Consider the following 112900-nt stretch of genomic DNA (forward strand, 5'->3'; position numbering starts at 1 on the left):
AACGTGACCAAGCCGGTCGTCGGCTACGTCGCGGGCTTCACCGCGCCGGAGGGCAAGACCATGGGCCACGCGGGCGCCATCGTCTCGGGTTCCTCCGGTACCGCCCAGGCGAAGAAGGAGGCCCTGGAGGCCGCGGGCGTCAAGGTCGGCAAGACCCCGACCGAGACGGCCAAGCTGGCTCGCGCCATCCTCGGCAGCTGAGCACCGGTCGCCCCAGGCGGCTGAACACGGCCGCCCTCGGCGGCCGAGCTCTCCGAGCCGGTCCGGTGGGCCCACCCCCAGACGGGGGGCGGGCCCACCGGCGTTTCCGGGAGACGCACCGGCGCTTTCCGCAGAGACCCACCGGCGTTTTCGGGAGCGGACCAGCCGGTCGGCGGGCCAGCCGAGTCATCTGGGCTCCGGTGCCAGCCTCTCCGGCCCGCCCGCCGCCTCCTTCCTCAGCTCGGCGCTCACCCTGAGCACCTCCGGCGAGAGCGGGCCGAGCACGCCCTGCACCGGCAGCCCCTTGACCGTGTGCCCGGGGGACACCCGGGACAGGTAGTGGGTGGGGGCGGTGCGCAGGGTGAACGTCGTCGCGCCGATGATGGTGGCCGTGAAGGCGATGGCGGACCGGGTCCAGAACCGGGTCCGGCGTTCCCCGGCCGTGCGCGCGCCCGCCGGCTCGCCCGCCTCGAGGCACACCGTCGAGGCCAGGCGGACCAGCCGCCGGTGCAGTTCCGCCGGATCGGACAGCTCCGGCAGGCGCGCGGCGAGCGCCTCGCGCGCGTGCATCAGCCGGCTCGCCGCGGCCGGGGTGCTCGCCTCCGTCTCCGCCGCCGTCTCGGGCAGGTCGAGGCCGACACCGTCGTAGAGCACCAGGGTGCGGCGGTACGACGGCGGGAGCAGCTGCAGGGCGCGTAGCAGCGCGCGGTCCGCGGGGTCGGACGGCGGGTCGGGGGCGTGGCCCCGCCGGCGGAAGAGGTGCCAGGGGGACAGCGCGCACTCGTACGCCATCGCCCGCACCCAGCCCGCCGGGTCCCGGTCGTGGGCCACCTCCGGCCAGCGTTGCCAGGCCAGTTGGAAGGCCCGTTCCACGGACTCGCGCGCCTGCTTGTGCCGGCCGGTGAGCAGATAGGCCTGCCGAACGAGCGCGGGGGCGCAGAACATGTACAGCGCGTCGAAGGCCTGAGCGGGTGTCAGTTCGCTGTCCGCCTCGTCGGCGGCCTGATCCCGCGTCAGGGAGGCGGCCGTGCCGAAGCGTCGGCCCTCCGTGGGGGATGGCCGCGGGTTCGCATGACTGTTCGTCATGATGCGTCCCTCCGTGTGAATAGGCACATATTCGTATATTGAGTGACACGGCGGAGATTCGCCTGTTGCGCCTGGAAAGCGTGTGTCGTTGGGAGCATGGAGGCCGTGATCCAGACGACCCGCAGACGTCCACCGCTGTCACGCCTTCGCACCCGCCTGCGGGACCGCTCACCCGGCCTGGGAGCCTGCTTCCTGGGCGGTGCGGTCGCGGCGGGGCTCGGCCTCGGCTCGTTCGCCGTGCTCGTCGTCGCGCTGTGGATCAGCTCGCCGTATCCGGACAGCGGACCCGGCGGCGCGCTGCACGTCGTCGGCGCGCTGTGGCTGCTGGCGCACGGCGCCGAACTGATCCGCACCGAAACCCTCACCGGGGTCCCCGCGCCCGTCGGAGTGACCCCGCTGCTGCTGCTCGCGCTGCCCGCGCTGCTGGTGCACCGGGCGGCCCGGGACGCGACCGACGGGGGCGACGGCGGGCCGCTCGTCCCACCGCGCATCGCCTGGACGGGCGTCGTGCTCGGCTACCTCGCCGTCGGATCCGGCGCCGCCGCGTACGCGGACGGCGGTGCGCTGCGGACCTCGTGGGCGTGGGCGGCGGTGTGCGTACCGCTGGTCACCGCGGCGGCCGCGGGCAGCGGCGTGTGGACGGCGTACGGCCGTCCCCGCGAACCCCTGGAGCGGGCGTTGCACCGGCTGCCGGGCGGTGTGAGGCGGCTGCTCCTCGGGCCGGGTCCACGGGCGAGATTGGGTGTCGCGACGCGGGCGGCGGGCGCCGGGGCCATGGTGTTCGCCGGTGGCGGGGCGCTGATGCTCGCGGTGTCGCTGGTGGTGCACGCCGGGACGGTCCAAGGGGCCTTCCTGGAGCTGACCGAGGGCTGGTCGGGACGGTTCGCCGTACTGCTGCTGTGCCTGGCGCTGCTTCCGAACGCGATGCTGTGGGCGGCGGCGTACTCCCTGGGACCCGGCTTCGTGCTCGGCGCCGGTCATGCCGTCGGCCCGCTGTCCTCCGCCCCGGCCCCGCTGCTGCCGCCCTTCCCGCTGCTCGCCGCGGTTCCGGACCCCGGCCCCGGCACCGCGCTGAACTGGGCGACGGCGTCGCTGCCGGTGACGGCCGGGCTGACGATGGGCTGGTTCGTGGCCAGGTCGGCGGTGCGGGAGGAGCGGGGCGGCGCGGAGCCGGACGGCGAGGAGGCATGTGCGGGCGTGCGGGCCTGGTCGTGGCGGCGGACGGTGGCCGGTGCCGGGCTGGCCTGTCTGCTGTGCGCGGCGGTTCTCGGGGTGCTCGCGGCACTGGCCGGCGGTCCGCTCGGGGGCGCCGCGCTCGCCCGGTTCGGGCCGGTGGGGTGGCAGGTGGGCGCGGCGGCGCTGGTGTGGACCGCGACGGCGGCCGTGCCGACGGCGGCGGCGCTGCGGGCGTGGCGCTGCCGCCCGGGCCGGGTGGCGGTGGGCGGCGCGGCCGAGCCGAAGACCGGCGAACCTCAGGCGGGCGCGACCGTCACGGTGCCGCGTCCGTCGCCCGCCGAAGCCATGCGCGCAAGAGTGCGCCGGTGGGGCCTGCTCCTGCGGGCGAAGGCCGCGAAGCCCCGGTCCCCGCAGCCCACGCCGGTCCCCGTTCGCTACGACGACGTCTTCGAGCCGTACGACGTCCTGCTCTTCGACCCGCCGGTGCCGGGGCCCCCCTCCTGGCACGAGGGCGACGGAGACCGGGAGGCCCGCCGGGCCGCGCCGAAGGAAACGGCGGCGGGGACGGAGGCACCGGGGGAGGCCGGTGCGGCGCAGGAGAGCACGAAGCCGGAAGGAACCGTGGAGCCGTCCGTGCCCGCGAAACCGGAAGGAGCCGTGAGGCCGCCCGTTCCCCCGAAGCCGGCGGATCCCCCTCCGGCCCCTGGTCACGGGAACCCGGTGGCCCCGCCCGCCCGGCGGGAACCTTCCGCGCGGCAATCCCCGTGGGAATCCCCGCGCGAACCCCTCGCGCCACGACCCCCCGCACAGGACTCCGGCGCGGAGGAACCCCCCGCGCCGGACGCCCCCGTCAGTCGCTGATCCCCAGCACTCCCCGCAGCTCAGCCGGCAGATGCTGGTCGCAGGACTGCTTGGCCTCGTTGGTGAGGGCGTCGTTCACGCACGAGTAGTAGTCGCGGTAGACCAGTTGCGCCGTGAAGTTCACGGCGACCAGGGCGAGCGCCAGTGACGCGGTGACCAGGCCGCTGACCGCGGCCGTCGTCTGAGGGCGGCCCTCGGGCGCCGGGCCGTCCGGGCCGTGCCCGCGCGGCTTGGCGCGCAGTGAGCTGACACCCCAGTACAGGGAGAGCGCGCCCAGCAGCAGGGCCACGTACGGCCAGCTGAACAGGGCGAAGAAGAAGGCCCACATGCCGCACAGCAGGGCGTACCGCGCGCGGCGCTGGGCGGGGTCGGTGGGGTCCCAGCGCGGACCGGGGCCGCCGCTCGGGTTCTGCGGGCCGCCGCCGGGCCGCTGCGGGCGCTCGCCGAAGCCGCTGGAGGAGCGGCGGGGCTGGCGGTCGCTCCACTGGCTGCCCCAGGGGGCGTGGCCGCCGCCCTCGCCGGACCCGTCGGATCCGCCCTCGGAGGAGGCGTCACGGCCGGACTGGGGACGGGGCCGCCACGGGCTGTCGGGGGTGCCCTCCGGGGGCGGTGCGAAGGGGTTGTCGTCGGGGGTGGCGCTGCCGCGTCCGGCGCCGTCCCGCCCGTCCGAGGACGCGTCCGGGGGCGAGGACGGGCGTTCCCGCAGCAACACGGCACCGCGCCGCCCTCCCTGCGCCGACTGGGGAGGGAGCGTGAGGAGTCGCAGGCTGCGGTCCGGCATCAAGTGAGCGTCTTCCCCTTGGTGAGTCACGACTGATCTGGCACGACCGTTCCGGCACGGACGATCCGGTGGAGAGGTTCCCCCGAAGGCGCTGGGTGCCCACGGTCCGGGATCTCCCACCGCGTGAACGCACGGTGGGTGCGGTGCGTTCCCGTACCAGCTCCTCCCAGACGCTACCTTCCGGCCACGCCCCCGTCCCATGGGGGCCGCCCGAAGTGCCGGTATCGTTGCTGACGGTCGGCCGCTTCGTAGGCTTCCCCGTATCCGGGGGCGCGAAGCATTCGTACGACCGTACAAAACAGCTTCCCCGAGAAAGGGCCCCATCGTGGCCGCCAAGCCCGTGGCCAAGCGCCTCGTCGTGCTGGTCTCCGGATCCGGCAGCAATCTTCAGGCGCTCCTCGACGCGATCGCCGACGTGGGAGCCGAGGCCTACGGCGCCGAGGTCGTCGCCGTGGGCGCCGACCGCGACGGCATCGAGGGGCTGACGCGCGCCGAGCGCGCCGGGCTGCCGACCTTCGTGCGGAAGGTCAAGGACTACGGCACGCGCGAGGAATGGGACGCGGCGCTGGCCGAGGCCGTCGCCGCCCACGAGCCCGACCTCGTCGTCTCCGCCGGGTTCATGAAGATCGTGGGGAAGGAGTTCCTCGCGCGGTTCGGCGGGCGGTTCGTCAACACGCACCCCGCCCTGCTGCCCAGTTTTCCCGGGGCCCACGGTGTGCGGGACGCGCTCGCGTACGGCGCCAGGGTCACCGGCTGCACCGTCCACTTCGTCGACGACGGCGTCGACACCGGCCCGATCATCGCCCAGGGCGTGGTCGAGGTCCGGGACGAGGACGACGAGAGCGCGCTGCACGAGCGCATCAAGGAAGTCGAGCGAAGGCTGCTCGTCGAGGTCGTGGGGCGGCTCGCCCGCAACGGCTATCGCATCGAGGGACGAAAGGTAGTTATCCAGTGACCGCCGAGAACAAGCGGCCCATCCGGCGCGCGCTCGTCAGCGTCTACGACAAGACCGGCCTGGAGGAGCTCGCGCGCGGGCTGCACGAAGCGGGCGTCGAACTCGTCTCCACCGGCTCCACCGCCGGCCGGATCGCCGCGGCCGGCGTGCCCGTCACCAAGGTCGAGGACCTCACCGGCTTCCCCGAGTGCCTGGACGGCCGGGTCAAGACCCTGCATCCCAAGGTGCACGCCGGCATCCTCGCCGACCTGCGCCTGGAGGACCACCGGCGGCAGCTGGGCGAGCTGGGTGTCGAGCCCTTCGACCTCGTCGTGGTCAACCTCTACCCGTTCCGCGAGACCGTCGCCTCCGGCGCCTCGCCCGACGAGTGCGTCGAGCAGATCGACATCGGCGGCCCCTCGATGGTCCGTGCCGCCGCCAAGAACCACCCGTCCGTGGCCGTGGTCACCAGCCCGGACCGCTACGCCGACGTCCTCGCCGCGGTGCGGGACGGCGGCTTCGACCTCGCCACCCGCAAGCGCCTGGCCGCCGAGGCCTTCCAGCACACGGCCGCCTACGACGTGGCCGTCGCCTCCTGGTTCGCCTCCTCCTACGCGCCCGTCGACGAGTCCTCCTTCCCCGACTTCCTCGGCGCCACCTACGCGCGCAAGAACACCCTCCGCTACGGCGAGAACCCGCACCAGCCCGCCGCCCTCTACACCGGCGGCCCGGTCGGCGGACTCGCCGAGGCCGAGCAGCTGCACGGCAAGGAGATGTCGTACAACAACTACACGGACACGGACGCCGCCCGCCGTGCCGCGTACGACCACGACGAGCCGTGTGTGGCGATCATCAAGCACGCCAACCCGTGCGGCATCGCGGTCGGCGCGGACGTCGCCGAGGCGCACCGCAAGGCGCACGCCTGCGACCCGCTGTCCGCGTTCGGCGGGGTGATCGCGGTCAACCGCCCGGTCAGCAAGGAGATGGCCGAGCAGGTCGCGGAGATCTTCACCGAGGTCATCGTCGCGCCGGACTACGAGGACGGCGCGCTGGAGGCCCTCGCCAAGAAGAAGAACATCCGGGTGCTGAGGGCCCCGAACGGCCCGTGCGGCCGGGTGGAGGCCAAGCACATCGACGGCGGCGTGCTGCTCCAGGCCACCGACCGGCTCCAGGCCGACGGCGACGACCCGGCCAACTGGACCCTCGCCAGCGGCGAGGCGCTGCCGGCCGACGAACTGGCCGAGCTCGCCTTCGCCTGGCGGGCCTGCCGGGCGGTGAAGTCCAACGCGATCCTGCTCGCCAAGGACGGCGCCTCGGTCGGTGTCGGCATGGGCCAGGTCAACCGCGTCGACTCCTGCAAGCTGGCGGTCGAGCGGGCCGGCGCGGAGCGCGCCCGCGGCTCCTACGCGGCCTCGGACGCGTTCTTCCCGTTCCCCGACGGCCCCGAGATCCTCATGGCCGCCGGCGTCCGCGCGATCGTCCAGCCGGGCGGCTCGATCCGCGACGAGCAGGTCGTCGAGGCCGCGCAGAAGGCGGGCGTGACGATGTACTTCACTGGGACCCGCCACTTCTTCCACTGATCGGCGAACGCTCCTGACGGCCGCGGCCTCCGGTTCTCCCGCTTGGAGAGCCGGAGGCCGCGTTCACGCGGACCTCGGCACGAGGGCAGCGGGTTGGTCTCCGAGGCGATGTCGTTGTCGCTCATCCAGCCCCAGACTCCGTTGTCCGCCTGGGTGTAGACCCAGCGGGTCGGGTGCGGGCCGCCGTGGTTCTGCCCGCCGTCGAACTTGCAGACGAACCAGGACGGGTTGGAGTACGTTCCCCCCGTTCCTGCCTGAGTCGAGGACCTCGTCGAGGTCCTGCCACCCCGTGGGGTGGACGGCTCCGCCCCGCCGAGGGCGGGGCGGCCGCGGTACCTCGGAACGGATTTCCGCCCAAAAGGTGAAAAACCGCCCGGGCGGTTGGGTAGTCCGGTTGTCGTGCGTTGCGAGAGCCAAGCACGTGCAACTCCGTTGTCTTGACAGGCAGCCGGGCAGGTTCCGTCCCGGCTGGTGCTGAGAGCGTCAGACTCGTTCGCTCGCTGAGTGAACGAGCTGCTTGAGCCAGGAATCCCCCTGCTTCGGCTGGGGGAGGGTTCAACTTCCGGTACGACGTCCGGTAGGCGGCGGCGATCAGCACCCGCCGGTCGCCGGGCAGCCCGGCCTCCAGCCGCGGCTCGATGTAGCACAGGTAGCGGCCCATGGCCGGGACGGACACGGTGGGGGAGAAGGGGGGCCGGGGGACCGAGGGCGCCGGCTGCCCGTCGGACCGTATCCACCAGCGCAGCACCTCGGGGGTCCAACGAGCGATGCCGTACTCGTCCTCGGCCGGGTCGGACAGGCCCGGGTCGAAGCCGCTCTCCGCCTTCAGCATGGTGGCGATCAGCGCGGGCGTGACGCCCGGCCGCGCGCAGCCGTGCGCCGAGTCGACGATCAGCCGCCGGTAGACGGCGGGGACGCCTCGGTCGGTGCGGAGTTCGGCGGCGCTGTAACCGGACGCGGCGAGCGTCGCCTCCGGCGCGGATCCCTTGGCGTCGGGCGGGCGGTCCGCGCGGGTGCCGACGCCGTAGGCGAGCGCGACCGCGGCGGCCGCGGCGAGCGCCGCGCCCAGGACGACCGCGCGGCGCCGGCGGCGGGCTGCGGGAATCGGGGGGATCTTCGGGATCCGGGGAGGGCGGGCCGTCCCGGCCGCGGCCGCGACCCGGCGCAGCAGGGCCTCGGTACCGATGCGGTCCTCGTGCGTACGGGCCAGGCAGCCGCCGACGATCTCCCGCCAGGTGTCAGAGAGTTCGGGGGACAGGCGCAGTTCCCGCGAGCCGCCGGCGTAGGCGGCGGCCGCGTCCCGGCGGAGCGTCGGGGTGGCGCCGGGCAGCGGGAAGGCGCCGGTGAGGACCAGGTGGGAGAGGATCCCGAACGCCCATACGTCGGTGGACGGGCGGATCCGGCGCCCGCGTTCGCCGATCTCGGACCACAGCAGTTCGGGCGGGGTGTAGTCGGGGGTGCAGAAGGCCGGGGTGTAGGCGTGGGTGCCCTCCAGTTCGGCGGCCATGTTGAAGTCGGCCAGGCGCACCGAACCGTCCTGCATCAGCAGCACGTTGGCCGGTTTCAGGTCCCCGTGCACCCAGCCCGCCCGGTGCAACTGGGCGAGCCCTTCGCAGATCTGCGCGAGCAGTACGGGCCCCGAGGCGGGCCGGGGACCGGTGTCGAGCAGGGCGGCCAGCGAGCCCTGGGCCGCCTGACGGCTACGGAATCCAGACTAGGGCGACGCACCAGGGCCGTGTCCCACTTTGTGTGGTTCCGACACGGCCCTTGGAGTAATTGGCGCGAACTGTTCAGTAGCTGGGACGGTTGAACCAGGCGCCACCGGCCTTGTTGGCGCAGAAGACGATGATCAGAATGCCCAGGGCGAGGCTGAGCAGCGCGAATACGTTGGCGCCCACCAGGCTCACCAGGCTGAACAGGATGACGAACGAGCTGTAGACGATCGCGGAGACGCGCACGCCGCCGCGCCCGGCGGGGAACTTCACAGCGGTGAAGATCGCCCAGAACGCGAAGGCCAGCACGAGGACACCGAGGACGATCATGACGCCCGCACCGACGCTGGCCGCCTTGTCCGCGTCCGCGGCGGAGACGGTGTCGTCTGCGGAGACGGCTTCCTGGATCTTGTCGGCGAACCAGCTGCTCGCCACCATCATCACCACGCCGAACACCACCTGGCAGGCGCCGAGCACGAACAGCATCACGCGGGCCGCCTTCACGGTGCCCGGCATCATCTGCGGCACCGGCGCGCCGTACGGCTGCTGCACGGGCGGGGCCTGCGGATAGCCGTAGCCGGGGGCCTGGCCCTGCGGGTAGCCGAAACCGGGCTGCGGGGTCGGCTGCTGGGGCGGCTGCTGCGGCGCGCCGTAGGGGTTGTTCGAGTCGCCGTAACTCATGGCGGTTGCTTCCTCCGTCGATCAGGTGCGGGGACGCGCGGCACCGTACGGAGGAGAGTTCACAGAAGTGCGGTCCGTCCCCCCGAAGAGCTGCCCGCGGCACTGTGGTCATCATGGTTCTTTACCGGCGACTTACTTGTCCAGCCGCATTCCGGATGTGTTGTGCAAGTGCAACATCACCGATCAAGACGGCCGCGGGCGCCGGCGCGGACAGAGGGGGCGGGACCTCCCGGATTGGAACCGGGAGCCGGTCATCCGCGAGGATAAGGACATGACCGCCCAGATTCTCGATGGCAAGGCCACCGCAGCCGAGATCAAAACCGATCTGACCGCCCGTGTGGCGGCGCTGAAGGAGAAGGGCGTCACGCCCGGACTCGGCACGATCCTGGTCGGGGACGACCCCGGCAGCCGGAAGTACGTCGCCGGCAAGCACCGCGACTGCGCCGAGGTCGGCATCGCCTCCATCCAGCGGGAACTGCCGGCCACCGCGACCCAGGACGAGATCGAGGCGGTCGTCCGGGAGCTGAACGAGGACCCCGCCTGCACCGGCTACATCGTCCAGCTGCCGCTGCCCAAGGGCATCGACGAGAACCGCGTCCTGGAGCTGATGGACCCGGACAAGGACGCGGACGGCCTGCACCCGATGAACCTCGGGCGGCTCGTCCTCAACGAGCCCGCCCCGCTGCCCTGCACTCCGAACGGCGTGCTGACGCTGCTGCGCCGCCACGGCGTGGAGATCAAGGGCGCCGAGGTCGTGGTCATCGGCCGCGGCGTGACCATCGGCCGGCCGATGCCGCTGCTGCTGACCCGGCGCAGCGAGAACGCCACGGTGACCCAGTGCCACACCGGCACCCGCGACCTGTCCGCGCACCTGCGCCGCGCGGACATCGTCGTCGCCGCGGCCGGCTCCCCGCACCTGATCCGCGCCGAGGACGTCAAGCCCGGCGCGGCCGTCCTGGACGTCGGTGTCTCCCGCAACGCCGAGGGCAAGATCGTCGGCGACGTCCACCCGGACGTGGCCCAGGTGGCCGGCTGGCTGTCCCCGAACCCCGGCGGAGTCGGCCCGATGACCCGCGCCCAGCTGCTGGTGAACGTGGTCGAGGCGGCGGAGCGCAGTGTCGGCTGAGGCGGAGGGCACCGGGCGGGAGCAGTCTCCCGCGGAGCCGGAGACAGAGGTACGGGACGCGGTCGGCGTGCCGGCCGCCGCCGGGAAGCCGCGCCGGGGCGCAGGCCGCTTTCCGATGCTCACGCGGGACACCGCGCGGCCGGAGGGCGGCGGCCGGGCCGCGTCCGGCGGCGCCCCGGCGCCCGCCCGGCAGTGGCCGCTGCTGGCCGTGCTGGGCACGGTGGGGCTCGGGCTGCTGGTGACCGCCTTCGACGCCTTCAGGTTCGGTCTGCTGCTGATCGGGCTCGCGCTGCTCGGCGGGGCCGGGCTGCGCTGGTTCCTGCCCCGGGTCGGCATGCTCGCGGTCCGCTCCCGCTTCACGGACATCGTCACCTACGGCCTGCTGGGCTGCGTCATCGTCCTGCTGGCGCTGATGGTCCAGCCCAAGCCCTGGCTGGAGATTCCGTTCCTGGACGACGCGCTGCACTTCACCGTCCGCAACGGCTAGGGTCTTTCGTTTGGATCAGGCCGGATGAGGGCACGGTGCCAGGGCTCGCGAGCCCGGCATGATCCAAACGAGAGGCCCTATAGCCGTACGGCGTTCGCGGTGGCGGCCCATCCTCTCCCCCGAGTCAGGACGGGCCGCCGCCGGGACCAACCCTCCTGCACCGTGAACGGGCTGTTCAACGCCTGTCCGTGCGCTGTGGCACGGAAGTGACCGTTCCGCTACGGTGTCCGCGCTCTGCCACAGGCCCTGACCCGGCCTCGCCGGGGGAGCCGGAGACCTCTGCGGCGTGACCTCTGCGGCGCACGAGGTCACGCCGGGATCCGGGATGTGCCGATGTGTCGACAGAGCCCGCCGTGCGGGTGAGGCATTCCCCCCATCGGGCTAGCGTGGGCAGCCGGCGCACCGGCGCGCGCTTCGGTTCGAATGCTCCCGTGCGCCCCCGAAGTGGGACCTGAGATCCTGGCGGGGCGCACTCCTGTGGGTAACGAGAACCGAGAGCACCGAAGCACACCGCAGAACACCGAAGCACACCGAAGAGCACCGAAGACCGAGGGCACGGACTCGGCACAGGGCGTCATGCGCGGGGAACAACCAGCACGTACCGGGGGGAAGGGGAAGCGATGCCTCGTTGGAAGGCCTTGCCCGATGAACTCGATCCACAGATAAGGGAGTTCGCGAGCCAGTTGAGGAGGCTCGTGGACCGCGGCGGCCTGAGCATCGCCGCGCTGGCCGATCGCACGGGCTACAGCAAGACGTCCTGGGAGCGCTATCTCAACGGACGGCTCCTGGCGCCCAAGGGCGCGGTCGTGGCTCTCGCCGAGGTCACCGGCACCAATCCGGTCCACCTCACCACCATGTGGGAGCTGGCCGAACGGGCCTGGAGCCGTGCGGAGATGCGTCACGACCGGACCATGGAGGCCATCCGGATAGCCCAGGCGCGCGCCGCGCTGGGGGAGTTCGGCGCGGCGGCACCCGGCGCCGAGGCGGGCGGGGGCAAGACGGCCCGCAGGAACGGCACCGCCACGGCGGCCCCGGGGAGCGCGGGCCCGGCGGGCGCGTCCCCCACGGTGCCGGTGCAGCCGACGGCGTCCGACGCCGACGCCCGTGAGGGCACGGCGAGGAAGGCGTCGCCGACGTCCGAGGACGTCTCGGGAACGGCTGTCCTGCCGGCCGCCGCTCCCACGCCCGCCGCGCCCGGCGCCGGCCCGGACCCCGACTCCGCCTCCGACGCCCGCCTCGACTCCGCCACCGGATCGGGTTCCGATTCCGAGGCGTCGGGCGGCAATTCCTGGGGGCTGGCCGGTTACCGGGGACCGTCCCGGGCAGGTGGACGCGCCCCCGGTGCCACGGCGACCCCGGCCGGCGGCGCCGTGCCGGCTGCCGGACCTCCGGGTCCGCACTCCGCGGCTTCCCCCGGCCCGTACGCCCAGGCCGACCCCGGCCGTCCGTACACCCAGGGCTCCCCGGGCCCGCACGGCGAGCCTCCGCGGTCTCCCCGGCCCGCCTCCTCCGGCGGCGGGGCGCGCAAGCGGCAGGTGATGATGTTCCTCGCGGGCGCGGCCAGCGCCCTGGCCGTGATCGGAGCCGTCTTCTTCCTCACCCGCGGCGGGGACGACAAGAAGGCCGCGGACGCGGCCAAGTCGCCTTCCCCGTCCGCCGACGTCAGCCTGCCGCCCGGTGTCAAGTGCGTCGCGGACGGCTGCACCGGCAAGGACGCCGAGGCCATGGGGTGCAGCGGCAACCTGGTGAGCACGGTCGAGAGCGTCACCGTCGGCACGACCCTGGTCGAGGTCCGCTACAGCAAGACCTGCGGTGCCGCCTGGGCCCGTATCACCCAGGCCGTTCAGGGCGACGAGGTCCGGGTCACGGTCGGCGCGCGCACGGAGCGCGGCAGCCTCGCGGCGGCCGGTGAGACGATCGCGTACACGCCCATGGTCGCGGTGCGGGACGCGACGCAGGCCAAGGCGTGCGCGACGCTGGCGTCGGGACGGACGGGGTGCACCAGTCAGTGAGACCGGGGGCGGCGGTCCGGGTCAGTGAGACCGGGGGCGGCGGTCCGGGCCCATCCGGGTGACAAGTGGCACGGGACAGGTGTGGGGGCCGCCGAACCGGGCACGCGGACAGTACCCCCACGGGAGTCCGGTTTTCCGGCAACCCCCATCCGGCGGCCGCCCTCGTCCCTCCTCTCCCGGACGGGCGGCCGCCTCTCCCACGTCAAGGGGTCGCTCTGTGGGCCGGGCCACAGGGGCCCGACCCACCGGGATCACGGAGAGGCGATAGCCTGACGGCCGGATCTCTCTTGACGCCAAGAGATCGATCATCCGTTGCGTGATCGGTCATCGCGGCGCCGCCGGTCATCGGCCGGCGGCGGGATCCCGCACCCCGGGGCAGGGACGCCCCACCGCCTGCTGTCATACGGAGAACGCCATGACCCGCACTCCCGTGAACGTCACCGTCACCGGCGCGGCCGGCCAGATCGGTTACGCCCTGCTCTTCCGCATTGCTTCCGGCCAGCTGCTCGGCGCGGACGTGCCGGTCAAACTGCGCCTCCTGGAGATCACGCCGGCGCTGAAGGCCGCCGAGGGCACGGCCATGGAGCTCGACGACTGCGCGTTCCCGCTTCTCCAGGGCATCGACATCAGCGACGACCCGAACGTCGCCTTCGACGGTGCCAACGTCGCCCTCCTCGTCGGCGCCCGCCCGCGCACCAAGGGCATGGAGCGCGGTGACCTCCTCGAGGCCAACGGCGGCATCTTCAAGCCGCAGGGCAAGGCCATCAACGACCACGCCGCGGACGACATCAAGGTCCTGGTCGTCGGCAACCCCGCGAACACCAACGCGCTGATCGCCCAGGCCGCCGCGCCGGACGTGCCGGCGGAGCGCTTCACCGCGATGACCCGCCTGGACCACAACCGCGCGCTGACCCAGCTCGCCAAGAAGACGGGCTCGACGGTCGCCGACATCAAGCGCCTCACCATCTGGGGCAACCACTCCGCGACCCAGTACCCCGACATCTTCCACGCCACGATCGCCGGCAAGAACGCCGCTGAGGTCGTGAACGACGAGAAGTGGCTGGCTGACGACTTCATCCCGACCGTCGCCAAGCGCGGCGCGGCCATCATCGAGGCCCGCGGCGCCTCCTCGGCCGCCTCCGCCGCCAACGCCGCCATCGACCACGTCCACACCTGGGTCAACGGCACCGCCGACGGCGACTGGGCCTCCATGGGCATCCCGTCGGACGGCTCCTACGGCGTTCCCGAGGGTCTGATCTCCTCCTTCCCGGTCACCTGCAAGGACGGCTCGTACGAGATCGTCCAGGGCCTGGAGATCAACGACTTCTCCCGCAGCCGCATCGACGCCTCCGTCAAGGAGTTGGCGGAGGAACGCGAGGCGGTCCGCTCGCTCGGCCTCATCTGAGCCACCACGCCTGTCCGCAAGGCCCCGTTCCGGTTCCGGCCGGAGCGGGGCCTGCGTGTTCGTGCTGCCCGCTCGGGAGCGAAGGAGACGGCCGTCGTGTGGCTCGTGTCACCGTGGTGTCCTCTTGACAAATCGCTTCCCTCGCGGCTTTCTGGCCCCCTATGCTGATGGTTCATCAGTTCCGTAGCACTGAGGACCGTTCGCACTCGGGGGAGTCGCGTGAGCACCGCATCCGTGCCGCAGCAACCGCAGCCGACGCCCCCGGACGTGCCCCCGCCCGTGCCGCCGCACGCGAGCGAGGCCACCCGGCTGCTGTGCGCGGGGACCTATCTGGACCCCGCCTTCCGGGACCGCGTCATCGAGGAACTGCACCTCAACGAACAGCGGATCGTGGCCCCCTCCCTCGGCTTCGACGCGGCGCGCGTCCTGGCCCACGCCCTGCGCGCCCGCCGCGTGGAGGTGAGCTGGGCCGCGGCGATCGTGGGCCTGTGGATCGTGGGGTGGCCGCTGACCGGCGGAGCGATGGCCGTCTACCTGCTGCCCGGTCTGCTGCTGGCGACGGGCGTGGCCGTCCGCGGCGACGACCCGCGCGAGCCGGCGGGACGCAAGGCGGCGGCGCTCGCCATGCGCTGGCTGGGCCGCCTGGTGTTCGGGGTCCTCCTGATCGCCACGGTGGTCGCCGCGTTCTCCAGCAAGGAGGAGGCCGAGGCCGCCCGCTACGGCTACGTCGACGGACCGAAGGGCTTCCTGCTGAGCCTGCTGCCCGGACTGGCCGGCATGCTCGGCGGCCAGGGCACGATCGGCGCGCTCCAGGCCTGGCTGGCGCTCGTGCTGTTCCTGGCCGTCGCCGTGTGCGCGGGCGTCCAGCGCAGCCAGTTCGCCCGCGCCCTGGGCGGCGAACTGGCCCCGGAGCGCTTCCCGGACGCCGCCTCCGACCCGGCGGAGCGGGCGGAGAGCCCGCGCTTCCAGCGGCTGAAGGAGCGCATCCGGCTGGAACAGCACGCCCCGCTGGTCATGTACCGCGAGTCGCGCCCGTTCTGCGGCGCGGGCAAGGCCCACGACACCTGGGTGCTCGCCGTCGAGATGCGCCCCGCCGAGGGGAAGAAACCGCTCCCGCTGAGCAACCGCACGGTCCTGGACACCGTCCGGTCGCTCCTGGAGGGCCTGCGGCTGCCCCCGCGGTACGCGGGGCACGCGGTCCGCGACCGGCTGCGCTGGCTGGAGCTGGACGAGTGCGTGTTCCTGCCCGCCGAGGGCATGACCCGCCGGGAGGACGCCCCGTACGGCCCGGAGGCCTTCGAGGCGCACCGGGACCGGGCCGTGGAGGAGGGCGCCGAGAAACGGCGGCACTTCCTGCGGGTGCGGGTCGGCGGCTGGGAGGAGGACCTGGTCGTCACCGTCTACGTGCGCATCCACACCCAGGGCCGGATGCTGATGCTGGAGATCGCCCCGCATGTGCTGATGCCGGTCAGGGAGGACTTCAAGGACGCCGACCGGACGGCCCATCAGCTGCGTACCAACAGCGCGTTCGGCAGGGCGACCTGGGCCGCCGGACAGGTCCCCGTCTCGGCGGTCCGCTCCCTGCTCACCCTGTTCCAGGCCGCCGGCCACGGCTGGCAGCTGCTCACCGGCGGCTACGGCAACGCTCTGCCCGAGGGCCCCGCCGTGTCCGTACGGGAGCTGGGTGCGGCCCGTTCCCGCTCGTTGTTCCAGCAGATGGACGTCGACCGCTACCTGCGCAGCATCCAGGACCGCATCGCGCACGGCGTCCGCACGGCCCTGACCGAACACGGCTACCGGACCGGCGAGTTCGTCCAGAAGGTCGTCAACATCAGCAACGGCGGAGTGCACATCGACTCGGTCGCGCGCAGCACGTTCGCGATCGGCGCGCACGCCCGGGCGACCTCCGCCACGGACGACGGCGCGCACCCCCCGACCACCACCTCCCCGACCACCGACGGTCCGTGACCGGACAGAAGGGACCCGGCAGCGATGACCACCGCGGATGAGCCGGGCGTCAGCATCGGCGACGTCTCGCACAGCACCTTCGCCATCGGCAGCCACGCGCATGCCGAGAGCCACCACCACACGGCCCCGCGTGACCCGGCCGACGAGGAACTGCTCCAGGCCGTACGAGAGCTGCGCGCCGATCTGCGGCGCCTGCGGAGCACCGACCAGACCCGGGACCTGGACGCCACGCTGGCCGACACCGAGGACGAGATCACCCGCACCGGCACCGCCGGGGCGAGCGGTCGGCAGCGGCTGCGCGAACTGCTCACCGACGCCCAGTCGGTGCTGACCCTGCTCGCGTCGGCCGGGACGGTGGCCGGCCTGCTCGGGATGTGAGAGGAGAACACCGTGGCCAACGGGGGCGGGCGGCACTGGAACGAGGAGACCCAGCGCTGGGAGGACGGCGTGCGGGACGTGGCGCGGGCGACCCCGCCGCCGCCCGCCCGGCCGGGCCATGCGCCGGCGCCGCCGCCGGGTGAGGTCCGGGATCCCGACGCGCCCACCGGCGCGTGGCCCGTGGCGGCCCCGCCCGCGCCACCGGCCGTGCCCGGCGGCCACAGCCGCCGCACCGTCTGGGCGGTGATCGGCGCGTCCGCCGCCGTCGGTGTCGCCGTGGCCCTGGTGGTGACCCTCGGTCCCGGTGGCAAAGGGCACGGCGACGATCGGGGCGCCGCCACGGCGAGCGGCACGCCGGCCACGACCGCACCGCCCCCGACGACGAACGCCTCACCGGAACCGGACACCGAAACCCCGTCCCCGTCGGCCGGCGAGCCGCCGGCCGGCTACGCCGCCTACGACGACCCGGAGGGCTTCCGCATCGCCGTGCCCGACGGCTGGCAGCACCAGCGGTCCACCCTGAGCTCCCAGTACGGGATGGACGTCGTCAACTACCGTGATTCCACGGGACGTCACCGGCTCCAGGTCTACGAGGTGCGGGAGTCCTCCCCGGACGAGTCGTTCGACCTGTACCTGTCCGCGGACGTGCCCAAGCCCCCGGGCTTCCGGACGCTGTCCCTGGTGAACCTGGACAGCGGCGACTTCACCGGCTCCCGGCTGGAGTACCTGGCCGACTCCCTCAGGGGCGAACCGGACATCGGCACCTGGCACGTCGTGGACGAACGCTTCCGGGCCGCCGACGGCAGGCTGTACGCGCTCGCCTCCTACGGCCCCGAATCCGACGGCCGCGACGACGAGCAGGAGGTCCTCAGCGCGGCCGTGGACTGGTTCTGTCCGTCCTCCGCCACCTGCGGAGACGGATCCTCCGCGGTCCAACCGCCCTGACCGCCCTCATGACGTCCCTTTCGTCCTGCAATGTCCGTAAGTTCCGTGACTCGCAACACTTTCGGTCATCGGTCGGGCATGGACGTCATGGAAGGGGGCAGGTGCTCGCTCACTCTCCCTGTGGAGGACACGACGTGACGCAGGGCAACTGAGCGGGAGCGGAAGGCAGTACCGATCATGGCGGACAGTACGGGACACGGTGTGCGCGGCACCATCCACGCGGGCGGGGAGTGGCGCGAGGCGATCGGTGGCGCGACACGCGAGATCCTCGACCCCGCGGACGCGGCTCCGTTCGCCGTGGTCGCGGAGGGTGACGAGAAGGACGCGGACGTGGCCGTCGAGGCCGCCCGCCGCGCCTTCGACGGCGGCGAGGGTGCCTGGCCGCGCACACCGGTCGCCGAGCGCGCCGCCCTGCTGCGCCGGGTGGCCGACCTCCTGGTACGCGACCGGGAGGAGCTCGGCCTGCTGGAGAGCCGGGACACCGGCAAGACCGTGGAGGAGGGCCGCGTCGACGTCGACTGCGTCGCCGACGCCTTCCGCTACTTCGCCGGCCTCGTCGCCGCGGAAGCCCCCGGCCGGGTCGTGGACGCGGGCACGCCCGACGTGCACAGTGTCGTCGTGCACGAGCCGGTCGGCGTCTGCGCGCTGATCACGCCCTGGAACTACCCGCTGCTCCAGGCTAGTTGGAAGATCGCCCCGGCGCTCGCCGCCGGAAACACCTTCGTGATCAAGCCGAGCGAGATCACCCCGCTGACCACCGTCGCGCTGATCGACCTGCTCGTCGAGGCGGGCCTGCCCGCGGGCGTGGCCAACATCGTCACCGGCCCCGGCCACACCGTCGGTGCCCGGCTCGCCGAACACCCCGACGTCGGCCTGGTCTCCTTCACCGGCGGCCTGCTCAGCGGTGCGAAGGTGGCCCGGGCCGCCGCCGACACGGTCAAGAAGGTCGCCCTCGAACTCGGCGGCAAGAACCCCAACATCGTCTTCGCCGACGCCTGCGCGACCGACGAGGGCTTCGACACCGCCGTCGACCAGGCCCTCAACGCGGCCTTCCTGCACAGCGGCCAGGTCTGCTCCGCGGGCGCCCGGCTCATCGTCGAGGAACCGGTCCGGGAACGCTTCGTCACCGAACTCGCCCGCCGCGCCCAGAGGATCCGCCTGGGCCGCGGTACTGAGCCCGGCGTCGAGTGCGGTCCGCTCGTCTCCGAGCAGCAGCGCGCCAGGATCGAGGCGTACGTCGCCTCCGCGCTCGCCGAGGGCGCGGTACCGCGCTGCGGCGGCAAGCGGCCCGAGCCCGGGGAGACCCGGCCCGCCACCGGCTACTTCTACGAGCCGACCGTCCTCGACCACTGCACACGCCAGATGAAGATCGTCCGGGAGGAGGTCTTCGGCCCCGTCCTCACCGTCGAGACCTTCCGCACCGAGCACGAGGCGGTCGCGCTCGCCAACGACACCGAGTACGGGCTCGCGGGCGCCGTGTGGACCGCCGACGCGGGCCGAGCCCGGCGCGTGGCCGGCCGGCTGCGCCACGGCACCGTCTGGATCAACGACTTCCACCCCTACCTCCCGCAGGCGGAGTGGGGAGGCTTCGGCAAGAGCGGCGTCGGCCGCGAACTCGGCCCCGCCGGGCTCGCCGAGTACCGCGAGACCAAGCACGTCTACCAGAACCTCGCCCCCAGGCCGGTGCGCTGGTTCGCCGGTTGAGCCCCGCGGGCCGCGGGCGCGCACCCCGCCGCCGCGGCCGCGTCCGGCACCACCGCAGACCCCGAAGTCCCCGGACCTCCTGACCCCCCACTGGAGTACGAGCCCGATGCCCGACAACACCCACGAGTTCGACTACGTCGTCATAGGCGGCGGCACGGCCGGTTCCGTCATCGCCTCCCGCCTCACCGAGAACCCGGACGTCACCGTCGCAGTCATCGAGGGCGGCCCCAGCGACGTGGGCCGCGAGGACGTGCTGACCCTGCGCCGCTGGATGGGCCTGCTCGGCGGCGAACTGGACTACGACTACCCGACCACCGAGCAGCCGCGCGGCAACTCCCACATCCGGCACAGCCGCGCCCGCGTCCTCGGCGGCTGCTCCTCGCACAACACGCTCATCGCGTTCAAGCCGCTGCCGTCCGACTGGGAGGAGTGGGAGACGGCCGGCGCCAAGGGCTGGGGCGCGGTCCCGATGGAGGCGTACTACGCCCGGCTCAAGAACAACGTCGTGGCCGTCGACGAGAAGGACCGCAACGCCATCGCCCGCGACTTCGTCGACGCCGCGCAGACGGCGCTCGATGTGCCGCGCGTCGAGGGCTTCAACAAGAAGCCGTTCCACGAGGGCGCCGGCTTCTTCGACCTCGCCTACCACCCTGAGGACAACAAGCGCTCCAGCGCGTCCGTGGCGTATCTGCACCCGGTGATGGACGAGCGCGCCAACCTGACGATCCTGCTGGAGACCTGGGCGCACCGGCTCCAGCTGAACGGCACCCGCGCCGAGGGCGTCCACGTGCGCACCAAGGACGGCGCCGAACTCCTCGTACGGGCCCGCCGCGAGGTCGTGCTCTGCGCGGGCGCCGTCGACTCGCCCCGCCTGCTGCTGCACTCCGGCATCGGCCCGAAGGCGGACCTGGAGAAGCTCGGCATCCCCGTCGTCCACGACCTGCCGGGCGTCGGCGAGAACCTGCTCGACCACCCCGAGTCGGTGATCGTGTGGGAGACGGACGGCCCCATCCCGGAGAACTCAGCGATGGACTCCGACGCCGGCCTGTTCGTGCGCCGCGACCCCGCAAGCGCGGGCCCGGACCTGATGTTCCACTTCTACCAGATCCCGTTCACGGACAACCCGGAGCGCCTGGGCTACGAACGTCCGCCGTACGGCGTGTCGATGACCCCGAACATCCCCAAGCCGAGGAGCAGGGGCCGGCTGTACCTCACCAGCGCCGACCCGTCCGTCAAGCCGGCCCTGGACTTCCGCTACTTCACCGACGAGGACGACTACGACGCCCGCACCCTCGTCGACGGCATCCGCATCGCCCGCCGGATCGCGCAGACCGAACCGCTGGCCGGCTGGCTGAAGCGGGAGGTGTGCCCCGGCCCGGAGATCCTCGGCGACGCGGAGCTGAGCGAGTACGCCCGCAAGGTCGCCCACACCGTCTACCACCCGGCGGGCACCTGCCGGATGGGCGCCGCCGACGACGAACTCGCGGTCGTCGACCCCGAGTTGCGCATCCGCGGGCTGGACGGCATCCGGATCGCGGACGCCTCCATCTTCCCGGCCATGCCCGCCGTGAACCCCATGATCGGTGTGCTCATGGTCGGGGAGAAGGCCGTCGACCTGCTCGGAGGTGAGCGCTGATGGCTCTCGAGGTCCCCACGCGCAAACCGCCCACCGACGACTCCGAGCCCACCCCCGTCTTCTCGGTGGACGGCCTGTGGAAGGTCTTCGGCCCGCGCGCCGACCGGGTCCCCGCCGACCGGGAGCTCGGCGCGCTCGGCCCCGCCGAACTGCGCGAACGCACCGGCTGCACGGCCGCGGTCCGCGACGTCTCCTTCGACGTGCGCAAGGGTGAGGTCTTCGTCGTCATGGGCCTGTCCGGCTCCGGCAAGTCCACGCTGGTGCGCTGCCTGACCCGGCTCATCGAGCCCACCGCGGGCACCATCGCCATCGACGGCGAGGACGTGCGCGCCATGGACGGGGCCCGGCTGCGCGCCCTGCGCAGGCACCGCGCCGCGATGGTCTTCCAGCACTTCGGCCTGCTGCCGCACCGCACGGTCCTCGACAACGTGGCCTACGGCCTCCAGATCCAGGGCGTCGCCCGGTCCGAGCGGCGCGAGCGGGCCGCCGAGATGGTCGCCAAGGTGGGTCTGAAGGGCATGGAGGAGCGCCGCCCGGCCCAGCTCTCCGGCGGTCAGCGCCAGCGGGTCGGCCTGGCCCGCGCCCTCGCCGTCGACCCCGAAGTGCTGCTGTTCGACGAGCCGTTCAGCGCGCTCGACCCGCTCATCCGGCGGGACATGCAGGAAGAGGTCGTCCGCCTGCACCGGGAGGAGGGCCGGACGATGGTCTTCATCACCCACGACCTCCAGGAGGCCCTCCGGCTCGGCGACCGCATCGCCCTGATGCGCGGCGGCAGCATCGTCCAACTGGGCAGCCCCGAGGAGATCGTGGGCTCCCCGGCCGACGACTACGTCCGCGAGTTCGTCCGGGACGTCCCGCGCGAGCAGGTGCTGACGGTCCGCGGGGCCATGCGCCCGGCCTCCGCCGACGAGGCCGGCAGCGGCCCGGCGGTTCCCCCGGAGGCGACGGTCGCGCAGGCCATCGAGGCGGTGGCCCGAGCGGGAGCGCCGGCCCGCGTGGTCGACGAAGGCCGCTGCGTCGGCGTCGTCGACTCGGACGCGCTGCTGTCCGTGGTGGCCGGAACCGACGTCACAGCACCGCTCGGGCGCGGCGAGGCGGTCCCGCGCGACGCCGACGCCACCCCGGAGGCCGTCTGATGACGGCGATCGGCGCACCGGCCCTCCGTGCCGGCCTGCCCGGCGTGCTCAAACGCCCCGCCGGCCACAAGCTCCTGGTCCTCGCGGTCCTGGCCGCCGTCCTCGTCCCGCTGGCCCACTCCCGCTGGTCGAGCGGAACCTGGCCGCACGCGCTGACGGTGGACCTGTCCGGGCCGCTCGGCAGCGCCAGCGACTGGATCATCGACAACCGCGACAGCCACCCGCTGTTCCTCTACTTCCTCGGCCACGTCAGCAACGCGGTCGTGATCTCCGTGCGCGCCGTCTACCTCACGCTCCTCGCCGCCGGCTGGGCGGGCGTCACGGCCGCCGCCGCCCTCGTGGCATGGCGCGTGGCCGGTGTCCGGCTCGCCCTCGGCACGGCCGCCGCGTTCGTCGCCTGCGGACTGCTCGGCATGTGGGTGCCGACCATGCAGACGCTCGCCCTGATGGTGGTCGCGGTCCTCGCCTCCGTCCTCGTGGGCACCCTGCTCGGTCTGGCCGCGGGCCTGTCCGACCGCATGGACCGGGTCCTGCGCCCGGTCCTGGACACCATGCAGGTGCTCCCGGCGTTCGCGTACCTGCTCCCCGTCGTCCTGGTCTTCGGCATCGGCGTACCCGCCGCGGTCCTCGCCACCGTCGTCTACGCCGCCCCGCCCATGGCCCGGCTGACCGCGCTCGGCCTGCGCGGCGCGGACCCGGAGGTGCTGGAGGCGGTCGACTCCCTCGGCGCCACCGCACGCCAGCGCCTGCTGACCGCCCGGATCCCGCTGGCCCGCAAGGAACTGCTCCTCGGCGTCAACCAGACGATCATGATGGCGCTGTCCATGGCGGTCATCGCCTCCGTGATCGGCGCCGGCGGCCTCGGCGACCGTGTCTACCAGGCGCTCGCCTCGGTCGACGTGGGCGCGGCCCTCGCGGCCGGCATCCCCATCGTGCTGCTGGCCGTCGTACTGGACCGGGTGACCGGGGCCGCCGGAGAGCGCCTCGGGCAGGAGCGGCACGGCGCCCGCCCCTGGGCCTACGCCGCCGTCGCCACCGTGGCCGTCGCCCTGACCGCGCGCCTGGCGGGCAGCCCGGACTGGCCCGCGGACTGGACCGTCGGCATCGCCGAGCCGGTCAACCGCGCCGTCGGCTGGATGACCGCCCACCTGTACTCCGGCGTCCCGTACATCGGCGGCACCGCCGACTGGGCGGGCCACTTCACCACCTGGATCCTGGACCCGGTCCGCTCCGGCCTCCAGTGGCTGCCGTGGTGGTCGGTGCTGCTGATAGTCGCCGCCCTCGCGTGGCTGATCGGTACCTGGCGCACCGCGCTGACCGCCGTCCTCGCCATGGCCGCCATCGGTGTGCTCGGCGTGTGGAAGCCGTCCCTGGACACCTTGTCCCAGGTGCTGGCGGCCGTCGCCGTCACCCTCGTCCTCGGCTTCGCTACCGGCGTCGCCGCCGCCCGCAGCGACCGCTTCGAGAAGCTGCTGCGCCCGGTCCTCGACGTCTTCCAGACGATGCCGCAGTTCGTGTACCTGATCCCGGTGGTCGCGCTGTTCGGCGTGGGCCGCGCCCCGGCCGTCGCCGCGGCCGTCGTCTACGCCCTGCCCGCGGTCGTCCGGATCACCGCGCAGGGCCTGCGCCAGGTCGACCCGGCGGCCCTGGAGTCCGCCCGCTCGCTCGGCGCGACCAGCGGCCAGCAGCTCCGCCAGGTGCAGTTGCCGCTCGCCCGCCCGGCGCTGCTGCTCGCCGTCAACCAGGGCGTGGTGCTCGTCCTCGCCGTCGTCATCATCGGCGGCCTGGTCGGCGGCGGCGCGCTCGGCTACGACGTGGTCTTCGGCCTCGCCCAGGGCGACCTGGCGACCGGCCTGGTCGCCGGCGCGGCGATCGTCTGCCTCGGCCTGACGCTCGACCGGGTGACGCAGCCGACCGGCCGCCGCGCCAGGAAGGGAGCCTGACATGGGACGCCGTACGACTCTCACCACCACCACCGCCGTCGCGGTGCTGGCGCTGACCTGCGGCTGCGGCGCCGCCGACATGACCCGGCAGGCCTCGCCGTTCGCGGGCGCGCGGGGCTCGAAGACCGTGACCCTGTCCGTGCAGTCGTGGGTCGGCGCGCAGGCCAACGTGGCCGTCGCCCAGTACCTCCTCGAACACGAGCTGGGCTACCGCGTCGACACCGTCCAGGTCGACGAGGTCCCCGCCTGGGACGCGCTCAGCCAGGGCCGCGTCGACGCCATCCTGGAGGACTGGGGCCACCCCGACCAGGAGAAGCGCTACGTCGACGACAAGAAGACCATCGCGCGGGGCGGCGACCTCGGGGTGACCGGGCACATCGGCTGGTTCGTCCCGACGTACCTCGCCAAGCGGTACCCGGACATCACCGACTGGAGGAACCTCGACAAGTACGCCCCGCTCTTCCGCACCGCGGAGAGCGGCGGCAAGGGCCAGCTGCTGGACGGCTCCCCGTCCTACGTCACCAACGACAAGGCGCTGGTGAAGAACCTGAACCTGAACTACCAGGTGGTCTTCGCCGGTTCGGAGGCGGCGCAGATCACCCAGATCAAGCAGTTCGCCAAGGAGAAGAAGGCCTTCCTGACGTACTGGTACGCGCCGCAGTGGCTGTTCGAGAAGGTCCCCATGACGGAGGTGCGCCTGCCGCCGTACAAGGAGGGCTGCGACGCGGACGCGGCCAAGGTCGCCTGCGCCTACCCGCACACGGCGCTGCGGAAGTACCTCAACGCCGACTTCGCCCGGTCCGGTGGCGCGGCGGCCGCCTTCCTGAAGAAGTTCAAGTGGACCACCGAGGACCAGAACGAGGTCTCCTTGATGATCGCCGACCAGAAGCTCACCCCGGCCGAGGCGGCGAAGAAGTGGGTCGACGGACACCGGTCCACGTGGAAGGCGTGGCTGCCCTGAGGGCGGCCGGGGCTCGCCGGGCCTTCCGGTCCAGGGGCACGGGCGGCCCCTGGACCGGGGGCGTCACTTGTACTGCCCCGGCGTGTAGTGGCCCGGGACCGCGCGGGCCGTCACACCGAACCGGTTCCAGGCGTTGATCACCGTGATCGAGGCGATCAGGTGGGCCAGCTCGGCCTCCTCGAAGTGCGCGGCGGCCCTCTCGTACACCTCGTCCGGCACGAAGCCGTCGGTGAGGACCGTGACCGCCTCGGTCAGCTCGATCGCCGCGAGCTCCTTCTCCGTGTAGAAGTGCCGCGACTCCTCCCAGGCGCCGAGCTGCACGATCCGCTCCACGCTCTCGCCGGCCGCGAGCGCGTCCTTGGTGTGCATGTCCAGGCAGAACGCGCAGTGGTTCAGCTGCGAGGCGCGGATCTTGACCAGCTCGCGCAGCCGCGGGTCGAGGCCCTGGCCCGCGGCCGCGTCCAGCCGGACCATCGCCTTGTAGACCTCGGGGGCGTGCTTGGCCCACTGCATCCGGGGCTCGTGCTCGGGCGCGTACGCGGGGGCGCCTTCGGTGGTGGTGTCCGTGTGTTCGCCGGTGTTCGTCGTCGTAGCCATACGCCCGACCCTATGAGCGAAGCAGCCCAGGAGTATGGTCCATTTCCATGGCGGAATCATGGGCCACTCTGGGCGTGGACCTGCATCTGGAACCGGCCGGCCCCGGCGTGCGCCGCGGCCTCACCGACGCCCTGCGCGAGGCGGTCCGCACCGGCCGCCTGGCCCCCGGAACCCGGCTGCCCTCCTCCCGGACCCTCGCCGCCGACCTGGGCATCGCCCGCAACACGGTCGCCGACGCCTACGCCGACCTGGTCGCCGAGGGCTGGCTCACCGCCCGCCAGGGCTCGGGCACGCGCGTGGCCACGGGGGCACCCGCCTCGCCGTTCGGGCCGCCGCCGAGCGCGGACGTCCGGCAGACCGGCTCGGCCCGGCATCCCCGCGAACGCCCCCGCCCCGTCCACGACCTCGTCCCCGGCACCCCGGACCTCGCCTCCTTCCCCCGCACCCAGTGGCTCAAGGCCGCCCGCCGCGCCCTGGCCGCCGCCCCCCACCAAGCCCTCGGCTATGGCGACCCGCGCGGCCGGCCCGAACTGCGCACCGCGCTCGCCGGCCATCTCGCCCGGGTCCGAGGCGTCCGCACCGACCCCGACCACCTGCTGGTGTGCGCGGGCTTCTCGCACGGACTGCGGATCCTCGGCGCGGTGCTGCGGGCCCGCGGCGTCACCACGGTCGCCGTCGAGTCGTACGGCCTCGACGTGCACTGGGACCTCCTGGCCCGCGCGGGCCTGCGCACCCGCCCCCTGCCCTTCGACGAACTCGGCACCGTCACCGGCGAACTGAGCGGCCCCGGAGCGGTCCTGCTCACCCCCGCCCACCAGTTCCCGATGGGCGTGCCCCTGCACCCCGACCGGCGCGCGGCCGTGACGGACTGGGCCCGGCGCACCGGCGGCCTGATCCTGGAGGACGACTACGACGGCGAGTTCCGCTACGACCGTCAGCCCGTCGGCGCGCTCCAGGGACTGGACCCCGACCGCGTGGTCTACCTGGGCACGGCGAGCAAGTCCCTGGCCCCCGGCCTGCGCCTGGGCTGGATGGCGCTGCCCCCGTCCCTCATGGCGGAGGCCACGGCCGCCAAGGGGCCCTCCGACACCTGCGGGGTGCTGGACCAGCTGACGCTCGCGGAGTTCATCACCTCCGGCGCCTACGACCGCCATGTGCGCTCGGCCCGCCTGCGTTACCGCCGACGCCGCGACGCCCTGGTAGAGGCCCTCGCCACCCGCGCGCCCGACGTCCGCCCCACCGGCATCGCCGCCGGTCTGCACGCCGTGCTGCGCCTGCCGCCCGGCACCGAACCCGCGGTGGTCCAGGCGGCCGCCTGGCAGGGCCTCGCCCTGCACGGGCTGTCCCGCTTCCGCCACGAGCAGGCCGCCGTGGCACCGCTGGACGCCCTGGTCGTCGGCTACGGCACCCCACCGGACCACGCGTGGGCGGCGGCCCTGGACGCCCTGTGCCGGGTGCTGCCCTGACGGCCCGTCGGGCGGACCGTCGAGCCGTGGTCACCCCTGCTCGGCAGGCACCTTCCCGGCCGGTCCTTCCTCGGCCGGCGCCTCCCCGAACCGCGCCAGCGCCAGGGCGCCCGCCACCGCCACCGCGAAGCCGAGCACCGCGAGCCAGGCCAGGCCCTCGCGGGTGCGGTCGCCCAGCCACACCACCCCGATCGCCGCGGGGCCGATCGTCTCGCCGATGACCATGCCCGCGGTGGCCGTGGTGACCGAACCGCGCTGGAGGGCCGAGGTCAGCAGCAGGAAGGCGGCTCCGCCGCCGAGGAGCAGCGCGTAGGCCGCCGGGTTGGTGAACAGCGCCGACGGGGCGAGCGAGTCGATCAGCCGCACCGCCACCTCGACCACGCCGAAGCCGAAGCCCGCGCCCAGGCCCAGCAGCAGGGCACGGACGCGTTCGGGCAGGCGGCCGGCGACCGCTCCGAGCAGCAGCACGGCCAGCGCCGCCCCGAGCATCGCCCACTTCAGCGCCGCCGAGCCGTCCTCGCGGCCCTCCGTGCCCGAGGCCAGCCCCAGCATGGCCAGACCGGCGCAGACGACGCCCACCGCCGACCACTCCACCGCGCTCAGCCGCACCCGCAGCAGCCGGGACGCGGTCACCGCCGTCACCGCGAGGCTGGCGGCGAGGGCCGCGCCGACCACATAGATCGGCAGCGAGCGCAGGGCCGCGATCTGGAGCAGGAACCCGAGGCCGTCCAGGCCCAGGCCCGCCAGGTACCGCCACTGCCGCACCGCCCGCAGCAGCAGCGCCGCGTCCCCGCCGCCGCCGGTGTCCGCCGCGGCGCGTGCGGCGATGGCCTGAAGCACCGTCGCCGTGCCGAAACACACCGCCGCACCGAGCGCGCACACCATTCCGAAGAGCACGAGGCGACTCTAGGGGAGCGGTGGATCCGCGCGGCGCCCGATCCGGCCGCACGCACCGGCCCCCGGCCGGACCCTGTGTGTCGACCCGCTACGCGCCGAGCACCGCCCGCAGTTGCGCCAGCCCCCAGTCCAGGTCCTCCTCGCCGATCACCAGCGGCGGGGCGATCCGGATCGTCGAGGGGTGGGTGTCCTTCACCAGGACGCCCCGGTCCATCAGCTTCCGGGCGATCTCCCGCCCGGTCCCCAGCGACCGGTCCACGTCCACGCCCGCCCACAGCCCGCGTCCGCGCACCGCCCGCACCCGGCCCGTGCCGGCCAGCCGCTCCAGCTCGCGGTGCAGATGCCCGCCCAGCTCCGCGGCCCGTGTCTGGAACTCGCCCGAGCGCAGCATCGCGATCACCTCCAGCGCCACCGCGCACGCCAGCGGGTTCCCGCCGAACGTCGACCCGTGCTCGCCCGGCCGGAACACGCCGAGCACCTCCCGCGAGGACACCACCGCCGACACCGGCACGATCCCGCCGCCCAGCGCCTTCCCGAGCACGTACACATCCGGCATCACCCCCTCGTGCTCGCACGCGAAGGTACGGCCGGTGCGCCCGAGCCCCGACTGGATCTCGTCGGCGACGAACAGCACGTTCCGCTCCCGTGTCAGCTCCCTCACCGCGGGCAGATAACCGGCCGGCGGCACCAGCACCCCCGCCTCGCCCTGGATCGGCTCGAGCAGCACGGCGACCGTGTTCTCCGTCATCGCCGACCGCATCGCCGTCAGGTCCCCGTACGGCACGATCTCGAAGCCCGGCGTGTACGGCCCGAAGTCCGCCCTGGCCTCCGGGTCGGTGGAGAAGCTGATGATCGTCGTCGTCCGGCCGTGGAAGTTGTTGCCCGCGACCACGATCTTCGCCATCTCCCCGGGCACGCCCTTGACCCGGTAACCCCACTTCCGGGCCGTCTTCACGGCCGTCTCCACCGCCTCGGCGCCCGTGTTCATCGGCAGCACCGACTCCATGCCGCACAGCTCCGCCAGCTGCTCGCAGAACGCCGCGAACCGGTCGTGGTGGAAGGCCCGCGAGGTCAGTGTCACCCGCTCCATCTGTGCCTTGGCCGCCTCGATCAGCCGCCGGTTGCGGTGCCCGAAGTTCAGCGCCGAGTAACCGGCCAGCAGATCGAGGTACCGGCGGCCCTCCACGTCCGTCATCCACGCGCCCTCCGCCGTGGCGATCACCACGGGCAGCGGGTGGTAGATGGGTGCGCTGTGGGCGTCGGCTGCGGCGATGAGGTCTTCCGTGGCGGTCACGGCGGCTCCCGAGGACGAGGGGCGCCTCCCCGGGAAGGGGAGGTTGTCCTCCTTCCTATCCTCGCTCGCATGGCGGACGCGGGAACTGCGCCGTGGGGTGCGCCCGGTAGGCTGACGACGGGCCGTGACTGGCGCGCTGGGATGGGACCGACCATCGGGGAGCGGCCCGAGCGGAAAGTGTGCCGTGCGCCTGGGCCGTAACGTGAACGCCGACGCCACGTCCGGAGGTCCCGATGCCTGAGAACACCGCGCCCCTGTCCAACGAGTCCACCGCCTTCCGTGCCGCCCTCGACGTGATCCGCGCCGTCGAGCCGCGCGTGGCCGACGCCATCGGCCAGGAGGTCGCCGACCAGCGCGAGATGCTCAAGTTGATCGCCTCCGAGAACTACGCCTCCCCGGCCACCCTGCTGGCCATGGGCAACTGGTTCAGTGACAAGTACGCCGAGGGCACCATCGGCCGCCGCTTCTACGCCGGCTGCCGCAACGTCGACACCGTCGAGTCGCTGGCCGCCGAGCACGCCAAGGAGCTCTTCGGCGCCCGCCACGCCTACGTCCAGCCGCACTCCGGTATCGACGCCAACCTCGTCGCCTTCTGGGCCGTCCTCGCCCAGCGTGTGGAGGCCCCCGCCCTGGAGAAGGCCGGGGTCCGCCAGGTCAACGACCTCTCCGAGGCGGACTGGGCCGAACTGCGCCAGGCCTTCGGCAACCAGCGCATGCTCGGCATGTCCCTGGACGCCGGCGGACACCTCACCCACGGCTTCCGCCCGAACATCTCCGGAAAGATGTTCGACCAGCGCTCCTACGGCACCGACCCGGCCACCGGCCTCCTCGACTACGAGGCCCTGCGAGCCTCCGCCCGCGAGTTCAAGCCGCTGATCATCGTCGCCGGCTACTCCGCCTACCCGCGCCTGGTGAACTTCCGGATCATGCGCGAGATCGCCGACGAGGTCGGCGCCACGCTCATGGTCGACATGGCCCACTTCGCGGGCCTGGTCGCCGGCAAGGTCCTCACCGGCGACTTCGACCCGGTCCCGCACGCGCAGATCGTCACCACCACCACCCACAAGTCCCTGCGCGGCCCACGCGGCGGCATGGTCCTGTGCGACGACTCCCTCAAGGACCAGGTCGACCGGGGCTGCCCGATGGTCCTCGGCGGCCCCCTCCCGCACGTCATGGCCGCCAAGGCGGTCGCCCTGGCCGAGGCCCGGCAGCCCTCCTTCCAGGACTACGCCCAGCGCATCGTCGACAACTCCCGCGCCCTCGCCGAAGGTCTGACGCGCCGCGGGGCCACCCTCGTCACCGGCGGCACCGACAACCACCTCAACCTGATCGACGTCGCATCCTCCTACGGCCTCACCGGCCGTCAGGCCGAGGCCGCCCTGCTCGAGTCCGGCATCGTCACCAACCGCAACGCGATCCCGGCCGACCCCAACGGCGCCTGGTACACCTCCGGCATCCGCATCGGCACCCCCGCGCTGACCACCCGTGGTCTGGGCACCGCCGAGATGGACGAGGTCGCCGGCCTGATCGACCGCGTCCTGACGGCCACCGAGCCCGGCACCACCGGCAAGGGCACCCCGTCCAAGGCCCAGCACGTCCTCGACCCGAAGATCGCGGACGAGATCGCCCACCGGGCCACGGACCTCGTGGCGGGCTTCCCCCTCTACCCGGAGATCGACCTCGGCTGACCCGTCCCCGCACGGGACTCACAGGTCACAGGGCTCATAGGTCACAGGGCACTGGACTGACAGGGCACAGGACTCACAGGTCGATCAGCTCCTGCCGTGGTTGCTCCTGCGGCGGTCCGGCATCGCGTCGGGCCGCCGCGCGGCGTATAAGCAGCGTGCCGCCGGCCCCGGCGGCCAGCCCGCCGGCCGCCCACCACAAGTGATCACCCCGGCCGTTCGGACTACCGCCCGGAGTCCTGCCGGACGGCGCACCGTCCGCATCACCGAGCAGCCCCGTGCGGGCCAGCCGTTCGTACAGGTCCCGCGGCGCCCGGTGCCAGCGGATGTCGTCGTCCTCCACATCCGGGGCCAGGTCCGAGCGCACCCACGGTGCGCCGTCCTCCGCCACGATCAACTGGTCCTGCCGCTCCACGGCCACATCCCCTCCCGGCGGCCTGCTCGTCACCGGCCACCCTCCGACCCCGGTCAGCCCCCACACCACGGTCACCCGCACCCCCGGATGCCGCCCCCGCGCCCAGGCGTCCGGCACCGGCTCCGTCCCCGTGTACGCCGGGCGCAGCAACTCCCGGAGCAGGGCGAAGTCGCGATCGCCCAGGTGCAACGCCCGGGTCCGCCCCGAACCGCCCGCGACGACCAGGGCCACATCCGGCGCACGCGGCTCACCGCCCCCGTCCGAGGCCGCCGCGACCGCCGGCACCCCGCACAGCAGCACCCCCACTCCGGCCACCGCCACCGGCAGCACCGAGATCAGCCATGGCGCCGAGCGCCCGCCACGCAGTGCCATCCGACCACCCCCTCCGTCCTCCCGCGCACGTCTCTCGTCCTCGGCGCGCGCCCTACACGTCCCGCAGTTCCTGCCGGGGCCCCGGGTCCCGCTCCCGCCGCAGGCGGTCGAGCGGGAGCCTCGAAGCGAAGGGCCGCAGCACCAGCGCGAGCACCGCCCCGGCCGCCGCTCCCGGTATCGCCCACCACCAGTCGGTGCCGTCGCCACCCGCGGCCGGCACACTCACCCGCACCGTCTGCGTCCCCTCGTCAGCGTCGGGTCCGGCGGTGTCCGGTGTGGCCGTCTCCGCCTGCCACGGCGCCGGGAAGATGCCGGTGTACCCCTGGCCCGCGGCCGAGGCCTTCCCCATCACGCCCAGCTTCGCGAGCAGGGCACGCAGCCGGGCGGGCTGCTCGGCGCGGTGCCAGTAGCCGTTCATGGACTCGGGTACGTTCGCCGCCGTGTGGATCCAGACGGCGCTTTCGCCGGTCACCGGGAAGACCTGGTCGAGTCGCCACGGTGATATGTCGTGCGCCAGCCAGGTCACGTTGATCTGCCGGGCGTGGACCAGGTCGGCCTCGGGCGGCTTGTCGCGGCTGCCCGAGCCCGCCGGGCCCAGGAGCCTCTCCAACTGCCCGTACTCCTTCGCGGAGTAGTACAGCGCGGCGGCCTCCCCGCTCTGCGGCGAGGTCACCAGCACACTGGTCGGACCGCCCGCCGTCGCGGAGGACGCGCCCCACACCATCACGGCGAGCACCATCGTCAACGCGCCCATGAGCGCGGTCAGTTCACGAACCCTCCACCTGCCCATCCGAACCCCCACCGGCCGAATCCGGCGCGGCCCGCCCCGGGCCGCGCATCACTTCTGGTACACCGCCCGGCCCGCCCGGGTTCCCACCCCGCGTCACCAACCTGTCCGATCAGCACACCTAGGGCGAAGGCCGCCCGGAAGTCCCGGACTCCAGCACGCCCGACCGGGCGATCCGCGTCGCGCGCGCCTTCGACGCCACTCCCTCCAGCCGGAGCGTCACGGTGTCGTCGCCCCTCCCGTGCATCCACAGCAGCGTCGGACCGGCGGTCCTCTTGCTCCGGGTGAAGCGATGGCCTTCGGCGTCCATCAGCCAGAAGCTGAGCAGATGCGGCCTCGGGAACCACAGGGCGGTGTCCTGGACACCATCGGCCGACGGCGTGTCCAGCGTGATCCACTCCGGTGGTTCCCGCAGGCTCTTGGCGAAGCTGACGTCCAGCCGCTGCGGGAACTCGTCGAGCCGTATCGTCCGCCCCTGTTCGTGCCAGCACAGGGTCACCAGGAACCGCCCCCGCGGCTCGTCGGTCACCGTCACCGCGTCCGGCACGCCGAGCGCGTCCGGCACCAGGGGCTCGAAGCCCGCCTGCCGCCGGGCCTGCTCCAGGGACAGCGACCGGCCGCAACCGGGGACCTCGGCGCCGGGCGAGGGCACCGCCGACGGGTCGTACCGCACCTCGACGCCGGCGAAGCCGAACCAGTCGAGGACCGCCGCCCGCACCGGGGGAGTGAGCGCGAGGACCGTCAGCAGACCGCACAGGGCCGCCGTCAGCGCACGCCATCGCGTCCGCGTCCAGCGCCGCACCGCCCGCAGCCGCTCACCGGCACCCGTCGGCTCGGCCACCGGGACCGGCACCTGATCGGCCAGTATCTGCTGAAGCACCCGCTCCACCATCGACTCGGGTCCCGCCTCCGGACCCGCCGGCCCCGCCGCCCCGGGCGCGTCCAGCGACCGCCCGAGCGCCCGCAGCTCCTCCGGCAGCCCGGGGGTTCCCGCCCCCTCCTGCTCACGCACGCTCCTCACCTCCTTCCCGGGACTGGGTCCGGACATCCGGCAGCAGCCGGCCCAGCTTGCGCAGGGCGCGGTTGAGACGGGACTTCACCGTGCCGCGGGGCCAGCCCAGGGCCTGGGCGGTCTCCGACTCGTCCATCTCCAGCAGATAGCGGTAGGTGACGACCAGGCGGTGCTCCTCGCTCAGCTGTTCCAGCGCGGCCAGCAGGGCGGCGCGGCGCTCCGTGCGCAGCGTCGCCACCGCGGGGTCCGCCGACTCCGGTATCAGCGGCTCGGCCTCCGCGAACGCCGCCTCCCGGCCGACGAGCGTGCGCCGCCGGGCCGCGGCGCGCACTGTGTTCCTCGTCTCATTGGCCACGATCGACAGCAGCCACGGCTTGAAGGCCGAGCCGTCCCTGAACCGGCCCAGGGCGCAGTACGCCTTGACGAAGGCCTGCTGCACCACGTCCTCCGCGTCCGCCCCCGCCCCGAGCGCGGTGGCCGCCCTGAGCGCGATGCCCGTATGGGCCCGCACCAGTTCCGCGTACGCCTCCGGCTCTCCGGCGCGTACGCGTGCGATCACCGCGGCCTCATCGACGATGCGGCCCCCCTCCCGCGTTCTCACACCCTTGTTACACCGCGCGGGACGATTCGGTTCCCACCTGTTTCCAGCCGGTTCCGGATCGGGCCCCCGTACCTGAGAGAATGGTGAGCATGGCGACTGACCGACCCCGCGTGCTCTCCGGAATCCAGCCCACGGCCGGATCGTTCCACCTCGGCAACTACCTCGGCGCCGTCCGTCAGTGGGTGGCCCTTCAGGAGACCCACGACGCCTTCTACATGGTCGTCGACCTGCACGCGATCACGGTCCCGCAGGACCCGGCCGAGCTGCGTGCCAACACCCGGCTCGCCGCCGCCCAGCTCCTGGCCGCCGGGCTGGACCCGGCCCGCTGCACGCTGTTCGTCCAGAGCCACGTCCCCGAGCACGCCCAGCTCGCCTGGGTCATGAACTGCCTCACCGGCTTCGGCGAGGCCGGCCGCATGACCCAGTTCAAGGACAAGTCCCTCAAGCAGGGCGCCGACCGGACCTCCGTCGGCCTGTTCACGTACCCGATCCTCCAGGTCGCCGACATCCTGCTCTACCAGGCCAACGAGGTGCCGGTCGGCGAGGACCAGCGCCAGCACATCGAGCTCACCCGCGACCTCGCCGAGCGTTTCAACGGCCGCTTCGGCCAGACCTTCACCGTCCCGGGCGCGTACATCCTCAAGGAGACGGCGAAGATCTACGACCTCCAGGACCCGACGATCAAGATGAGCAAGTCGGCGTCCACGCCGAAGGGCCTGGTCAACCTGCTCGACGACCCGAAGGCCACCGCCAAGAAGGTCAAGAGCGCGGTCACGGACACCGACACCGTCGTCCGCTACGACCCGGAGACCAAGGCGGGCGTCAGCAACCTCCTGACGATCTATTCGACGCTGACCGGGGCGGGTATCGGCGAACTGGAGGAGAAGTACGCCGGCAAGGGCTACGGTGCGCTCAAGACGGACCTCGCCGAGGTCATGGTCGAGTTCGTGACGCCGTTCCGGGAGCGGACCCAGCAGTACCTGGACGACCCGGAGACCCTGGACTCGATCCTGGCCAAGGGCGCGGAGAAGGCGCGCACGGTCGCCGCGGAGACCCTCTCCCAGGCGTACGACCGGGTGGGTTTCCTGCCCGCCAAGCACTGAGGCGCACCACCGCACACGCGTACCGCCGGGCAGAGCGCTGTACATCACTGTGGCTGCGCCTGCCCACAACGGTGCCGTGGTCGTACAGTCATAGCCGGACGGCGGTGACGAAACGGCTGAGAACGAAACAGAAAACCCATCCGGCACGAGGAAGGAGACGACGTGGGGACCGTAACGATCGGCGTGTCGATCGCGGTCCCGGAGCCCCACGGCAGCCTGCTCCAGCAGCGGCGCGCGGGCTTCGGCGACGCCGCGGCTCACGGCATCCCCACGCACGTCACCCTGCTGCCGCCGACGGAGGTCGACTCCGCGGAGCTGCCGGCCGTCGAAGCCCATCTGACGGAGGTGGCGGCGGTCGGGCGCCCCTTCACCATGCGGCTGTCCGGCACGGACACCTTCCGGCCGCTGTCCCCGGTGGTCTACGTACGGGTCGTCGAGGGCGCCGAGGTGTGCACGTGGCTGCAGAAGCAGGTCCGCGACGCCTCCGGGCCCGTGGCACGCGAACTCCAGTTCCCCTACCACCCGCATGTGACGGTGGCGCACGGCATCGACGACGCGGCGATGGACCGCGCCTTCGAGGAGCTCGCCGGGTACGAGGCCGAGTGGCCGTGCACCGGATTCGCCCTGCACGAGCAGGGCGCCGACGGGGTGTGGCGCAAACTGCGGGAGTTCGGTTTCGGCGGCAGTACCGTGGTGCCCCCGCAGGCGGCCGCCGTGGACCGCGGCACGCTGCCCACCCGGTAGGCACGCCGCTCCCCGGTAGGCATGCCGCCCGGTAGGGACGGGCCCGCCCCGGCGGCGAACAGGCGGTGCGGAAGCGGCGGCTACAGCGGCAGCCGCCGGAAGACCGCGCGCGGCAGATGCCGCAGTACGGACGTCACCACCCGGAGCACACCGGGCACCCACACCGTCTCCGAGCGTCTGCGCAGGCCGAGTTCGACGGCGGTGGCGACCTGCTCCGGGGTGACGGTGAAGGGTTCGGCCTCGCGGCCGGCGGTCGCCCTGGAGCGCACGAACCCGGGGCGTACGACCATGACGTGCACCCCGGTGCCGTACAGCGCGTCGCCCAGGCCCTGGGTGAAGGTGTCCAGACCGGCCTTGCTGGAGCCGTAGATGAAGTCCGCGCGGCGCGCGCGTTCGCCGGCGGCCGCGGAGAGCACCACCAGCGAGCCGTGCCCCTGGTTCTGCAGCGCCTGCCCGGCCACCAGCCCCGCGGACACCGCCCCCGTGTAGTTGGTCTGCGCGACCCGGACCGCGTTCAGCGGCGCCCGTTCGTCGTACGCCTGGTCGCCGAGGACGCCGAAGGCCAGCAGCACCATGTCGATACGGCCCTCGGCGAAGACCTTGCCGATGACGGTCTCGTGGGACGCGCAGTCGAGCGCGTCGAAGGGGGCGGTGCGCACCTCCGCGCCCAGGCCGCGCAGGTGCGCGGCGGCCTCCTCCAGGGCCGGTGACGGGCGGCCCGCCAGCCACACGGTGCGGGTGCGGCGCGCGATCAGGCGGCGCACGGTGGCCAGGGCGATCTCGGATGTGCCGCCGAGCACGAGCACGGACCGGGGGAGACGACCGGAGGCATCCTTCACGGCAGACGACTGTATCGTCCGGTTATGCGTGTTTTGGCGCAGAAACGCGGTGTTCACGTGGCCGCCGAGCGGGCACAGTCCGATCATGGACTGGCTGAAGAAGCTTCCCGTCGTCGGGCCGTGGGTGGCCCGCCTGATGACCACGCACGCGTGGCGGTCGTACGAGCGTCTGGACCGGGTCAAGTGGTCGCGACTGGCCGCCGCCATGACGTTCATCAGCTTCGTCGCGCTGTTCCCGCTGCTGACGGTGGCCGCCGCGATCGGCGCCGCCACGCTCAGTCCGCAGCGGCAGCACACGCTCCAGGACAAGATCGCCCAGCAGTTCCCGGGCCTGGGTCGGCAGTTGGACATCAGTGCCCTGGTGCAGAACGCCGGGACGGTCGGGCTCATCGCCGGTGCCGCCCTGCTGCTGACCGGCGTCAACTGGGTCGGCCAGATGCGGGACTGCCTGCGTGCGGTCTGGGAACTGCCGGACCCGGAGGAGAACCCGCTGATGAGCAAGGTGAAGGACGCGGGTGTCCTGATCGGCCTCGGCGGCGCGCTGCTGGTCACGCTCGCCGTGTCCACCGTCGCCTCGGCCGCCGTCGGCTATCTCTCCCGGCATATCGGGCTCGCCGAACAGGGCTGGGGCAGCCTCCTGTTGCGGATCATCGCGTTCGCGGTCGCCGTACTGGCCGACTTCCTGGTGCTGCTGTACGTCCTCACCCTGCTGCCCGGCGTCGAGCCGCCACGCCACCGGCTGCTGGTCGCCGCACTGCTCGGCGCGGTCGGCTTCGAACTGCTGAAGCTGCTGCTGAGCGGCTACATCCAGGGGGTGGCGGCCAAGAGCATGTACGGCGCCTTCGGGGTACCCGTCGCCCTGCTGCTGTGGATCAACTTCACGTCCAGGCTGGTCCTGTACTGCGCCGCCTGGACGGCGACGCAGAGCGGTACGGGCGAGGGGAGCGGTGCGCCCGGCGAGGACGGGGGCGACGACGGCCGGGCCGTCGATCTCAGGGGCGGGTCCGGCGGCGCATCAGGTCCGGCAGCGGCCAGCGGCGGTTGACCAGGAAGACGCCGGCCGCGAGCAGCACCAGCGCGCCGCCGGCGACCCCGAGGGCGATCCCCACTCCGGTGGAGCCGTTCCTGACGGACACGCTCGCCTCGGCCGCGGGGGACGCGCCGCCGTCGGCCCGGCCCGCGGAGGGCCCGGTGCCCGGCCGGCTCTTCGCCTCGGCGGCGCTCCTCGGCGGCACGAGTTCGCCCACCGGGCGCGCCTTGTCCAGGGCGGCGAAGCCCCAGTCGAAGAGCTTGGCGGTCTCCTTGTAGACCTCGTTGTGGTCCTTCTTCTCCGGGTTCATCACGGTCACGAGCAGCACCCTGCCGTCGCGCTCGGCGACTCCGGTGAAGGTGGCTCCCGCGTGGGTGGTGTTGCCGTTCTTCACGCCCGCGATGCCCTGGTAGACCGAGACGTCGTAGTCGCCGCTCAGCAGCCGGTTGGTGTTCTGGATCTCGAAGGAGCCGCGGGAGGTCTTGCCCTTCTTGTTCTTCTTCGTCTCGCCCGGGAACGACGCCCGCACGGTCGAGCAGTACTCGCGGAAGTCCTTCTTCTGCATCCCCGAGCGGGCGAACAGCGTGAGGTCGTACGCCGACGAGACCTGGCCCTTGGCGTCGTATCCGTCGGGGCTCATCACGTTCGTGTCGAGCGCCTGGAGTTCCTGCGCGTGCGCGTTCATGTCGTCCACGGTCGGTTTTATGCCGCCGTTCATCGCGGACAGCACGTGCACGGCGTCGTTGCCGGAGCGCAGGAAGACGCCCAGCCACAGGTCGTGGACCGTGTAGGTCTCCTTCTCCTTGATGCCGACCAGGCTGGACCCGGCGCCCACATCGGCCAGATCGGCCGGGGTCACCTTGTGCGTCTGCGTCCGGGGGAACTTCGGCAGCACGGTGTCGGCGAAGAGCATCTTCAGCGTGCTGGCCGGAGGCAGCCGCCAGTGCGCGTTGTGCGCGGCGAGCACCGCGCCGGACTCGGCGTCGGCCACGATCCAGGAGCGCGCGGAGAGGTCCTTGGGCAGCACGGGCGCGCCGTCGCCCAGGTCGACCTGTGCGCCGGGCAGTCCCAGGCGGGCGCCGCCCACCGTGGACATCCGGGCCGGGGGCGCGGCCGACGGGGCCGGTGCTGCGAGGGCGGCGGGTGCGGTCAGCGGAACGGACAACACGGACAACGCAGACAGCGCGGTGGCAGCAGCGACCATCGGCGATCGACTGATGATCTTATTGGGTGCGGGCACGGTCGGAAACGTACAGGGCGCGGGCAGTGACGTCCCTCCCGGCCTCCCACCCCGGACGCGGAGCCGGGCCCCGGGCAGCGATACTGAACGTATGAAGCTCAGCCGCCCCGTCTCCTGGTTCCTGCTCGCCTTCGGGGTGTGGAGCTGGGTCATCTGGGTCACTTTCGTCAAGAATCTCGTCAAGGACGGCAGTGGTCTCGCGTTCGACCACGGGCAACCGACGGCGTACTTCTGGGTGCACCTGGCGCTCGCCGTCGTCTCCTTCGTATTGGGGACGGTCATCGGGGTCATCGGGTTGCGCGGACTGCGGGCACTGCGCCGGACGTCATAGCGTTCCGGACAGCTCCACGGGGCCTTGGGCAGGGGCAAAGGCCGGCACAGGCAACAGGCGGAAGGAACAGACGGCATGGTGGTCGTCTTCGTGCTCGTGGCGCTGCTCGTGGTCACCGGGGTGGTGGCGGCCAACTGGTACCTGTGGCGCCGCCTGTTCCGCGACACCACCCGCGGTCCCGGTCCGGTGCGGCGCGCGGGCGTGGTCCTGATCGCCGGGGGCTGGCTCCTGGCCGTCGGGGCCCTCGTCGCCGAACGCGCCGGGGCCCCCTTCTGGCTCCAGCGCACCCTGGCCTGGCCCGGCTTCCTCTGGCTCGCCCTGACGCTGTACCTGTTGCTGGCCACCCTGGCGACCGAACCCCTCCGCCCGGTCCTGCGCCGTCTCCTGCCCGCCCGCGCTCCGGAGCCCGCCCCCGATCCGGAAGGCCCGCTCCCCGTCGCGCAGGCGCCCGTCCGCGGGGCGTGGACCGCTGACGAGCCGGGGTCCGCCCACGAGCCGCCCTCCGTCCGCGAGTCACCCTCCGCCGCGGAGCCGTCGCCCGCCGCCGAGCCGGTGCTCGGCCGCGTGCCGCTCCCCGCCGTCGGGACGCAGTCCGGTTCCTGTCGTCTGGTGGTGGGCGAGGCGAAGACGGCGGCCGCCGGTCCCGCCGAGCCCGAGGCCCCACCGGCCCCCGGCCGTCCGGTTCCGCCCGCGGAGGCCGCGTCGCCGTCCCCGCGCGACCTTCCCAGCCGGCGGCTGTTCGTGTCGCGGGTGGTCGCCGGAGGCGCCGCCGCCGTCGCCCTGGGGACCGTCGGCCACGGGACCTACGGGGTGCTGCGCGGGCCGCGGGTGAAGCGGGTCACCGTGCCGCTGGCGAAACTGCCCCGGGCGGCGCACGGGTTCCGGATCGCCGTCGTCAGCGATGTCCACCTCGGTCCCGTCCTCGGACGCGGCTTCGCGCAGAAGGTCGTCGACACGGTCAACGCGACCCAGCCGGACCTCATCGCCGTCGTCGGGGACCTGGTGGACGGCAGTGTGAAGGACCTCGGGCCCGCGGCGGCACCGCTGGCCGGGCTCCGGGCTCGGCACGGGGCGTACTTCGTCACGGGCAACCACGAGTACTTCTCCGGTGCCGAGCAGTGGGTGGAGGAGGTGCGGCGCCTCGGCCTGCACCCCCTGGAGAACGCGCGCACCGAGCTGCCTGCCTTCGACCTGGCCGGCGTCAACGACGTACGGGGCGAGAGCGAGGGGCAGGGCCCCGACTTCGAGCGGGCGCTCGGCGACCGCGACACGGCACGCGCGTGCGTGCTGCTCGCCCACCAGCCGGTGCAGATCCACGAGGCCGTCCGGCACGGTGTCGACCTCCAGCTCTCCGGCCACACCCACGGCGGCCAGCTCTGGCCCGGCAGCCTCCTCGCGGCCGCCGCCAACCCGACCGTCGCGGGCCTGGAGCGCTACGGCGACACCCAGTTGTACGTCAGCCGCGGCGCGGGCGCGTGGGGCCCGCCGACAAGGGTCGGCGCCCCCTCCGACATCACCGTCGTCCAGCTCGCCTCGAAGCAGGCCTAGTGCCCCGACAGACAACGTTCGCCCCCGTCGCACGTCCGGCACGCTCCCCCGAGCTCTTCGAGCAGGGGGGACCCCCACTCACCGCACCGGCCGAAAGCCCAAGTACGTCCAGTACGAGGGCTTCCGGCCGGCACTCCCCCAAGCACGCACCGGACGCCGCTCCTTCACGGGCAAACGTTGCCTGCCGCGGCACTAGAGTCCCGGAACCACCCCCGAAGCACTCGAACAACAAGTCTTCGTAACTTCTTCGCATTCTCCCCAGACCCGGCTTCCCCGTGGCGAAAAGCGTGTGATTAGGTAACGGCGCCACTCAGGTGTGTGGCATATGCAGAAAGGCCCAAAAGGGGTCTGGGGAGGGTACGGGTGCGATCGGTTCGCATGCGGATCCTCACGACGCTGCTCGTGCTGGCGATCGTGGGGGTGGGCGGCTGGCAGTTGCTGCCGTCGAAGGACGACAAGAACAACGCGATCGTCGTGGGTACGACGGACGCCGTCACGTCACTGGATCCGGCGGGAGCGTACGACGCGGGCTCCTGGGCACTGTTCAGCAACGTGTTCCAGTCCCTGCTGGCCTTCGAGCCGGGCGGTGTCCAACCCGTGCCGGACGCGGCCAAGAGCTGCGGCTTCGTCGGCGGCGGACTGCGCACCTACCGCTGCGAACTGCGCGAGGGCATCACGTTCCCCAGCGGGCGCACGATGACCGCCGAGGACGTGAAGTTCTCCTTCGACCGCATCAAGAAGGTCAACTCCGACGTCGGTCCGGCTCCGCTGCTCTCCACCCTCGGCTCGGTGGAGGACGACGGCATGACTGTCACCTTCCACCTGTCGACGCCGGACGCCACCTTCCCCCTGAAGGTGGCCACGGGCGTCGGCTCCATCGTCGATCACACGCGCTACCCGAGCAACGGGCTGCGCACCGGCACCGCGGTGGACGGCACCGGGCCGTACGAGCTGAAGGGCTACGCCAAGGACAAGAGCGCGGTACTGGCACCGAACGGCTCGTACAAGGGCTCCATCAGCAGTGCCGGGCGACCGGTCGAGCTGCGTTACTACGACGACGCGGCCACGCTCGACAAGGCCTGGAACGACAGGCAGGTCGACGTCGCCACCCGCACGCTGCCCCCCAAGGTCCTCGCCGGACTCAGCCCGAGCGATCCCAAGCTGCGCATGTCGGTCTCCGAAAGCTCCGAGACCCGCAACCTCTACCTCAACACCCGTGCCTCCTCTCCGCTGCACGACGTCCGTGTCCGGCGGGCCATCGCATGGCTGATCAACCGCGAGCAGCTGACCAACACCGTGTACGACGGGACCGTGGACGCGCTGTACTCGCTGATCCCGGCCGGCATCACGGGCCACAACACGGCGTTCTTCGACGCCTACCCGGCGCAGGACGCCCAGAAGGCCCGCGAGCTGCTGACCGAGGCCGGCGTGTCGATCCCGGTGCGCTTCACCTACGCCTACCGCAAGGGCGGCGCCGCCGCAGAGGAGGCCGCCGAGCTCAAGCGGCAGCTGGAGGCGAGCGGCCTGTTCAAGGTCGACACCAAGGGCTACGAGTGGTCCGACTTCCAGAAGCTCTGGGCGGGCGGCGAGCTCGACGCGTACGCGGTCGGCTGGGTAGCCGACTACCCGGACCCGGACACCTTCGGCTCCCCGCTCGTCGGCACCGGCAGCTCCATGAACACCGGCTACAGCAGCAAGACCGTCGACAACCTCATCCGGGACACCCAGCAGTTCGCCGACCGCGGTCGGATCGCCGCGGACTTCCGCACCCTGCAGACGGAAGTCGCGCACGACGTGCCGCTGATCCCGCTGTGGCAGCGCAAGGAGTACGTGGTCAGCAGCGTGGACGTCGGCGGCAGCCAGTACCTGTCGGACGGTTCGGGCAGCTTCCGGCTCTGGAAGCTCGACTGGATCTGACCGCTACGACCGGTCCCGCGCGGGCAGCGTGACCGTCACCGCGAACCCCTCACCGGGGTGCGTGTGGACGGCCACCTGCCCGCCGTGTGCTTCGGCCACCCCCTGGACGATGGCCATGCCGAGGCCGCTGCCCGCGCCGCCGCCCGCGCGGAAGAAGCGGTCGAAGACACGCGCCGCGTCCTCCTCGGCCAGCCCCGGCCCCTTGTCCCGCACACACAGCCGTACGACACCGTCGGCGCGCTCCGCCGTGAGCCGCACCGGAACGTCGGCGGGCGTGTGGACGCGCACGTTGGCCACCAGGTTGCCGAGCACCTGCCGCAGCCCCGACTCGTCGGCGTGCACGAGGAGGACGCCCTCGGCGCCGACCGTCACGGGCCGCTCCGGCTGCTGTGCGCGCAGGTCCTCGGCGGCGTCCCGCACCAGCCGGACGACGTCGACGTTCCGCGGCCGCAACCGAGGCCGCTGGTCCAGGCGGGCCAGGGTGAGCAGTTCGTCGACGAGCCGCCCCATCCGGTCCACCTCGGCGTTCATCCGGTCCCAGGCGCGCCTGCGCTCGCCCGGCTCGGTCAGCATCCCCTTGTCGTACAGCTGGAGGTAGCCGCGTATCGCCGACAGCGGGGTGCGCAGCTCGTGCGAGGCGTCGGCGACGAAGCGGCGCAGCTGGGCGGCGCTGCGCTCGCGCGTTCGGTACGCCGACTCCACCTGGTGCAGCATGGAGTTCAGCGCGACGCGCAGCTGCTCCACCTCCTGGGTGGGATGGTGACTGGAGGGCACACGCCGGGTCAGGTCGCCCTCGGCGATGGCCGAGGAGGTCTCCACCATGTCCTCCAGCGGCCGCATCCGGCGGCGCACGCTGAACATCGTCAGGCAGGCGAGCAGCGCCAGCAGCAGCGTGCCGACGCCCAGGTCCAGCCTGAGGGCCTTGGCGATGCCCTGGTGCAGCGCGTCGGTGGAGGTGGCGAACACCAGGTAGTTGCCGTCGGTCAGACGGGCGGAGGTCGCCCGGTAGGTGGCGCCGTGCAGTGTCACCTCGTGCGGTGCGGGGTCGGCGGCGAGCGCGCGCGGGTCGCCGATCGCGGCGGCCAGGGCCCGCTGGGCGCCGGTCGGCGCGAAACCGGCGATGGGCACGGCCTCACCGCCGCTGCCGACGGCGGTGAAGACGGACTCCGGCCGCGGCGTGTTGACGGTGGGCTGTACGAAATGGTCCCGGATGAGGGTCAGCGCGGCCAGCGAGTCGATCTGCCGCATGGTGAGCCGGGAGTCCGCCACGGACTCACGGGTCTTGATCAGCTGGGTGTCGATCTGGCCGAGCAGGTAGTGCCGCATGCCCATCAGGCTCGCGGCGGTCGCCACCACGACACCCACGGCCAGCAGCCCGACGTTCGCCAGGGTCAGCTTGCCGCGCAGGGAGTGGACGCCGTGCCGGCGGCGCCGCGGACGCGGTCTGCGCGGCCTCATGCCAGCCCGTATCCCACGCCCCGCCGGGTCGTGATCAGCGGCGGTCCGAGCGTGTCCAGCTTGCGGCGCAGATAGCTGATGTAGGTCTCGACGACGGTCGACTCGGGCGGTGTGTGCTCGTACTGCCAGACGTGCCTGAGGAGTTGCTCCTTGGGCACGATCCGGCCGCCGTTGCGCACCAGGAAGCGCAGCAGCGCGTACTCGGTGGGGGTGAGCTCGACCGCACGGCCCGCGCGGTGCGCGGAGTACGTCGTCTCGTCCAGCTCCAGGTCGCCGTAGCGCAGCGGCGGGCGCTGCGGGAGGACGTCGGCGGGGCGGGTGCGGCGCAGCACGGCCCGTACGCGGGCGACGACCTCGTCGATGTGGAACGGCTTGGTGATGTAGTCGTCGCCGAAGCCGAGCGCGCCGACGATCTCCGTGGGCGCGTCCCGCGCGGTGACGAAGACCAGCGCCAGGTCCGGGCAGCGGGTGCGCAGCTCGCGGCCCAGCGCCCGGCCGTCCCCGTCCGGCAGTATCACGTCGAGCAGGGCCACGTCGGGCCGGGTGCGTTCGGCGAGCGCGCACGCCTCGCGGACCGTGCCCGCGGTCATCACCTGGAAGCGGTGGTAGCGCAGGGCGATGGCGAGGACGTCCGCGATGGACTCCTCGTCCTCGACGACGAGGACCGTCGCCCCTTCGTGCGCTGCCTCGTTGACGGTCATGTCCCCAGTATCCGCGGCGGGACCGGCGGCGGGGCCGCGGGTGCTTTGGAGTTCCTTGAGAGTCGCGGCGGCGTGTGCCCGTCCGCGCCCGCCGCTGCGGATGCTGGTGTCCCAGGACCCGGGGGACCCGGATGAAGGAGCGTAGAGCGTGACGACATTGGCGCGGTGGTGCTACCGGCACCGGCTGCTGGTCCTGTTGCTGTGGGTGGTGGCACTGGTCGGGGCGGGCGTGGGGGCGTCCGCAGGGGGCACGGCCTACGCGAACGTCTTCTCCCTGCCGGACACGGACTCCAAGGCCGCGTACGACCTGATGGAGAAGGCGTTCCCGAAGGCCGCGGGCGACACCGACACGGTGGTGTGGAAGGTCGACGAGGGGTCGGTCCGGGACGCGTCGGTGCGCGCCCGGATCGAGCCCGCCCTGGCGGAGATCGGCCGGATGCCGGGGGTGGGCGCGGTCAGCAGCCCGTACACGGGCGCCCGGGGCGCGGCGCAGATCAGCCGCGACGGGACGATCGCGTACGCGCAGCTCACCTTCACCGAGCGGGCGAACGCGGTGCCCGAGCAACTCGTGCGGGACGTCGTCGACACCGCGCAGGCGGCCGAACGCGGCGGCCTGCGGGTGGAGTTGGGCGGCCAGGCGATCACCCGGATCCAGCAGCCGCCCACGGGTCTGTCCGAGCTGGTCGGCCTCGCGGCGGCGGCGGTCGTGCTGTTCCTCGCCTTCGGCTCGCTCTTCGCGATGCTCCTGCCGATCGCCGTGGCGGTCTTCGGCGTCGGCATCGGCCTGTTCTCCACCCAGATGATCAGTCATGTCACGGACGTGCCCGACATCGCTCCGCTGCTTGCCTCGCTGATCGGCCTCGGTGTGGGCATTGACTACGCGCTGTTCATCGTTACCCGGCACCGGCGCGGACTGCTGCGCGGTCTGGAACCGGAGGAGTCGGCGGTCGTCGCTCTCAACACCTCGGGCCGGGCGGTGCTGTTCGCGGGCGGCACGGTGTGCATCGCGCTCGCCGGGATGCTGGTGACGAACCTGCGCTTCCTGGACGGCGTGGTCATCGGCACCTCGCTCACCGTGGTGCTGAGCGTGTTCGCGGCCGTCACCCTGCTGCCGGCGCTGCTCGGATTCCTCGGGCCGCGGGTGCTCAGCCGGCGCCAGCGGCGTCGGCTCGCGGCCGGGGGCCCCTCCCGGGACGAGCGGGCGAGCACGCTCGCGGCACGCTGGTCGGGCACGGTGCAGAGGCGTCCCGGCTGGATCGCGGGCCTCGCGCTGGTCGTCATGGCCCTGCTCGCGCTGCCGGTGCTGTCGCTGCGGCTGGGCGCCACCGACCAGGGCAACGACGACGCCTCGACGACGACCCGCAAGGCGTACGACCTGCTGGCCGAGGGCTTCGGACCCGGCTTCAACGGGCCGCTCCAGGTGGTCTCCACCGACGGTGACACCACCGCGCTGGTCAAGGGCATCGCCGGGACCCGCGGGGTGGTCCGGGTGGCCGCGCTGCCGCCCGCGCACGGCGTCACCGTCATCCAGGTCGTCCCGACCACCTCGCCGCAGTCCGAGCGGACGGACCGGCTCATCGACACCCTGCGCGACGAGGTGATCCCCGAGGCGGGGGCGCGGGCGCACGTCGGCGGGGTCACGGCGGTCTCGAAGGACTTCGCCTCCGTCACGGGCGACCGTCTGCCGGTCTTCGTCGCGACCATCGTCGGCCTCGGCTTCCTGCTCCTGCTGGTCGCCTTCCGCTCGCTGCTGGTGCCGCTGACGGCGGCCGTGATGAACCTGGTCGCCGCCGCCGCGTCCTTCGGCGTCCTCGTGGCGATCTACCAGTGGGGCTGGGGCCTGGACCTGCTCGGCCTCGGCAAGGAGGGACCGATCCAGGCGTTCCTGCCGGTCATCATGCTGTCCCTGCTGTTCGGCCTGTCGATGGACTACCAGGTCTTCCTGGTGAGCCGGATGCACGAGGAGTGGGTGCACACCCGGGACAACGCGCGTGCGGTCCGCGTGGGCCTCGCCGAGACCAGCCGGGTCATCAACTCCGCGGCCCTGATCATGGTCTGCGTCTTCCTCGCCTTCGTCCTCAGCGGAAACCAGGGCGCGTCGATGGCGGGTGTCGGCCTGGCGGCGGCGGTCGCGCTGGACGCGTTCGTGCTGCGGACGGCACTGGTGCCGGCGGCGATGCATCTGTTCGGCAGGGCCAACTGGTGGCTGCCGGCCTGGCTGGAGCGCCGCCTGCCGCATCTGGCGGTGGAAGCGAAGGAGGAGGAGCCCGAGGAGGCGCCGGTCCCGCGGCAGCCGGGCCCCGCTTCGGTGGTCCACGGCTTCATCCGCACCGAGAAGGGCCAGCCCGTCCACGGCGCGGCCGTGACCCTGCTGTCCAAGGGCGGCCGGCAACTGGACCGGGTGACGTCCCTGGCCGACGGCTCGTACATCGTCGCGGTACCGGGCCCGGGCACCTACCTGCTCGCCGCCACGGCATCGCCCTACGGCTCCCGCGCCCGCCACGTCGTCGTGACCGACGGCCCCCTGGTCCACGACGTGGAACTGACGGAGGACGAGGTGGACGCGGTCAAGTAGCCCTCTTCTCCCCGGCCTTGAGGATCCCGTCGACATCGAGGACAACCTTGGCCCCGATGGCGGCGGGGAGGGTGGCGACCTCGGCACCCCCGGTGATCCCGGTGTGCCACCCGGGGCGGTGATCAGTCCCGCTCCCTGCCCCCCGGGTCCGGCAGCATCCGGGTCATGCCCGGGAGGAAGTCCGTGAACAGGTCGTGCACCTCGTGCACCAGGGGGCGCAGGACCCGGAAGCGGGCCAGGGACACCCCGCGGGCGGTGAGCCGCGCGCCCCGCTCGGCCAGCCGGTAGCTGCGTTCGCGGCCCTCGGTGCGGTCGAAGACCCAGTACAGGACGAGCCCCATCTGGGAGAGCCACATCAGCTCGGGCAGCACCTCCCGAAGGTCCGCCGGGACCTTGGTCCGCGCGCCGTGCAGCACCTCCTTGTGGATGTCGATGGCCTCCGCGCGCGCGTGCTCCGACTCGGGGGAGAAGGGGCTGAGCGGGCTGTCGGGGTCGGCGGCGTTCTTGAAGAACTGCACCGCGAACTCGTGGTACGGCGTGGCGATGTCCAGCCACGCCGTCAGCACGCCCGCCAGCCGGGCCTCCAGGTCGTTCTCCCGGGCCAGGACCTCCCGGACCGCTTCCCGCTGCTCGGCGGCGATCCGGTCGTAGAAGCCCTGGATCAGGTGTTCCTTGCCCTCGAAGTAGTAGTAGGCGTTGCCGACGGAGACCCCGGCCTCCTTGGCGATGGCCCGCATGGTCGTCTTGTCGTAGCCGCGCTCCTGGAACAGCCGCATGGCCGTCTCCAGGATGAGCGCGCGGGTCTGCTCGGACTTGCTGGCGGGCACGCCCTCATCGGGGCCGTCGTCGTTCTTCGCGGGCACGGACAGAGCCTAGCCAGTGGCGCAGGCGCCGCCGGCACAGCCTGGCGGGTCGTAGGTCCAGCCGTGGCGCGGGTCGTAGGACCACCCGTCCCCGCGCCGGTACGCACCCCCGCCCCACCGCCCGCCGCGCCACTTGGCGGCCGCCAGCACCGCGCCCCTGGCGAGCCGCGCGCCCGCCGGGGTACTGAGCCGGTGGGCGAGCGGCCGGTGCTCGCGCAGCGCCCACAGGACGACGATCCAGGCGGCGGCGCCCCGGTAGACCTGGCCCGAGTCGCCGACGACCGTGACCTCGTCCAGGGTGGCCCCGTGGTCGAGGCCCGGAAAACGCCTTCCGGCCTGCTCGGAGCCCGCCGGGAGGAGTTCCAGGGGCACCAGTTGCGACTGCCCGGCGAGCCAGTCGCGCACGAACGAACACAGCGCGCACTCGGCGTCGTACAGGACGGTCAGCCCGCGGACCGGGACGCGCACGGAGGCGTCCCGGTCCCGGTCCCGGCCGGCGGCGGCCGGCACCGCGCTCACGCCCCGGCCGAGGGGGCGGCCCAGTCCTGCGGCGCGACCGGCGGCACCTGCTCGCGCTCCAGCACCCCGCGGCGGCGGATCCGGTTCAGCACGTACACGTTGCCCAGATGCATCACGCCGAGCACCAGCAGCACCACGCCGAGCTTCGTCGACAGGGCCTCGAAGATGCCGCGTGTGTCGTCGATGCTCCGGTCGCCGCTCAGGTACAGCGCGACGAAGCCGAGGTTGACGAGGTAGAAGCCGACCACCAGCAGGTGGTTCACGGCGTCGGCGAGCTTGTCGTCGCCGTGCAGCACGTCGGCCAGGAAGATCCGCCCGTTCCTGCTGAGCGTGCGGGCCACCCAGACGGTCAGGGCGATGCTGACGAGCAGATAGATGACGTAGGCGATGACCGTGCGGTCCATGCCCCCACCCCTTCTTTTGAACACGTTCAAAATGCTGGCAGGGGTGACTCTAGACCTGTTTTTGAACGCGTTCAATACAGGGGTGGGGGTATCCGGTGGTGACGGACGTCTCAGGGCCTGCGTCCCAACTCGGGCCGCTTGCCGTAGTCCGTGAAGCCCAGGACGTTGCCCCACGGGTCGGCGATCTCGACGGTCCAGCCGGTCGCCACGGCGAAGGGCTCGTCGAGCAGGGGGATCCCGGCCTTCGTCAGCTCGCGCGCCGCGGCCCGTGCGTCCGGCACCTCCAGCCATACCCGCGGTGAGGGCCACGGCGGAGGACGGTGCCCGAACGTCTCCTCGCGCAGCAGGATCCCCGGCGTCTCGCCCCCGACCTTCAGCAGCGCGATGCCGGCCTCGTCCAGACGGAACGCCACCGCGAACCCGGCCCACTCGTAGAACCTCACGGCCTCGCCCAGATTCCCCACGGGCAGCAGGACGTTGTCGAACCCGAGCAGCTCGTACGACTCGTCATCTGACATGCCATCAGATTAGGTGCGGGATCCGCCCGGCCCGGGAGGCCGAGCGCGCAGAGGGAGCCGGGTCACTCGATCGGGCCGGGCGCCGAGCGGGACCCCGATGTTTCTCTTCGGCCGCTCTTCCTGCAATATGACCGTCAGTTCGTCGGCAGTCGAAGAGTGGAGCCACGTGTCCGAGCAGCCGCAGCAGCCGCAGCAGCCCAACCAGGCCCCGGGATACGGGTATCCCAACCAGCAGCCCGGCGGCTACCCGCCGCCCCCGGGTGGTTACCCGCCGCCCGGCGCGTACCCGCCGCCCGGTGGCTACCCGCCTCCCGGCGCGTACCCGCCTCCCCCGGGCATGCAGTACGACCCCAACGCCCCCTACGGCTACGACCCCTACGGCCGCCCGTACTCCGACAAGTCGAAGATCGTCGCCGGTGTCCTCCAGCTCAGCCTGGGCACCCTCGGCATCGGCCGCTTCTACATGGGCCACGTCGGGATCGGCATCGCCCAGCTCCTGACCTGTGGAGGGTTCGGCATCTGGTCCCTGATCGACGGCATCATGCTGCTGACCGGCAACGACAACACCGACGCGCAGGGCCGGATCCTGCGTGGCTGACGCGGTGTCCGGCGCGGTGCGCGGCCGGCTGCTGCGGCATCCGGCCGCGGCTCCGCTCGCGGTGCTGTGCGCCGGGGTGGCGGGCGCCGGGTACCTCTACGTCACCGACCCGCACCAGCCCGGCCACGTCCTGCCCCAGTGCCCCTTCCGGTACGTCACCGGACTGCTCTGCCCGGCCTGCGGCGGCACGCGCATGGTGTACGACCTGATGCACGGTCGGCTCACCCAGGCCTGGCTGGACAACAGGATGCTGCTGCTCGCCGCGCCGTTCGCGCTGGCGCTGCTCGGCAAGTGGGCCCTGGAGGGGCTGCGCGGGCGCCGCTGGCACCCCCGGCTCAGCCCGCGGGCGCAGGCGGCGGTGCTGCTGGTGGCCGTGGCGTGGACCGTGGTCCGCAACGTCGTCTAGAGGCAGAGGCGGTTGATGCGGCGCCGGGCAGGGGGAACGGCGTCGGTGAGGGTGTACGGCGCTGGCGAGGGCAGACGGGTCGGGGTCGGGCGCGGCGCCAAATGCCGCCAATGTGGCCGAATTTGATCACGGAACGGGAACGTTTCTTCGAACCCCCTCCCGCGCCGTCCTTCGGGATCTTTATGCTCCCAACGCGCAGGGGGACGGCCATATCCAATCGACGCGCGTGGAATCGCGTACGGATGCCGTGTGACCGGGCAGGCAGTCGGGCTCCCTGGCCCCGGAGGTTCCCACTCCGGGTGTTCTCACCACTCCCCAGGAGCACCAGTCATGACTGTCCCCACCCCTGACGCCCCCTACGGCTACGACCCGCAGGGCCGTCCGTACTCCGACAAGTCGAAGATCGTCGCGGGCATCCTCCAGCTCTTCCTCGGAAGCCTGGGTATCGGCCGCTTCTACGTCGGTTCCGTGGGTGTGGGCATCGCCCAGCTGCTGACCTGCGGCGGTCTGGGCATCTGGGCCCTGGTCGACGCCATCCTCTTCTTCACGAGCAACGACCGCACCGACAAGGACGGTCGCGTCCTGCGCGGCTGACCCGTCCGCGCACCCGGCGGCGGCCGGGCACAGCACGCCGAGGGCCCCGTTCCGGACGGAACGGGGCCCTCGGCGTCAGGTACGGCGGAAGATCAGAAGCGGCGCGTGATCAGCGCCCGCTTCACCTCCGCGATCGCCTTCGTCACCTCGATGCCGCGCGGGCAGGCGTCGGTGCAGTTGAAGGTGGTGCGGCAGCGCCAGACGCCGTCCTTGTCGTTCAGGATCTCCAGGCGCTGCTCACCGGCCTCGTCACGGCTGTCGAAGATGAACCGGTGGGCGTTGACGATGGCCGCCGGGCCGAAGTACTGGCCGTCGTTCCAGAAGACCGGGCAGGACGAGGTGCAGGCCGCGCACAGGATGCACTTCGTCGTGTCGTCGAAGCGGGCGCGGTCCTCGGCGGACTGCAGGCGCTCCCGCGTCGGCTCGTTGGTCTCCTTGGTGACCAGGAACGGCATGACGTCCCGGTAGGCCTGGAAGAACGGCTCCATGTCCACGACCAGGTCCTTCAGGACCGTGAGGCCCTTGATGGGCTCGACCGTGATCGGCTTCTCGGGGTTGATGTCCTTGATCAGCGTCTTGCAGGCCAGACGGTTCTTGCCGTTGATCCGCATGGCGTCCGAGCCGCAGATGCCGTGCGCGCAGGAGCGACGGAAGGTCAGGGTGCCGTCGAGGTCCCACTTGATCTTGTGCAGGCCGTCGAGGACGCGCTCCTTGGGGTCGATCTCCAGCTGGAAGTCTTCCCAGGTCGCCTCGGCCGAGACCTCCGGGTTGAACCGGCGGACGCGGAAGGTGACGGTGATGTAGGGGGAAGCGGCGGACTCCGCCTCCACCTTGTCCAGAACGGGGGTTGCCATCAGTACTTACGCTCCATCGGCTGGTAGCGGGTCTGGACGACCGGCTTGTAGTCGAGACGGACGGTTTCGGACCCGTCGGCGCCGACCTCGCGGTACGCCATGGTGTGGCGCATGAAGTTGACGTCGTCGCGGTTGGGGTAGTCCTCGCGGTAGTGACCGCCGCGGGACTCCTTGCGGGCCAGGGCGGAGATCGCCATGACCTCGGCCAGGTCCAGCAGGTTGCCCAGCTCGATGGCCTCCAGGAGGTCCGTGTTGAACCGCTTGCCCTTGTCCTGGATCGCCACGTTCTTGTAGCGCTCCCGGAGCTCGGCGATCTTCTCGACAGCCGTCTTGATCGTCTGCTCGGTGCGGAACACCATGACGTTGGCGTCCATGGTCTCCTGGAGCTCCCGGCGGATGTTCGCCACCCGCTCGGTGCCGGTGGAGGTCCGCAGCCGCTCGATCTGCTCGACGACGAGGGACTCGGGGTCCTCCGGCAGCTCCACGAAGTCGGCCTTCTCGGCGTACTCCGCGGCGGCGATGCCGGCCCGCTTGCCGAACACGTTGATGTCCAGCAGCGAGTTGGTGCCCAGGCGGTTGGCGCCGTGCACGGACACGCAGGCGACCTCGCCGGCCGCGTACAGGCCCGGCACGACCGTGCTGTTGTCCGAGAGCACCTCGCCCTGGACGTTGGTCGGGATGCCGCCCATCGCGTAGTGCGCGGTCGGCTGGATCGGGATCGGGTCGGTGTACGGCTCGATGCCCAGGTAGGTCCGCGCGAACTCGGTGATGTCCGGCAGCTTGGCGTCCAGCTGCTCCGGCGGCAGGTGGGTCAGGTCCAGGTAGACGTGGTCGCCCTCGGGACCGCAGCCGCGGCCCTCGCGGATCTCCGTGTAGATGGAGCGGGAGACGACGTCGCGCGAGGCGAGGTCCTTCATGACCGGCGCGTACTTCTCCATGAAGCGCTCGCCGTCCTTGTTGCGCAGGATGCCGCCCTCACCGCGGGCACCCTCCGTGAGCAGGATGCCCATGCGCCAGATGCCGGTCGGGTGGAACTGGAAGAACTCCATGTCCTCCAGCGGCAGCCCGCGCCGGTACACGGCCGCCTGGCCGTCACCGGTCAGCGTGTGCGCGTTGGACGTCACGCGGAAGAACTTGCCGCAGCCGCCGGAGGCGTAGATCACGGACTTCGCCTGGAAGAGGTGGATCTCGCCGGTCGCCAGCTCGTACGCCACCACGCCGGCCGACTTCTTGACGCCGTCGACCTCGGTGATGAGCTGGTCCAGGACGTAGAACTCGTTGAAGAACTCCACGCCCTCCTTGACGCAGTTCTGGTACAGCGTCTGGAGGATCATGTGGCCGGTGCGGTCGGCCGCGTAGCAGGAGCGGCGGACCGGGGCCTCGCCGTGGTTGCGGGAGTGCCCGCCGAAGCGCCGCTGGTCGATCGTCCCGTTCGGCGTCCGGTTGAACGGCAGGCCCATCTTCTCCAGGTCGAGGACGGAGTCGATGGCCTCCTTCGCCAGGATCTCGGCGGCGTCCTGGTCGACCAGGTAGTCACCGCCCTTGACCGTGTCGAAGGTGTGCCACTCCCAGTTGTCCTCCTCCACATTGGCCAGCGCGGCGGCCATGCCGCCCTGCGCGGCGCCCGTGTGGGAGCGGGTGGGGTAGAGCTTGGTCAGGACCGCGGTGCGGCTGCGCTTGGTCGCCTCGATGGCGGCCCGCATACCGGCGCCGCCGGCGCCGACGATGACGGTGTCGTACTTGTGGATCTTCATCAGAAATACCTCGGTCCCGGGGCCTAGCGGATGTTCGGGTCGAAGGTGAAGATCACCAGCGTGCCCAGCAGGATGGTCCACACCGTGGCGGTGTACAGCAGTGCCTTCAGCCACAGCCGGGTGTTGGCCCGCTCCGCGTAGTCGTTGATGACGGTACGCAGACCGTTGGCGCCGTGCAGCATCGCCAGCCACAGCATGGCGAGGTCCCAGACCTGCCACCACGGGGAGGCCCAGCGGCCCGCCACGAAGGCGAAGCCGATCTTGGAGACGCCGCCGTCCAGGACGAGCTGGATCAGCAGGTGGCCGAGGACGAGGACGACCAGGACGATGCCGGACAGGCGCATGAACAGCCAGCCGTACATCTCGAAGTTGCCCCGGGTCGACTTCGGGGTCTTCTTGGTGCGCTGACGCGGGGCCTCGATGAGGGGGGCGGGGTTGTCCACGCCGTAGACGGAGCCGCCCTCGACCGGGCCGATGCCGGAAGCGGTGGTTTCAGTGGTGGACATGTGCGTCAGCTCCCGAATACTGCACGAGCGGCATGGCCGAGGACGGGGTAGATCGCCCCGATCATGAGCAGGACCCAGACGCCGACCACGGTCCACAGCATCTGCTTCTGGTAGCGGGCGCCCTTGGCCCAGAAGTCGACGGCGATGACGCGCAGGCCGTTGAGCGCGTGGAAGAGGATGGCGGCGACCAAGCCGTATTCGAGCAGGGCGACGATCGGCGTCTTGTAGGTGGCCACGACCTTGTCGTAGGCCTCCGGAGACACACGCACGAGTGCGGTGTCCAGCACATGGACGAACAGGAAGAAGAAGATGAGGACGCCGGTGACTCGGTGAGCCACCCAGGACCACATTCCTTCCCGGCCGCGGTACAGCGTTCCAGCCGGCACGGAAGAACCCTCCGGGAGCGGGGACTAGGGCCGCGCCGGCTTCACTGTCGGTCGGGCCCGGCCGGGTACGGTCCACCGGCCCCCAGTATCGTACCGAGGAGCTGGCGGGGGCCTTACGGGGGGTCCGCCCGTGTGATCGAACTCGTCCTCAAAGGTGCACGGACGGCGCAGTGGCGGCGCCCAGAAGGCCCAGAAGTCGCCGGTTCGCCAGCCTCCGCAGCTCCTCCCGGGCGACGACGCGCTCGTCCTCGGGGTCGTTGGCCAGGCGTGACCGGATCGCCGGCAGGACCCGGTCCAGGGCCTCGTCCGGGGCGGTGCCGTCCAGACAGATGACGAAGGTGTGGCCGAATCTGGCCTCATAGGCGGCGTAGCCGGCGCTCAGGGCCGTGGAGGCGGCCGCGTACGTGTGGGCGGGCAGCTTCGGCAGGGGTTCTTCCGCCAGAGCCCCGGCGAGTTCCTCGGGGCCCAGGTCGTACGTCGCCTCGTCCGCCGCCGCCAGGAGGGACGGCACGTCCGGATAGGGGCGGTGGGCGGCGACGCGGTGGGCCCAGCGGGGGCTGTGCAGGCAGGTCAGGAGGGTCCGGTGGACCTTGGGGGCGGGGGCGGTGTTGAAGCGCTCCAGGTTCTGCGCGGGCAGCGTGGGTCCTAGGTCGGCAGGGATGTCGGCAGGATGCCGGCAGCGTGTCGGCAGGGGGGGTCGGCAGGGGAATCCGTGAGAGATGCGCCGCCACGTTATCGGGTGTGCTCATGACGTGTTCGACGGGTGCTTGAATTTCACTCGGACGGGAGAGTTTGAGAACGTGTGGTGGACACGGGTGGTGGTCATCGGCCGTTAGGTTGGCCGGGTGAGCAAGCACAGGCGCCGGGCTCCGGCACGCAAGCCGCCGCGCACGCGGGCTGTCGTCGTCGGCGGGTTCGTCACCGCTGCCGGACTGGGCATCGGACTGGCCGTGTGGTCCTTCGGGGGCGACGGAACCCCTGCGGACGCGGCGCCCGGCGGGGCCTCCGGCTCGGGGAGTCCCAGCCCCACCCGCAGCTACCCGCTGTCGCAGGCGCCGCGGACCATCCCCGCCGTGCGCTCCCACACCGCCGCCCGGGGCCCCGGCTGGCGCCCGGAGCCCGGCTCCCGGGTCGTGGTGGACGACGCCTCCCTCGCCGACGAGGGGAAGCTGATCGCGAGTGAACTCGGTCTCAACTACTCCGGACGGAGCGGCGACGCGCGCCCGGGGGACGTTCGGCTGGCGCTGGACAAGGGCGCGGGCCGCAACCCCGAGGCGTACACCATGACCGTGCGTGACGGCGGGGTGACCATCAGCGGTCCGGCCGACGCGGGAGTCTTCTACGGCACCCGCACCCTGAAGCAGGAGGTGCACCGCGGCGGCACGGCCCCCGAGGGGGTCGTGGAGGACGCGCCGGACAAGCCGCGGCGCGGTTTCATGCTGGACATCGCCCGCAAGCCGTACACGGCCGACTGGCTGGAGGACCGCATACGGGAACTCGGCGACCTGAAGTTCAACGAGCTCGGCCTGCACTTCTCCGACGACCAGGGCTTCCGCATCGAGTCCGACACGCACCCGGAGGTCGTCTCCGTGGACCACCTGACCAAGGCCCAGGTCAAGCGGATGGTCGACCTGGCCGCCAGCCGGCACATCACCGTGGTCCCCGAGATCGACTCGCCCGGCCACCTCGGCGCCGTGACAGCCGCCCACCCCGAGTTGCAGCTGCGCAACGCGCAGGGCGTGACGACACGCGGCGCCATCGACATCTCCGAGCCCCGGTCGGCCGCGATCGTCGACGACCTGCTCGACGAGTACGCGGACCTCTTCCCCGGCGGCCACTGGCACCTCGGCGGCGACGAGTACCAGGCACTGACCGTGCGCGACCCTCAGACGTCCTACCCGCAGCTGGCCGCCGCCGCGCGGAAGGCCTACGGCTCCGGCGGCAACGTGGCCGACCTGGCGACGGGCTGGCTGAACGACCGCGTCGCCACCGTCCGCGAACACGACCGCACCTCGCGCGCCTGGAACGACGGGTTCTTCCGGAGTTCGTCGGTACCGCCCGCCCGGGACATCGAGGTCGCCTACTGGACGGGCAAGGAGTACGGCGCCCGGCAGCCGCTCGAGTACCTCGACGCCGGCCGCAAGGTGCTCAACTACAACGACGAGTTCCTCTACTACGTCCTCGGCGAGCCGCAGACCTTCGTCTACCCGACCGGCCGGCGGATCTACGAGCAGTGGACCCCGCGCGTGCTGCGCGGCACCGAGCCGGTGCCCGCCAAGTACGACGCGCAGATTCTGGGCGGCTCCTTCGCCGTGTGGTGCGACCTGGCCGACTCCCAGACCCAGGACCAGGTGGCGGCCGGTATCCGGATGCCGCTGCGGGCGACCGTCCAGAAGCTGTGGCACCCGGGCGAACCGGCGATGTCCTGGGCGGAGTTCAAGGGGCTTGCCGACAAGCTGGGTTGACGCCGAATCGAGTGGACGTGCGAAGGGCGGGCGCCGTAGGTTCCGGGTGCCGCGCCCGCGCTCCGGGGGGAGCCGGGCCGGCTCCACTACGACACCTCGGGGGGACCCACATGATCTGCGCACGCTGTCACCACCTCGCGGCGGTACCCGGCGGCACCCTGTGCACCAGTTGCGCGGCCGTCCCGGCGCCGGCCGCCCCGCCGTACGCGGGGGTGCCGCGGGCCTGGCTGCGCTCGCCGGTCGGACTCGGCCGGGCCGCCGCCGCGCTGCTCCTCCTCGTCGCCGCCGCCGACCTGTTCGCCGTCTGGACGGACATCGTGATGTACGACGTCTCGGGCGACCTCGCGAACGGCTCGGTCGGCGCGGACGTGACGCGGCGGGCCGACGACGCGGACCGGCTCTACGCCGTCGCGGGCGTCGTCCAGCTGGTCACGCTGCTCGCCAGTTGCGTCGTCTTCCTGTGCTGGTTCTACCGGGTGCGGGTCAACGCCGAGGTGTTCGATCCCTTCGGGCACCGCATGAAGCGCGGCTGGGCGATCGGCGCGTGGTTCACCCCGGTCGTCAACCTGTGGTTCCCGCGCAGGATCGCCTTGGACATCTGGGAGGCCAGCAGCCCGGCGGACGGGCCCAGGTCGAACTGGTTGGTGAAAACCTGGTGGACGCTGTGGCTCATCGGGGTGGTGGCCGGCCGGTTCGCGGCCACCGAATACAACCGGGCCGTCACGGCCAAGGACCTTCACGAGGCCGCCGGGGGAATGATGTTCAGCGACGTCCTCGACATCATCGCCGCCGTGTTCGCCGTTCTCGTGGTGCTCCGGCTGACCCGTATGCAGCACGAGAAGGCGCTGCGGGGACCGGCGCCGGCCGCGGCCTGACCCCGCTTCCCCCGCCCCGGCCGCCGACCTCGGTCATTGGCCGAAACCTTCTCTTATGCCAACTTGCTCGACTCTGCGTGCGACCCGTGTGACACTACCGGCCGATCGCACGCAGTAAGGGCAAGTGCGGGCTCCGTAGGGGTCGGCGCCCTTTGAGGAGGCGTTGATGAGTCTGGTGGAACTGATCGCGCAGGCCGACGAGCGCGGACTGGCCGCCAGCGGGCTGGCTTGTTTGGATCGCTGCGTGCCGCTGCTCGGCGGCGACGACGAGGTCCTGCGGCCGCTGTGGGGGAGCCTCGCCGAGGACTCCGCCCACTCCTCGGACGGCGACTGGGCCGAGCGGCTGGAGCAGGCACGCGGCGCGCTGGGCGCGCTGGGCGAGGAAGCCGAGGACGAGGCCGCGCTGCTGGCCCGTCGGATGCTGGCCGCCGCGCCGGCCGCCCGGTCCGCGGCCGGGGTCCGGCAGTGGGCCGATGCCTGCTCGGTCGCCTCGCTCCAGATCCACCGGCTCCTCGACCCGGCCGAGGACGCCCCCGCCGACTCCCTCCCCGAGGCGCTCGACACCGTTCGCGCCGGGGCGAGCCCCGCCCCGGGTCCCGTCGAGGGCATGTCGCCGCTGGTCGCCGGCGAGCTGCGCCGCCAGATCACCGTCCTGGAGCTGGTCACCGGACATGGGCGGGCCGGACTCCGCCAGGCCCTGGAGGTCTCCACGGAGGGGCGCCGCGTCCTGCGGGCGGTGGTGTCCCGCCGGGCCCGCGGCCGGGTGTGAGCCGGAGGCCCCGGACGGGCCGAACGCGCGACGGAGATCTGTGAGCGTCCTGCGGGCGCGGTGCGGTGGTCCTGCGTCGGTCGTGCGCCGGTTGTGGGCAAGACCGCGATCGCGGGTGACGAACCGAGGGCGGATCGCGCTCTTCCCTATGTGACAGTCCAGCATGTGACGACTCATCAGCAGAGCAGGCCCCAGGCCGCCACCAAACCGGTGCGGTGGGCGGCGGACACCGTGACGGCGATGCGCGAGGGCGCTCGGCTGCGCCTGGACTACTCGGCGCAGAGCCTGTGGCGCGTCGACCGGACGATCGAGGAGATACGCCGCGAGGGCACGTCGCACGCGGCCGTGCGGAGCGTGCTGCGCGGCTTCGGCGCGTACGCCGGCGAGGTGATCGTCCGTCATGGCGGCGGGGCCGAGTGGTGGGCGAGCGGCGGCGAGCACTGGGTACGCACCGCGGACGGACGGCTGTGGGACCCCATCGAGGAGGCCGGGCGCTGCTTCACGGGCCAGGGGTCACTGCGGCTGCTGTGCCGGGACGCGATGAGGGCCGAGCGGACCTGAGCCGTGGCCGTGGGGCCGCTGACGAGCTGTGACACTTCTGTGGGAGCCGACGCTGATGACCGTGGGGGCGTGGACACGGCCGGTCGGCGGTGCGCACGTCTGGGGACTCGCTACGGACGAGGACAGTTCTTGGGCCAGGGAGGGGAACCCCGCCGCGCGCAGGCGTACGACGGGGAGTTGGGTGCGGCCGTCGCGCGGGCCCAGGAAGGCGACGAGGAGGCCTTCGCCGTCGCGTACCGGTTGGTGCAGCCCGGACTGCTCGGGTATGTGCGCGGTCTCGTCGGCGACGACGCCGAGGACGTGGCCTCCGAGGCCTGGCTGGAGATCGCGCGGGACCTCGGCCGGTTCCGGGGCGACGGGGCGGGCTTTCGCGGCTGGACGGCGACCATCGCCAGGCACAGGGCGCTCGACCATCTGCGCCGGCGGCGGGTGCGGCCCCAGGCCGCCACGCTGGAACAGGACGTCCTGGAGCTGCCCGGCCCGTACAGCACCCATGACCAGGCCCTGGAGTCCATGACCACCGAGCGCGCTCTCGGCCTCGTCCGCCGGCTGCCCCGCGACCAGGCGGAGGCGGTACTGCTGCGGGTCGTCGTCGGCCTCGACGGTCCCGCCGCCGCACGTGTCCTCGGCAAACGGCCGGGCGCGGTGCGCACCGCGGCCTATCGGGGGCTGAAACGGCTGGCGCGGCAGCTCGAGGAGGAGGCCCGGGGCGGGGCGGGGGAGCGATGAGTGCCGAGGCAACGGCCGGGGCCGCCACCCCCCACAGGAGAGGCCCCGGCCGTCGCGCGGCACGGGCCGCGCGGCCCGTACTCCTTACAGCGCCGAGGGTGCGGTTTCTGTCACACCTCGCCCCGGCTCCGGTTAGTTGCACGTTGTACGGTCATGGACGGAAGGCGGTTTCAGGCCGTAACGTGCCTTTCGCGCCGAGGCCTGGCGGGCATGGCCACCGCAACGATCTGCCGCCTCGAACACCGCAGCCATCAACCGAGGAATTACGACGGCCAGAGTCCGGTCCGCGACAGCGGTGCCGGTTCAGTCGCAAGGAAGGGCACCACGGGTGCTGGGGGACGACGCGGAGCTGACCGCCGCGGTGCTCGCGGCGCAGGACGGGGACGAGACCGCGTTCCGGACTGTGTACCGTGCCGTGCACCCGCGGCTGCTCGGATACATACGCACGCTGGTCGGCGACCCGGACGCCGAGGACGTGGCGTCCGAGGCCTGGCTCCAGATCGCCCGCGATCTGGAGCGGTTCAGCGGGGACGCCGACCGGTTCCGCGGCTGGGCCGCCAGGATCGCCCGCAACCGCGCTCTGGACCACATACGCATGCGCGGCCGCCGCCCCGCGATCGGCGGCGACGAGACGGAACTGACCGGCCGGGCCGCGGAGTCCGACACCGCGGGCGAGGCCATGGAGGCCCTGGCCACCGGCAGCACCCTCTCGCTCATCGCCCAACTCCCGCAGGACCAGGCCGAGGCCGTGGTGCTGCGCGTGGTCGTGGGCCTCGACGCGAAGACCGCGGCGGAGACGCTCGGCAAGCGCCCCGGTGCCGTGCGCACCGCCGCGCACCGCGGTCTGAAACGGCTCGCGGAACTCCTCGGCGACGATCCGGAATCCCCCCACGCGCTCGACGCGCTGCCGCCTCCGCGAGAACCGCGCGGCCGCGCGGTGACATCCGCCGGTGTGACGCATATGCGTGCCCGGACGCAGAAGGACATGTGATGGCCGAGGAGCAGCACAGGTGGCTGGACCACGACACCGCGGAGCGTTTGCTGCGTGGGGAGCCACTGGACACCGTCGACATCACCGTCCGTGACCAGGCCGAACGGCTCGCCAAGGCGCTCGGCGCCCTGTCCGCCGAGTCGTACCCGGCTCCTCCGGCCGCCCGGGCCTTCCCGGACCCGAACGCCTCTCCCGCCTCCGCGTACCCGGACGACTCCGCCGACGCCGCGCTGCCCGGTGAGGCCGCCGCGCTGGCCGCCTTCCGCAAGGCGCGCGCCGAGCGGGCCACGGAGGGGACCGACGCGCGCGGCGCGGCCCTCGGAGCGCACTCCCGTCCGCGTTCCGCGCTCGCCGACGACGTCGGGCTCGTCCGGATCGGCACGCACGCGCGTGGCGGTACGGGAGGGCGTTCCCGGCGTGCCGGGGCGCGGCGCCGGGGCCGGCCGGTACGCCTCGCGGTGTCGGCCGCGCTCGCCGCGGGCGCGGTCGGCGGGGTCGCGGCGGCGGCCACCACCGGCGTGCTGCCGACGCCGTTCGGCGGCGACGAGCCCGCACCCGGCACCTCCGTCTCCGTCCCGGCGGCACCGGAACGCCCGCTGGTGTCGCCCTCGCCCGGCGGCACCACGGGCAGCGGTCCGGGCACGCCGACGCCCGGTGGCACCACGACCGGTGCCACCGACGGCGACGCCGGAAGCACCCCGCGCGAGGGCGGCACCGCCCCCGGCCGCGACGCCGCCACCGGCTCCGCCACCGGCTCCGCCGGCGAACAGGGCGGTTCCGGCGACGGCTGGAACCGGCTGGTCTCGTCCTGCCGCGACCTGCGGGACGGCAAGACCCTGGACTCCGGCCGCCTGCGCGATCTGGAGGGAGCGGCCGGCGGCTCCACGCGCGTGTGGTCGTACTGCCGGGGTGTCCTGAAGGCGGTCGACGGCCGCTCCGGTGACACCGGCGGCGACGACCAGGGCCAGAACGACGGCGGCCAGAACGGCAAGAGCGGCGGTAAGAGCAAGGGCGGCGGGAACGGCCAGGACGACAAGGGCGCCCCGGGCGAACAGGGCGAACAGGGCGACGACCAAGGCGGCGACAGAGACGGCAGCGGCGGCGACGACCCCGGTCTGCGCAAGGGCCTCGCACCCACGGTCCTCGCCCCGCAGTCCCCGGACTCCGCCTCGTCGGTCCCGAAAGAGCCGGCCTCGCCCTCGCCCTCGGCGTCGTCGCCGGGGCCCACCTACAGTGCCCTGTGATCCTGCTCCAGCGCCCTGTGATCACCCGCCTGCCGCTGCTCTGACCTGCGAGTTCGTTCCGCGGGAAAAATTGTCCCGGCGGGGTGTGACGTTTTCCGCGGCGGTGGCGCAGTAGTGAGTGAGCCGACTGGTCATCGGCCACCGCACAGAGCCGGGGTTCCCCCCGTACCCACGGCTCGTGCATTTCGGCGCGGGCGGGACACGTTCCCCCGGTCCCGCCCGCGCCCCCGCTCTCCCCCTCGCCCCCTCTCCTCGCCGCGCCCCGCGCGTCACCAGTGCACGACGACCTTGTCGCCGACCCGCACTTGCGCGAACAGCCGTGAGACCGCCGCCTCGTCCCGAACGTTGACGCACCCGTGCGAGCCGCCCGCGTAGCCGCGCGCCGCGAAGTCGTAGGAGTAGTGCACGGCCTGGCCGCCGCTGAAGAACAGTGCGTAGGGCATGGGGGAGTCGTAGAGCGTCGACACATGGTGTCGCGACTTCCAGTAGACCTGGAACACCCCCTCGCGGGTGGGCGTGTACTCCGTCCCGAACCGCACCGCCATCGTCGAGAGCGTCCGCCCGTCCACCATCCAGCGCAGCGTCCGGCTGGTCTTGTCGATGCACAGCACCCGGCCGGTCAGGCAGCGCCGGTCCGGCGGGCCGGCGGGCTGACCGCCCATCAGGTACAGCTCCCACTGGCCCGGCTCGTGCGTCATCCGCAGCAGCCGCTGCCAGGTCACCGTGTCGGTCCGCCCCGTCCGCGGCAGCCCGCGCTTTCCCTGGAAGCCCGTGACGGCCTGTTGGGTCAGGTCGTCGTAGGACCCGGTGGGCCCGTCGAACAGCCAGCCGATCTGGCGCAGCCGGGCCTGGAGCTCCCGGACGTCACGGCCGCTGTCGCCGCGGGACCACAGGACCCGGGCGGCGGTGCGGACCGGGGTCCGGGTCCGTCCCGCGTCGCCGGGGGCGCTGGTGCGGGCGCCGGGCGGCCCGGTGTCCGGGATCTCGATGTGCACCGGCGAGCGCGGCCGGCCGTCCGGGGCCGGGGACTGCACCGTGCAGCCGCACACGGCGGCCAGTGCCGTGGCCGCGGCGACGGCGGAGATCGCTCTCCTCATGCCCCTCATGCCCCTGGTACGCATGGCGCTCCCCGCTGTCTCACCGGCCTCCGTCGCCGGCGTACACCGGAATGTCTCCCCACAGGTGACGGGCGGCGAACCAGGGGGCAAGGTGGGGAGACAGAGTGACCACCAGGGCTGTGAGATAGCTCCCAGCGTGGGGCACTCCACCCGGCGCACGGCCGCCGCTACAGTCCGTGGCGAGAGTCGGTTGTACTGGCGGGTAACTGGCGAGTAACAAGGAAACGCGGAGGCACACACCATGGCGCGCGAGTCGGAGTCGGGGCTGCCCATCGAGCCGGTCTACGGGCCGGACGCCCTGAAGGGCTGGGACCCGGCCGAGAAGCTGGGCGAGCCGGGGGCCTACCCCTTCACCCGCGGTGTGTACCCCACCATGTACACGGGCCGCCCCTGGACCATGCGCCAGTACGCCGGCTTCGGCACGGCGGTGGAGTCCAACGCCCGCTACAAGCAGCTGATCGCCAACGGCACGATGGGCCTGTCCGTCGCCTTCGACCTGCCCACCCAGATGGGCCACGACTCCGACGCGCCGATCGCGCACGGCGAGGTCGGCAAGGTGGGCGTGGCCATCGACTCGATCGACGACATGCGGGTGCTGTTCGGCGGGATCCCGCTGGACAAGGTGTCGACGTCGATGACGATCAACGCCCCCGCGGCGCTCCTGCTCCTGCTGTACCAACTGGTGGCGGAGGAGCAGGGGGTCGGCGCCGACAAGCTGACGGGCACGATCCAGAACGACGTGCTGAAGGAGTACATCGCGCGCGGGACGTACATCTTCCCGCCCAAGCCGTCCCTGCGGCTGATCGCGGACATCTTCAAGTACTGCAAGGCCGAGATCCCCAAGTGGAACACCATCTCGATCTCGGGCTACCACATGGCCGAGGCGGGGGCGTCCCCCGCGCAGGAGATCGCGTTCACCCTCGCCGACGGCATCGAGTACGTCCGCACGGCGGTCGCGGCCGGCATGGACGTCGACGACTTCGCCCCGCGCCTGTCGTTCTTCTTCGTCGCCCGTACGACGATCCTGGAGGAGGTCGCCAAGTTCCGCGCGGCCCGCCGGATCTGGGCGCGTGTGATGAAGGAGGAGTTCGGCGCGAAGAACCCCAAGTCGCTGATGCTGCGCTTCCACACGCAGACGGCGGGTGTCCAGCTGACGGCGCAGCAGCCCGAGGTGAACCTGGTCCGGGTCGCCGTCCAGGGCCTGGCGGCGGTTCTGGGCGGCACCCAGTCGCTGCACACGAACTCCTTCGACGAGGCGATCGCGCTGCCCACTGACAAGAGCGCGCGCCTGGCTCTGCGCACCCAGCAGGTCCTGGCGTACGAGACGGACGTGACCGCGACGGTGGACCCGTTCGCCGGCTCCTACGTCATCGAGAAGATGACGGACGAGGTGGAGGCGGCCACCGTCGCGCTGATGCGGAAGGTCGAGGACCTCGGGGGCGCGGTCTCGGCGATCGAGCACGGCTTCCAGAAGCAGGAGATCGAGCGCAGTGCCTACCGCATCGCCCAGGAGACCGACTCCGGCGAGCGGGTCGTCGTCGGCGTCAACCGCTTCGAACTCGACGAGGAGGAGCCGTACGAGCCGCTCCGCGTCGACCCCGCCATCGAGGCCCAGCAGGCCGAACGCCTGGCCAAGTTGCGCGCCGAGCGCGACCAGACGGCCGTGGACACGGCGCTGTCCGCCCTGAAGAAGGCCGCGAAGGGCGAGGACAACGTCCTGTACCCGATGAAGGAGGCGCTGAAGGCCCGGGCGACGGTGGGCGAGGTGTGCAACGCGCTGCGGGAGGTCTGGGGCAACTACGCGCCGAGCGACGCGTTCTGAGCGACGGCCGCCCCGCGCCGAGGGGGCGGACGGCCCGCCCGTCTCGTCCCCCGGAACCCGGCACCGCGGTGCCGCACCCCCGTGCGACACTCCTTGCCATGTTCGGAGTCATCCATCTCCCCACCTATCTGGCAGGGCTCGTCCTCATCGTTTTGCTTCCCGGGCCCAACTCGCTGTACGTGATCTCCGTCGCCGCCCGGCGCGGGATACGCGCCGGCTACACCGCCGCGGCGGGCGTCTGGTGCGGGGACACCGTGCTCATGACGCTGGGTGCGGCCGGGGCCGCCTCGCTGCTGAAGGCCAACCCCGTGCTGTTCGGGATCGTGAAGTACGCCGGCGCCGGATACCTGACCTGGATCGCGATCGGCATGCTGCGGACCGGCTGGGGCATGTGGCGGACCCGGCGCGAGAAGGCGGCGCTGGAGGAGGACTCCGCGCCGGCGGCCGCCGCCGAGCGGCCGTTCCGCCGGGCTCTGGTCGTCAGTCTCGTCAACCCCAAGGCGATCCTGTTCGTCATCGCCTTCTTCGTGCAGTTCGTCGACCCGGTCTACGCCTATCCGGCGCTCTCCTTCGTCATCCTCGGCGCCTTCCTTCAGTTCGCCAGCGTCCTCTACCTCAGCGCGCTGATCTTCGGCGGCACCAAGCTGGCCGCAGCCTTCCGCCGCCGCAAGCGCCTGTCGGCGTCCGCGACCTCCGCGGCGGGCGTCCTGTTCCTGGGCTTCGCGGTGAAGCTGTCACTGGCGAGCGCCTAGTGCTGTGACCGGAAAGGTTTGCCGGGCGTCGCGAGCCGGTGAACCTTTCCGGTCGCAGCACCAGTCAGTCACCGGCCCGGCTGCGCGCGTGGCCGCGACAGCGCCGTGCGCAGCCTCGGGGTCAGCCACCGCTCCACGTACCGGTGCAGCAGCCAGGCCAGCAGCAGCATCACGGCGACCGTCAGCAGGAAGGTGCCGTACGACGGGATGCCGAGGCGCTGGTGGAGCACATCGATGACGACCCAGCCCAGGTGCTCGTGGACCAGGTAGAAGGGGTAGGTGAGGGCGCCCGCGACCGTCAGCCAGCGCCAGTCCACCCGGCTCAGCAGGCCGAGCGCGATGGCGGCGACGGCGAGGAAGCCGAAGGTGACGACCAGGATGATGCCGTAGGCGCTGCGGTACGAGAAGGCGTGCACGCTCGGCGAGTGCCACAGCTCCTGCACCGCGTAGTGCTGGCCGATCAGCCAGCTCACGGCCACGATGCCCCAGGCGTAGGCGTCCCGCCGGTCCCGGTGCACCAGGTAGAGGCCCACGCCGCCGATGAAGAACGGGGCGTACTCCGGCATCAGCACGATGTCGAGCAGGGGCTGCTTCGCGCCCTGCGCGACGGCCGCCGCCAGCGTCCAGCCCGCGCAGAACAGGATCACGCGCCGGCGGTTCGCGCCGGGCAGCACGACGCACAGCGCGAACAGGGCGTAGAAGCGTATCTCCGCCCACAACGTCCAGCACACGCCCAGCACCCGGTCGACCCCGAGCGGCATCTGGAGCATCGTCAGGTTCACCAGGGTGTCGCTCGGCGAGAGCGCCTGGTAGGCGACCACCGGCAGCGCGAACACCGCCGTGACCAGGAGGACCGCCGCCCAGTACGCGGGCAGCAGCCGGGAGGCGCGGGAGGCGAAGAACGACCGCAGCGGCCGGCCCCAGCCGCTCATGCAGATGACGAAGCCGCTGATCACGAAGAACACCTGCACGCCGAGGCAGCCGTAGGCGAACCACGAGTGCAGCGTGGGGAACTGGTGCGCCGGTGATGCCCCCCAGGCCTGGGTGACCGCGCCGCCCCGGCCGCCGTAGTGGTAGGCCGCCACCATCAGCGCGGCCACCAGCCGCAGCCCGTCGAGGGCGCGCAGCCGGCCCTCCGGAGCCTTCGCCCGCGGCGGATCGGCCGGAGCGCGCCGGTCCAGGACGGCGTTGGCCTCGGCAGGCTGCGGATTCGATGTGCCCACGACCGTTCCGGTCACGCTTTCACCCCTCATGGTGCGTCGAGGGCTCGTTCCGTGCGCTTTCGAATCGTGTGCGCCGATAACGGAGAAGAGCCGTCCGACGAGAACCCTAAGCCGCCTCCGTGAGCGCTTTTGTTCGGCGAGGTCGGTGTTTGTCTGCTGGCCTCAATCGGTTCACCAGGGCGTCGCATTGCTTTCTTAACGTTTTTCAACCTTCCTCCCAGGCCCTTGGCAATTCCATGCCGTTTTCCCACCTTTCAGAGCAGGAGCACCATGACGAGGGTTCGCAGCAGATGGTCACGTTCCCGGCCCGGGGGACCGGCGTCCGCGGAACCCGGCCTGCCCGGCGCCGAGGTCACTCCGACGGAGCTGGAGGACTGCCTGCGCGCGTGTGCCGTCCACAGCGGCAAGGTCGTCGGCAGCCTTGACCCCCGCCGCACGGCGCTGGCCGAACAGCTGCGTCAACTGCTCGCCCTGTGGGCCGGACAGCAGCAGTCCGCGCCGGCGGCGTCCACGGCGGGCGGCCTGCTGCGGCGCGGCACCAAGGCGGTCGGCGGCGGCATCGGCAACGACCTGCTCGACGCCCTCCTCGCGGTCGCCAACAAGGCACTGGCCTGCGGCTACGACGACGAGCTGAACCTGGCGCTGCTCGTCAGCGACACCGTCCTGACCCAGCGCAAGAACTCCCGCGCCGGCTGGCGGCTGCGCGGCCGGCTGCTCGAGGCCATGGGTCTGCCGGTCGCGGCGGTCGAGGCCTACGAGCGCTACCTGGCCCTGACGGAGGAGGACGGGTTCGGCACCTCGGCCCGGATCGCGGGCATCCGCACCGCGCAGGACCGGCGCGCGGAGCTGCTCGCCCTGCTGGAGCGCGACGTCCCGGCCGCCGCCGGCTTCGCCGAGCGGCCCCCGACCGACGTGTGGGCCGCTGGACTTCAGGCGCACGCCGACGGCGACTGGGACGGCGCACAGGCCCGCCTGGTGGGCGCCCTGCTCGGCATGGACCGCACCGGATCCCCGGAGCAGGACTTCCTGGAAGCGCTCAGCCAGTACCTCGACCTGGTCACCCGCATCCACGTGCGGCCCACGGCCGAACTGACCGAGGCCATCGGCCTCTTCGCCGAGCAGCGCCGCAACCGCCTGCGCGGACCGGTGGAAGACCCGCTCTTCGGCGGACTGGAGTGGATCACCCTTGGCGAGTTCCGCAACCAGATCGCCGGCAAGTCCGTCTGCCTGATCGCCAACTCCGGCAAGGTCGGCCAGAGTTCCCTGGGCTCCGAGATCGACGCCTACGACCTCGTCGTGCGCTTCAACTCGTACCGGATCGATCCCGTCCACACCGGTCGGCGCACGGACATCCACGTCACCATCCACAAGCACGGCTTCAACTGGGACCAGCCCGTGACCACCCGCCTGGTCTTCGGCGGGAACTCCAGCGACTGGAAGTACTCCCTGCGCCACCGGCTGGTGCCGGGCGCCCAGCGGTATCTCGGTGACGAGTCGCTGCGCTGGCCCGCGCGCAACATCGGGAACCTCGACACGGACGTGTTCCCCGGGATCCCCACCAGCGGCTTCAACATGCTCTGGCTGCTCGACTTCCTCGACGTCAGCCCCACCCTGGACCTGATCGGCTTCGACTTCTACGAGAGCGGCGCGTACCGCGTCGACGCCGCGATGAAGCTGCCCATCACGTCCGTCCACGAATACACCACTGAGAAGGCGTGGGTCATGGAACGGGCCCAGAGCGTCTCCGGCATGAGGATCTCCCTGCGATGACCGCGACCCCCATCTCCGCCTCCGGCCCCGTCGTCACCGCGGCCGGGACCCCGGCACCGGCCTTCGCCGAGGGCTCCGCCCGCGCGCTGACCGGCAAGCGCCGCATCGCCTTCGCCAGCTTCGTGGACGAGAACTACCTGCCCGGGTTCCTCGCCCTGCTGCGCTCGCTCGCGCTGTCCAACCCGGACGTGTGCGAGGACTTCGTCGTCCTCCACGACGACCTGCGCCCCTCCTCCATAGCCCGGATACGCGCCCTGCACCCGCGGATCGTGCTGCGCCGCGTCGACGCCGACCACTACGACTCGTACGTCAAGGGCGACCAGGACAACTACCTGGTGCGCAAGGCGTACTTCATCCTCGACGTCTTCCGCATCCGCGACTACGACACCGTGATCACCCTCGACACGGACATGGTGGTCCTCGGCTCGCTGGGCGAACTGCTCACGCTGCGCGAGGGGTTCGCGGCCGTGCCGCAGTTCTTCTACGGGGAGTCCAAGCTCAACAGCGGCCTGCTGGTGATCCAGAAGGAGCAGCTGAGCGACGAGTTCTGCGCGCGGATCGACGAGATCGGCCGCGCCGGCACCTACGAGCTCGACAAGCACGACCAGGGCATCCTGAACGCCCTGCTCGACGGCGACTTCGTCCGCCTCGACCCGAAGTACAACTTCGTCAAGCGCCGCCTGTCCGGCGACCTCCCGGTGCCCGAGGACACGGCCGTCCTGCACTTCACCGGCCGGCACAAGCCGTGGCAGGGCGGCGAGGCGGGCTACGAGCAGGCGCAGGAGCGCTGGCGCGAGTTCGACCTGGACGACGCCGAGCTGCACGCCGCCTTCCTCGCCCTCCCCGAGCCCCTGCACCGCGACCTGCTCGTGCACTACGGCACACCGCACGTGGAGCGCACCGGCGACGTCGACACCGCCCGCCGGGTCGCCCTCGCGCACATCGGCGCGGGCGACTACCAGTCCGCCGTCGACATCATGGAGCGGGTGCACATCCCGATCGACGAGGCCTGGCCGCACGAGGTCTACGGGCACGCCCTGATGAGCGTCTCCCGGTACGACGAGGCCAGGGCCCAGCTGCTGCTCGCCACCTCCGCGCCCAACCGCGCCGCCACCGCCTTCGCCCGGCTCGCCCAGATCGCCTGGGTGCACGGCGACGACACCACCGCCCAGCGGTACGCCCTGGCCGGGGTCGGCGTCGACCCCACCCACCGGGCCGCCCGGCTCTGGCAGCGCCGTACCCTCGGCGGCGTGCCCACCCAGCAGCAGGGCAGCCCCGAGGACCAGCTGGCGCACGTCGCCTTCTACATGGACCGCCAGGGCAACGCGGGCGACAAGCTCCTCCCGGAGAGCGTCCGCCTCGCCTTCGGGCCCGACACCACCTCCCGCCGCTGGCACCCGGTGCATGCCCACCGGCTGTTCGACGAGGCGGCCCTGGAGCGGGTCAACGCCCGCCGCGGCCTGGTCATCGGCGGCGGCGGACTGTTCATCCCGGACACCATGCCCAACGGCAACAGCGCCTGGCAGTGGAACGTCCCCGACGCCCTGCTGAACCGCATCGACGTGCCCATCGCCGTCTACGCCGTCGGGTTCAACGCCTTCGACGGCCAGTCCTACCGCGCCGAGCGGTTCCGCACCTCGCTGCGCCTCCTCGTGGAGCGGGCCGCCTTCTTCGGGCTGCGCAACCACGGCTCGATCGAGAAGGTGCGGGCCATGCTCCCGTCCCACCTGCACGACAAGGTGCGCTTCCAGCCCTGCCCCACCACGGTCACCCGCCAGCTGGTCGCCGACTGGCAGGACCCGGCCGGGCGGGACGACACCATCCTGATCAACGCCGCCTACGACCGGGCCGGGCTGCGCTTCGGTCACGACTACGCCTACTTCCTGGGGCAGATGGCCGAGGCGGTCAAGGGCCTGCGCGGGCTGGCCGAGGTCAAATGCGTGGCGCACTCGCTGGACGACGAGAAGATCGTCTTCGATCTGCGCCGCGAGTACGGCATCTCGATGCCCGTCATCCCGATGTACGACTTCGAGAACGACGCGATCCGCGAGCTGTACGCCCGCACCAAGCTGGTGATCGGCATGCGCGGGCACGCCGGCATGATCCCGTTCGGCTGCGGCACTCCGGTCATCAGCCTGATCTCGCACCCGAAGATGGCGTACTTCCTGAACGACATCGAACGGCCCGAGTGGGGCGTGTCGGTGCACGACCGCCACCTCGGCGCACGCCTCGTGGAACGCGCCCGGGACCTGCTCGCCGACCACGACGCGACCGTCGCCGACGTGCACGGCCGGCAGCAGGAGCTGTGGAAGGTCACCGAGGCGAACGCCGCGGACCTGCGCGTCCTCCTGGGCGGCTGATCCGTGCCGACCGCACCGGCCGAGGGGGACGGCGGCACGGACGCCGTCCCCGGGCCCTCCGAGGGCGAACGCCGGTCACCGCTGTGGTGGCCGGCGTTCGCCCTGCCCGCCGTGGCGGCCGTGGTGTACACCGTGGCCACCCGGCGGCTCACCGGCGACATCCACTACGTCCTCGGCGCGCTGCGCACCGGCGGGGAGGCCGGCTACTCGCCTTCCGAGGTGTTCACGCACCGGCCGTTCTTCTACCGGTGGTTCATCGCCGGCCTCGACCGGATCGCCTTCGGCGGCACGGGCCTGCGCGAGACGCTGCTGGAGGCGGCCGGAGCGCTGCTCGCGGCCGCGGCCGCCGCAGCCCTGTACGCGGCGCTGCTGCGCCGGGTCACCGGGCGGGAGGCGGCCCTCACGGCGGGCGCCACCGGCCTGGCCCTGGCACTGGCCCCCCGCACCGACTTCCTCCAGCCGGAGTGGGCCGCGGTGGTACTGACCGTGTTCGGCGTCGCCGCGGCGATCGGCCCGGCCCGGCCGTGGCCCGCGGCCCTGCTCGCGGGCCTGCCACTGGGGCTCGCGGTGATGATGAAGTACTCCACCGCCGCCACGGCCGCCATCGGGGTGCTGCTCGTCTACGCCTTCGACCGGGGGCGGGCCGTGCGGCTCGCCCTGGTCGCCGTGCCCACCGCGGCGGTCCTGTTCGGGCTGAGCGTGCTCGCCGGGTCCCACGAGTGGCAGTGGACGCGGGACATGCCGCAGATCAACCAGTCGGCCCTGAGCCGCACCGGGATCCACCCGTCGTTCGTGCTCACCCGCTCCGTGGACTACCTGGCCGACCGGGCCGTGCTCAGTCCCGTACTACTGCTCCTGCCCGGAGCGCTGCTGCTGGTCCTGGGCCGGGTGCGCGGGCGGCTGCGGCGTGCCGAACTGCTGGCGGTCGCCGCGGCCACCGGCCTCGGCGCCCTGGCCGTCGTGGTCGTGCAGGGCAACTGGTTCCTGTACCACGCGGCTGAACTGCCCGTGCTCGCCGCCGCCCTGTGGGGCCTTGCCGTGGGAGGCGCGCGCCGCACACCGCCCCGGCTGTTCTGCGCCGTGTCACTGGGCTACGGGGCGCTGCCCGTGCTGTACGCCCGGGCCCCCGAGGGGGTGCAGCGGCCCGCGGTCGTCTGGGCGGCCGGTGCCCTCGCACTGCTCGCGGCCCTCGTGGACGCGCTGCTGGAGGCCCGAGGTCCCCGAAGAACCCAGGGAATCCGTCCGGCGTACGGGGTGTGGCACGCCTCGGCGGCCCTGGCCGCGGTGGTGTGCCTGGCCGCGAGCATCTGGCCCGGTTCCCCGCACCTGGCGATGAACGGGAAGGTCACGGTGACCAGCGCCGCCTATCTGCGCGGGATGCGGCACATCGAGGACGAGGCCGACCGGGTGCGGGCCGCGCTGCCGGCCGGTGCCCCGGTGCTCTACCTCGCCTTCGGCGACACGACGTACTACGTCGGCCACCCGGCCCGGTGCCGCTATCCGATCGCCACGTTCCTCCAGCGGAGCCGCTTCCTCCCGGATGTCGCCGGGCTGGCGTCGTTCCGGGAGAACGCCGACTGCGTCGATCGCGATCCGGCCCCGTACGCGGTGCTGGAGCGGGGCTGGTTCCGGCCCGGCAAGGTCGACCCGGACCTCGCGCGGCGCATCGCCGCCGTGTACGACTGCCCGCCCGTGAGCGCCGGGGGCAATCTGGTCCTGTGCGTCCGCAGGAGCGGCGTGCGATAGGGCCTCCGAGCGGCCCCGGCAGGACGGACGCGCCGCCGGGGCCCCGCGAGCCGCCGCCCGCCCGCTCAGCGCAGCCCTAGGGAGGCGGTGACCTCGCGGGCCAGGGCCACGGAGTAGCTCTGCCCCCGGTCCTGCGGGTAGATCTGCGCCATCGTCACCAGCTTGACCCGGCTCATCGGCGTGTCGTGGCCGGGGATCAGCGAGCGGTACTCCGGGGTCACCACCGGCTGGGCGAACCCGGCCTTCGAGAAGTGCCAGTCCTGGATCCAGGACTCGTCGAACTCCGGGTTGATCCGCCGCAGATACGGCAGGAAGGACGTCAGCAGCTCCGCCGGCTCGGTGGTGAACCGCCGGTCGTCGCGCTCCACGTAGTTGCCCACGTAGAGGATGTGCCGGCCGCCGTACACGGACGGGTCGATCATGCGGGTGTGCTCGACCACCGCGAGGAACGGGAAGCCGGGCTCGTTGATGTTGAGCCAGTAGTACGGGATCACGCTGCGGTCCAGCTCCAGCACGAAGCAGGTCGCGCCCAGGTACTGGTTCTTCCACACGGCGTCGTCGGCCGGCAGCCCCGCCGCCCTGGCGAAGGCGGGCTGCGGGGTCGTGACGATCAGCTGGTCGAACTCGTAGCGGGAGCCGTCGGCGCAGCGCACCACGGCGGGCGCGTCCGTGCCGTCCTGCCGGATCGACTCGACCGCCTTGCCGAACTCCACCTTGCCGCCGCGCTCCTCGACCCCGTCCCGCAGCGCCGCGTAGACCCGCTCGAACCCGCCGTCCACATAGCCGAGTTCGAAGGTCCGGCAGTGGATGCGGGCCCACAGCCAGGCCATCGACACCTGCTCCGCCCGGTCGCCGAACTTGCCGCGCAGCAACGGCTCCCAGATCGCCTCGGTCGCCCTGCGCCCCGCCCGCCGGCGCAGCCAGGCCAGGGCGGTGCGGTCGTTGTACCGCTCACCGCGCCGGACCGCCTTCAACAGGGCGGACGAGCCGGCGAAGCGCACGGCGTCCAGCGGGGAGAACTCCGGGAAGCGCAGCATGTCGAACGGGGTGGTGAAGTCGATCAGCCGGCCCCCGCGGAAGATGCCCGTAGTGGGCTTGTGGAAGCGCAGCGCGTCTCCGAGCCCCAGCTCCTCGATCAGGGCGATCATGGTGCGGTCGCTGCGGAAGATGTGGTGGTAGTAGCGCTCCAGCGGAACGCCGCCCACCTCCAACGACGCTGCCAGACCGCCCAGTTCGCGGGCCGCCTCCAGGACGGTGACCTGGTGGCCGGCGCGTACGGTGTCCCAGGCGGCGGTCAGGCCGGTGGCACCCGCGCCGATGATGCCGAGGTTCATGCGAAGCTCCACTTTCTGTTGAGCACGAACTGGAGCGCCAGGACCAGGGGCAGCGAGCCCGCCTTGACGAGGTCGGCGCCGATACCCAGCGCGTCGGTGAAGACGAGGAAGAGCAGGTTCGTCAGGACGATCCCGGCCAGCCCGACGGCGTAGAAGCGCAGGAAGCGCACCACGATCCGGTCGCGCCGGTCGAAGGTGAACAGCGCGTTGAGGACGAAGTTGTTGGCGATGCCCAGGGTGGTGCTGAGCACGTTGGCGAACTGCTCGTCCATTCCCGCGGTGTTGTGCAGGAGCAGGAAGGCCACGAGGTCGAGTACGACGCCACTGCCGCCGATCAGGGTGTAGCTCAGCAGCTGGCGCAGGGTGCGGGACCGGCCCGGGGCCGGTTCTCCGGGCGCCCGGTCGGGGGACGCCTCGGGCGCGGCCGAGGTCTCAGACGCCACCGGGACCGTCCCGCTCGTCCGCGCGGGAGCCGATCACCTCGCGCACCAGGTACAGCGGGCGTGCCTGCACCTCGCCGTAGATGCGCCCTATGTAGCTGCCCAGCACTCCCAGGAACAGCATCTGGGTGCCGCCCAGGAAGAGCACCACCACCATCAGCATCGTCCAGCCGGAGACGGTGATGTCGGGCCGGAAGAACTTCATCGCCAGCGCGTAGCCGATGCCGGCCAGCGACAGCAGCAGCACCAGGAAGCCCAGCCGGGTGATCATCCGCAGCGGCACCGTGGAGAAGCTGGTCACCCCGTCGATCGCCAGCCGGGCCATCTTGCGCAGCGGGTACTTGGTCTCGCCCGCGAAACGCTCGTCGCGGTCGAACGCCACCTCGGTCTGGCGGAAGCCCATCGAGGCCACGATGCCGCGCACGAAGCGGCTGCGCTCGCGGTACCGGCGCAGCTCGTCGGCGACCCGCCGGTCCAGCAGCCGGAAGTCCCCGGTGTCCAGGGGGATGTCCACCTCGGCGCAGGACCGCAGGACGCGGTAGTACAGATGGGCCGTGGCCCGCTTGAACGCGGTGTCCTGCCGGCTGCGGCGGCGGGCGTGCACGATCTCGGCGCCCTCGCGCCAGGCGTCGACCAGCTCCAGGCTGATCCGCGGCGGGTCCTGGAGGTCGGTGTCCATCACGATCACCGCGTCGCCGCCGGCGATGTCGAGGCCGGCGGTGATGGCGATCTGGTGCCCGAAGTTGCGGGCGAAGTCGACCACCCGGACGTGTCCGTCGTCCGCCGCCAGCTCCCTGAGGAGGGCGAGCGAGCCGTCCGAGGAACCGTCGTTGACGTAGACCAGCTCGTAGTCGAGTTCCGGGCGTTCGGCGAGGGCGGCCGTGAGCGCGGTGTGGAAGGCAGCGATGCCGTCCTGCTCGTTGTAGACCGGCAGGACGTACGAGATCAGCGGCCGCCGGCCCGGCCGCGGCTCGGGCCGCGCGGGCCGGACGGGAGCCGCGGCACGCGCCGGCGGGCGGATGTCCTGCTGGGTCATCCTCTGCCCACCGGGCCGAACTCCGGGGAATTCACGCATGATTGACGCATTGGGAGAAGCTATGGAAGCCGCGTGAACCGCAGCCGAACGGTCCACGTCCAGTAGCCGTCATCCCGTTTTCCCTTCGGATGCGTCTTTTTGGGGCTTCCCGCCCCGAGCTGCCTCCTCAGAGCTTCTTCTTCAAGGCGCGCGCCCGTCGTACGACCCGGCGCGCCGTGGCGCTGCGGGGGAGGAACGCCAGCCGCTCCGGGATGCCGCCCGGCAGGCCCAGCGAGGTGAGCCGGCGGCGCTTGAAGTAGCGCTGGGTGCGCGGTCCGAAGTGCTGGGAGAGGAAGCGTTCCGCCGCCGGGCGCAGACCCGGGTGGATCTGCGGCTGCATGGTGAAGCCGACGGCGGTGACCAGCCCGGTCAGCATGTCGGCGGCGACGGCGGCCTCCTGGCCGTCCTCCTGACCCGCCTCCAGGTCCGGCAGCAGCGCGTCGGCCAGGACGACGGGCACGCGGTTGCTGTTCTGGTAGGGCGTCAGGCGCTCGAGGATCAGACCGGTCCCGACCCGGGCGACCGGCAGGCCCTGGAACGCGGAGGCGGTGAACAGCGCGGTCGAGAAGCATCCGACCACCAGCGCGGGCCGGGTCTTCTCGAACAGCGCCTCGGCGAGGACGGGCAGGTCCAGGACGGTGAGGTCCGCGCCGAGCCGTTCCGCCTCGGCCTCCAGCGCCCGGCTGTAGCGGGCCGGAGCGGTCGGGTGGGGCTTGAAGACGACCGAGCGGTGCCCGCGGGCGACCGCGCCCCGCAACATCCGCACGTGCAGCTCTTCCTCCTCCTCGGCGGAGAGGATGTCCAGAGCGGACAGGTACTGGCCGAGCAGGACGGCGGCACGCTCGGGCAGCGGCGGAAGCTGCGGCACGGCGTCGCCGATCCGGCTCAGCACCTTCATGAACGCATCGGTCGGCAGGGCCTGCGCGGGCACGTCGAACTCGGTCAGCAGCAGCGGGGTCAGACCGGGGACCAGGTCCAGGTGGAGCAGCCGCCGCACCCGTGTGCCGACCAGCGGGTCGATCTTGTTGCGCGTGGGGCCGTAGCTCATCAGCCCGTCGGCGTAGACGTCGATGGGCGCCTCGGCGAACGACTGGGCGATGGCCAGGGCCGGGTTGACCTGGAGGGACTCCATCACCAGGGCCACACGGTCGTCGCCCAGGCCCCACAGCAGCCGCAGATAGCGCTCGAACAGCGGGAAGTCGTCGGGGCGCGGGGACCAGGCCCCGGGGTGGAAGGGGCGGATCGCCTCGTTCCAGGACAGCACGCCGTCGAAGTGGTCGCGCAGCGGTGCGAAGCCCGGCATCTCGTCGACGGCCGGGGTGATCTCCGGCGTCGCCGCGTTGTTGCACACCAGCAGCAGCCGGCGGTCCGCCTCGGGGAAGCAGTCGGACTCGATCGCGGCGGCCAGGGTGGCGGCGCCGTACAGCGTCGAGGCGCAGAAGATCTGAGTGGTGCGGGGCATCAGGAGGCCGCCTTCGCTGCGGGAACCCGGCGGCGCAGTCGACGCAGCCTGGAGGAACGGTTCAGGTCCATGGTGTCGAGGACGTCGGTGAGCAGCTCCTGCGGCAGCCGCTTGATCGCCGCCGCGCTCATGGTCCGCAGCTGCCTGGCCACCGGCGGCTCGAACTTGTCGATCTCCGACAGATGGTGGGCGATGATCGCGCAGTAGGTGCGCACCGCCTTCGGCAGCAGCCGGTCGGCCTCCGGGTCGGCCGCGGTCTCCTCGATCACCTGGTCGAAGGCGCGGATGAAGTCGAGTTGGCGCACATCGCCGATCTGCGTGAGGGAACCGGCCACACCGCGCCGGTAGAAGACGCCCAGCAGACCCACCACGGCGAACGACTCCGCCTCCCGGTGCAGCCGCCAGATCCACGGCCGGTCCTCGGCCGTGCGCAGACCGTCGGTGAAGTGCAGCAGCCCCCGGTCGACCAGCCGGCGGTGGTAGACACCCGCCCAGGCGTAGGGGTAGTCGACGGAGGTGGTGCGGTCGGCGGGCAGGATCGCCTGCCGCGGGTCCATCACCTCGCCCCGCCGGCCGTGCGGGACACGCTGGATCGTGCGCGCCCGCGCGGTGCACTGCACATGGTCGGTGCGGACGAAGTCGCAGCCCAGCTCCTCGATCGCGGCGAGCAGCCGCGGGTAGTAGCCGGGGGCCAGCCAGTCGTCGCCGTCCAGGAAGGTCAGATACTCGCCGCGCGCCGTGTCGATCCCGGTGTTGCGCGCGGTCGCAAGGCCACCGTTCTTCTCATGTCTGACGTACACCGCCCCCGGCAGCTCGCGCTCCGCGCGCGCGAGAATGTCCGGGGTCTCGTCGCGCGAGCAGTCGTCGACGAGAATGAATTCGAAGTCCTCGCGGGCGTTCGCGCGCAGGCTCTTCAAGGTGTCGGACGCGTATTGCCGGACGTTGTAGAACGGCACGATGACGGAGAGCTTGACCACGTAGGTGACGTTAGGGCGCGGCCCCGCCCTCCGTCTTTACCCCCAGCTTGAGCTTGGGTGAACGACGTGTGGCGGCGCTGTGAACCCGCCCTTATTCCGGGCCGCCGGCGGCCTGATTCGCCATTCGGCGATGTGCTGTTAACCGTTTGTTGCGTTCGGGTTGGGCGGGACCTAGAAATGCCTTCCTACGGTCTTCGACGTGCCAGCCAGTGTGAAGAAGTCCCGCCGAGTCGCCGTTCTCGCGGATTCCGACACCCGGTGGAAATGGGGTGCCCTCACGGCGAACCGCTTGGTTTCCGCCGGTGTTTCCCCCGACTCGGGTGAACCGGACATCCGGCTCGACGGCTACCTGCTGCGGGGCCGTGCCACCCCCACCCCCCGCCAGCTCGAGGAGGTCGGCGTCCGTGCGGACCGTCTGAGCGAGGTCACCGCCGCCGAGTTCCTGCGCGAGATGGCGCAGGAACCGTACGACGTCCTCGTGCTCGCCCTCGTCGGCGGCGGCGTCCAGGCCATGCTGCACGGACTGGCCCACGCCTGGCAGGGCCGCACCGAGCGTCCCGTGGTCGTCACCGGCTACGTCGGCGTCGTCTACGAGAAGCTCACCGACGGTCTGCTGCTGCGGCACGGCGCTGACCTCGTCCTCGCCAACTCCCGTCAGGACGCGGACCGTTTCCGGGCCGTGTACGAGGGAGTGGGCGCCGACGCCTCGTCGGTGACCGAGGTGGCGCTGCCGTTCCTCGGCGGCGCCGTGCACACCTCGGACCGGGCGGAGGACGACCCCTACACGGTCGTCTTCGCCGCGCAGCCCTCCGTGCCGCAGGGCCGCGGCGACCGCGCCTACCTGCTGGACCGGCTGATCCGGCACGCGCGCCGGCACCCCGGGCGCGAGGTGCTGCTCAAGCTCCGCTCCAAACCGGGCGAGCACACCACGCACATCGAGGAACTGCCGTACCAGAAGCTGGCCCAGCGCAAGGACCTGCCGGCCAACTTCCGCCTGGTGTACGGGAACATGGGCGAGGTCCTGGACCGCACCGACCTGCTGGTCACGGTGAGTTCCACGGCCGCCCTGGAGTCCCTGCACCGGCGCATCCCCACCGTCGTCCTGACCGACCTCGGGGTGCGGGAGGCGCTCGGCAACCACCACTTCGTGGGCTCCGGCTGCCTGGCCTCCTGGGACCAGCTCGACAACGGCCACGAGCCGGAACCGGACCCGTGGTGGGTGGCCCGCCAGGGCGTCGCCACCGGAGGCTCGTACGAGGCCGCCTTCGACAGGGCCCGCCTGCGCGTCGACGACCTGCTCGCCGCCGGGGAACTCCCGCCGCTGAAGCCCTACTACACCCCCGTCACGGCCCCCGGCTATCTGCCCGGCGTCCTCGCCCGCCACCACCTCGCCCCCGACGGCAGCCCGCTGCCGGGCGCGCCCGCCGCCGACCGGTCGCCCGGCCCCGTACGCCGGATCTTCCGCCATGCCGCCCGCGGCGCCTACCGCCACGGTGTGCAGCGCGTGGCGCCCGTGATCCGGCGGATGGGGGAGCTGTGAGCGACCGCGTCCCACACCAAGGAGTGCAGCCCATGACCGACGCCCACCCGGACGCGGGATCCGGCGCCCCGGCGCGCCGCGTGCTCGCGGTGATACCCGCGCGCGGCGGCTCCAAGGGCGTACCCGCGAAGAACCTCGCCCCCGTCGGCGGTGTCCCGCTGGTCGCCCGTGCCGTGCGCGAGTGCCGGGCGGCCCGGCTGGTGACCGACGTGGTGGTCTCCACCGACGACCAGGCCATCGCGGCCGCCGCCCGCCAGGCCGGCGCCGAGGTGGTGCTGCGGCCGGCCGTCATCGCCGGTGACACCGCCACCTCCGAGGCCGCAGTGCTGCACGCCATGGACGCGCACGAGGCACTGCACGGTGCGGGGGTGGACGTGGTGCTGCTCGTGCAGTGCACCAGCCCGTTCCTGCGGAGCGAGGACGTCGACGGGGTCGCGGGCGCGGTCGTCGAGGACGGCGCCGACACCGCGGTGACCGTGGCGCCCTTCCACGGGTTCGTGTGGCGGGACGCCGCGGACGACCCGGTGACCGCCGGCGCGCCGTCGGACGCGGCCGCCGCCGAGTCCCCGGCCACCGAGGGCGGTTACGGCGTCAACCACGACAAGTCCTTCCGCCCGCGCCGCCAGGACCGCCCCCAGGACCTGCTGGAGACCGGCGCCGCCTACGCCATGTCGGCGCCCGGGTTCCGTACGCACCAGCACCGCTTCTTCGGTCGTACGGAGCTCGTCCGCACCGACCCGGCGCGGGTGCTGGAGATCGACGACCCGCACGACCTGGCGCGGGCGCGCGCGCTGGCACCGCTGTTCGACGCCAACCGGCCGGGGGCCCTGCCCACCGCCGCCGACGTGGACGCGGTCGTACTCGACTTCGACGGCACCCAGACCGACGACAGGGTGCTGATCGACTCCGACGGACGGGAGTTCGTCTCCGTGCACCGCGGGGACGGCCTCGGTATCGCGGCGCTGCGCGACAGCGGCCTGACGATGCTGATCCTGTCCACGGAACAGAACCCGGTCGTCGCCGCCCGCGCCCGGAAGCTCAGGCTTCCGGTGCTGCACGGCATCGACCGCAAGGACCTCGCGCTGAAGCAGTGGTGCGAGGAGCAGGGCATCGCGCCCGAGCGCGTGCTCTACGTCGGCAACGACGTCAACGACCTCCCGTGCTTCTCCCTCGTGGGATGGCCCGTGGCGGTCGCGAGCGCCCACGACGTCGTACGCGGCGCCGCACGCGCGGTCACCACCGTCCCCGGCGGCGACGGCGCGATCCGAGAGATCGCCAGCTGGATCCTCGGCCCCTCTCTCGATTCCCTCACCAAGTAAGGACGATTCCTGCCATGAGCACCAACTCCCGCATCCGCACCTTCGGTTCGCGCGAGGCCGGTCCCGGCCGCCCGGTCTACGTCACCGGTGAGATCGGCATCAACCACAACGGCGACATCGAGAACGCCTTCAAGCTGATCGACGCGGCCGCCGAGGCCGGCTGCGACGCCGTGAAGTTCCAGAAGCGCACGCCCGAGATCTGCACCCCGCGCGACCAGTGGGACATCGAGCGCGACACCCCCTGGGGCCGGATGACCTACATCGACTACCGCCACCGCGTGGAGTTCGGTGAGGACGAGTACCGCCGGATCGACGAGTACTGCCGCGAGAAGGGCATCGCCTGGTTCGCCTCCCCGTGGGACACCGAGGCCGTCGCCTTCCTGGAGAAGTTCGACGTGCCGGCCCACAAGGTGGCCTCCGCCTCCCTGACGGACGACGAGCTGCTGCGCGCCCTGCGCGCGACGGGCCGCACGATCATCCTCTCCACCGGCATGTCCACGCCCAAGCAGATACGCCACGCGGTGGAGGTGCTGGGCTCGGACAACATCCTGCTGTGCCACGCCACGTCGACGTACCCGGCGAAGGCCGAGGAGCTGAACCTGCGCGTGATCAACACTCTGGAGAAGGAGTACCCGAACGTCCCGATCGGCTACTCCGGCCACGAGACGGGCCTCCAGACCACGCTGGCCGCGGTCGCCCTGGGCGCCGTCTTCGTCGAGCGCCACATCACCCTGGACCGCGCCATGTGGGGCTCCGACCAGGCCGCCTCCGTGGAGCCGCAGGGCCTGCAGCGCCTCGTCCGCGACATCCGCACGATCGAGGCCTCCCTCGGCGACGGCGTCAAGAAGGTCTACGACTCCGAGCTCGGCCCGATGAAGAAGCTGCGCCGCGTCACCGGCGTCGTCGCCGAGGCGGAGATCGCCGAGGCGGCGGGCGAGCCGGTCGCGGTGTGAGCCCCAGCCCCTTAACACGGACGGTCCCGCGCCGATGAGCCCCCACACCCTCGCCTTCGTCGAGAGCCCGGTACAACTGCTGAACGTGCTGGAATGGGCTCACGCCCGCGGCCACACCACCGACCGCGCCCCCGATCCGGGCGGGACCGCTCCCGGCGCCCGCCCGGAGTCCGGGATCACCCTCGTCGTGCTGTCGCCGACCGATCCGATGAGCCGCGGTCAGCTGCGGCGGATGGCCCAGCTGGCCCGCGACGAGGGCCACGAGGTGCGGTGGGAGGAGGCGCGGGGCGGCGCCGGGGCGCCGCTGCGGACCATCGGCGGCCTGGCCGGGCCGCTCCGGCGGGTCGAGCGGGTCGTGATGGGGGACCCGTTCTCGCGGTATGTGCAGCTGCTGCTGACGATCACCAAGGCGCGGGACCTCGTGGTCGTGGACGACGGCACGGCGACGATGGAGTTCGTCGGCCAGCTCGCCCGCGGGGAGCGGCTGGTGCGCTGGCACCGCAAGGGCGGCCGTCGCGGCCCGCGGGAGCTCGTCCTCGGCCCGGTGTCGGCCGTCGCCCGGCGCCGGCTCACCCCTCGCGGGGAGCGCCGGGTGGAGGTGTTCTCGTCCATGCCGATCGACGAGACGCCGCGGGGTGTGACCGTCACCGCGAACCGCTTCGCCTGGACCCGGGACCGCTTCGGCCCGCCCAGTGTCACCACGAGCGCCGACCTGGTCGGCACATCACTGGTGGAGACGGGCGTCGTCGACGCCGACCGGTACGTGGACGCCGTACGGGCACTGGCCCGGACGCACGGGGCGACCCGCTACTTCGCCCACCGGCGCGAGAGCGCCGAGAAGCTGCACCGGCTGGCCGTGGAGACGGGCCTGCAGATCGTCCGCCCCGAACTGCCCTTGGAGCTGATCGCCCGCCGGGGCCCGATCGGCCGCACGATCCTCAGCTTCCCCTCCACCGTCGTCCACACCCTGCCGCTCGCCCTGGCCGGCACCGAGGTGCGCGTCACCGTCTGCGACATCGACCCGAGCTGGCTGACCGCGCACGCCTCCCCGCGGGCCCAGGGCTTCCTGTCCGGGGTGACGGGCACCGCCCGGGACGTGCACCGCCTCGCCCGTACGGCCCAGGCCGGCTGAGCGCCCGCCGGGACTTTCCTGGGCGGTCGCGAGGAGTCCCGGCGGGGTGCGGGAATGGTCCGGATGACGTCCGACAGGTGAACATCTCGGGCGTGGTTCCGGTACGACGTGGTATCCGTTGAGAAAAGAACAAATGGGGCGGGGTGCCAGAGGTGTGACGCAAGCCACGTTTCCGGAGCCCCGTGATCCGCTCGGCCGGCGAAGGCGGGCGAGTTTACCCATCTCAGCCGATACGTATGCGCCGGGCGGCCACTTTTTCTTCCCCTAAGGGGTTGAACTTTTGTTGATCGAGGGTCAGTTGACCACCCCGGCGTCCTACCCTTCAGAGGGTGAAGCAACTGATGTCCCCAGAGTCCGAGGCCGATCTCCCCGCTGATGCCACGGCGGACGCCCTTCCCGGCACGCTGCCGGAGGAGCTGTACGCCGAGCTCGTCGCCTTCCGGCGCGACCTGCACATGCACCCCGAGCTCGGCAACCAGGAGTTCCGTACCACCGCCGCGATCAAGGAGCGGCTGGAGAAGGCCGGGCTGGCGCCGCGGGTGCTCCCGACCGGGACCGGTCTCGTCTGCGACATCGGCGGCGACCCCGGAGGCGGGGGGCCGGCCGTGCTCGCCCTGCGCGCCGACATCGACGCTTTGCCCATCCCCGACACCAAGAGCGAGGTCCCGTACCGCTCCACCGTGCCCGACCGCGCCCACGCCTGTGGACACGACGTGCACACCACCGTTGTCCTCGGCACCGGACTGGTCCTCGCGGACCTGCACCGGCAGGGGCTGCTGCCGCGGCCCGTGCGGCTGATCTTCCAGCCCGCCGAGGAGGTGCTGCCCGGCGGCGCCGCCGAGGTCATCAAGAGCGGCGCGCTGGAGGGAGTGGGCCGGATCGTCGCCGTGCACTGCGACCCCCGGGTCGACGCCGGCCGGATCGGACTGCGTCAGGGACCCATCACCTCCGCCTGCGACCGGCTGGAGGTCTCGCTGGACGGTCCCGGCGGGCACACCGCGCGCCCGCATCTGACGACGGACCTCGTCACCGCCGTCGCCCGGGTCGTCACCGACGTGCCCGCGCTCGTCGGCCGGCGGGTCGACACCCGCGCCGGGCTCGCCGTGACCTGGGGGCGGATCGAGTCCGGGCACGCCCCGAACGTGGTCCCGCAGCACGCCGAACTCGCCGGGACGGTCCGCTGCCTGGACATCAACGCCTGGCGGCAGGCGCCCGACATCGTGGTCGCCGCGATCGACGAGGTCGCCAACCTGCACAAGGCCAAGTCCGAGATCAACTACGTGCGCGGGGTGCCGCCGGTCGTCAACGAACCGGTGGTGACCGAACTGCTGCGCGACGCCATGATCGCCCGGCGCGGGGCCGCCAACGTGGAGGACACCGAGCAGAGCCTCGGCGGCGAGGACTTCTCCTGGTACCTGGAGCACGTGCCCGGCGCGATGGCCCGGCTCGGGGTGCGCACCCCGGGTGAGCGGACCGTGCGCGACCTGCACCAGGGGGACTTCGACGCCGACGAGTCCGCCATCAGGGTGGGCGTGGAGCTGTTCACCGCCGCCGCCCTGCTGCACCCGACGCGCTGATCCCGGCCAGAGGGAGGGGGCGCCCGTCCGACGCCCCCTCCCTCCGGCGTGTCACCCGTCCGCGACCGCCGGGCACGCGAAGGTCGTCCGCTGTCGGCACGGTTCGGTAACGGCCGGGATAAACCCCGTTTCCCTCCGCCTCTACGCGCGTTACTGTGCGCCGGAATCGCCACCAGAGGCGGCACATGGGTAAAACGGGCCGGCGACGGTGCCGTGGGCAAGAAGGGGTGCTTGCTGTGCGTCTGAACTCATCGAGGTCGAGATTCTCCCAAGCCGCGGTGACCGTAGCGGTCATCGCGCTCGCGGCCGCCGGGTGCGGCAAGTCCAGCAGCGATTCGGCCGGCGGCTCCGACAAGGCCGACAGCAGCTCGACCGGCGGCTCCGGCACGTACTCGGGCAAGGGCATCGGTCTGGCGTACGACATCGGCGGCAAGGGCGACCAGTCCTTCAACGACGCCGCCTTCTCCGGTTTCCAGAAGGCCGAGAGCGAGTTCAAGATCGGCGGCCGGGACGTCGAGCCGAACGACAACGAGTCCGACGCGGACAAGGTGCAGCGCCTCGAACAGCTCGCCAAGGCCGGCTACAACCCGATCATCGGGGTCGGCTTCGTGTACGGCCCGGCGGTCAAGGAGGTCGCGCCCAAGTTCCCGAAGACGACCTTCGGCATCATCGACGACGAGACCGCCAAGGCCGACAACGTCGCCGACATGGTCTTCCACGAGGAGCAGGCCTCGTACCTGGCGGGTGTCGCGGCGGCCAAGACCACCAAGAAGAACCACATCGGCTTCATCGGCGGTGTGGACATCCCGCTGATCCACAAGTTCGAGGCGGGTTTTGTCCAGGGTGCCAAGTCGGTCAACCCGAAGATCAAGATCGAGAAGCAGTACCTGACGCAGACCCCGCAGGAGGGCGGTTTCTCCAGCCCCGACAAGGGTGAGAGCGCCACCAACGGTCAGATCGACGCCGGCGTCGACGTCGTCTACCACGCGGCCGGCCTGTCCGGTCAGGGCGTCATCAAGGCCGCCGCCGCGCACAAGGTGTGGGCGATCGGTGTCGACTCCGACCAGTACGCGCAGAGCTCCCTGTCCAAGTACAAGGAATGGATCCTCGGCTCGGCCCTGAAGAACGTCGGCGGCGCGGTCTACGAGCTGACCAAGTCCGTCGTCGACGGCAAGCCGCTGTCCGGTGAGGTGCGCGGCGACCTGAAGTCGGGTGGTGTGGGCTTCGCCGACTCCAACCCGAAGTACCAGGCCATGAAGGACGTCGTCGCCGCCGTCGACAAGGCCAAGCAGGACATCATCGACGGCAAGGTCACCGTCAACACCGAGTGACCGCGCCGCCAGTCCAGAAGCGCTGACGGGAAGGCCCCGGACCATGCCGGTCCGGGGCCTTCCCGCGTCCCGGTGCCGGCGCGCGCCGCGCGTGCCCGTCGCGCCAGGGCGGCCACGGCCCGCCAGGTCACGGGCCGGTGGGCGTCCGGCAGGTGCCCACGCGGGGCCAGATTGGAACCGAAGGATCAAAACGGTCGGATAACACTCTGGCAAGGAGGGGTTTTCCGGCATGTCTACGCGCGTTACGCTGCGGCGGAACCAGCGCCTGGTTTGGGCGCTTGCACGAAGGAGTCTCGTTCCATGCGCCGGGTGTCCCGTATAGCGGTCGCAAGTGTCGCAACCGCAGCCCTCGCCGTCACTGTTTCCGCATGTGGCAGCAGCTCGTCCAGCTCGTCGGCCGGTGGCGGCGACAAGAACCTGGGCCTCGCCCTCGCCTACGACGTCGGCGGCAAGGGCGACCAGTCCTTCAACGACGCAGCCACGGCCGGCATGGACCAGGCCGACAAGGAGTTCGGCTACAAGAGCACGGCCGTCGAGCCGCAGGACGGTGAGTCGGACGCGGACAAGGTACAGCGCCTGGAGACCCTCGCCAAGCAGGGCTACAACCCGGTGATCGGCGTCGGCTTCGCCTACGCGCCGGCTGTCAAGGCGGCCGCCGCCAAGTTCCCGAAGACCACCTTCGGCATCGTCGACGACAACCAGATCACGGCGAGCAACGTCACTGACCTGGTCTTCCACGAGGAGCAGGCCTCCTACCTGGCCGGTGTCGCCGCCGCCAAGACCACCAAGACGAACACCGTCGGCTTCGTCGGCGGCGTGGACGTTCCGCTGATCCACAAGTTCGAGGCGGGCTTCAAGCAGGGCGTCGCGGACACCAAGAAGGGTGTCACGGTCAAGTCGCAGTACCTGACCCAGACGGCCGCGGAGGGCGGTTTCTCCAGCCCGGACAAGGGTGAGAACGCCGCCAACGGCCAGATCGACGCCGGTGCCGACGTCGTCTACGCCGCCGCGGGTCTGTCCGGCCAGGGCGTGATCAAGGCCGCCTCCGAGCACAAGATCTGGGCCATCGGCGTCGACTCGGACCAGTACAAGCAGGACGCGCTGGCCAAGTACAAGGACTCGATCCTCACCTCGGCCATGAAGGACGTGGCCGGTGCGGTCTTCAACCTGGCCAAGTCGGTCAAGGACGGCAAGCCGCAGACCGGTGAGGTGCGCGCCAGCCTGGCCACCGGCGGTGTGAGCCTTTCCGACTCGAACCCCGTCTTCAAGAACAACGCCGACCTCCAGGCCGCGATCAAGAAGGCCGAGGAAGGCATCAAGAGCGGCTCGATCACGGTCAAGGACTCCTGACCGAACGGTCGCGGGCCTGTCATAGGGATGGCCTGAACGACGCTGCGATGGCAGCGTTGCGGCGGCGGAACGGGGTGTGGAAGCGCACAGCGACTCCCACCCCGTTCACGCGGCAGAATGCTCGGAACGGATCGAGGACAAATCAAGGTCGATCAGGTCCGGGCACTATTTAAAGCAGGGGCGCTACGCGCGTAGAGCGGCCCCTTTCCCCAAGGAGAGTCGCCATCGACGCGTCCAGCAGCCCTCCGCTCACCGCCCAGCCGACCATCGCGGTAGAGCTCGCGGGCATCACCAAACGGTTTCCCGGAGTCGTGGCCAACCACGACATCCGCCTGACGGTCCGTAAGGGAACCGTACACGCCCTCGTCGGCGAGAACGGCGCCGGCAAGTCCACCCTGATGAAGATCCTCTACGGCATGCAGAAGCCGGACGAGGGCACCATCGCGGTCGACGGCGAGCAGGTGAGCTTCGGCAGCCCCGCCGACGCCATCGCCCGCGGCATCGGCATGGTCCACCAGCACTTCATGCTGGCCGACAACCTGACCGTGCTCGAGAACGTCGTCCTCGGCAGCGAGAAGCTGTACGGCATCGGCGGCGCCGCCCGCAGGAAGATCAAGGAGATCTCCGACCGCTACGGCCTCGGCATCCGCCCGGACGCCTTGGTCGAGAACCTCGGTGTCGCCGACCGCCAGCGCGTGGAGATCCTCAAGGTCCTCTACCGCGGCGCCCGCACCCTCATCCTCGACGAGCCGACCGCCGTGCTCGTCCCGCAGGAGGTCGACGCGCTCTTCGACAACCTGCGCGACCTGAAGGCCGAGGGCCTGTCCGTCATCTTCATCTCCCACAAGCTGGGCGAGGTCCTGTCGGTCGCGGACGACATCACCGTCATCCGCCGCGGTACCACCGTGGGCACGGCCGTCCCCGCCGAGACCACCTCGCGCCAGCTCGCCGAGATGATGGTCGGCAGCGAACTGCCCACCCCGGAGACCGCCGAGTCCACGGTCACCGACCGCGCCGTCCTCACCGTCGACAAGCTGCGGCTGGAGGCCGAGGGCGGCCGGGCCGTCCTCGACGACATCAGCTTCACCATCCACGCCGGCGAGGTCCTCGGCCTCGCGGGCGTCGAGGGCAACGGCCAGAGCGAGCTGATCGAAGCCCTCATCGGCCTCAAGCAGGCCGACACGGGCACGATCGCCCTCCTCGGCGAGGACGTCACCTCCTGGCCCACCCGCAGGCGCCGGGAGTCCGGCGTCGGCTACATCCCCGAGGACCGCCACCGGCACGGGCTCCTGCTGGAGGCCCCGCTGTGGGAGAACCGCATCCTCGGCCACGTCACCGAGCGCCCCAACGCCAAGGGCTTCTGGCTCGACCCCAAGGGCGCCCAGGAGGACACCCGCCGGATCGTCGAGGAGTACGACGTCCGCACCCCCGGCATCGACGTCACCGCCGCCTCCCTGTCCGGCGGCAACCAGCAGAAGCTGATCGTCGGCCGTGAGATGAGCCACAGCCCCAAGTTCCTCATCGCCGCCCACCCCACCCGCGGTGTGGACGTCGGCGCGCAGGCCGCGATCTGGGACCACATCCGGGACGCCCGCCGCGAGGGCCTGGCCGTGCTGCTGATCTCCGCCGACCTGGACGAGCTGATCGGTCTGTCCGACACCCTGCGGGTGATCTACAACGGCCGGCTGGTCGCCGACGCCGACCCGGCCACCATCACCCCCGAGGAGCTGGGCTCGGCCATGACGGGTGCCGCGACCGGCCACCTGGAACACACCGAAACCACCGCCGGTCCGGAGGACGAGGCCCGATGAAGAAGTTCGACAAGGAGCGGGTGCTCCTCGCGGTGGCCGGCCCGGTCATCGCGCTCGTCGCGGCGATCCTGCTGACCTCGGTCGTGCTGATCGCCTCGGGCAAGAGCCCGATCGAGCCGTACACGCTGATGCTCGAGCAGGCGTCGTTCTCCGACGTCCAGGTGCTGATCATCAACCAGGCGTCGATGTACTACCTGGCGGCGCTCGCGGTGGCGGTCGGATTCCGCATGAACCTGTTCAACATCGGCGTCGACGGCCAGTACCGGCTCGCCGCGATGATGACCGCGGTCGTCGGTGCCCACCTGGCCCTGCCGTCCTTCCTCCAGATACCGACGCTGCTGCTCGTCGGCATGCTCACCGGCGCCTTCTGGGCCGGCATCGCGGGCCTGCTGAAGGTCACCCGGGGCGTGAGCGAGGTCGTCGCCACGATCATGCTCAACGCCATCGCCACCAGCCTCATCGGCTACCTCACCCTGAAGGACGTCTGGGGTGTGCAGGTCGGCAACAACATGACGACCGGCATCATGAAGGAGTCCGGCTGGGTCTCGGGCATCGACCTCGGCTCGGACGTCGGCCAGATCTACGGCCTGGTCTTCCTCGCCGTCGCCATGGGCGTCGTCTACTGGATCGTGCTCAACCGCACCCGCTTCGGCTTCGACCTGCGCGCCACCGGCGAGTCCGCGAGCGCCGCCGCGGCCTCCGGCGTGGACGCCAAGAAGATGGTGCTCACCGCCATGCTGATCTCCGGCGGGGTCGCGGGCCTGTCCGGCCTGCCGCTGCTGCTCGGCGACGCCCACACCTACAGCCTGAGCTTCCCGACCGGCCTCGGCTTCACCGGCATCACCATCGCCCTGCTCGGCCGCAACAACCCGGTCGGCATCGCCTTCGCCGCCCTCCTGATCGCCTTCCTCGACAAGGCCTCTCCCGCCCTCGACTACGCCACCCCCGTGGCGTACGAGAAGGAGATCGCCACGATCATGCAGGGCCTGATCGTCTTCGCGGTCGTCATCTCCTACGAGGCCGTACGCCAGTGGGGCCTGCGCCGCCAGCAGAAGCAGGTCGGCGCCGAGCTGGCCGCGGCCGCCGCCCAGAACAACGTCCAGAAGAAGGAGGTGGCGGCCTGATGTCCACCGCGACCATCGCCAAGCCCCAGGCCAAGCAGCCCGGCAAGGGCAGCCGCCGTGTCTCCCTCCCCGTGCTCCTGCTGATCATCGCGGGCGTGCTGGTACTGACCTCGGTCGTCCGCCTCGTCACCGGGGCGCACGGCATCACCTCGACCGGCCAGATGTCCACCGCGCTGCGCCTGGCCGTCCCGATCGGCCTCGCCGGCCTCGGCGGTCTGTGGGCCGAGCGGTCCGGCGTCGTCAACATCGGCCTCGAGGGCATGATGATCCTCGGCACCTGGTTCGGTGCCTGGGCCGGCTACCAGTGGGGTCCCTGGGTCGGTGTCGTCTTCGGCATCATCGGCGGCGCGCTCGGCGCCGTCCTGCACGCCATCGCCACGGTGACCTTCAACGTCAACCACATCGTCTCCGGTGTGGCGATCAACATCCTCGCCCTCGGCACCACCCGCTACCTGTCGAAGTTCACCTTCGAGGGCGTCCCGCAGGGCTCCTCCAAGCAGTCCCCGCCGATCGACTCGCTCGGCACCTTCGACATCCCGGGACTGTCCAGTTGGCTGGCCACCCTCAACGGCAAGCACTGGTTCCTGGTCTCCGACGTCGCCGGCCTGCTCGGCGGTCTGATCACCAACCTGTCGCCGCTGACCGTCGTCGCGGTCGCCCTCGTACCGCTGTCCTGGTGGGTGCTGTGGCGCACCGCCTTCGGGCTGCGCCTGCGCTCCTGCGGCGAGAACCCGGTGGCCGCCGAGTCGCTCGGCGTCAACGTCTACAAGTACAAGTACATCGCCGTGATCATCTCCGGCGGCTTCGCCGGCCTGGGCGGCGCGTTCCTGTCCATCGTGGCCTCGAACGTCTACCTCGACGGCCAGACCGCCGGCCGCGGCTACATCGGTCTCGCCGCGATGATCTTCGGCAACTGGATGCCGGGCGGCCTCGCCCTCGGCGCCGGCCTGTTCGGCTACACCGACAGCCTGAACCTGCGCGGCGGCACGACCAACGTGCACGCGCTGATCCTGCTGCTTGCGATCCTGCTGGTGTTCGGCGCGGCATACCTGGTGTGGAAGAAGAAGCTGGTGCCCGCCGTCACCACCGCCGTGGTCTCGGCGCTGATGTTCGCCTGGTACCTCGGCACCAACGAGGTGCCCAAGCAGGTCGTGACCGCCACGCCGTACATCGTCACCCTGCTGGTGCTGTCGCTGTCGGCACAGCACCTGCGGATGCCGAAGGCGGACGGTCAGCCGTACCGGAAGGGACAGGGCAAGTGAGCTCGGACGCGACGGTCGACTGGGAAGCGCTGCGGCAGGAGGCGCGCGCGGCGATGACCCGTGCGTACGTCCCCTACTCGAACTACCCGGTCGGTGCCGCCGCCCTGGCCGACGACGGCCGGATCGTCACCGGCTGCAACGTCGAGAACGCCTCCTACGGACTCGGCCTGTGCGCCGAGTGCGGACTGGTCTCGCAGCTCGCGAACACCGGGGGCGGTCGGCTGACGCACTTCACGTGCGTGGACGGCAGGGGCGAGATCCTCATCCCGTGCGGGCGCTGCCGCCAGCTGCTGTACGAGTTCGGCGGGCCGGCCCTGATCCTGGAGACCCCGGCGGGGATCCTGCCGCTGTCCGAGATGCTGCCGCAGGCCTTCGGGCCGGACCACCTCACCAAGTAACACCCGGGCGGCCCTCCTGAACCCCTTGGGGCCGGGCGGGCCGCCCGCCCCCTTCGCACCCCGGAAGGAACCGAACCCCATGGCCATGGACGCCATCTCCGTCATCCGCACCAAGCGGGACCGCGGCGAGCTCAGCGGCGAGCAGATCGACTGGGTGATCGACGCGTACACCCGCGGGGAGGTCGCCGACGAGCAGATGTCCGCGCTCGCGATGGCCATCCTCCTCAACGGTATGAACCGCGAGGAGATCGCCCGCTGGACCGCGGCGATGATCGCCTCCGGCGAGCGCATGGACTTCTCCTCCCTGTCCCGCCCCACCGCGGACAAGCACTCGACGGGCGGCGTCGGTGACAAGATCACGCTGCCGCTGGCCCCGCTGGTCGCGGCCTGCGGCGCGGCCGTCCCGCAGCTTTCGGGCCGCGGCCTCGGCCACACCGGCGGCACGCTGGACAAGCTGGAGTCGATCCCCGGCTGGCGGGCGCTGCTGTCCAACGAGGAGATGCTGTCCGTACTGGACGGCGTCGGCGCGGTGATCTGCGCGGCGGGCGACGGCCTGGCGCCCGCGGACAAGAAGCTGTACGCCCTGCGCGACGTGACCGGCACGGTCGAGGCGATCCCGCTGATCGCCTCCTCCATCATGTCCAAGAAGATCGCCGAGGGCACGGGCTCGCTGGTCCTCGACGTGAAGGTGGGCACCGGCGCCTTCATGAAGACCCTCGACGACGCCCGTGAGCTGGCCTCCACGATGGTCGGCCTGGGCACCGACCACGGCGTGCGGACGGTCGCTCTTCTGACCGACATGTCGACCCCGCTCGGCCTGACGGCGGGCAACGCGCTGGAGGTCCGCGAGTCGGTCGAGGTCCTGGCCGGCGGCGGCCCCGCGGACGTGGTCGAACTGACCCTGGCCCTGGCGCGCGAGATGCTGGACGCGGCCGGCCTGAAGGACGCGGACCCGGCGAAGGCCCTGGCCGACGGCTCCGCGATGGACGTCTGGCGCCGCATGATCGCGGCCCAGGGCGGCGACCCCGACGCCCCCCTGCCCACCTCCAGGGAACAGCACGTGATCACGGCCCCGTCCTCCGGCGTCCTGACCCGCCTCGACGCCTACGGCATCGGTGTCGCCGCCTGGCGCCTGGGTGCCGGCCGCGCCCGCAAGGAGGACCCGGTCCAGGCGGCCGCGGGCGTCGAGCTGCACGCCAAGCCCGGCGACCGGGTGACGGAGGGCCAGCCCCTGCTGACCCTCCACACGGACACTCCCGAGCGTTTCGAGTACGCGCTCCAGTCGGTCGAGGGCTCGTACGACATCGCGGCGCCCGGCACGGACTTCACCGCCTCGCCGGTGGTGCTGGAACGTATCGCCTGACCTGCGCTTTCCCCTTTTGGGTGAACGGGATCGGTGGACCTCCACCGGTCCCGTTCGGCATGCTGGGATCGGTGACGCACCGATAGGAGACCGCCATGAGCGCACTCACCGTCAGCCATGACCCCGAGCAGGGCTGGGACGACCTCGTCCGGTTCTGGGAGGAGACGGAATGGCCCGAGGGCAGCAAGGTGGAGATCATCGAGGGGATCGTCACCGTGTCACCTGCTCCCGCGTACCGCCACAACCTGATCGCGGAACGCATTCAGCGTCGCCTCTACTCAGTGGTCCCCGACGACTGGGGGATCTTCCAGACACTGGCCATTGCCGTGCCGTCGCGGCTGGGCATGCTCATTCCGGACCTTGTGGTGGCCCCGGTGCGGGAGGACACGGAGGCGGACACCCACATCCCGGCCGCCCTGGCCGAACTCGTGGTCGAAGTGACCTCCAAGTCCAACGCCCGCCACGACCGCATCAGCAAGCCCGCCGCCTACGCCACCGTTGGCATCCCGCTCTACCTCCTGGTCGATCGCTGGGCCCCCGGCGGCCCCACCGCGACGCTCTACGGAGAGCCCAAAGGCGATGTGTACCGCCCGCTGAGCAGCGTGAAGTTTGGCGAGGCCCTCAAGCTCCCCGCCCCCTTCGATCTCGTCATCGACACCGCCGAATTCCCGGTCGACTGACGAGCCGTCACCCCAGCAGTGCCGCGACCACCACCAGCGTCGACACCGACAGGATCGTCGACAGCAGGATGGACTCGCGAGCCAGGGACTCGCCGACGCGGTAGCGGCTCGCGTAGGTGAACAGGTTCTGGGCGGCGGGCAGGGCCGAGGTCACCACGACGTCCAGCAGGGGCGCCCCGCTCAGGCCGAAGACGCCCGCCGCCAGGGCCCAGGCCGCCAATGGCTGGCCCGCCGACTTCAGGGCGACGGCGAGCAGCACCAGGTGGCGATCGCGGCCGCGGCCGGGGGCCGCGCTGCCGCGCAGGGAGATGCCGTAGGCCAGCAGGACGGCCGGGACCGACATGTTGCCGATCAGGGTGATCGGGTCCATGACCGGGCCGGGCAGCCGCAGGCCGGTGGCCGAGACCAGGACCCCGCTCAGGGAGCCCACCGCGATGGGGTTGCGCAGCGGGGTGAGCAGGCGCCGCCACAGGGAGCCCTTCCCGCCCGACCCGGAGAGGTCGAGCACCGTCAGCGCGATGGGCGTGACCATGATCTGCTGGAACAGCAGGACCGGGGCCACCAGGGACGCGTCGCCCAGGACGTACGCGGCGATCGGGATGCCGAGGTTGCCGGAGTTGACGTAGCTGGAGCACAGCGCACCGATCGTGGTGCGGCCCACGCCCCAGCGCCGCACCGCGCCGAACGCCACGAAGACACCCGCCGCCGCGGCCGTGCTCATCGCCGTCACCAGCAGCCGGCTGGAGAAGATCAACGACAGGTCGGCCCGCGCGAGCGTCGTGAACAACAGGGCGGGGGACGCCACGTGGAAGGCCAGCCTGGTCAGCACCTCGCGGCCCTGGTCGCCGAGGGAGCCGCGGCGCCCGATCACATAGCCGACGCCGATCACCACCGCGATGACCGCGAACCCGCTCAGCACCCCTCGCACGCGGTCTCCTCCGCGGGCAGGAGGCCGTCGGGTATCCAGGGCGGTGGCGATCCGTGGGGCATACGGCCACCCTCCGGGGAGGGCGGCGAGCGGGTCAATGTGATCTTCGGCGGGCCTGTGGCCCCCGGACCGCGATGAGTTGTGCCCGGTCGCACGGTCTACAGATCGTGGATGCCAGGACACCTGCCGTGCTCGTGCTCGCCGGCCCCGTCACCAGGGAGGAGGTGGCGGGGCTGTGCGCGGACGTGCGGGCCCTGCTGGAGAACACCCGGACCGAAGTCGTCGTGTGCGACGTCGGGGGTCTCGGACCGCCGGGACTCGGCGTGGTCGACCTGCTCGCGCGGCTCCAGCTCACCGCCCGGCGGGCCGGCGGCCGCATACGGCTGCGCGACCCCGACCCGGCGCTAGACGGCCTCCTCCGCCTGGTCGGCCTCTCCTTCGAGCTGGAGCGGCAACCCGAACAACGGGAACCACCGCTGGGTGTCGAGGAAGCAGTGGAACCCGGTGATCCGGCCCTCTGACGTCTCCAGGACCTGCACCGCCCACGCGGTGAAGCCGCCCTTCTCCGGGTCCGGCTTGTACTGGGCGAAGCCCGGCAGCCCGTTGGCCCGCACCGGCAGCAGCCGGGAGCCCGCGCAGGCCGCGCCCAGCGTCGTCATGAAGCCCGTGATGTCCGACGGGCCCGTCAGCCACAGGTCGAACGGCGGCATCGTCATGACCGCGTCCTCGTGCAGCAACGCGGTCAGCTCCGCCATGTCGTACCCCTCGAACGCCTTCACATAGCGCTCCAGGAGCCGTTGCTGAGCCTCGTCCAGCGGGTCCGACACCGCCGCCTCGGCGGCCTTGTCGCCCCGCTCGGCGAGCGTGGCGCGCGCCCGCTGCAAGGCGCTGTTGACCGAGGCGACCGACGTGCCCAGCAGCTCGGCGACCTCGCTCGCCCGCCAGGCCAGCACCTCGCGCAGGATCAGCACGGCCCGCTGCTTGGGCGGCAGCTGCTGCAAGGCGGCCATGAAGGCGAGCCGCACCGACTCCTTGGTGACCGCCGCCTCCGCCGGATCCTCGACCGCCGGCAGCACACGGGCGTCCGGCACCGGCTCCAGCCAGGTGTGGTCCGGGCGCGGGGACAGCGCCGCGCGGGCCAGCGGCGTGGACTCGGTCAGGTCCATCGGCCGGGCCCGCTTGCTGCCCGCCGCCAGCATGTCCAGGCAGACGTTCGTCGCGATGCGGTAGAGCCACGAGCGCAGGCTGGAGCGCCCCTCGAACTTGTCGTAGCTCCGCCAGGCACGCACGAGGGTGTCCTGGACCGCGTCCTCCGCCTCGAAGGACGAGCCGAGCATGCGGTAGCAGTAACCGGTCAGCTCGACCCGGTACTCCTCCAGCCGCTCGTCGAGCTCCGCCGTCGCCGTCGTGCCGTTTCCCATCGTCCACCCGCCCCTGTGGCCGTCCCGTCCGGTGCGCGTCGTCACGCCCAGCACTTCGGAAGCTATCGCAGCCCACTGACAACGGCCGCTGGAGCGGAAGAACCCGCAGGTCGGGAGGGTGGCGCGCGGCCACGGGCCCGCCGCCGTGGGCGCCGGCGTCCCGGACGGCCCCCCGGGCGCGGGCGAGTAACTCCCCGACGGGGGGGCGTACGACCCCGTCGGGGCCCTCTGCGTTCTTCGCCCTTGATGACGGCGCCGGAGGTGCTGGAGGCACCGACGTCGGCCGACAGGCAGGCGCCCGGCGCGGCTACGCCGGCACCGGCTCCCACTGTGGCTGAGTGGCCCGGCTCCCGGCGCCCGGTGTGACCGAGCGGTCCGGTGCCCGGTTCCCGCCGTGGCCGAGCAGTCCGGCGCCCGGCGCGGCTATGCCGGCACCGGCTCCCGCCGCGCCGCGACCCTGGCCGCCCGCGAGCCGAGCACCGTGATCGCCACGACGCCCAGGACGGCCAGCAGTCCGACCCCGACCGTTCCCGCCCAACCCTGCGCGTGGAAGGCCACGGCGCCCACCGTGCTGCCCGCGCTGGAGCCGACGTAGTAGGCGGACTGGTAGAGCGCCGAGGCCTGAGCGCGGCCGTGCGTGGCCGTCCGGCTGACCGCCGAGGAGGCGACCGCGTGACCGGCGAAGAAGCCCGCGGTGATCAGGACCAGGCCCAGCAGGACCAGCGCGACCGAGTCCACCAGGGACACCAGCAGACCCGCCGCCGTCGTGGCGCCCGCCAGGTACAGGGCGCCCCTGCGGCCCAGGCGGCCCACCAGCCGCCCCGCCGTCGACGCGGACACCGTGCCCACCAGGTACACCAGGAAGATCGAGCCGACGATGCCCTGCGGCAGGGAGAACGGCGCCTCGGTCAGGCGGTAGCCGATCACCGTGTAGACCCCGCCGAACACCGTCATGAACAGCGCGCCGATCGCGTACAGGCGGCGCAGCAGCGGATCGGCGAGATGGTCGCGGACCGAGCGCGCCAGCACCCGCGGGCGCAGCGAGCCCGCCCGGAAGTGCCGGGGCGCCGGAAGCAGCAGGCGGAAGGCCACCGCGCAGCCCACCGCGATCACCCCGATCACCCCGACCGCCACCCGCCAGCCCCACTCCTGGGCGACCCAGCCGGTGATGACCCGGCCGCTCATGCCGCCCACGCTGTTGCCGGCCACGAACAGGCCGATCGCCGTGACCAGGGCCCGGGGCCGGACCTCCTCCGCCAGATACGCCTGCGCCGAGGCCGGCAGCCCCGCGAGGGCCGCGCCCTGGAGCGCCCGCAGCACCACCAGCGCGCCCAGCGACGGCGCGAACGGCACCAGCAGCCCGACGACCACCGCGACCGCCAGCGAGGCCGTCATGACCGTACGCCGTCCGAAACGCTCCGACAGCGCGCTCGCCGGGAGCACGAACAGCGCCAGGCCGCCCGTCGCGGCGGCCACCGTCCAGCTCGCGTCGCTCGCCGCCACGTGGAACTCGCCGGAGATCAGCGGCAGCAGGGCCTGCGTGGAGTACAGCAGCGCGAAGGTGGCGACACCCGCGAGGAAGAGGGCGAGGCTCATCCGGCGGTAGCCGGGGCCGCCCGGGGCCATACGGGAGTCGGGGACTGAGGCGACGGCGCCCACGGTGGTGAGCGCCCCGGTATCGGCGGGAGTCATACGGTGACCGTAGAAAGCCCCGTACTCATCCGTCCAATGCATGGACTCGGCATAATCGTTCCCATGGTGCATCAGCCGAGGTCGCAGCCGCGTCTGTCACAGACCGGTGACACAGAAGACATCGTCGCGTTGCTCGCGCCCCGCCTGGCGCACTTCGCCGGCGTGGCCCGCACCGAGCACGTCACCCGGGCCGCGCAGGAGATGCAGGTCCCGCAGTCGACGCTCTCGCGGGCCATGGTCCGGCTGGAGCAGGACCTCGGCGTCGACCTCTTCGCCCGCCGGGGCCGCACGGTTTCCCTGACCCCCGCCGGCCGCACCTTCCTCGCCTCCGTGCAACGCGCCCTCGCCGAGATCGAGCGCGCCGCCGAGGAGGTGCGCGCCGACGCCGACCCGGCCACCGGCAAGGTCGCCTTCGGCTTCCTGCACACCATGGGCGCCGAGACCGTGCCCGGCCTCATCCACGCCTTCCGGGCCGACCATCCCCGCGTCCGCTTCAGCCTGGTGCAGAACTACGGCGAGGCCATGCTGGAGGGGCTGCGGGCGGGCGAGCTCGACCTCTGCCTGACGTCCCCCGTGCCGGACGCCCCCGACCTGGTCGCCCGCCGTCTCGACGAGCAGAAGCTGCGCCTGGTCGTCCCCGTCGACCACCGGCTCGCCGCCCGCCGCCGCATCCGCCTGGCCGAGGCCGCCGAGGAGTCCTTCGTGACCCTGGAACCCGGCTACGGCCTGCGCCGCATCACCGACGCCCTGTGCCGGGAGGCCGGCTTCAAGCCGCGCATCGCCTTCGAGGGCGAGGAGGCCGAGACCCTGCGCGGCCTGGTCGCCGCCGGCCTCGGGGTCGCCCTGCTGCCCCCGCCGGCCTTCCCCCGGCCCGGAGTCGTCGAGCTGACGGTGACGGCCCCGCGCGCGGTGCGGGAGATCGGCGTGGCCTGGCTGGAGGGCCACCCGGACACCCCGCCGGTGGCGGCGTTCAAGAAGTTCCTCCTCGCCAAGCGCGGCAGTCTGCTCCCTACCTGACGGCGGGCGGCCCTACCGCCGCAGGGTCTTCCCGAACCCGGCCGCCAGCGGCATCCGCAGGCCCAGCGGCGGCGGAGCCGCCAGCGCGTCCTGCACCGGCCGCGAGAGCACCCGCCCGAACAGGGAGCCCATGACGAAGTCGGTGGTGAGCGCGACGACTTCGTCCCGGTACTGACGCAACCCGTGTCCGTCGGCGTGGACTTCGAACCGGCACACGTCCCGGTTCGCCTTCTTCGCCCGCTCGGCGAACCGGAAGGACAGCTCGGGATCGGTCCGTTCGTCGTTCGTGCCGTGCACGATCAGCACCCGGCGCCCGGCGAGCTGCCTGACCGGTTCGGGCGAGGCCGCCATGTCGGCCTCGGGCAGCCAAGGGGCGATGGCCACCACGGAGTTGACGGTCTCGTGCCCGGCGGCGTGCAGCGCGGCCCGGCCGCCCATGTCGAGGCCGGCCAGGCAGACCGGCACGTCCCCGTAGCACCGGACGACCTCCTCGACGGCCCAGGCCGCGTCCCGGGCCGGATGCGCCTCGGCGCCGTTCCAGCCGCGGTAGCGGTAGTGCACCACGTGCACGGCCAGGCCCTCCTCGCGCCCCGCGCGGGCCAGCCGGCGCCCCAGCGTGCGCATCGAGGCGGCCGCCAGCACCGGCGAGGGTCTGCGGGTGGAGACCTCCTGGCCGCCCGGGAGCAGCAGCACCGCTCCGCCCACCGCCGCCGGCTCCGGGCCGAGCGTCCTCCCCAGCCGGGCCGTGCGAACCGGCGTCGCTTGGTGTGCCATCAGATTCCTTTCGAGCGGACCGCCGGCTTCGGCCGGTTGGGGAATCGACTCCGCGATTGCGCTGCTGAGCAGCGTGGCATCCAATCTCGAATATGAGGCACCGTCAAAAGCGGTAGCGTTTTGGTCGTGGCCAGGGGTGACCGCCGGGAGTCGCTGAACCTTCGCGTGCCCCCGGATTTGAAGCGGCAGGTCGAGGAGTACGCCCACCGGGCGGGCATCTCGATCAGCGCTGCTGCGTGCGTTCTCCTCGCCGAAGCCCTGCGCCTTGAGCGGAGGCGCAGGGCGTGATCCGCGCGTACAAGTTCCTCCTGCGTCCCACCGTGCGTCAGGCGGCCGCGCTGGGTGAGATGTTGCGAGACCACTGCTCCCTGTACAACGGCGCATTGCAGGAGCGTCGGGACGCCTACCGGCACGCCTCGAAGACCACCGTCCGGTACGGCTACCAGTCCGCCCAGCTCAAGGAGATCCGGGCGTTCGACCCGGAACGTCAGGGCCGCTGGTCGTTCTCCTCCCAACAGGCCACCCTGCGGCGGCTGGACAAGGCGTTCGCCGCGTTCTTCCGCCGAGTGAAGGCCGGGCAGATTCCCGGCTACCCGCGGTTCAAGGGCGTCGGACACTTCGACACCGTTGTGTTCCCGAAGGACGGAGACGGCTGCCGCTGGGACTCCACCCCGCACGATCCGCAGACCCGCGTCCGCCTCCAGGGCGTCGGGCACGTCCGCGTGCACCAGCACCGTCCCGTGAAGGGCCGTGTGAAGACGATCGCGGTCAAGCGGGAGGGCAACCGCTGGTACGTACTCCTGTCCTGCGACGACGTGACTGCTGAGCTCCTGCCGCCCAGCGGTGCCGTGGTCGGCATCGACTTGGGCACCGTGCACTTCCTGACCACCTCGGACGGTGCGCACGTCGCCAACCCGAGGTTCCTCAACGCGATGGCCGAGGACCTGGCCGAGGCCCAACGGCACCTCGCCACGTTCCCCAAGCGCACCCGGCAGCGCACCAAGAGGCACCGCGCCGCCGCTCGAAAGGTCGCCAAACTCCACGCGAAGATCCGCAGGCAGCGCGTCGACTTCCACCACAAGACCGCGAACGCGCTGATCCGCGAACACGATGTGATCGCGTACGAGCGGCTCAACACGGCGGGCATGACGAAGGCGCCGGCGCCCAGGCCCGACCCCGAAGCACCTGGCGCCTTCCTGCCGAACGGCGCCGCCGCGAAGGCCGGGCTCAACCGCAGCATCCTGGACGCGGGCTGGGGGCAGTTCCTGACGATCCTGGCGAACAAGGCTGAAAGGGCCGGTCGCCTCGTGATCGGAGTGGACGCCCGCAACACCTCCCGCACGTGCCCGGCATGCGGGCATGTCGCGAAGGAGAACCGCGTCACCCAGGCGAAGTTCCAGTGCACGGCGTGCGGCTTCACCGCCAACGCTGACCGCGTCGGCGCGACGAACGTCCTCAACAGGGCCGGGCTGGTCCTCTGCGACGTGGCCTAGCCACCGTTGCAGGAAGCCCGCGCGTTCACGCGTGGGTGGAGTCACGACAGAACAGTGTCAGAAGCACCCGTGTACGCCACCCGTCCGGGCGGTCACCGTTACATATCGACGGATGTGTACACGCGATGATCTACGCGCGTAGGCGTTACAGTGCGGAAATGACGAGCCAGACTGCCCACCAGGGGGGCGCCCCGAGCTCGGACCAGATCCGCCGGGCGCCCAAGGTTCTGCTTCACGACCACCTCGACGGCGGGCTCCGCCCGGGAACCGTCGTCGACCTGGCCCGTACGACGGGCTACTCCCTGCTCCCCGAGACCGACCCGGACAAGCTGGGCCTGTGGTTCCGGGAGGCCGCCGACTCCGGCTCCCTGGAACGGTACTTGGAGACGTTCTCGCACACTGTCGCCGTGATGCAGACCCGCGACGCCCTCGTCCGGGTCGCCCGCGAGTGCGCCGAGGACCTCGCCGAGGACGGCGTCGTCTACGCCGAGGTGCGCTACGCCCCCGAGCAGCACCTGGAGGGCGGGCTGAGCCTGGAGGAGGTCGTCGAGGCCGTCAACGAGGGCTTCCGCGAGGGCGAGCGGACCGCCCTGGAGAACGGCCACCGGATCCGGGTCGGCGTCCTGCTGACCGCGATGCGGCACGCGGCCCGCTCCCTGGAGATCGCCGAACTCGCCAACAGCTACCGGGACTCGGGCGTCGTGGGCTTCGACATCGCGGGCGCGGAGGCCGGCTACCCGCCCACCCGGCACCTGGACGCCTTCGAGTATCTGAAGCGGGAGAACAACCACTTCACGATCCACGCCGGCGAGGCCTTCGGGCTGCCGTCCATCTGGCAGGCGCTGCAGTGGTGCGGCGCGGACCGGCTGGGCCACGGGGTGCGCATCATCGACGACATCCAGGTCCGCGAGGACGGCACGGTCGAACTGGGGCGGCTGGCCTCCTACGTCCGCGACAAGCGCATCCCGTTGGAGCTGTGCCCGAGTTCCAACCTGCAGACCGGGGCGGCGCCCTCGTACGCCGAGCATCCGATCGGGCTGCTGCGCCGGCTCCACTTCCGGGTCACGGTCAACACGGACAACCGCCTGATGTCCCACACCAGCATGAGCAGGGAGTTCGAGCAGCTGGTCGAGGCGTTCGGATACACGCTCGACGACATGCAGTGGTTCTCCGTCAATGCGATGAAATCAGCATTCATTCCTTTCGATGAACGACTGGCCATGATCAATGACGTGATCAAGCCGGGATATGCGGCGCTGAAATCCGAATGGCTGTTTCAGCAGACCGCGTCCACCAGGGGTTTCTCGACCTCGGAAGGCTGATCGGTGGATACGGGAACACATCCGGGGTGCATATTCCGTCGGTATTTCGATGTTTGCGGCGGACGGCTCGGCATGTTTACGGTCGTGGACCGCTCAGTTCCCTGTCTTCCACCCAAGGACGCGTTTTCATGAAGCAGTCTGCCGCCAAGTCCCTCGGTGTCGCCGCTCTCGGGGCCGCCTTCGCGGCCGCCGGCGCGGGCGCCGCGAACGCCGCGCCAGCCGTTCCGGACGCCGGCCAGGCACTCGGCACCGTCAGCAAGGCGCTCCCGACGGAGAACGTCACCAAGTCGCTGCCCGGCGCCGGTCAGGCGCTGAACCAGGCCAGGCCCGCGGTGCAGACGGGTCTCGCGGCCGCGCAGCCGGCCACCCAGGGCCTGCTCCAGAACGGCCCGACCAAGCCGGTCGCCGGTCTGCTCGGCGGACTGCCGGTGCGGGGCCTGCCCACCCACGGCCTGCCGGTGAACGGGCTGCCGCTGGGCTGAGCCGACCGCTCCCCGGACAACGGCACGGCTGGGGCGCACCTCCTGGTTCCAGGGTGCGCCCCAGCCGTGCCGTCGTTTCAGCGTGTCACCGCGTCGCCGTCTCCGCGTGCGCGGCTTTCACCACGCGCTGCCGGCCGTCTCCTCCGAGGGCAGCAGGATCCACAGCGCGATGTAGACCAGGAACTGCGGGCCCGGCAGCAGGCAGGACAGCAGGAAGATCACGCGCATCGTCGTCGCGGAGGTGCCGAAGCGCCGAGCCAGCGCAGCGCACACTCCGCCGAGCACGCGGCCGTGGGTCGGGCGGGCCAGGGCGGTCATGGTCGACTCCTTCGTGAGCTGTCGGTGCGGGGCCGCCCCGTCGGCTGCCCCGTCCGTCTTCCACGTTACGGAGACGAAGGGGGCAGAGCGTCGCTCCACGGGGCGAGGCCGACCCTGGGAATCGTCGGGGTGCGACCCTGAGGCGGGTCCTCCTGGCGCGGGGCCGGCCGGTTCCGGCGCTCGGCTCCGCGGCGGAGACGGGAGCGGCCCACGGGGACGACTGCGAGGTGCGCGAGGGCCACGCCCGCGGTGTTGAGCAGGAGTGTGTCGACGTCCACCACCCGGCCCGGTACGCCGGTCTGCAGCAGGGCGATGCCCAGCGAGACCAGGGTGCCCGCGGCGACCGTGCGGAACAGGGACCCGAGTGGAGAGACGCGGAGGCTGCCGTGCGTCATCGGCAGCAGTACGCCCAGCGGCGCGAGCAGCGCCAGTCCCTCGCCGATGCGCCGGGCCGCCCCGGGCCAGCCCAACGCCAGGTCGGCCCGGATGGTGGCGAGCGGACGCAGATTGGGCGGCGTCACCCAGGGGACGTCCAGCGGACGCAGCGTGAGCCAGGCGACGAGCGCGAGGTGGGCGACGAGGAGGACACCCCCTGTCACGCGGACGTGGATCGCGGCGCTGCCGCGGATGGAGCCTTGACGCTGCACGCCACCCAAGACGCGGCCCCCGGCACGATCGGTTCCGGCCGGACGGCACACTCCATGGTGAGTGCTGCGCCACACTCGCGCGCCGCGCCTGTGTGCCGCGCCTGTGCGTCATGGCCCTGTGCCACACTCGTGCGCCACGATCCCGCGGCACACCTGTGCACCGCACCTGTGCGTCACGGCTTTGCGCCGCGTCTGTGGGTCACGGCCCTGTGTCACACCCCTGCGCCGCGCCCGTGGGCATGGTCATCGGCGTCGGCCCAGGTGCCCGCCGTGCCCCCGGTCCGGCGGCGCCGGGCGTCCCGGCCAGCCCGCTCTGCCCATGGCCCTGTGTCACGCCCCTTGCGCCGTACCCGTGTGCCACGGCCCAGCGCCAAGCCTGTTGCGCCGCACGTGTGCGTCACGGCCCTGTGCCCCGCCCGGTGCCAAGCCTGTACGCCGCGCTCGTGCGTCGTGCGGGTGTGCCACGACCGAGCGGCACACCCGTGCGCCGCACGCACCCCTGTGCCGCCTCCGCGTCAGCCCGTGGTCACCGGGGTCGACGGTGGCAGGGTGGTGCCCGGGCGGGAGCGGAGTTCCCCGGTGCACTCGTAGCGGCGCAGCGCCGTGTCGTCCGGGCCGCCGAGGACGACGGAGCCGTCCCCCTCGGCGGCGGCCGAGTCGGACAGCGTGCACACGATCTGTGCGAGGGCGTACGGGGCGAGGCCGGCCGGCGCGCTGCTCAGCCGGAGCGTGTCGGCGGGGTCACGCGGGCGCGGCCCTTCGGCTTTCAGGCCGTCCGGGACGTGCGTGGTGTACCCGGCCGCCTTCTCGCCGGCCGACGGCGGCGCGGCGAGCTGGTCGAGCAGCCCTTGGGCCACGATCACCCGCCGTTGCGCGTCCGCGGTGCCCTCCGGCACCCGTACCGTCCGGTCGACGGTCACCAGCGACGAGCCGCACAACAGGAACACCTGTACGGGCACGCCGCGCGAGGACTGGATGGTCAGGTCGGGCTGGGACAGCGAGCAGGGCACGCGGGAGGGCGCGCCGCCGAAGTCCGTGGGCACCTCGGTGGGCCGGATCCCGCACCCGGCGAGCAGCAGGCCCAGGGCGGTCAGCGCCGCCGGCAGAAGTCGGCGTGCGTTCATCAGGTGGCCCCCTCCGCGCCGTTCTCCTCGTCCCGCTCGCCCTCGGTGCGCTCCTCGGCGAGCGCGGAGGCGTCCCGCGGCAGCCGCAGCGTGAACACCGCTCCGCCCTCGGGCGAGTTGGCCGCGGTGATGTCGCCGCCGTGGATCTGCGCGTTGTTCAGGGCGATGGACAGCCCCAGGCCGCTGCCCTCGGAGCGCGGCCGGGACGCGCTCGCCTTGTAGAAGCGGTCGAAGACGTGCGGCAGGACGTCCTCGGGGATGCCCGGCCCGTGGTCGCGCACCTGGATGACGATCTCGGCGGGCCGCTCCGCCTCCGCGGCCGACGCGCGCACCGACACCCGCACCGGCGAGCCGCCGTGCTTGAGCGCGTTGCCGATGAGGTTGGCGAGGATGACGTCCAGGCGGCGCGGGTCGAGCCGGGCGTGGATGCCGCGCTCGGCGTCCAGCTCCACGGCGTCCAGCCAGGCGCGGGCGTCGATGCAGGCGGTGATCTGGTCGGCGATGTCGACGTCGTCCAGGACCAGCCGGGCCGTGCCCGCGTCGAAGCGGGTGACCTCCATCAGGTTCTCGACCAGGTCGTTCAGCCGCCGGGTCTCGCTGACGACGAGCCGGACCGCCGGCTCGATCATCGGGTCGAGGCCGCCGCTCTCGGAGTCCAGCTCCTCCTCCAGCACCTCCGTGACGGCGGTGATGGCGGTCAGCGGCGTACGCAGCTCATGGCTCATGTCCGCGACGAAGCGGCGGGAGGCCTCGTCGCGGGCGGCCATGTCGGCGACCCGTTTCTCCAGCGCCTCGGCCGCCTTGTTGAACGTGCGGGACATGTCGGCGAGTTCGTCGGTGCCGGACACCCGCAGCCGGGTGTCGAGCTTGCCCTCGCCGAGCCGGCGCGCGGCGACTCCCAGCCGGTGCACCGGTTTCAGCACCGTCGTGGCGGCGGCCTGGGCGAGGAGAGCGGCACCGATGAGCGCCAGTCCGGTGGCGATGCCCAGGGACCAGGCCAGCGAGTTGAGGTCCTTGGCCTCCGGCTCCAGCGACTTGAGCATGTAGCCGGTCGGGCCGCCGCCGATCACCCGCGTGCCGGCCACCAGGTACGGCGTCCCGTGCATGACGATCCGCTGCCAGTACAGGTGGTAGGGCGCCTTGTTGGCGGAGGAGAGCGGCTGCTGCCTGTTCACCGCGGTGCGCAGCGAGGCGGGCACGTCCTCCAGCGAGAAGCCGTTCAGCCCGCCGGAGTTGCCGTACAGCGTCCTGCCGTTCGCGTCCTGGCCGACCAGCAGCACGCTGAAGCGCTGGCTGCTGCCGGCCATCTGACCGGCGGTGTGCTGGAGTTGGTCCTGCGTGGTGTGCACCGGCAGCGCGCCCGCGCGGTTCTGCACCTCCTGCTGGAAGTCGCGCAGCGCCGCGTCCTGGGCGCGGGTGAGCACCGCCTCGCGGTTGAGCCAGTACGCGATCCCGGACGCCGACACGGCCGCGGTCAGCGCCACCAGCGCGAAGACCACGACCAGCCGCAGACGCAGACTGCTGAACCGCAGCCGGGACAACGTTCCCCTGCGCCCCGAGGCCCAGCCCCGGAGCTCGTCCCGCTCGTCCGTCACTGAGGCGCGTCCAGGCGGTAGCCGACGCCGCGCACGGTACGGATCAACGTCGGGGACGAGGGCACGTCCTCCACCTTGGCGCGCAGCCGCTGCACACAGGCGTCGACGAGCCGCGAGTCGCCGAGGTAGTCGTGCTCCCACACCAGCCGCAGCAGTTGCTGCCGGGACAGCGCCTGCCCGGGCCGCCGGCTCAGCTCCAGCAGCAGTCTCAGCTCGGTCGGGGTCAGCTGGAGGTCCTCGCCGTTCTTCGTCACGGTCATCGCCGCCCGGTCGATGACGAGGCTGCCGAAGGTCGCCGAGTCGTTCGCCTCCCGCTCGCCGCGCCGCAGCACGGCCCGGATCCGGGCGTCCAGCACCCGCCCCTGCACGGGTTTGACCACGTAGTCGTCGGCTCCGGACTCCAGTCCGACCACCACGTCGATGTCGTCGCTGCGCGCGGTGAGCAGAATGATCGGCAGTTGGTCCGTGCGCCGGATGCGCCGGCACACCTCGAACCCGTCGATGCCGGGCAGCATCACGTCCAGCACGATCAGGTCCGGCCGCTGCTCGCGCAGCAGCTTCAGACCGTCCTCACCGCTGGCAGCGGTGGCCACCCGGTGTCCCTGGCGCGTCAGTGAGAGCTCCAGGGCCGTTCGGATGGCGTCGTCGTCCTCGATCAGCAACAGGGAAGGCACGGGCCTCATTCTGGCCCATGCGGGGGTGGGGTTTCGACACCTGGAGCGCTCCCGCACATCTCCCACGAATGACGACCGTCACCAAGACCCCTGTACGACCCCGCCTCGTCGACGGCTGCCTCCCGCCCACCGGCTTGGCGATGGATCACTACGCGATCACGTCACTGGACTCCGCGCGCGTTCAACCGGATCGCCTCGCCGGACCTTTGTTTCCGCGCAGCAGCCTCCTGAAAGGCCATTGATCACAAATGAAGACAAGCCCCAGTTCTCATCGATTCAAGCCGGACCTGTTCACCGCCGACAGGGTACTGGGCAGCGCAGCTGGATCGGCATGGCGGCGCCTGAGACAGGAGGAGATGTTTGTGCGATTCGCGGTCACTGTTCTTCGTCCGCAGGGGTATCAGCATTGGGAAGCGTTCAAAGAGGTCGCTGAAACCGTGCATTTTGCATTGCTGCGTCTAGGTCATGACAGTGTACTGACCCACGATCCTCGTCTGCCGGGCCGCAGGCACATCATTTTCGGATCCAACCTTCTGGGGAATTATCCGAACCCGGCGGATGTCCTGCCGGAGAAGTCCATCCTGTATAACTTGGAGCAGATTTCCGCTGGTTCCCGTTGGGTCACACAGGGTCTGCTGGATTTGTTCCGAAAGCACACGGTGTGGGACTACAGCGCTCGTAATATCGCCGAACTCGAGCGCTTGGGGGTGGGCGAGGTCCAGCATGTCCCCATCGGCTACGTTCCGGAGCTGGAGCGGATGCAACCAGTGGCGGAGGAGGACATCGACGTGCTGTTCATCGGCTCATTGAACGAACGCCGCCTCGCTCCGATCCGGCACCTCGCTTCGGAGGGGCTCAATGCCGTCGCCCGGTTCGGCCTCTATGGCGAAGCGCGCGATGCCCTGCTGGCCAGAGCGAAGATCGTGTTGAATGTTCACTTCTACGAAGCCAAGGTCTTTGAGATCGTGAGGGCTTCCTACCTGTTGGCGAACGGCAGGTTCGTAGTGTCCGAGCGCGGCTGTGACACCGCAGAGGAATCCCGGTTCGATTCAGGTCTGGCCTTCACCGACTACGCGAAAATCGCCGATACATGTCGCCACTACCTCCAGCGTGCTGATGCGCGACGGGCCCGGGCAGAGGCAGGCAGGGAACTCATGCGCTCGAATCCTGCCACCGATCTTCTGCGTCCCGCTGTCGCTGCCCTGTAGCGGTAGCCGCGGCTCGCCGCGGCACGTGGTGACCTCCACCCCGCTCGCCGTCCCCGACTCCAACGCGGTGGCCGGCCGCGCCAACGCCCCACGCGGCTTCTTCTGCAGCGCGTCGGCGAACACCTCGCGCCCACGGGTTCCGGGCGCGCTGTGACAGGTCTGTGACAGTCGGCGGACACGGTCATGAAGTGACCACGGCAATCTTTTCGGCACGGGGCAAGGAAGCAGGACGGAACACCGGAACTCCACGACGGGGGGCGCCAATGAACACACTGCACAGCACCAGCCACAGCGCAGTGGTCACGCGTCTGCACGACGTGGCCCGGTCTCCGGAGAAGTCCGGTGCCGTGAGCGGGCGGGGGTGCGCTCGCGGCACCGGGCGTCAGCACACCGCGTATGCGCAGCAGGGGATACAGCCGCGCATAACGGTGGTTGACGCGCACACGGGGGAAACACACGGGGGAACCGCGTACGGGGAGGGGCCGGGGGAGCACCGCGCGCTGTCGGAGGCCGTAGACGCCGAAGCGGCGTTCACCGCCTACGTCCAGGAGCGCCGCGCCTCCCTGTACGCAACCGCCTACCACCTCACCGGCGACCGCTTCGAGGCCGAGGACCTGCTGCAGAGCGCGCTGTTCTCGACCTACCGGGCGTGGGACCGGATCAGTGACAAGGCGGCCGTCGGCGGATACCTCCGCCGCACCATGACCAACCTGCACATCAGCGCCTGGCGGCGCCGCAAGCTCAACGAGTACCCGACCGAGGAACTGCCGGAGACGCCCGGCGACACGGACGCCATGCGCGGCACCGAGCTGCGCACGGTGCTGTGGCAGGCGCTGGCCCGGCTGCCCGAACTCCAGCGCACCATGCTGGTCCTGCGTTACTACGAGGGCCGTACGGACCCGGAGATCGCGGACATCCTCGGCATCAGCGTCGGCACGGTGAAGTCCAGCATCTGGCGGTCCCTGCGCCGGCTGCGCGAGGACGAGGTCCTCAGCTTCGGCCGTGACCGTGAGGAGTCCTTCGGCGAGCTTGTCGCCTGAACCGACCGAAGGGCAGCGGGGAACGGGGGAAACCGGGGGAACCGGGGGAAGGGGAAAACGGGGGGAACAACGGGGACTCGGGGAACGGGGGTATCCCTGGGGACACGGGGGAAAATGGGGGAGCACCAAGGGAGCGGGACTGGAGGACCGGGGGGTCTGTCCAGTCCCGCTTTCGCGTGCGCACACGCGTTGACGCGCGAGAGCCGCGTACGAGGAGAGGGGGTACGAGGCATGTACGCCCTTGTGCCGTACGCCGGTTACGCGGCCGTCCGTGACTGTGCCTGCCGACCCGCCGCCGCGGCGGCCAGCCGCCCCAGGGCCTCGTCCCGGTCGCAGGCGTGGGCGCCCAGCGCGACCTGGCGGGCCACGATCGACCGCTCGGCGCGCATCAGCCGCCAGCCCCGGCGCAGCAGGAACGGGACCGACTTGCGGCCCTCCTTCAGATCCCGCAGGAAGCGCCGCCGGAAGGTCCTGGCCGGTCCGCGGTTCAGGCACAGCGCGTCGGCCAGGACGCCGAGTTCCCGGCAGCGCCCCACGATCTCGGCGGCGAAGATGCCCTCCGCGATGAACAGCGGGGTGCGGCCGATGTGCAGTGTGTCCTCGCCGGTGCGGGCGCTCAGCGAGATGTCGTACACCGGCACGTTCGTGGTGCCCGTGGCGCACAGCCGGCTGATCGCCGCGACCGCGGCGTCCGCGTCCCACGAGCCGGGGTGGTCCCAGTCGATGTCCGAACTTCCCGCCACCAGCGGCAGGGTCGGATCACCGGCCTCCTTGTAGAAGTCGTCGAGGCGCAGCACGGGCAGTCCGGAGCGGGCGGCGACCAGGGACTTGCCCGAGCCCGAGGGGCCGCACAGCAGCACGACACGGGCGGGTGACGGGGGATGAAGGCTCACGGAACACCAGTTTGACGCATGGTGGCCCGCCTGCCGACCCCGCGGGTCGGCTTTGGAACGTGGCTTACATCTCAACTACCGTGTGCGCTGTTTCCGTTACCCACCGCATCCGTAAGGCGGCACCAGCAATGGCTCGACACGCGTCCTCCCCCCAGTCCACCGTCCGGCGCGTCCTGGTCGCCGTCGCCACCGCCGGGGTCGCCCTGGGCGTGGGCGCGACAACGGCCTCGGCGGACATTCTCCCGGGCGGGGGCGAGGGCCGCCTGCTCGGCTCTCTCGGCAAGGGTGACCCGCAGACGGGTGTCCAGGCACTGACCGGCACGGTCGGCCACACCACCGGAACGGTCACGGCCCTCAAGCCCAACCCGCTCGCGGGCACCGGCGTCGACCCGCTCGACAACGGCGTCGGCACCCAGCTCGCCGACTTCCAGCCGGTCAGCTCGAAGATGCTCACAGGCCCGGTGGCTCAGGCCCCGTCGGTGGGCGCCGTGCCGGTCGTCGGGCAGCTGCTCGGGTCGGTGCGCTGACACGCGCGCACACGGAGAGCCGCGCCTCCCCCGGACGGAGGGGAGACGCGGCTCTCGTCTGTGCGGGGCGCCGCGGTGCGGGCCCCGGGCGGCTCAGTACGACGAGCCGGAGGCGCCCAGGGAGCCCGTCGGGTGCCAGACCGTCTTGGTCTCCAGGAAGGCCGTCATGCGGTCGATGCCCGGCGTCGCGGCGTAGTCCACAGGCTGTGGACGAAGGACGCGCTTGAGGTTGTCCGCCGCCGCGACCTCCAGCTCCTTGGCCAGCTCCGCGTCGGCGCCCGCGAGGTCGATCGCGTTGACGTCCTGGTGCGCGGCGAGCGGGGCGGCGATCTCCGCCGTACCGCCGGACAGGACGTTCACGACACCGCCCGGCAGGTCGGAGGTGGCCAGCACCTCGCCGAGGGAGAGCGCGGGGAGCGGGTGCTTCTCGCTCGCGACCACCACCGCCGTGTTGCCCGTCGCGATCACCGGGGCGATCACGGAGACCAGGCCCAGGAACGACGACTCCTGCGGGGCCAGGACGGTCACCACGCCGGTCGGCTCGGGGGAGGAGAGGTTGAAGTACGGGCCCGCGACCGGGTTGCCGCCGCCCACCACCTGGGCGATCTTGTCGGTCCAGCCCGCGTACCAGACCCAGCGGTCGATCGCCGCGTCGACCTGCGCGGCAGCCCTGGCCTTGGACAGGCCCTCCGCCTCGGCGACCTCGCGGACGAACTGCTCGCGGCGGCCCTCCAGCATCTCCGCGACGCGGTAGAGGATCTGGCCCCGGTTGTACGCGGTCGCGCCGGACCACGCGCCGAACGCCTTGCGCGCGGCCACGACCGCGTCACGGGCGTCCTTGCGGGACGACCGCGGTGCGTTCGCCAGCCAGTTGCCCTTGGAGTCGCTCACCTCGTACACCCGGCCGCTCTCGGAACGCGGGAACTTGCCGCCCACGTACAGCTTGTAGGTCTTGAGGACCGAAAGCCGCGGTTCGGTCGTCGCCCCAGACTTCTCGGACTTCTCAGACATCGAGGTACGCCTCCAGGCCGTGCCGGCCGCCCTCGCGGCCGAAGCCCGACTCCTTGTAGCCGCCGAACGGCGAGGTCGGATCGAACTTGTTGAACGTGTTGGACCAGACGACACCGGCGCGCAGCCTGCTCGCCACCGCCAGGATCCGGGAGCCCTTCTCCGTCCAGATGCCGGCCGAGAGCCCGTACGGGGTGTTGTTGGCCTTGGCGACGGCCTCGTCCGGGGTGCGGAAGGTGAGGACGGAGAGCACCGGGCCGAAGATCTCGTCACGGGCGATGGTGTGCGCCTGGGTGACGCCGGTGAACAGCGTCGGGGCGAACCAGTAGCCGCTCTCGGGCAGTTCGCAGGCGGGCGACCAGCGCTCGGCGCCCTCCGCCTCGCCCTGGTCGGCGAGCGTGGTGATCCGGGCCAGCTGCTCGGCGGAGTTGATCGCGCCGATGTCGGTGTTCTTGTC

General features: G+C 71.9%; 103 protein-coding genes, 2 pseudogenes and 1 riboswitch (1 of these 106 cut by a window edge). Of the genes and pseudogenes, 62 read left to right on the forward strand and 43 right to left on the reverse strand.

Going from position 1 to position 112900, the window contains the following annotated elements:
- Nucleotides 1–201, forward strand: a pseudogene (locus ACWEK3_RS18300) (succinate--CoA ligase subunit alpha); the annotation flags it as partial.
- A 186-nt stretch (nucleotides 202–387) separates the two neighbouring features.
- Here the strand turns inward: ACWEK3_RS18300 and ACWEK3_RS18305 are convergent.
- Complete coding sequence (locus ACWEK3_RS18305) at nucleotides 388–1287, reverse strand: sigma factor-like helix-turn-helix DNA-binding protein (RefSeq protein WP_453250111.1); 900 nt, start codon at nucleotides 1285–1287, stop codon at nucleotides 388–390.
- A 96-nt stretch (nucleotides 1288–1383) separates the two neighbouring features.
- On the opposite strand from ACWEK3_RS18305, the gene ACWEK3_RS18310 reads away from it, so the two are divergent.
- A complete protein-coding gene (locus ACWEK3_RS18310; RefSeq protein ID WP_453250112.1) occupies nucleotides 1384–3324 on the forward strand; it encodes a cell division protein PerM in 1941 nt (646 codons plus the stop codon).
- Here the strand turns inward: ACWEK3_RS18310 and ACWEK3_RS18315 are convergent.
- The gene (locus ACWEK3_RS18315) at nucleotides 3314–4105 is read right to left on the reverse strand and encodes a hypothetical protein (protein WP_453250113.1); all 792 of its coding nucleotides are present in this window, start codon (nucleotides 4103–4105) and stop codon (nucleotides 3314–3316) included. The genes ACWEK3_RS18310 and ACWEK3_RS18315 overlap by 11 nt on opposite strands.
- Nucleotides 4106–4430: 325 nt before the next feature.
- On the opposite strand from ACWEK3_RS18315, the gene purN reads away from it, so the two are divergent.
- Complete coding sequence (gene purN, locus ACWEK3_RS18320; protein WP_453250114.1) at nucleotides 4431–5060, forward strand: phosphoribosylglycinamide formyltransferase; 630 nt, start codon at nucleotides 4431–4433, stop codon at nucleotides 5058–5060.
- The gene (gene purH / locus ACWEK3_RS18325) at nucleotides 5057–6619 is read left to right on the forward strand and encodes a bifunctional phosphoribosylaminoimidazolecarboxamide formyltransferase/IMP cyclohydrolase (RefSeq protein ID WP_453250115.1); all 1563 of its coding nucleotides are present in this window, start codon (nucleotides 5057–5059) and stop codon (nucleotides 6617–6619) included. The genes purN and purH overlap by 4 nt, the downstream gene beginning before the upstream one ends.
- Nucleotides 6620–7109: 490 nt before the next feature.
- Here the strand turns inward: purH and ACWEK3_RS18330 are convergent.
- Both ACWEK3_RS18330 and ACWEK3_RS18335 read right to left on the reverse strand, forming a co-directional pair.
- Nucleotides 7110–8315 (reverse strand): annotated as a pseudogene (locus tag ACWEK3_RS18330) (serine/threonine-protein kinase); the annotation flags it as partial.
- A gap of 94 nt (nucleotides 8316–8409) precedes the next feature.
- Nucleotides 8410–9012 carry a hypothetical protein gene (locus ACWEK3_RS18335; protein WP_450544221.1) on the reverse strand — a complete coding sequence of 201 codons (603 nt, stop codon included), beginning with the start codon at nucleotides 9010–9012 and terminating at the stop codon, nucleotides 8410–8412.
- Between the two features lie 271 nt (nucleotides 9013–9283).
- Between ACWEK3_RS18335 and ACWEK3_RS18340 the strand changes: the two genes are divergently transcribed.
- The 12 genes from ACWEK3_RS18340 (at nucleotide 9284) to ACWEK3_RS18395 (ending at nucleotide 24713) form a co-directional block, all read left to right on the forward strand.
- Nucleotides 9284–10138 (forward strand): bifunctional methylenetetrahydrofolate dehydrogenase/methenyltetrahydrofolate cyclohydrolase, encoded by an 855-nt coding sequence (locus ACWEK3_RS18340; protein WP_365425499.1) that lies wholly within the window; start codon nucleotides 9284–9286, stop codon nucleotides 10136–10138.
- Nucleotides 10128–10625 carry a DUF3017 domain-containing protein gene (locus ACWEK3_RS18345; RefSeq protein WP_390877848.1) on the forward strand — a complete coding sequence of 166 codons (498 nt, stop codon included), beginning with the start codon at nucleotides 10128–10130 and terminating at the stop codon, nucleotides 10623–10625. Before ACWEK3_RS18340 ends, ACWEK3_RS18345 begins: the two co-directional genes overlap by 11 nt.
- Nucleotides 10626–11245: 620 nt before the next feature.
- A complete protein-coding gene (locus ACWEK3_RS18350; RefSeq protein WP_453250116.1) occupies nucleotides 11246–12637 on the forward strand; it encodes a helix-turn-helix domain-containing protein in 1392 nt (463 codons plus the stop codon).
- Between the two features lie 415 nt (nucleotides 12638–13052).
- Entirely contained in the window at nucleotides 13053–14042 is a 990-nt protein-coding gene (locus tag ACWEK3_RS18355; RefSeq protein WP_361415989.1) for a malate dehydrogenase, read from the forward strand.
- Between the two features lie 219 nt (nucleotides 14043–14261).
- The gene (locus ACWEK3_RS18360; protein ID WP_450544217.1) at nucleotides 14262–16010 is read left to right on the forward strand and encodes a hypothetical protein; all 1749 of its coding nucleotides are present in this window, start codon (nucleotides 14262–14264) and stop codon (nucleotides 16008–16010) included.
- A gap of 24 nt (nucleotides 16011–16034) precedes the next feature.
- Nucleotides 16035–16388, forward strand: coding sequence for a hypothetical protein (locus ACWEK3_RS18365; RefSeq protein ID WP_225079001.1), 354 nt, complete (start codon nucleotides 16035–16037; stop codon nucleotides 16386–16388).
- Nucleotides 16389–16400: 12 nt separating this feature from the next.
- Complete coding sequence (locus ACWEK3_RS18370) at nucleotides 16401–17333, forward strand: hypothetical protein (protein WP_450544215.1); 933 nt, start codon at nucleotides 16401–16403, stop codon at nucleotides 17331–17333.
- A 177-nt stretch (nucleotides 17334–17510) separates the two neighbouring features.
- Nucleotides 17511–19037 carry an aldehyde dehydrogenase family protein gene (locus ACWEK3_RS18375; RefSeq protein ID WP_453250117.1) on the forward strand — a complete coding sequence of 509 codons (1527 nt, stop codon included), beginning with the start codon at nucleotides 17511–17513 and terminating at the stop codon, nucleotides 19035–19037.
- A 106-nt stretch (nucleotides 19038–19143) separates the two neighbouring features.
- Complete coding sequence (locus ACWEK3_RS18380; protein WP_453250118.1) at nucleotides 19144–20673, forward strand: GMC family oxidoreductase; 1530 nt, start codon at nucleotides 19144–19146, stop codon at nucleotides 20671–20673.
- Entirely contained in the window at nucleotides 20673–21809 is a 1137-nt protein-coding gene (locus ACWEK3_RS18385; RefSeq protein ID WP_453250119.1) for a quaternary amine ABC transporter ATP-binding protein, read from the forward strand. The genes ACWEK3_RS18380 and ACWEK3_RS18385 overlap by 1 nt, the downstream gene beginning before the upstream one ends.
- A complete protein-coding gene (locus tag ACWEK3_RS18390; protein ID WP_450544207.1) occupies nucleotides 21809–23752 on the forward strand; it encodes an ABC transporter permease in 1944 nt (647 codons plus the stop codon). The genes ACWEK3_RS18385 and ACWEK3_RS18390 overlap by 1 nt, the downstream gene beginning before the upstream one ends.
- Nucleotide 23753: 1 nt before the next feature.
- Nucleotides 23754–24713, forward strand: a complete 960-nt coding sequence (locus ACWEK3_RS18395) for an ABC transporter substrate-binding protein (RefSeq protein WP_453250120.1) — start codon at nucleotides 23754–23756, stop codon at nucleotides 24711–24713.
- A gap of 63 nt (nucleotides 24714–24776) precedes the next feature.
- On the opposite strand, the gene ACWEK3_RS18400 is transcribed toward ACWEK3_RS18395, so the two are convergent.
- The gene (locus ACWEK3_RS18400; RefSeq protein WP_450544203.1) at nucleotides 24777–25310 is read right to left on the reverse strand and encodes a carboxymuconolactone decarboxylase family protein; all 534 of its coding nucleotides are present in this window, start codon (nucleotides 25308–25310) and stop codon (nucleotides 24777–24779) included.
- 47 nt (nucleotides 25311–25357) lie between these two features.
- Here ACWEK3_RS18400 and pdxR point away from each other — a divergent pair, with 47 nt between their 5' ends.
- Nucleotides 25358–26776, forward strand: coding sequence for a MocR-like pyridoxine biosynthesis transcription factor PdxR (gene pdxR, locus ACWEK3_RS18405; protein WP_453250121.1), 1419 nt, complete (start codon nucleotides 25358–25360; stop codon nucleotides 26774–26776).
- Nucleotides 26777–26806: 30 nt separating this feature from the next.
- Here pdxR and ACWEK3_RS18410 read toward each other — a convergent pair whose 3' ends face one another.
- Together ACWEK3_RS18410 and rocD are read right to left on the reverse strand one after the other, a co-directional pair.
- Nucleotides 26807–27661 carry a hypothetical protein gene (locus ACWEK3_RS18410; protein ID WP_384430769.1) on the reverse strand — a complete coding sequence of 285 codons (855 nt, stop codon included), beginning with the start codon at nucleotides 27659–27661 and terminating at the stop codon, nucleotides 26807–26809.
- Between the two features lie 100 nt (nucleotides 27662–27761).
- Complete coding sequence (gene rocD / locus ACWEK3_RS18415; protein WP_450544199.1) at nucleotides 27762–28967, reverse strand: ornithine--oxo-acid transaminase; 1206 nt, start codon at nucleotides 28965–28967, stop codon at nucleotides 27762–27764.
- A gap of 114 nt (nucleotides 28968–29081) precedes the next feature.
- A riboswitch (ZMP/ZTP riboswitch) is annotated at nucleotides 29082–29170 on the forward strand.
- 30 nt (nucleotides 29171–29200) lie between these two features.
- Here rocD and ACWEK3_RS18420 point away from each other — a divergent pair.
- On the forward strand, nucleotides 29201–30655 hold the full coding sequence (locus ACWEK3_RS18420; RefSeq protein WP_450544197.1) for a glycine hydroxymethyltransferase: 1455 nt from the start codon (nucleotides 29201–29203) through the stop codon (nucleotides 30653–30655).
- A 73-nt stretch (nucleotides 30656–30728) separates the two neighbouring features.
- On the opposite strand, the gene ACWEK3_RS18425 is transcribed toward ACWEK3_RS18420, so the two are convergent.
- The 4 genes from ACWEK3_RS18425 to ACWEK3_RS18440 form a co-directional block, all read right to left on the reverse strand.
- Nucleotides 30729–31439, reverse strand: coding sequence for a hypothetical protein (locus ACWEK3_RS18425; protein ID WP_453250122.1), 711 nt, complete (start codon nucleotides 31437–31439; stop codon nucleotides 30729–30731).
- A gap of 52 nt (nucleotides 31440–31491) precedes the next feature.
- Nucleotides 31492–32229 (reverse strand): hypothetical protein, encoded by a 738-nt coding sequence (locus tag ACWEK3_RS18430; RefSeq protein ID WP_450544194.1) that lies wholly within the window; start codon nucleotides 32227–32229, stop codon nucleotides 31492–31494.
- 118 nt (nucleotides 32230–32347) lie between these two features.
- Nucleotides 32348–33274 carry a hypothetical protein gene (locus ACWEK3_RS18435; RefSeq protein WP_450544193.1) on the reverse strand — a complete coding sequence of 309 codons (927 nt, stop codon included), beginning with the start codon at nucleotides 33272–33274 and terminating at the stop codon, nucleotides 32348–32350.
- Complete coding sequence (locus tag ACWEK3_RS18440) at nucleotides 33231–33839, reverse strand: RNA polymerase sigma factor (RefSeq protein WP_453250123.1); 609 nt, start codon at nucleotides 33837–33839, stop codon at nucleotides 33231–33233. Before ACWEK3_RS18440 ends, ACWEK3_RS18435 begins: the two co-directional genes overlap by 44 nt.
- 89 nt (nucleotides 33840–33928) lie before the next feature.
- On the opposite strand from ACWEK3_RS18440, the gene trpS reads away from it, so the two are divergent.
- Entirely contained in the window at nucleotides 33929–34942 is a 1014-nt protein-coding gene (gene trpS, locus ACWEK3_RS18445; protein ID WP_450544189.1) for a tryptophan--tRNA ligase, read from the forward strand.
- 162 nt (nucleotides 34943–35104) lie between these two features.
- The gene (locus ACWEK3_RS18450) at nucleotides 35105–35686 is read left to right on the forward strand and encodes a 2'-5' RNA ligase family protein (RefSeq protein ID WP_453250124.1); all 582 of its coding nucleotides are present in this window, start codon (nucleotides 35105–35107) and stop codon (nucleotides 35684–35686) included.
- An 80-nt stretch (nucleotides 35687–35766) separates the two neighbouring features.
- Here the strand turns inward: ACWEK3_RS18450 and ACWEK3_RS18455 are convergent, their stop codons facing one another.
- Nucleotides 35767–36525 (reverse strand): decaprenylphospho-beta-D-erythro-pentofuranosid-2-ulose 2-reductase, encoded by a 759-nt coding sequence (locus tag ACWEK3_RS18455; protein WP_450544185.1) that lies wholly within the window; start codon nucleotides 36523–36525, stop codon nucleotides 35767–35769.
- Nucleotides 36526–36610: 85 nt separating this feature from the next.
- On the opposite strand from ACWEK3_RS18455, the gene ACWEK3_RS18460 reads away from it, so the two are divergent.
- The gene (locus ACWEK3_RS18460; protein ID WP_390723247.1) at nucleotides 36611–37570 is read left to right on the forward strand and encodes a YihY/virulence factor BrkB family protein; all 960 of its coding nucleotides are present in this window, start codon (nucleotides 36611–36613) and stop codon (nucleotides 37568–37570) included.
- Here the strand turns inward: ACWEK3_RS18460 and ACWEK3_RS18465 are convergent.
- Entirely contained in the window at nucleotides 37518–38795 is a 1278-nt protein-coding gene (locus ACWEK3_RS18465) for a D-alanyl-D-alanine carboxypeptidase family protein (protein WP_453250125.1), read from the reverse strand. The genes ACWEK3_RS18460 and ACWEK3_RS18465 overlap by 53 nt on opposite strands.
- Nucleotides 38796–38886: 91 nt before the next feature.
- On the opposite strand from ACWEK3_RS18465, the gene ACWEK3_RS18470 reads away from it, so the two are divergent.
- The 3 genes from ACWEK3_RS18470 to ACWEK3_RS18480 all read left to right on the forward strand — a co-directional run bounded on the left by ACWEK3_RS18470 (nucleotide 38887) and on the right by ACWEK3_RS18480 (nucleotide 42591).
- Complete coding sequence (locus ACWEK3_RS18470; protein WP_225078982.1) at nucleotides 38887–39126, forward strand: SCO4848 family membrane protein; 240 nt, start codon at nucleotides 38887–38889, stop codon at nucleotides 39124–39126.
- A 75-nt stretch (nucleotides 39127–39201) separates the two neighbouring features.
- A complete protein-coding gene (locus ACWEK3_RS18475; protein WP_453250126.1) occupies nucleotides 39202–40674 on the forward strand; it encodes a metallophosphoesterase in 1473 nt (490 codons plus the stop codon).
- Between the two features lie 378 nt (nucleotides 40675–41052).
- Nucleotides 41053–42591: an ABC transporter substrate-binding protein gene (locus tag ACWEK3_RS18480; protein ID WP_450542898.1), complete on the forward strand. Its 1539-nt coding sequence runs from the start codon at nucleotides 41053–41055 to the stop codon at nucleotides 42589–42591.
- A gap of 3 nt (nucleotides 42592–42594) precedes the next feature.
- On the opposite strand, the gene ACWEK3_RS18485 is transcribed toward ACWEK3_RS18480, so the two are convergent.
- Both ACWEK3_RS18485 and ACWEK3_RS18490 read right to left on the reverse strand, forming a co-directional pair.
- Nucleotides 42595–44049 carry a sensor histidine kinase gene (locus ACWEK3_RS18485; protein WP_361415945.1) on the reverse strand — a complete coding sequence of 485 codons (1455 nt, stop codon included), beginning with the start codon at nucleotides 44047–44049 and terminating at the stop codon, nucleotides 42595–42597.
- The gene (locus tag ACWEK3_RS18490) at nucleotides 44046–44750 is read right to left on the reverse strand and encodes a response regulator transcription factor (protein ID WP_453250127.1); all 705 of its coding nucleotides are present in this window, start codon (nucleotides 44748–44750) and stop codon (nucleotides 44046–44048) included. The genes ACWEK3_RS18485 and ACWEK3_RS18490 overlap by 4 nt, the downstream gene beginning before the upstream one ends.
- 157 nt (nucleotides 44751–44907) lie before the next feature.
- Between ACWEK3_RS18490 and ACWEK3_RS18495 the strand changes: the two genes are divergently transcribed.
- On the forward strand, nucleotides 44908–47325 hold the full coding sequence (locus ACWEK3_RS18495) for an MMPL family transporter (RefSeq protein WP_453250162.1): 2418 nt from the start codon (nucleotides 44908–44910) through the stop codon (nucleotides 47323–47325).
- A gap of 122 nt (nucleotides 47326–47447) precedes the next feature.
- Here the strand turns inward: ACWEK3_RS18495 and ACWEK3_RS18500 are convergent, their stop codons facing one another.
- From ACWEK3_RS18500 to ACWEK3_RS18515, 4 genes are all read right to left on the reverse strand, one after another.
- Complete coding sequence (locus ACWEK3_RS18500) at nucleotides 47448–48188, reverse strand: TetR family transcriptional regulator (protein ID WP_450542902.1); 741 nt, start codon at nucleotides 48186–48188, stop codon at nucleotides 47448–47450.
- Nucleotides 48189–48197: 9 nt separating this feature from the next.
- Nucleotides 48198–48707 carry a thiol-disulfide oxidoreductase DCC family protein gene (locus ACWEK3_RS18505; protein ID WP_453250128.1) on the reverse strand — a complete coding sequence of 170 codons (510 nt, stop codon included), beginning with the start codon at nucleotides 48705–48707 and terminating at the stop codon, nucleotides 48198–48200.
- A complete protein-coding gene (locus tag ACWEK3_RS18510) occupies nucleotides 48704–49111 on the reverse strand; it encodes a hypothetical protein (RefSeq protein ID WP_361415935.1) in 408 nt (135 codons plus the stop codon). Before ACWEK3_RS18510 ends, ACWEK3_RS18505 begins: the two co-directional genes overlap by 4 nt.
- Nucleotides 49112–49221: 110 nt before the next feature.
- Nucleotides 49222–49629, reverse strand: coding sequence for a VOC family protein (locus tag ACWEK3_RS18515; protein WP_450542908.1), 408 nt, complete (start codon nucleotides 49627–49629; stop codon nucleotides 49222–49224).
- 166 nt (nucleotides 49630–49795) lie between these two features.
- Between ACWEK3_RS18515 and ACWEK3_RS18520 the strand changes: the two genes are divergently transcribed.
- The 3 genes from ACWEK3_RS18520 to ACWEK3_RS18530 all read left to right on the forward strand — a co-directional run bounded on the left by ACWEK3_RS18520 (nucleotide 49796) and on the right by ACWEK3_RS18530 (nucleotide 51227).
- Nucleotides 49796–50227 (forward strand): TM2 domain-containing protein, encoded by a 432-nt coding sequence (locus ACWEK3_RS18520; protein WP_453250129.1) that lies wholly within the window; start codon nucleotides 49796–49798, stop codon nucleotides 50225–50227.
- Nucleotides 50220–50633 carry a DUF2752 domain-containing protein gene (locus ACWEK3_RS18525; RefSeq protein WP_376652695.1) on the forward strand — a complete coding sequence of 138 codons (414 nt, stop codon included), beginning with the start codon at nucleotides 50220–50222 and terminating at the stop codon, nucleotides 50631–50633. The genes ACWEK3_RS18520 and ACWEK3_RS18525 overlap by 8 nt, the downstream gene beginning before the upstream one ends.
- 330 nt (nucleotides 50634–50963) lie before the next feature.
- On the forward strand, nucleotides 50964–51227 hold the full coding sequence (locus ACWEK3_RS18530; RefSeq protein ID WP_365421675.1) for a TM2 domain-containing protein: 264 nt from the start codon (nucleotides 50964–50966) through the stop codon (nucleotides 51225–51227).
- A gap of 92 nt (nucleotides 51228–51319) precedes the next feature.
- Here the strand turns inward: ACWEK3_RS18530 and ACWEK3_RS18535 are convergent, their stop codons facing one another.
- The 5 genes from ACWEK3_RS18535 to ACWEK3_RS18555 all read right to left on the reverse strand — a co-directional run bounded on the left by ACWEK3_RS18535 (nucleotide 51320) and on the right by ACWEK3_RS18555 (nucleotide 55388).
- Nucleotides 51320–52081: a succinate dehydrogenase iron-sulfur subunit gene (locus ACWEK3_RS18535; RefSeq protein ID WP_141359142.1), complete on the reverse strand. Its 762-nt coding sequence runs from the start codon at nucleotides 52079–52081 to the stop codon at nucleotides 51320–51322.
- Nucleotides 52081–53835, reverse strand: a complete 1755-nt coding sequence (gene sdhA / locus ACWEK3_RS18540) for a succinate dehydrogenase flavoprotein subunit (RefSeq protein WP_376398133.1) — start codon at nucleotides 53833–53835, stop codon at nucleotides 52081–52083. The genes ACWEK3_RS18535 and sdhA overlap by 1 nt, the downstream gene beginning before the upstream one ends.
- A gap of 23 nt (nucleotides 53836–53858) precedes the next feature.
- Nucleotides 53859–54341 carry a succinate dehydrogenase hydrophobic membrane anchor subunit gene (locus ACWEK3_RS18545; RefSeq protein WP_361415923.1) on the reverse strand — a complete coding sequence of 161 codons (483 nt, stop codon included), beginning with the start codon at nucleotides 54339–54341 and terminating at the stop codon, nucleotides 53859–53861.
- 5 nt (nucleotides 54342–54346) lie between these two features.
- Nucleotides 54347–54727: a succinate dehydrogenase, cytochrome b556 subunit gene (sdhC, locus tag ACWEK3_RS18550; protein WP_100569866.1), complete on the reverse strand. Its 381-nt coding sequence runs from the start codon at nucleotides 54725–54727 to the stop codon at nucleotides 54347–54349.
- A gap of 148 nt (nucleotides 54728–54875) precedes the next feature.
- On the reverse strand, nucleotides 54876–55388 hold the full coding sequence (locus ACWEK3_RS18555) for a 2-oxo-4-hydroxy-4-carboxy-5-ureidoimidazoline decarboxylase (RefSeq protein ID WP_453250163.1): 513 nt from the start codon (nucleotides 55386–55388) through the stop codon (nucleotides 54876–54878).
- Between the two features lie 184 nt (nucleotides 55389–55572).
- Between ACWEK3_RS18555 and ACWEK3_RS18560 the strand changes: the two genes are divergently transcribed.
- The 7 genes from ACWEK3_RS18560 (at nucleotide 55573) to ACWEK3_RS18590 (ending at nucleotide 62361) form a co-directional block, all read left to right on the forward strand.
- Nucleotides 55573–57192, forward strand: a complete 1620-nt coding sequence (locus ACWEK3_RS18560; RefSeq protein ID WP_453250130.1) for a beta-N-acetylhexosaminidase — start codon at nucleotides 55573–55575, stop codon at nucleotides 57190–57192.
- A gap of 110 nt (nucleotides 57193–57302) precedes the next feature.
- Nucleotides 57303–58067: a DUF4328 domain-containing protein gene (locus tag ACWEK3_RS18565; RefSeq protein WP_453250131.1), complete on the forward strand. Its 765-nt coding sequence runs from the start codon at nucleotides 57303–57305 to the stop codon at nucleotides 58065–58067.
- 166 nt (nucleotides 58068–58233) lie between these two features.
- Nucleotides 58234–58836 carry a hypothetical protein gene (locus ACWEK3_RS18570; protein WP_450542915.1) on the forward strand — a complete coding sequence of 201 codons (603 nt, stop codon included), beginning with the start codon at nucleotides 58234–58236 and terminating at the stop codon, nucleotides 58834–58836.
- Between the two features lie 165 nt (nucleotides 58837–59001).
- Complete coding sequence (locus ACWEK3_RS18575) at nucleotides 59002–59397, forward strand: hypothetical protein (protein WP_453250132.1); 396 nt, start codon at nucleotides 59002–59004, stop codon at nucleotides 59395–59397.
- A 129-nt stretch (nucleotides 59398–59526) separates the two neighbouring features.
- Nucleotides 59527–60126 carry an RNA polymerase sigma factor gene (locus tag ACWEK3_RS18580; RefSeq protein ID WP_450542917.1) on the forward strand — a complete coding sequence of 200 codons (600 nt, stop codon included), beginning with the start codon at nucleotides 59527–59529 and terminating at the stop codon, nucleotides 60124–60126.
- Nucleotides 60127–60454: 328 nt separating this feature from the next.
- Nucleotides 60455–61117, forward strand: coding sequence for an RNA polymerase sigma factor (locus tag ACWEK3_RS18585; protein WP_384430625.1), 663 nt, complete (start codon nucleotides 60455–60457; stop codon nucleotides 61115–61117).
- Nucleotides 61117–62361: an extensin gene (locus ACWEK3_RS18590; protein WP_453250133.1), complete on the forward strand. Its 1245-nt coding sequence runs from the start codon at nucleotides 61117–61119 to the stop codon at nucleotides 62359–62361. The genes ACWEK3_RS18585 and ACWEK3_RS18590 overlap by 1 nt, the downstream gene beginning before the upstream one ends.
- Nucleotides 62362–62630: 269 nt before the next feature.
- Here the strand turns inward: ACWEK3_RS18590 and ACWEK3_RS18595 are convergent, their stop codons facing one another.
- Nucleotides 62631–63458, reverse strand: a complete 828-nt coding sequence (locus ACWEK3_RS18595; RefSeq protein WP_450542920.1) for a L,D-transpeptidase family protein — start codon at nucleotides 63456–63458, stop codon at nucleotides 62631–62633.
- 262 nt (nucleotides 63459–63720) lie between these two features.
- Between ACWEK3_RS18595 and ACWEK3_RS18600 the strand changes: the two genes are divergently transcribed.
- Both ACWEK3_RS18600 and leuE read left to right on the forward strand, forming a co-directional pair.
- Entirely contained in the window at nucleotides 63721–65301 is a 1581-nt protein-coding gene (locus ACWEK3_RS18600; protein ID WP_450542922.1) for an acyl-CoA mutase large subunit family protein, read from the forward strand.
- Between the two features lie 98 nt (nucleotides 65302–65399).
- The gene (leuE, locus tag ACWEK3_RS18605; protein WP_450542924.1) at nucleotides 65400–66053 is read left to right on the forward strand and encodes a leucine efflux protein LeuE; all 654 of its coding nucleotides are present in this window, start codon (nucleotides 65400–65402) and stop codon (nucleotides 66051–66053) included.
- Nucleotides 66054–66121: 68 nt separating this feature from the next.
- On the opposite strand, the gene ACWEK3_RS18610 is transcribed toward leuE, so the two are convergent.
- Nucleotides 66122–67291 (reverse strand): acyltransferase family protein, encoded by a 1170-nt coding sequence (locus tag ACWEK3_RS18610; protein WP_453250134.1) that lies wholly within the window; start codon nucleotides 67289–67291, stop codon nucleotides 66122–66124.
- Between the two features lie 255 nt (nucleotides 67292–67546).
- Between ACWEK3_RS18610 and ACWEK3_RS18615 the strand changes: the two genes are divergently transcribed.
- From ACWEK3_RS18615 to ACWEK3_RS18625, 3 genes are read left to right on the forward strand one after another with little or no spacing between them, the layout of a single operon-like run.
- Entirely contained in the window at nucleotides 67547–69046 is a 1500-nt protein-coding gene (locus ACWEK3_RS18615) for a glycosyltransferase family 29 protein (RefSeq protein ID WP_453250135.1), read from the forward strand.
- Nucleotides 69043–71406 carry a glycosyltransferase gene (locus tag ACWEK3_RS18620; protein WP_453250136.1) on the forward strand — a complete coding sequence of 788 codons (2364 nt, stop codon included), beginning with the start codon at nucleotides 69043–69045 and terminating at the stop codon, nucleotides 71404–71406. The genes ACWEK3_RS18615 and ACWEK3_RS18620 overlap by 4 nt, the downstream gene beginning before the upstream one ends.
- 3 nt (nucleotides 71407–71409) lie before the next feature.
- A complete protein-coding gene (locus ACWEK3_RS18625; protein WP_453250137.1) occupies nucleotides 71410–73152 on the forward strand; it encodes a hypothetical protein in 1743 nt (580 codons plus the stop codon).
- A 65-nt stretch (nucleotides 73153–73217) separates the two neighbouring features.
- On the opposite strand, the gene ACWEK3_RS18630 is transcribed toward ACWEK3_RS18625, so the two are convergent.
- From ACWEK3_RS18630 to ACWEK3_RS18650, 5 genes are all read right to left on the reverse strand, one after another.
- Nucleotides 73218–74486 (reverse strand): NAD(P)/FAD-dependent oxidoreductase, encoded by a 1269-nt coding sequence (locus ACWEK3_RS18630; RefSeq protein ID WP_453250138.1) that lies wholly within the window; start codon nucleotides 74484–74486, stop codon nucleotides 73218–73220.
- A complete protein-coding gene (locus ACWEK3_RS18635) occupies nucleotides 74483–74929 on the reverse strand; it encodes a GtrA family protein (protein ID WP_376398179.1) in 447 nt (148 codons plus the stop codon). The genes ACWEK3_RS18630 and ACWEK3_RS18635 overlap by 4 nt, the downstream gene beginning before the upstream one ends.
- Nucleotides 74919–75962, reverse strand: coding sequence for a glycosyltransferase family 2 protein (locus ACWEK3_RS18640; protein ID WP_376398182.1), 1044 nt, complete (start codon nucleotides 75960–75962; stop codon nucleotides 74919–74921). Before ACWEK3_RS18640 ends, ACWEK3_RS18635 begins: the two co-directional genes overlap by 11 nt.
- A gap of 166 nt (nucleotides 75963–76128) precedes the next feature.
- Entirely contained in the window at nucleotides 76129–77463 is a 1335-nt protein-coding gene (locus ACWEK3_RS18645; protein WP_453250139.1) for an alpha-2,8-polysialyltransferase family protein, read from the reverse strand.
- A complete protein-coding gene (locus tag ACWEK3_RS18650; protein ID WP_450542940.1) occupies nucleotides 77463–78440 on the reverse strand; it encodes a glycosyltransferase family 2 protein in 978 nt (325 codons plus the stop codon). Before ACWEK3_RS18650 ends, ACWEK3_RS18645 begins: the two co-directional genes overlap by 1 nt.
- A 199-nt stretch (nucleotides 78441–78639) precedes the next feature.
- Between ACWEK3_RS18650 and ACWEK3_RS18655 the strand changes: the two genes are divergently transcribed.
- From ACWEK3_RS18655 to ACWEK3_RS18715, 13 genes are all read left to right on the forward strand, one after another.
- Nucleotides 78640–79980 carry a DUF6716 putative glycosyltransferase gene (locus ACWEK3_RS18655; RefSeq protein WP_450542942.1) on the forward strand — a complete coding sequence of 447 codons (1341 nt, stop codon included), beginning with the start codon at nucleotides 78640–78642 and terminating at the stop codon, nucleotides 79978–79980.
- A gap of 32 nt (nucleotides 79981–80012) precedes the next feature.
- Entirely contained in the window at nucleotides 80013–81299 is a 1287-nt protein-coding gene (locus tag ACWEK3_RS18660) for a cytidylyltransferase domain-containing protein (RefSeq protein ID WP_450542943.1), read from the forward strand.
- Nucleotides 81300–81313: 14 nt separating this feature from the next.
- Nucleotides 81314–82252 carry an N-acetylneuraminate synthase family protein gene (locus ACWEK3_RS18665; protein ID WP_453250140.1) on the forward strand — a complete coding sequence of 313 codons (939 nt, stop codon included), beginning with the start codon at nucleotides 81314–81316 and terminating at the stop codon, nucleotides 82250–82252.
- Between the two features lie 34 nt (nucleotides 82253–82286).
- Nucleotides 82287–83384 (forward strand): hypothetical protein, encoded by a 1098-nt coding sequence (locus ACWEK3_RS18670; protein ID WP_450542945.1) that lies wholly within the window; start codon nucleotides 82287–82289, stop codon nucleotides 83382–83384.
- Between the two features lie 341 nt (nucleotides 83385–83725).
- Nucleotides 83726–84961: an amidohydrolase gene (locus tag ACWEK3_RS18675; RefSeq protein WP_390723285.1), complete on the forward strand. Its 1236-nt coding sequence runs from the start codon at nucleotides 83726–83728 to the stop codon at nucleotides 84959–84961.
- 278 nt (nucleotides 84962–85239) lie between these two features.
- Complete coding sequence (locus tag ACWEK3_RS18680; RefSeq protein WP_453250141.1) at nucleotides 85240–86292, forward strand: BMP family lipoprotein; 1053 nt, start codon at nucleotides 85240–85242, stop codon at nucleotides 86290–86292.
- Between the two features lie 300 nt (nucleotides 86293–86592).
- Nucleotides 86593–87642: a BMP family lipoprotein gene (locus ACWEK3_RS18685; RefSeq protein ID WP_450542949.1), complete on the forward strand. Its 1050-nt coding sequence runs from the start codon at nucleotides 86593–86595 to the stop codon at nucleotides 87640–87642.
- 224 nt (nucleotides 87643–87866) lie between these two features.
- A complete protein-coding gene (locus ACWEK3_RS18690; protein WP_450542966.1) occupies nucleotides 87867–89453 on the forward strand; it encodes an ABC transporter ATP-binding protein in 1587 nt (528 codons plus the stop codon).
- Nucleotides 89450–90577, forward strand: coding sequence for an ABC transporter permease (locus ACWEK3_RS18695; protein ID WP_361415865.1), 1128 nt, complete (start codon nucleotides 89450–89452; stop codon nucleotides 90575–90577). Before ACWEK3_RS18690 ends, ACWEK3_RS18695 begins: the two co-directional genes overlap by 4 nt.
- Nucleotides 90577–91839, forward strand: a complete 1263-nt coding sequence (locus ACWEK3_RS18700; protein ID WP_450542953.1) for an ABC transporter permease — start codon at nucleotides 90577–90579, stop codon at nucleotides 91837–91839. The genes ACWEK3_RS18695 and ACWEK3_RS18700 overlap by 1 nt, the downstream gene beginning before the upstream one ends.
- The gene (locus tag ACWEK3_RS18705) at nucleotides 91836–92237 is read left to right on the forward strand and encodes a cytidine deaminase (RefSeq protein WP_453250142.1); all 402 of its coding nucleotides are present in this window, start codon (nucleotides 91836–91838) and stop codon (nucleotides 92235–92237) included. Before ACWEK3_RS18700 ends, ACWEK3_RS18705 begins: the two co-directional genes overlap by 4 nt.
- 79 nt (nucleotides 92238–92316) lie before the next feature.
- Nucleotides 92317–93600, forward strand: coding sequence for a thymidine phosphorylase (locus tag ACWEK3_RS18710; RefSeq protein ID WP_141359083.1), 1284 nt, complete (start codon nucleotides 92317–92319; stop codon nucleotides 93598–93600).
- Nucleotides 93601–93695: 95 nt separating this feature from the next.
- A complete protein-coding gene (locus tag ACWEK3_RS18715) occupies nucleotides 93696–94280 on the forward strand; it encodes a Uma2 family endonuclease (protein ID WP_453250143.1) in 585 nt (194 codons plus the stop codon).
- A 7-nt stretch (nucleotides 94281–94287) separates the two neighbouring features.
- Here ACWEK3_RS18715 and ACWEK3_RS18720 read toward each other — a convergent pair whose 3' ends face one another.
- Complete coding sequence (locus ACWEK3_RS18720) at nucleotides 94288–95208, reverse strand: AEC family transporter (protein ID WP_453250144.1); 921 nt, start codon at nucleotides 95206–95208, stop codon at nucleotides 94288–94290.
- A 134-nt stretch (nucleotides 95209–95342) separates the two neighbouring features.
- Here ACWEK3_RS18720 and ACWEK3_RS18725 point away from each other — a divergent pair, with 134 nt between their 5' ends.
- The gene (locus ACWEK3_RS18725; RefSeq protein WP_453250145.1) at nucleotides 95343–95729 is read left to right on the forward strand and encodes an STAS domain-containing protein; all 387 of its coding nucleotides are present in this window, start codon (nucleotides 95343–95345) and stop codon (nucleotides 95727–95729) included.
- Here ACWEK3_RS18725 and ACWEK3_RS18730 read toward each other — a convergent pair.
- Entirely contained in the window at nucleotides 95613–96629 is a 1017-nt protein-coding gene (locus ACWEK3_RS18730; protein ID WP_361416016.1) for a sigma-70 family RNA polymerase sigma factor, read from the reverse strand. The two genes, ACWEK3_RS18725 and ACWEK3_RS18730, sit on opposite strands and share 117 nt — an antisense overlap.
- 423 nt (nucleotides 96630–97052) lie before the next feature.
- Nucleotides 97053–98321 carry an MFS transporter gene (locus tag ACWEK3_RS18735; RefSeq protein ID WP_453250146.1) on the reverse strand — a complete coding sequence of 423 codons (1269 nt, stop codon included), beginning with the start codon at nucleotides 98319–98321 and terminating at the stop codon, nucleotides 97053–97055.
- A 63-nt stretch (nucleotides 98322–98384) separates the two neighbouring features.
- Here ACWEK3_RS18735 and ACWEK3_RS18740 point away from each other — a divergent pair, with 63 nt between their 5' ends.
- Nucleotides 98385–99338: a LysR family transcriptional regulator gene (locus ACWEK3_RS18740; protein ID WP_361415849.1), complete on the forward strand. Its 954-nt coding sequence runs from the start codon at nucleotides 98385–98387 to the stop codon at nucleotides 99336–99338.
- Nucleotides 99339–99350: 12 nt separating this feature from the next.
- Here the strand turns inward: ACWEK3_RS18740 and ACWEK3_RS18745 are convergent, their stop codons facing one another.
- Entirely contained in the window at nucleotides 99351–100112 is a 762-nt protein-coding gene (locus ACWEK3_RS18745; protein ID WP_453250147.1) for an alpha/beta hydrolase family protein, read from the reverse strand.
- A gap of 284 nt (nucleotides 100113–100396) precedes the next feature.
- On the opposite strand from ACWEK3_RS18745, the gene ACWEK3_RS18750 reads away from it, so the two are divergent.
- The 3 genes from ACWEK3_RS18750 (at nucleotide 100397) to ACWEK3_RS18760 (ending at nucleotide 103409) form a co-directional block, all read left to right on the forward strand.
- Nucleotides 100397–101605 carry an RNA-guided endonuclease InsQ/TnpB family protein gene (locus ACWEK3_RS18750; RefSeq protein ID WP_453250148.1) on the forward strand — a complete coding sequence of 403 codons (1209 nt, stop codon included), beginning with the start codon at nucleotides 100397–100399 and terminating at the stop codon, nucleotides 101603–101605.
- A gap of 158 nt (nucleotides 101606–101763) precedes the next feature.
- Nucleotides 101764–102927: an adenosine deaminase gene (locus ACWEK3_RS18755; RefSeq protein WP_450547573.1), complete on the forward strand. Its 1164-nt coding sequence runs from the start codon at nucleotides 101764–101766 to the stop codon at nucleotides 102925–102927.
- Nucleotides 102928–103055: 128 nt separating this feature from the next.
- Nucleotides 103056–103409 (forward strand): ATP-binding protein, encoded by a 354-nt coding sequence (locus ACWEK3_RS18760; protein WP_450547574.1) that lies wholly within the window; start codon nucleotides 103056–103058, stop codon nucleotides 103407–103409.
- A gap of 117 nt (nucleotides 103410–103526) precedes the next feature.
- Here ACWEK3_RS18760 and ACWEK3_RS18765 read toward each other — a convergent pair whose 3' ends face one another.
- The 5 genes from ACWEK3_RS18765 to afsQ1 all read right to left on the reverse strand — a co-directional run bounded on the left by ACWEK3_RS18765 (nucleotide 103527) and on the right by afsQ1 (nucleotide 107767).
- Nucleotides 103527–103727 (reverse strand): PspC domain-containing protein, encoded by a 201-nt coding sequence (locus ACWEK3_RS18765; RefSeq protein ID WP_141359063.1) that lies wholly within the window; start codon nucleotides 103725–103727, stop codon nucleotides 103527–103529.
- A gap of 65 nt (nucleotides 103728–103792) precedes the next feature.
- Nucleotides 103793–104374, reverse strand: a complete 582-nt coding sequence (locus tag ACWEK3_RS18770; RefSeq protein WP_450547576.1) for a VanZ family protein — start codon at nucleotides 104372–104374, stop codon at nucleotides 103793–103795.
- A 515-nt stretch (nucleotides 104375–104889) separates the two neighbouring features.
- A complete protein-coding gene (locus ACWEK3_RS18775) occupies nucleotides 104890–105498 on the reverse strand; it encodes a hypothetical protein (RefSeq protein ID WP_390723283.1) in 609 nt (202 codons plus the stop codon).
- Nucleotides 105498–107093 carry an ATP-binding protein gene (locus ACWEK3_RS18780; protein ID WP_450547361.1) on the reverse strand — a complete coding sequence of 532 codons (1596 nt, stop codon included), beginning with the start codon at nucleotides 107091–107093 and terminating at the stop codon, nucleotides 105498–105500. Before ACWEK3_RS18780 ends, ACWEK3_RS18775 begins: the two co-directional genes overlap by 1 nt.
- The gene (gene afsQ1 / locus ACWEK3_RS18785; protein ID WP_037868090.1) at nucleotides 107090–107767 is read right to left on the reverse strand and encodes a two-component system response regulator AfsQ1; all 678 of its coding nucleotides are present in this window, start codon (nucleotides 107765–107767) and stop codon (nucleotides 107090–107092) included. Before afsQ1 ends, ACWEK3_RS18780 begins: the two co-directional genes overlap by 4 nt.
- A gap of 248 nt (nucleotides 107768–108015) precedes the next feature.
- On the opposite strand from afsQ1, the gene ACWEK3_RS18790 reads away from it, so the two are divergent.
- From ACWEK3_RS18790 to ACWEK3_RS18800, 3 genes are all read left to right on the forward strand, one after another.
- Nucleotides 108016–108975: a hypothetical protein gene (locus tag ACWEK3_RS18790; protein ID WP_450547360.1), complete on the forward strand. Its 960-nt coding sequence runs from the start codon at nucleotides 108016–108018 to the stop codon at nucleotides 108973–108975.
- A gap of 25 nt (nucleotides 108976–109000) precedes the next feature.
- Entirely contained in the window at nucleotides 109001–109129 is a 129-nt protein-coding gene (locus tag ACWEK3_RS18795) for a hypothetical protein (RefSeq protein WP_450547359.1), read from the forward strand.
- Between the two features lie 109 nt (nucleotides 109130–109238).
- The gene (locus ACWEK3_RS18800) at nucleotides 109239–110015 is read left to right on the forward strand and encodes a SigE family RNA polymerase sigma factor (protein ID WP_361415834.1); all 777 of its coding nucleotides are present in this window, start codon (nucleotides 109239–109241) and stop codon (nucleotides 110013–110015) included.
- 257 nt (nucleotides 110016–110272) lie between these two features.
- On the opposite strand, the gene ACWEK3_RS18805 is transcribed toward ACWEK3_RS18800, so the two are convergent.
- On the reverse strand, nucleotides 110273–110908 hold the full coding sequence (locus tag ACWEK3_RS18805; protein ID WP_365424159.1) for a uridine kinase family protein: 636 nt from the start codon (nucleotides 110906–110908) through the stop codon (nucleotides 110273–110275).
- Nucleotides 110909–111036: 128 nt separating this feature from the next.
- On the opposite strand from ACWEK3_RS18805, the gene ACWEK3_RS18810 reads away from it, so the two are divergent.
- A complete protein-coding gene (locus tag ACWEK3_RS18810) occupies nucleotides 111037–111435 on the forward strand; it encodes a hypothetical protein (RefSeq protein ID WP_453250149.1) in 399 nt (132 codons plus the stop codon).
- A gap of 93 nt (nucleotides 111436–111528) precedes the next feature.
- Here the strand turns inward: ACWEK3_RS18810 and ACWEK3_RS18815 are convergent, their stop codons facing one another.
- The gene (locus ACWEK3_RS18815; RefSeq protein WP_361415828.1) at nucleotides 111529–112446 is read right to left on the reverse strand and encodes an aldehyde dehydrogenase family protein; all 918 of its coding nucleotides are present in this window, start codon (nucleotides 112444–112446) and stop codon (nucleotides 111529–111531) included.
- Nucleotides 112439–112900 carry the end of an aldehyde dehydrogenase family protein gene (locus ACWEK3_RS18820; RefSeq protein WP_453250150.1) on the reverse strand. 990 nt of this gene lie beyond the right edge of the window, so the window shows 462 of its 1452 coding nt (coding positions 991–1452); its start codon lies beyond the right edge, outside the window; its stop codon occupies nucleotides 112439–112441. The genes ACWEK3_RS18815 and ACWEK3_RS18820 overlap by 8 nt, the downstream gene beginning before the upstream one ends.

It is taken from the genome of Streptomyces sp. NPDC004721 (assembly GCF_053601495.1).

Excerpts from the sequence above, each read along its gene's own strand:
- ACWEK3_RS18305 (WP_453250111.1), bottom strand. The coding sequence starts at position 1,287 with ATGACGAACAGTCATGCGAACCCGCGGCCATCCCCCACGGAGGGCCGA.
- ACWEK3_RS18310 (WP_453250112.1), top strand. The coding sequence starts at position 1,384 with ATGGAGGCCGTGATCCAGACGACCCGCAGACGTCCACCGCTGTCACGC.
- ACWEK3_RS18315 (WP_453250113.1), bottom strand. The coding sequence starts at position 4,105 with ATGCCGGACCGCAGCCTGCGACTCCTCACGCTCCCTCCCCAGTCGGCG.
- ACWEK3_RS18335 (WP_450544221.1), bottom strand. The coding sequence starts at position 9,012 with ATGAGTTACGGCGACTCGAACAACCCCTACGGCGCGCCGCAGCAGCCG.
- ACWEK3_RS18340 (WP_365425499.1), top strand. The coding sequence starts at position 9,284 with ATGACCGCCCAGATTCTCGATGGCAAGGCCACCGCAGCCGAGATCAAA.
- ACWEK3_RS18350 (WP_453250116.1), top strand. The coding sequence starts at position 11,246 with ATGCCTCGTTGGAAGGCCTTGCCCGATGAACTCGATCCACAGATAAGG.
- ACWEK3_RS18355 (WP_361415989.1), top strand. The coding sequence starts at position 13,053 with ATGACCCGCACTCCCGTGAACGTCACCGTCACCGGCGCGGCCGGCCAG.
- ACWEK3_RS18365 (WP_225079001.1), top strand. The coding sequence starts at position 16,035 with ATGACCACCGCGGATGAGCCGGGCGTCAGCATCGGCGACGTCTCGCAC.
- ACWEK3_RS18375 (WP_453250117.1), top strand. The coding sequence starts at position 17,511 with ATGGCGGACAGTACGGGACACGGTGTGCGCGGCACCATCCACGCGGGC.
- ACWEK3_RS18380 (WP_453250118.1), top strand. The coding sequence starts at position 19,144 with ATGCCCGACAACACCCACGAGTTCGACTACGTCGTCATAGGCGGCGGC.
- ACWEK3_RS18385 (WP_453250119.1), top strand. The coding sequence starts at position 20,673 with ATGGCTCTCGAGGTCCCCACGCGCAAACCGCCCACCGACGACTCCGAG.
- ACWEK3_RS18390 (WP_450544207.1), top strand. The coding sequence starts at position 21,809 with ATGACGGCGATCGGCGCACCGGCCCTCCGTGCCGGCCTGCCCGGCGTG.
- ACWEK3_RS18395 (WP_453250120.1), top strand. The coding sequence starts at position 23,754 with ATGGGACGCCGTACGACTCTCACCACCACCACCGCCGTCGCGGTGCTG.
- ACWEK3_RS18400 (WP_450544203.1), bottom strand. The coding sequence starts at position 25,310 with ATGGCTACGACGACGAACACCGGCGAACACACGGACACCACCACCGAA.
- pdxR (WP_453250121.1), top strand. The coding sequence starts at position 25,358 with ATGGCGGAATCATGGGCCACTCTGGGCGTGGACCTGCATCTGGAACCG.
- ACWEK3_RS18410 (WP_384430769.1), bottom strand. The coding sequence starts at position 27,661 with ATGGTGTGCGCGCTCGGTGCGGCGGTGTGTTTCGGCACGGCGACGGTG.
- ACWEK3_RS18420 (WP_450544197.1), top strand. The coding sequence starts at position 29,201 with ATGCCTGAGAACACCGCGCCCCTGTCCAACGAGTCCACCGCCTTCCGT.
- ACWEK3_RS18425 (WP_453250122.1), bottom strand. The coding sequence starts at position 31,439 with ATGGCACTGCGTGGCGGGCGCTCGGCGCCATGGCTGATCTCGGTGCTG.
- ACWEK3_RS18430 (WP_450544194.1), bottom strand. The coding sequence starts at position 32,229 with ATGGGCAGGTGGAGGGTTCGTGAACTGACCGCGCTCATGGGCGCGTTG.
- ACWEK3_RS18435 (WP_450544193.1), bottom strand. The coding sequence starts at position 33,274 with ATGTCCGGACCCAGTCCCGGGAAGGAGGTGAGGAGCGTGCGTGAGCAG.
- trpS (WP_450544189.1), top strand. The coding sequence starts at position 33,929 with ATGGCGACTGACCGACCCCGCGTGCTCTCCGGAATCCAGCCCACGGCC.
- ACWEK3_RS18460 (WP_390723247.1), top strand. The coding sequence starts at position 36,611 with ATGGACTGGCTGAAGAAGCTTCCCGTCGTCGGGCCGTGGGTGGCCCGC.
- ACWEK3_RS18470 (WP_225078982.1), top strand. The coding sequence starts at position 38,887 with ATGAAGCTCAGCCGCCCCGTCTCCTGGTTCCTGCTCGCCTTCGGGGTG.
- ACWEK3_RS18475 (WP_453250126.1), top strand. The coding sequence starts at position 39,202 with ATGGTGGTCGTCTTCGTGCTCGTGGCGCTGCTCGTGGTCACCGGGGTG.
- ACWEK3_RS18480 (WP_450542898.1), top strand. The coding sequence starts at position 41,053 with ATGCGGATCCTCACGACGCTGCTCGTGCTGGCGATCGTGGGGGTGGGC.
- ACWEK3_RS18485 (WP_361415945.1), bottom strand. The coding sequence starts at position 44,049 with ATGAGGCCGCGCAGACCGCGTCCGCGGCGCCGCCGGCACGGCGTCCAC.
- ACWEK3_RS18490 (WP_453250127.1), bottom strand. The coding sequence starts at position 44,750 with ATGACCGTCAACGAGGCAGCGCACGAAGGGGCGACGGTCCTCGTCGTC.
- ACWEK3_RS18510 (WP_361415935.1), bottom strand. The coding sequence starts at position 49,111 with ATGGACCGCACGGTCATCGCCTACGTCATCTATCTGCTCGTCAGCATC.
- ACWEK3_RS18515 (WP_450542908.1), bottom strand. The coding sequence starts at position 49,629 with ATGTCAGATGACGAGTCGTACGAGCTGCTCGGGTTCGACAACGTCCTG.
- ACWEK3_RS18530 (WP_365421675.1), top strand. The coding sequence starts at position 50,964 with ATGACTGTCCCCACCCCTGACGCCCCCTACGGCTACGACCCGCAGGGC.
- ACWEK3_RS18535 (WP_141359142.1), bottom strand. The coding sequence starts at position 52,081 with ATGGCAACCCCCGTTCTGGACAAGGTGGAGGCGGAGTCCGCCGCTTCC.
- sdhA (WP_376398133.1), bottom strand. The coding sequence starts at position 53,835 with ATGAAGATCCACAAGTACGACACCGTCATCGTCGGCGCCGGCGGCGCC.
- ACWEK3_RS18545 (WP_361415923.1), bottom strand. The coding sequence starts at position 54,341 with ATGTCCACCACTGAAACCACCGCTTCCGGCATCGGCCCGGTCGAGGGC.
- ACWEK3_RS18565 (WP_453250131.1), top strand. The coding sequence starts at position 57,303 with ATGATCTGCGCACGCTGTCACCACCTCGCGGCGGTACCCGGCGGCACC.
- ACWEK3_RS18570 (WP_450542915.1), top strand. The coding sequence starts at position 58,234 with ATGAGTCTGGTGGAACTGATCGCGCAGGCCGACGAGCGCGGACTGGCC.
- ACWEK3_RS18590 (WP_453250133.1), top strand. The coding sequence starts at position 61,117 with ATGGCCGAGGAGCAGCACAGGTGGCTGGACCACGACACCGCGGAGCGT.
- ACWEK3_RS18595 (WP_450542920.1), bottom strand. The coding sequence starts at position 63,458 with ATGAGGAGAGCGATCTCCGCCGTCGCCGCGGCCACGGCACTGGCCGCC.
- ACWEK3_RS18600 (WP_450542922.1), top strand. The coding sequence starts at position 63,721 with ATGGCGCGCGAGTCGGAGTCGGGGCTGCCCATCGAGCCGGTCTACGGG.
- leuE (WP_450542924.1), top strand. The coding sequence starts at position 65,400 with ATGTTCGGAGTCATCCATCTCCCCACCTATCTGGCAGGGCTCGTCCTC.
- ACWEK3_RS18615 (WP_453250135.1), top strand. The coding sequence starts at position 67,547 with ATGACGAGGGTTCGCAGCAGATGGTCACGTTCCCGGCCCGGGGGACCG.
- ACWEK3_RS18620 (WP_453250136.1), top strand. The coding sequence starts at position 69,043 with ATGACCGCGACCCCCATCTCCGCCTCCGGCCCCGTCGTCACCGCGGCC.
- ACWEK3_RS18630 (WP_453250138.1), bottom strand. The coding sequence starts at position 74,486 with ATGAACCTCGGCATCATCGGCGCGGGTGCCACCGGCCTGACCGCCGCC.
- ACWEK3_RS18640 (WP_376398182.1), bottom strand. The coding sequence starts at position 75,962 with ATGACCCAGCAGGACATCCGCCCGCCGGCGCGTGCCGCGGCTCCCGTC.
- ACWEK3_RS18645 (WP_453250139.1), bottom strand. The coding sequence starts at position 77,463 with ATGCCCCGCACCACTCAGATCTTCTGCGCCTCGACGCTGTACGGCGCC.
- ACWEK3_RS18660 (WP_450542943.1), top strand. The coding sequence starts at position 80,013 with ATGACCGACGCCCACCCGGACGCGGGATCCGGCGCCCCGGCGCGCCGC.
- ACWEK3_RS18665 (WP_453250140.1), top strand. The coding sequence starts at position 81,314 with ATGAGCACCAACTCCCGCATCCGCACCTTCGGTTCGCGCGAGGCCGGT.
- ACWEK3_RS18670 (WP_450542945.1), top strand. The coding sequence starts at position 82,287 with ATGAGCCCCCACACCCTCGCCTTCGTCGAGAGCCCGGTACAACTGCTG.
- ACWEK3_RS18675 (WP_390723285.1), top strand. The coding sequence starts at position 83,726 with ATGTCCCCAGAGTCCGAGGCCGATCTCCCCGCTGATGCCACGGCGGAC.
- ACWEK3_RS18685 (WP_450542949.1), top strand. The coding sequence starts at position 86,593 with ATGCGCCGGGTGTCCCGTATAGCGGTCGCAAGTGTCGCAACCGCAGCC.
- ACWEK3_RS18695 (WP_361415865.1), top strand. The coding sequence starts at position 89,450 with ATGAAGAAGTTCGACAAGGAGCGGGTGCTCCTCGCGGTGGCCGGCCCG.
- ACWEK3_RS18700 (WP_450542953.1), top strand. The coding sequence starts at position 90,577 with ATGTCCACCGCGACCATCGCCAAGCCCCAGGCCAAGCAGCCCGGCAAG.
- ACWEK3_RS18710 (WP_141359083.1), top strand. The coding sequence starts at position 92,317 with ATGGCCATGGACGCCATCTCCGTCATCCGCACCAAGCGGGACCGCGGC.
- ACWEK3_RS18715 (WP_453250143.1), top strand. The coding sequence starts at position 93,696 with ATGAGCGCACTCACCGTCAGCCATGACCCCGAGCAGGGCTGGGACGAC.
- ACWEK3_RS18725 (WP_453250145.1), top strand. The coding sequence starts at position 95,343 with ATGAGTTGTGCCCGGTCGCACGGTCTACAGATCGTGGATGCCAGGACA.
- ACWEK3_RS18730 (WP_361416016.1), bottom strand. The coding sequence starts at position 96,629 with ATGGGAAACGGCACGACGGCGACGGCGGAGCTCGACGAGCGGCTGGAG.
- ACWEK3_RS18735 (WP_453250146.1), bottom strand. The coding sequence starts at position 98,321 with ATGACTCCCGCCGATACCGGGGCGCTCACCACCGTGGGCGCCGTCGCC.
- ACWEK3_RS18740 (WP_361415849.1), top strand. The coding sequence starts at position 98,385 with ATGGTGCATCAGCCGAGGTCGCAGCCGCGTCTGTCACAGACCGGTGAC.
- ACWEK3_RS18745 (WP_453250147.1), bottom strand. The coding sequence starts at position 100,112 with ATGGCACACCAAGCGACGCCGGTTCGCACGGCCCGGCTGGGGAGGACG.
- ACWEK3_RS18755 (WP_450547573.1), top strand. The coding sequence starts at position 101,764 with ATGACGAGCCAGACTGCCCACCAGGGGGGCGCCCCGAGCTCGGACCAG.
- ACWEK3_RS18760 (WP_450547574.1), top strand. The coding sequence starts at position 103,056 with ATGAAGCAGTCTGCCGCCAAGTCCCTCGGTGTCGCCGCTCTCGGGGCC.
- ACWEK3_RS18765 (WP_141359063.1), bottom strand. The coding sequence starts at position 103,727 with ATGACCGCCCTGGCCCGCCCGACCCACGGCCGCGTGCTCGGCGGAGTG.
- ACWEK3_RS18775 (WP_390723283.1), bottom strand. The coding sequence starts at position 105,498 with ATGAACGCACGCCGACTTCTGCCGGCGGCGCTGACCGCCCTGGGCCTG.
- ACWEK3_RS18790 (WP_450547360.1), top strand. The coding sequence starts at position 108,016 with ATGAAGACAAGCCCCAGTTCTCATCGATTCAAGCCGGACCTGTTCACC.
- ACWEK3_RS18800 (WP_361415834.1), top strand. The coding sequence starts at position 109,239 with ATGAACACACTGCACAGCACCAGCCACAGCGCAGTGGTCACGCGTCTG.
- ACWEK3_RS18810 (WP_453250149.1), top strand. The coding sequence starts at position 111,037 with ATGGCTCGACACGCGTCCTCCCCCCAGTCCACCGTCCGGCGCGTCCTG.
- ACWEK3_RS18815 (WP_361415828.1), bottom strand. The coding sequence starts at position 112,446 with ATGTCTGAGAAGTCCGAGAAGTCTGGGGCGACGACCGAACCGCGGCTT.